This is a genomic window from Pseudoalteromonas sp. 0303 (genome assembly GCF_013349995.1).
Lineage (GTDB): Bacteria > Pseudomonadota > Gammaproteobacteria > Enterobacterales > Alteromonadaceae > Pseudoalteromonas.
In genome coordinates, this window is record NZ_JABVXF010000017.1 from 1 (window position 1) to 95,988 (window position 95,988).

Sequence of the window (95,988 nt, forward strand, 5' to 3'; positions counted from 1 at the left end):
CCGAGCGGCCAAAGGGATCAGACTGTAAATCTGACGGCTCAGCCTTCGCTGGTTCGAATCCAGCTCCCTCCACCACTCTTTACTCTTTCTAACTTTACTCTTTCTAACTTTACTCTTTCTAACTTTACTCTTTCTAACTTTACTCTCGCTAACTTAAGCTACCAACTCAAACTACTTCCATTTGCTTTTAACCATTGCTCGGCTTTTTTATAATTTGGATAATACTGGTTCACACGTTGCCAGAACTTAGCGCTATGGTTCATATGTAAAAGATGCGCAAGCTCATGTACAACCACATAATCAATCACCCAGGTTGGCGCACTTGCTAAATGTAAGTTAAAAGTCAGCTCGCGGCGTTTATTACAACTGCCCCAACGACGTTTATAATGTTGAATTTTAAGCTTTGTAGGGAGCGATTCAGACATCTGTACACAATAATCATGAACACGCATTTCGATATAGCTCTCAAGCTTTTCATGTAAAAACTGCTCCAGCAAAGCGAGGTAGTTAGCTTCTTGATGTTTGACACGTGATGATATTGATAAGGTAAGCTGAGACTGTGCATCTTGTTGCCACATGCTTTTCGGGCCTTTAGCGAATACTATCGGCACGTTTTGCCCAAACAACTTAATAGTGGCGTTTACTAGTGGTAGTTGACGGCGCTCAGCATGAATGGATTGTTTGGCTATTTGTTCAGCGACCCAACCTTGCTTAGTCTTTAACCAGGCATCAATCTCAGTTTGTGAAACATAAAAAGGCGCATAAACGGTCAATTTCTGCTCGGCAACTTTAATTGCCACTGTGGTTCTGCGTTTACTGCGCTTTAGGGTGTAATCCAACAAAGGTCAGCCAATTCGATTAATAAAAATAAGAGATTCCATTTTACCCTGCTAAATAGCTGCTAATCTATAAAGATGACTCACAAATAAGTTTTCACCTTTATGCCTGACAAACCATGTTGTAGTTATACCTCACCAACAGGTAACAAGTGCCAAGAAACAGATATGGGCTCTGGATTTTGCTTTTGGCATGATAGTAAATTTGATAAATCAGGGCTAGATCTAACCCAAAAATTAGAGCGCTATGCAAAAAAAGGTGGCTTATTAGAAGGCCTGCAATTGCAAAGAGCGAACCTTTCAGGACTTAACTTAATAAAGCAGGATGACGAAGAAGGTTATGATCTCTCCTATTGTAATTTTTATCGTGCGAATTTAACGGGCGCTCACCTATTTAATAATAAAATAGCCAATGCTTCATTAATGAAAGCTAATTTACATAGCGCGAGTTTGCATTACTGTGATTTAAAAAATACCAACTTACTAGGTATAAAGCTCAACGACAGCAGAATTGATAATATCGAATTGGGTGACCAATTATTACAAGAAGCGGCCGCATTTAAAGCACGCAAAAATAAACAGCATGATGAAGCACGTGACTTATTTGAGCAATCTGAAGAAATATATCGCAATTTAAGAAAAGCCTCTGAACATCAAGGGCTTTTTGAGCTCGCCGGCAACTTCACCTACAAAGAATTAAGAATGCGTCATGCGCAATACCGAAAAGGCTCAACCAAGCAAATTACTTCCAGCTTTATAGATATGCTCTGTGGTTATGGCGAAAAGCCCGAAAATGTCATTCGCTTTAGTCTGTCACTCATTATTTGCTGTGCATTTTGTTATTTCTTATTCGGGGTAAGTTATCAAGATTCTGTGATGCAACTGAGCTTTGAAAACTCATTTCAAAGCAATTTGTCGGCATTGTTGAATAGTTTTTACTTCAGCGTGGTGACTTTTACAACCCTTGGCTATGGCGACATTACGCCAATAGGTTTTTCGAGGTTAATCGCAGCCATAGAAGCATTTTGTGGTAGCTTTTCGCTTGCTTTATTCGTCGTTGTTTTTGTAAAGCGTATGACTCGCTAACGCATAATGTATGAACCCTTATGCTCTTTTGCCTGATACATTTTTTTTGTCGGCTCGATTAATTAACTCTTCAGCATCTACCGTGCTATCAGGTGGCGCTGCAATAAGACCAAAACTTAGATGAAGCTCAGGGTATTGTTGTTCGAATGCAGCTATAAGCTTTCCACAAATAGTAAAGGCGCTATCTAACTTGCAATCAGGTAAGATGATACAAAATTCATCGCCGCCATAACGGCACGGTATATCAGTCTCACGAATATTTTCAAGTAAGTATTGGCCTATATATTTAAGGACTTCGTCGCCTTTTAAATGCCCTTGTGTATCATTCACTGACTGATTCTATAATGGGCTTGTAGTTTAATAATGATGAGAGACTATTTGAGGTCAGCCCTAATAAGCTCATTCTGTGATGGATTTCTACATCATTAATTCACATTTGTTCAACTAAAGTTTGCTCGGTTCTTCTCATCTACCCACCTCAAACCACTCCTTTTTAATTAAATATAGCCAAGGTTTTAAATCCTATGTACTTAAGCGATAGGTTTTTTTAAATTACTAAAATTTGTATTAGACTACTGTTATAAGCCATCTCAAAAAAGTATTATGCTCGCGAAATTTTTCATTACCAGTCAAGACCCAAACTTAATTGTGAGTGGCGTTTACGATCCAAGCTTAGTTGCTCTTTCTATTGCTACGGCTATTTTTGCTGCTTATTTTTCACTTCATATCATTGATTTAGCAAACAGAACTCACTTTAATTCATACCGTAAATTAGGCAGCGCAACAGGTGCCTTGGTGATGTCAGGTGGGATTTGGAGTATGCATTTTATCGGCATGCTGGCTTTCTCTTTATGCACCAACGTTGATTACGACCCAACTCTAACATTTATTTCATTTATTCCTGCATTTTTAGCCTGTTATACCACTTTTTCATTTTTGAAAAGTAAAGACGTAAAGCAAATACCAACAGCAATAAAACTACTCATTGGCTCTGTATTACTTGGCTCTGGCATTGGTGCGATGCACTATTCGGGCATGGCAGCCATGCAAATGAGCCCTCTTCTTCGCTACGACCCTGCTTGGTTTACAGCATCTATTGTGGTCGCTGTTGCATTATCTTTTGTCGGCTTATATGCGCGCTTACACCTAGGTGAGCACTTTAAAAAACTCACTGTATTACAAACCCGCATCATTTGCGCCATTATCTTTGGCTTTGCTGTGGCTGGTATGCACTATATGGGAATGGCTGCCACTCGCTTTGTTGCAACCTCACCTTTGTTATCTGAAAACGTTCAAACCTCACAACTCACTTTTATCGACATTAGCGTTTCATTTGCCACCGTATTATTAACCGCTCTGGTTGGGATTATTAATGGCATGGTGCGTTTTCGATTATTACTGGCAGAAAAATCAGCAGAAGAGTCGCGCTTAGATGCCATTTTAGGCACTGCAATAGATGGCATCGTAACAATTAATATTCATGGCATTATTCTCAGCTTTAATAAATCCGCAGAAACTATTTTTGGTTGGCGCCAAGACGAAGTACTGGGTAAAAACGTAAAACTATTAATGAACGACGATATAGCCGCGCAACATGATAGTTACCTAGCTGACAGTAGCAGGCATAAAGTTAAAAAAGTGATCGGCGTTAACCGTAATGTATTTGCAAAACATAAAGATGGTCATTTATTTCCGATTCGGTTAGGTCTTGGTGAAGTGAAACAGCCTAACGCAGAAGCATTGTTTGTTGGCTTTATAACCGATTTAACTGAGCAACGTGCACTGCAGCAAAGTCTCGAAGAAAAAGAAAAGCAATATCGTACCTTAATGAACAATACTCCCGGCGTTGTATTTCGTTGTTTGCTAGATGAGCACTGGACAATGAAATTTATAAGCCCCAGTGTTGCTGACTTAACTGGTTACAGACCTGAAGAGTTTACCGATGGCACAGTTACATTTGCTCAAATCATTAATAAAGATGATGTAGTGCATATTGGTGAAGTGATTGACAAAGCAATCGTAGAAAAAAACCAATATGCGGTTGAGTACCGTATTCGCCATCGAAATGGAAACGTTGTGTGGGTTTTAGACCAAGGAATAATTAATGAAAGTAGTGCTTCTGAACAAAAGTGGATTGATGGTGTACTGATCGATATCACCGCTCGTCACGAATATGAAGAATCGCTCAAAAAAGCGAAACAAGAAGCTGAAGCTGCAGCACAAGCAAAACAATCATTTATGGCAAATATGAGCCATGAAATACGCACGCCAATGAATGCCATAATCGGCTTTAGCGACATATTAATGGATAGCCCACTCAGTAAAGAGCAACAAAAGCATATTATAACCGTGAATAAATCGGCTCGTTCACTGCTGCATTTGCTCAATGAAGTGCTTGATTCTGCAAAGTTAGAAAAAGGTAAACTCGATATTCAGGCTGAGCACTTTAACTTACAAGCGCTACTCGACAACATAGTATCGACCTTTTGGCTCGAGGCGAAGCGCAATGATATTATGCTTAATTTGATCATAGCTGAAAATGTTGCAACTATTTATATTGGTGATGAATCTCGAATTCGCCAAGTAATGAATAACTTAATTGGCAATGCTATTAAATTTACCGAGCAAGGATCTGTCACAATTACGGTGAGTCAAACTCAAAATAAACAATTGTTTTTCGAAGTACAAGACAGCGGGATAGGCATAGCCAAGCACCGCTTAGATGCTATTTTTCAGCCATTTGAGCAAGCTGACGGTACCATGACACGCCGTTTCGGAGGCACAGGCCTTGGCACCACTATTAGTAAGCAGCTTGTTGAGCTAATGGGCGGCTCAATTGGTGCTATCAGTGAAGAAGGTAAAGGCAGCTGCTTTTACTTTACCCTACCATTACAAGAAGGTGACATCAGCCAAGTCGATACCTTACCTGGCAATCAATTAAACTTACCAAAACTTCGCATATTAGTGGTTGATGACATTGAACAGAATGTTGAACTATTGAACATTTTATTATCGCAAGCTGGGCACACCATCAGTACAGCTCAAAACGGCATTGAGGCCATTGCTGCATTCAAACAGCAAGATTTTGATGTAATTTTAATGGATATTCATATGCCTGAATGTGACGGCATTACGGCCTCTAAAGAAATCCGTGAAATTGAAAAAGTCAGATGCTTAAAAGTCACTCCTATCATCGCGTTGACGGCAAGTGTTTTACAGCAAGATAAAATTACCACTAAACAAGCCGGTATGAATGGCTTTGCAAATAAACCCGTTGACATTAACCAGCTGAACCATGAAATTGCGAAAGTGCTTGGTTTAGAAGTAAATAAAGTCACTAGTAATAAAAGCGATGATGAGAAAAAACACATCAACTACGACAAAGGTGTTTTGATGTGGGGCACTAAAGATAAGTTAAATACGGAAATTGGCTTATTCCTTAGTAATCATCAACAGAGTATTCTACGACTGAAGGATCAGACTCTCAGTGAAGACGAACAAAAAGCAATTTTACATACTCTTAAAGGAGTCGCGGGTAATTTAGCTCTAGCAAAATTATTATACTTGTTATCAAACGCTGAGAAAGATCGTGAAAAGGAAAGCTTCCCTACACTCATTGCCGAGTGCGAACAGGAATGGCAAACGCTGATTGCATTGCTTGCAGAACAGCCGCAGCCTAGTTCACTACAGCAACCCATACACGAAACGTCGCTGGGCGCATTTATTAGCCAAATTGAGGCACTGCAAGCGCAAGCTGAGCATGCAGAAATAGACGATGATTTATTAAGCCTGGTGCAATCCCAAGCACCGGCAACCTACCAAGATCAGGTTGTTGAAATTTGTGCACATTTTGAAAACTTTGACTTTGATGCAGCAAGCACTGCTTTATCAGCTTTAAAGCACACTCTCCAAGCTGCTAAGGAACACGTATGACGCAAATATCAGAACGTGCAAGAATTTTGGTCGTCGATGATGAACCAGCCAATTTAAAAGTGATCCGTGAAGTACTCGCAAACGATTATCGCTTATCGTTTGCAAAATCTGGCGAGCTTGCTCTTCAGCTTATTGAGAATGAACCTCCTAAGTTGATTTTACTCGATATTATGATGCCAGATATGAGCGGTTTCGAAGTCTGTAAAGTGTTAAAAGCAAACCCTAAAACCGCTCATATTCCTGTTATCTTTGTTACCGCACTTTCCCATGAACAGGATGAGTCCGAAGGGTTTGCTCTAGGTGCAGTCGATTATATTACCAAACCAATTAGCCCTGCGATTGTCAGAGCACGGGTTAAAAATCATTTATCTTTAGTACAAGCTGAACAACTGCAATTAGCCCATATTGATTTAATACAACGTTTAGGCCGCGCTGCAGAATATAAAGACACCGACACCGGTGAGCACATTGCAAGAATGAGCCGTTACAGTAAAGTACTCGCCCTTGCCTATGGCATGAGCGAGTACGAGGCCGAACAGCTTAAACAGGCAGCGCCTATGCATGATGTTGGTAAGATAGGCATTCCTGATTCAGTACTATTAAAACCTGGGCGCTTAAACGAAAACGAATACGAGCATATGAAACAACATGCCTTAATAGGTGCGAAAATTTTAGAGAACTCAACTTCGCCGCTATTACAACTGGCTCATAAGCTTGCCCTTGAACACCATGAAAAATGGGATGGTACGGGTTATCCGTATGGCCTGAAAGGCGAAGAAATAAGTATTGAAGGGCGTATCGTGACAATTGCAGATGTGTTTGATGCTTTAACCTCAAAACGCCCTTATAAAAAAGCCTGGACGGTTGAAGAAGCCCTCGACTTATTGAAAGACGAAGCTGGTAAGCATTTTGACCCGCAACTAGTTGATTTATTTATCGGCCAAATAGATAGCATCATAGAAATCAAAAATACATTTACTCGATAAATAGAGCCTCCTCTCTGGAGGCTCTATTATTACTAAGGTAAAGACTTAAGATCTATCTTAGGAATGTGCATAGGGCTTCTTTCAAGCTCGCTGCCATATGGAGTGGGAGCGGAAAAAAAGCCTGTATTTTTTAGGTAAAACCCTTTCTCTGTAGTACCACCTTGATAGTCAAAACGCGCTTCTTTTTTGGCTGTAGCATCGTAAGTAAACTTAGCTTGGGTCACTTCTTGCCATTCCCCTCGCTCAGGTTTAGCCCATTGGTTTGTATAAATTGCACGGCGTTCAAATTGCCCAGCCCCAGGTATGAAGTTTTCTAAAAATGAATAGGCGCCTTGATGATATGTACTCGTCTTTGGACGCCTGAAACTTGCAATTAATTGCCACTTTTCAACCATAGGATCATAAAAGTATGCTGTAAAATCAGTACTTTCAGTTCCTTCAACTGGCCTAATATGAGTTAAAAAGCCATATCGTGTGTCAGCTTTCCAATCGTATCGCATATAGCTTTGTCCGCCAGATCCTTCATTGCCAAATTTACCTACATGCACATTTTTACCATGCTTTAAGGTCTGTATTCGATACTCGGGTGGGATTAATGAAGGATCATCTGTTGAAAATGGACTCCAAATTGAGAACAACACTCTGCGCTCATTATCAGAGTTTACTTGTATACCAAAATAGCCCCCATCAAAACCATTCGCCATGTAATACGAGCCTATCGCATCGGCTCCTTTTGGCACTTCTATTTCGCTATAAAACCACGGGTAATTCATATTTTGAGTAGGCAACTGGTATTGAAGGTGAACCGAAGGGCCGCGACGTCCCCAGTAAAAGTCATCTTTGACATAACTAACTTTACCTAAAACCACTTCGCCGCCGATTTTAACCTCACTTATGGCTGGTAAAAGCATTTCTGCTTGCTCTAACCCCGTGATAGTTAACTTTTGATAACCTAATTTATCAAGGTTAAACGTTCCTATTGGCACCGTCATTGGCTGATTATTTGTAACTGTTATGATTTTACTTTGACCTGCAATAGATACTTCTATAGCTGCAGGTTTATCTTTGACGAAGGTTTGCAATGAGACATTTAACTCACCTGTTTTAGATGTGTAAAAATAAGTGCTTAAACTGCCTTGTTCCGCAAACCAGCGGGTCACACCACGCTTATCTATCAACTTATCTGACAGCTCAATATTATTATCAATCCAACTATTTCCTGCCACTGGAATACTGATCGTTGTTTCTATATTCTTATCTTCTAACTGTAGCTGCTGATTGCCACATGCGACCAAGGAGGTCAAAAAAAGCGATAAAACAGCTGTTTTTATTCTGTGATTGTTCATTTTCTTTCCCACAAAAAAAGCACTATTCGTTATAACGAATAGTGCTCCTCTTAAAACAGTTTATGGATTTACACGAATAGAGAACTCTGCCGCAGATGCCCAAGCACCACCACCTTGCTCCTCAAGTGCAACAAATTTAACGTAACGCCCATTTGTCGCTGGAAGAATGGCTGATTTTACATCACCATTCGAAGCCCATTCACCTTGTGCAACAGGCTCACCAAATTCAGTTGCTGTCTCACTTACGTACACTTCATATTTAACAACAGTACCATTACCGCCACCTGGACGAGGCGTGTAGTCAAATTGAGCAACCTCATAAGACTGCCCTAAGTCAATAACAACGTCGTGTGGGTAAGTGACAGAACTGTCACTCCATGATGTGTGCCAGTGCGTGTCAATATCACCATCGAATGCAAGCTCAAGTTCATTTCCAACCTCAGCTGCAGAACTTGATGTTGCAGAAACTGTGCTCATGTCAATTGCCTGAGTTAAATTAACTCCCACATTTAATTCTCTTGCTGCCGCCCAAGGATTTCCTCCACGCTCTGCGAGTGCAACAAACTTAACAAAACGTCCAGTTACATCATTAAACGTAACCGTTTTAACATCGCCATTATCAGCAAAGCTGCCACTTGATACAGGTTCGTCAGCAAAAGCCTGCTCGTCTTCGCTTACATATAACTCATACTGCACCACTGTGCCATTACCGCCACCATCTCGTGGCGCATAATCAAAACGGTTTACAGCATAGTTTTCACCTAAGTCAATGACCACCTCATGTGGGTATACAACGGATGTATCATCCCAATTGGTATGCCAATGCGTGTTATCTTGACCATCAAAAGCAAGCGCCAACTCATTGCCTGGTTGTGCAGGAGATGTTGAAGAGTAGCTAAATGTCGTATTATCTAAAAGCGTACTATTTACTTCGACTGCTTCAGTAACAGGCTCTTCGACAGGTTCACCTTCATCACCTGTGCCTGAGCCATCAATAGGTTCATATACGTTGCCATCATCAATGCCTACTCGCAGTTCAGCAGCTGAAGCCCATGCACCACCACCACGCTCTTCTAAAGCGATAAATTTAACAAATCGACCTGTTACTGGGCCAAAGACTTCTAATTTCAAGTTAGTGTTATCAGCCCAGGTACCTGAATGAACCTTTTCACCATAATCAACTGACGACTCTGAAACATAAATTTCAAAGCTGACAATCGTTCCGTTGCGTCCGCCGTCTTGGCGTGGCGTGTATTCAAAGCGATTTACATCAACTGTTTCGCCTAAATCGATAACAACTTCATGAGGATACTCTTGCATATCATCACCCCAAGAGGTGTGCCACATGGTTGAATCATCGCCATCAAAGGCATATTTTAAGTCATTACCCGGTTGTGCAGGTGTGTTGCCCGTGACTACAAAATTAGCACTATTTAGCATGCCATTTTCTTCGCCATCATGTGTAGCAGTTAAACTCAAACCCTCAACATCAGAGCGTGCAACAACGAGGATTGTATAAGGCGTCTCTTTACGAACATTTACAGCAACGATACAAGTTTCATTGCTCGTGCCACCATAGCCGATACCTTCTGCATTATCAGGGTTAGCAGCTTCTTTTGCAGTGACATAAATATCTGCATCACCAGCATTACCACTTAGTTCTACGGTTAGTTTATTTGCAGAATCTATAGCCATGACCTCATACAGACGCGTTTCTCCTTTACTCATTGCGTCAATTGTCATAGCTTCACCACTAATTAAAGGCTCTGATTCAGTATCAAAATATACTGTATCATCATTATTTGTAAGTCCAGCCGCTACAGTGCCTGTATAACTAGTAACTTTGCCAAGAATGTTTTCAAGTTGTAACTCAACGACAGCATCTGTTGCAATCGCGCTGAAACTTGCTTCACGCACTGATAAATCTTGCCCGCTACTAACCACCTCACCATTGACGATAACCGTGTATTTATACATAGGCGTAGATGTTGCCGGAATTGTCCAACGAATACTTTGAGTATCAATAGAGTCAATCGTTGCTGCCAAAGGGCTATTTTGCGGTGAGAAAGAAGAATAAGGACGAGATAATACATCTGCTGCTTCAATTTCATCAGGAGAAATACTGCCGCCAGAGCTCATCCGATAATATTCACTCGTTGATGTCGCATCATAGCTTTCATTGTATGCTGCAGTTGCTTCCTCTTGAATGACATTAAAATCTGCTTTAGTAAACCCTGCCCAAGAACCATCCAACTGACGTTTATGACCAGCGGTAAATAATGCAGTGCGGGTTTGATCGCCCGTCCCCAGCCAATCCTCTACAAACGAGCCTGTATTGCTATTAAAGTAGACATTTTCAACTGGGTAATCCATGGTGACTATATGTGTCCAAATACCCGTTTCTTTATCCATTGACCAATAGCCAAATTGCGTATGGCCATCTTTTTGCCAAACTTTAGCCACCAGCGTATACCAATGATCAGGCTGCCATCCAAGTTCAAAATTCCATGATTTTAACCCTGTACCTTCGCCACCAAAGTTTTCTACTTTAGTACCTGCACCTTGATATGGTGCAGTGATAGGTTCACCATTTGAAGGGTCCCACAAAGAAAATATAAAATTACGGCCATCGGGATGATCTTGTATGCCAGCATAACCGCCCCCTTCCATACCTGCGTTCCAATTTAGAACCGAATAGTATGTATATGGTGTTAAACCTTTTGCCGGGATATACACATCTTGCATGATTATGTCCCCAGCCGCGTTATCATTAAAGCGCAACCATACTGAAGGGGCTCGATCAATCGATCCTGGGGTTGCAACAACTTGCTTTCCTGTAGATCCAACTGAGCCTTCAGGCTCTTCGGTCCCGCAACCGAACAGTGTTGCTGTTATTACCGCAATACTGAGCACAGATAATTTATTTGTTAAGCTCATAAATTTACTCACTTATATTTATTCTTTTTAAATTAGGCAATACAACTATTACCGTGAATTTATCTACTGCTATTAAAACCTGACATTAACCCCAAAGGTAAATAGGCGCCCAGCGCTATCAAGTTTATGAACCTGATCAGAGCGAGAGATATAATGCCAGCCACGTTCATTGGTTAAGTTATTACCTGAAACATTTAAATTGATTGATTCAGTAATATCGTAACTAGCACTGAAGTCTAACTGGCCATAGTCTGCAACCCACTGCGGGCCGCCCCACGCATCTGCATTTGCAACATATTCATCGCGCCAGTTATAGGCAAAACGTAATTGAAACTCATCCGTCTCGTAGTACACGACTGCGTTATAAGAATGCTCGGACATTCCTTGATAAGGAAGGCCAAGGCTTCTAAAGTCGTATTCAGGATGATCTTGAGGAACCTGATCATACCCTGAGTCAACATAGGTGTAGTTAAGTTGCACCCCTAAATTATTAAATGGCGCTGGTAGTAATTCCGTAAAGGCATGCTGATACGCAATCTCATAACCTTCAATGGTACCTCCACCGTCACCATTGATAGATGACTGTACTTTGAAGGTTTCTCCATTGATATCTATTGATCCATTTTCACCATTTATGACAAATGACTCGATATCTTTATAAAAATAAACAGCAGTGAGTGCACCATTCTCAGAAAAATACCACTCAAGAGCTAAATCTGCTTGATTAGCACGAAGCGGTTCGAGTCCAGGATTTGAGGCGTGATATTCCATTTTATTGAAGTTGATGTAACTCCAAGCCTTGAGTGATTGGATACTTGGGCGAGTAATTGCTTTTGAAGCTGTTGTTCTAAGTAATAAAGTATCTGTTAAATTTAGTTTTAGATTTAAACTTGGTAATACATCCGTATACGTATCCTCAAATTCCACAATATCTTGATAATCTTCAACTTTACCTTCGTAGCTTGGATTACCTTGTTTATCAGGAACAAATACAACTTTGTCTAAATTAAGTGAATAACCTTGGCTACCTACAGTTGTTTCAATAGCCCGAACACCTAAATTTAAAGCATAAGGAAAGCCAAAAACTTTGTCTTCTATATTCACGGATGCGTAAATTGCATTGGTTTGCTCATTTACTTCATATGAGTCTTTAGGGCGCGGAAGCGCTTTAATTAACTGATTAGCAGCTTCCGGACTAATAGATTCATAAAATGCGAATAACTCATCGTAGTCAAAACGAGGCCACGGACTAGGGTGCTGACCGGGTTCACCTTTAAAGAAGTTCTCAAAGTCACCATCAATTAACACACTTTCAGGGAGTCTAAATAGGTCAAAGCCGTTAATATTTTCAACTGATGAGTAATCTACGCTGAAGTGATCATAACGTTCAGAATCAAGTTGCGCTCCAGCATTACTAAATGCACTGGCATTTTCTGACGAATTAACATTTGTAGTCTTCGTTTGATCACCAATATTTAAACCAAAATCGATTGATTTGATCCAATCAACATTTGGCATCCACTGTGCGTCAATACGAAGTTCATTTACGACATCTTTAACACCTGTTCCACTGTTATAGCTGTAGTGGGCGCCAAAAGGAGAGTTCGCAGTTAGGTTAGGAGAAATTGATACATCAGGTAAAAGGTTATTACCTGATTTATCCAGCATAATTTCATCAACAAAACCACGTGCTACAATGTATCTATTGTGACCATCATTTTTATTTTCTGAACTCGAGTGCGCAACATCAAATGCAACACTAAAGTTATCAGCAACAAACCATTTTGCATTCACACCAACTTGATACGTTTCGGTAACTCGAGGCGACGATACATTAAGTATTTCAGCCATCGCTCCAGTACCAAATAAAGTCATTTTATTAACTAAACCCTCATCATTAAAACCAACATCTTTAACGCCAGGTATGCCTTCGGTCCAACTTTCATCATATGTAACAAACGAAATTTGCGACTCTGTTGCATCCGTTTTATATGATGAATAAATGCTATCAAAATTCATTTCAAAGTCAGAGTTCGGGATCCATTGTAATGCTAAACTTCCGCCAATACGCTCACGAGTATCTTCTTGGTTACCATAACGCATATAGCCAGGTATGATTGAGCCCCACTCGTTATCAACTAACGGATCAAATGCCCCATCACCATTCACATCTTGGCGAACCGTAATATCTGACTCCGTTGTTTCATTCCAAAAGCCTTCACCTTCATAACTGTCGATCCTTAAAGTTCGCTCAGAATAAACTGCAGTGAAAAGGGCACCAAATGTGTCGTCGAAAAACGTGTCGCTTAATAGAAATGAAGCTTGAGGTGTTACATCTTCGGTTCGATCTTCGTAAATACCTTTTATAGAACCTGATGCCGTGAAGCCATCAAAATCCATCGGTCTTCGTGTTTTGATATTAATAACAGATCCAATTCCCCCTTCTTGAGTGTGTGCAACGGGAGACTTATATACTTCAACGCCACCTAACAGCTCAGCTGCAATCAAGTCGTAATTAAAGTCACGGCTACTATGCTCTGAAGCCATACGTCGGCCATTTATGGTTGTAATGTTATAGTCCCCACCTAAACCACGCACTGTGACATTTTGCCCTTCTCCGGCATTACGCGTAATCGTAATACCCGAAATGCGTTGTAATGCTTCGGCTACGTTTTGGTCAGGAAACTTACCGATATCTTCAGCAACAATTGCATCAACAACCTGTATTGAGTTTTGCTTAATAAATAAAGATTCTTTCAAACTGTTACGAATACCGCGAACTTCAATTACCTCAACAGCATCATCGTCAGTCTCTTTTAGTTGTGGGTCTTGCTCATTTGCCGCTAATGCGACTGCTGAGGAGGTCGAAAGTATCGAACCTATGAGCAAGCTTAGGTACTTCTTATTGTAATTTACCATTGCACTTCTCCGAATTAGTTATTCCATGAAAGAACATCTGTAGATGTATAACAATTAATTTACACCTTTCGAAAGAAAAAAATCAATAGAAAACACAATAAAACTTTCATTTTATTTTAATTAAATGGTCGCATTTTTATCGCTAGATAAAAAACTAGTTAAAAATCAACGATCAATCAATATGGAACTAAAGGGAAAATATTTGGGCTTAAATCGAAAGTATTCGAAAAAGGAACTACGTAAGTAAGGTACTTCACTAGAAGCAGGATAAGCGTAAAGTAACAAAATTGAATCTATTATCAGCCAAAGCAGCCATTTTTGACTGACAAGAGTTGGACTTTCAACTTCAACATGATTCTTTTTAATTTTTACAAATAAAACAATAAAGCATATTTGAAATATTTTGAAAGACTGATAATCTAATTTGAAATATTATGAAACAAAATTCAGGTAAATCAATTTATGATTAACTTAATAAATAACCGTGTTAGTTTAATCAAACGAATGTTAATCGTCTGTCTTTGGTCTAACTGTGCCTTTGCAGCACTTAGCAATGATTGGGAAAATCCAAAAGTTGTCGGAATAAATAAATTACCCGCTAGGGCAAGCTTTTTTCCCTTCACCGTTACAAATTTACAAGCGCCAGATCAAGCGCAAAACTATTTGAATTTAAATGGTATCTGGCGTTTTCATTTATCTAAGAACCCCGCATCAAGATTGAAAGACTTTGAGAGCCCTACTTTTAATGATAGTGATTGGTCAACAATTAAAGTGCCAGGAAATTGGGAGTTGCAAGGTTATGATCGTGCTATATACGTTAACCACCCCTACGCTTTTGCGAAAAACCCGCCTTTTATTCAACAGCACGACAACCCAATTGGCCATTACCGTAGAACATTTAATTTAGATGAGCTGTGGACTGATAAGCGAGTAATTATACATTTTGGCGCCGTTAAATCAGCGTTCTACCTTTGGGTAAATGGACATAAGATAGGCTATAGCCAAGGAAGTAAAACCGCTGCAGAATTTGATATTTCTGATTATGTAAAGTCAGGGTCAAATACACTGGCAGTTCAAGTGTTTCGCTGGAGCGATGGTAGTTATTTAGAGGCTCAAGATTTTTGGCGGATCTCCGGGATCCAGCGTGATGTATACCTGTACTATACACCTAAAGATTATATTGAAGATGTGTTTGTAAATGCCGGCTTAGTTAATAACTACAAAGATGGAAATCTAAACCTTGCTGTTGATTTAAGCCCATCAAATAAAGAGCAGACACTGCAAATTCAGCTCAAAAATCCTAACCATGAAATCATTTTCGAAACCCAGCAAACTTTAGCCAAAAAAGAGCTCAGCCAAACAGTTCAATTCAACAAACAATTTAAAAATATAAAAGCCTGGTCTGCTGAATCGCCCACTCTTTACGAATTAAGCATATCACTTTTTGATAATAAGAAGCTGTTAAGTCAATACGTTAAGAAAAAGATTGGCTTTAGAACCTCAGAAATTAAAAATGGCCAACTGCTTATTAACGGCCAAGCTATTTTGATCAAAGGGGTCAACCGGCATGAGCATGACCCTATTACAGGGCATGCCGTTTCCCGAGAAAGCATGGAATTGGATATAAAACTATTCAAGCAATTCAATATTAATGCCGTGAGACTCGCTCACTACCCTAACGATCCTTACTGGTACGAATTATGCGATAAATACGGCATTTATGTGGTTGATGAAGCCAATATTGAATCACATGGCATGTATTATAATTTGGCAAAGGGCCACACATTAGGAAATAACCCCGACTGGAAAAAAGCCCATCTTGCACGAATTTCGGCCATGGTCGAACGTTCAAAAAATCATCCTTCAGTAATTATTTGGTCACTTGGCAATGAAGCTGGTAATGGCTACAATTTTTATCATGGTTATGATTGGGTAAGATCTCGCGACCCATCTCGTCCTATCCAGTACGAACGCGCTGTTTTTGAATGGAATACCGATCTCTATGTACCTCAATACCCTACTCCGCAATATCTAAAAGAGTATGCAGAGTCAAACCCTGAGCGCAGTATGATCATGAGTGAGTATGCGCATGCTATGGGCAATAGTGTGGGTAACTTTGCTGACTTTTGGCATCAAATACGTAAGTACGACAAGTTACAAGGTGGCTTTATCTGGGACTGGGTTGATCAAGGTATACAAACCACCAGCTCTGAGGGCAAAACTTTCTATGCTTACGGTGGGGATTTTGGTGTTCCAGGCACTCCTTCAGATGGTAATTTTCTTCTAAATGGTATTGTTTTACCTGATCGCACACCGGAGCCTGCTCTTCATGAAATTAAAAAAGTTCATCAATCTGTTTTGTTTTCTTTCAATGACAAAGAGCTAACTGTATTTAATGAAAACTTTTTCAAAAACCTCAACCATTACCGTTTAAATTGGCAATTGATGAGCAATGGTAAGGTGTTTAAAGAAGGCCGCATCAATAAACTTGAAATACCACCACAGCAATCCGCTAACTTCACGCTTAACTATTCAATTCCAAAAGAAATCAATGATGAAGTATTTTTGAATATAAGTGTGGTGACGCGGCTTAATGAGCCACTAATAGGAAAAAGTTTTGAAATCGCAAAAGAGCAATTTTTAGTACAAAAAGTACGTGCGAAAGAACAACAAACTGATTTAAGAAAACTCAATGTTTATCGAACCGTTACCGATAGCGAGATTATTGGTAATAACTTTGTAGTAAGATTTAATCACGCGCGAGCAGAGTTAACAGGCTATCGCTTTAACGAGGTTGAATTAATTAAAACACCTGCCAGAGCCAACTTTTGGCGCGCTCCTACTGATAATGACTTCGGCGGAAATTGGCAAGATAAGCTAAGGGTTTGGAAATACGCCTCAGAGCGTCAACAGCGTACAAAATTCTCTTTAGTAGAAGCTGAAAACAAAGTTGTTGTTACCACTGAGTTTGATGTGCCAGATGTTTCTGGAAAATTAAATATTATTTATATCATCACAGCTGATGGCAAAGTAAAGGTCGATTACAAATTCAGTTCATCTATGCAAGACATGCCTATGCTCCCTCGCGTCGGTATGAATTTGGAATTATTTGCCGAGCTTAACAATATTACCTACTTTGGCCGGGGACCACAGGAAAATTATCGTGATCGACATACCGCAGCACATGTTGGTTTATATCACTCTAAAGTGTCACAGCAATATCATCCTTACATCAGACCGCAAGAAAGTGGCTATAAAACGCAAGTACGCTGGCTTCACTTGACCAATCAGCAAGGTATAGGATTAAGAATTACTGGTGCACCTCATTTTGGTATGAGTGCTTTACACTACAGGATCAGTGATCTAGACCCCGGCATGCGACGAAGCCAAACACATTCCGGTGAACTTCAGCCTCGTCCACTCGTATCACTGAATATTGATTATGGGCAAATGGGTGTTGGCGGCGTTAACAGTTGGCATACAACAGCACTGCCAGAATACACGCTGACAGCTTCAGAGTATGAATATAGCTTTACTCTGCAAGGAGTTAACATTAATTAAAATGTTGGATAAGGGCTCTTTTGAGCCCTTATCTCTTATATGGTATCAATTACTTATAAACAGCAATCTCTGCTGCACTTGCCCAAATGCGACCATTAATTTCACTTTGTGCGACTAAACGAATATACCGTGCAGTAACAGGTGCAAACTGTGTTTGCTTGATTTGTGTATTCGCAGCCCATGTACCAACAGCGATGGGTGAGCCAAAGTTGATACCATCGTCACTCACATACACCTCATAGTCTGCAATAGTGCCGTTTACGCCAATGGTTCTTGGTAGATAGGTGATTTTTGAAAAGCTTTGCGGGTTACCTAAGTCTATATCAACCGAGTGAGGGTACTCAGGCACTGTGCTGCCAGACCAATTCGTGTGCCAAATGGTGGCTGGATTATTATCAAAGGCGTAGATAATTTCTTCGCCAAGCTCTGCCTGCGAGTCGCTACTCACAACAAAGCTCGAACTATCAAGTTTTCCAGTGTGATATAGCTCAATCTCTGCCGCACTTGCCCATATATTCGCGTTTACTTCTGACAAGCCAACCAATTTTATAAAGCGCGTTTGCGTATTATTAAGTGCAACCACTTTGCCTTGTTTGCTGGCATCCCAAGTACCCGTAGCAACTAATTCATCATAGATTACACCATCATGACTTACATACACTTCATAGTCTGCAATTGATCCATTTTCGCCCACAGCGCGTGGCGTATAATGAAGCTCTGATAACTCATAGTGTTTACCAAGATCAATGATGACATCGTGAGGGTAACTAGGCACTTGTGGAGTTGACCAACTGGTGTGCCACAGCGTGGTTTTGTCTCCATCAAATGCGTTTGCCAATTCATGATAAGGCTCTGATTGCGAGTTAGAACTTACCGTCAATGTGGCGCTGTCGATCAGGTAGTGTTGTGCTGACGTATTATCAATCGTGACAGTCGCTGAGTGCGAAACTGTTCGACCGAAAATATCTTCGAGGGTAATGATAACGTTGTCATTTTCACTCGCAATAATATCTACTTGGCGCTTTTCTGGCTGGCTTGCTGATGCAACGAGTACGTTGTTTATCATCACAGAATAGCTAAATTGAGGTGTGCTCGTTTGCGGCACTTGCCAACTTACGCTTCGCGTAGTGGCATCAGTGATGGTGAACTCAATATTAGGTTGATTGGGGGTATCCGCTACATTGTTTCTTGTTAACGGAAAAAGTGAATTTCTCCCGCAAAACGCTGTCAAGTTACCATATGCATCCGTACAGGTTTGATTGCTAATACTTAACGTAGGTGAGGTTGTCCCGCCAGTTGTCATAGTAAAATAACTTGGGTTTGCGCTTGCATCATAGTTATTGTCGTAATTACGTTTTGGTTGGTGTTGGACAACACTAAAATTTGCAGAATCAAAGCCAATCCAGCTACCATTTTCGAGCTTTTTATGGCCATTTTTGAGCCTCACAGTTCTCGCGTTTTCGCCGCTATACCACCAATCTTCAACAAATGACCCTGTTGTCGTTTCAAAACGTACATCAGCTACAGGGTAATCCATGGTCACCAAGTGCGACCATTCTCCAGCAGCCTGATCATGCACCCAATAGCCGAAATGAGTATGTGAACCTACCGGCCATGCCTTTGCCACTAAGGTATACCATTGGTTAGCTTGCCACCCTAAATCAAAGTTCCATGTTTTTAGCCCTGTACCCTCACCGCCAAAATTTTCAGATTCAGTACCATGACCAAGATAGCGGGCTACAATTGGCTTTGAAGAGCTGCGCGGATCCCATATGGAAAATATGTAATTGCGGCCATCAGGGTGATCTTGTATGCCAGCATAGCCCCCACCTTCCATGCCCGCATTCCAGTTAAGCACTGAATAATAGGTGTACTTAGTAAGTCCATTGCTAGGCACATACACATCCTGCATGATCGTGTTACCGCGACCTACATCATTAAAGTTAAACCAAATCGACGCGGCCCTGTCTTCAACCGTATTAGCCAGGACACTCCAACTACTCAACATACCGACTACTGCCAATTTTATTGTCATTTTTCTCATGCTAGCTCCTGTAAGTGATAAAAGTTTATTTCTAGATTCTGTGGACTTATCCTTTAGTAGCAATAAAGAACCAAAAAATATAAACCACCAAGTAATTAAGGTTCAAAAACGAAAGAATCGCAAATAAAAAACATAAAATGAAAAACATCGAATTAAAATGAAATTAATTGAAAGTCAATAACAACATAGGAATGAGTGAAAACGCCGTATGAAGGATAGTGAAAAATGTATTTCTTGATTTTTATAAGGCGAAGTGGCATGAAGGTTAAAATACACTATGAAAAGTGCATTTATTAATACCTTTAGGTAAGAGCTGATTTTATAGCTTCATAATCATGGGAGGTTATTTCATGGCTGTTTCCAACACAATCTTTGAAATACATTGAATAAGTAACACCGTGGTCAGCAACAAATGTTTTAATATCAAACTGAGCGAGATGCTCAAGCCATGCTAAAAACTGTTCTGCATTTGCGCCAAAGGCAATACCTTTGCTTCTACCGTCTGCTTCAAAGAGTGCTAAACGAATTGTCTTTGCTTGGTCTTCTAAAGTTAAAGGCCCTTTTCCTTCATCCCAAAAAGCAAGCTCTGGTACAACATTAAAGCCAAGTACTTGCTGATACCACTTTAGAGCAGCCGCTAAATCATCAACATTTAAGTGGCAATGATCAACACCACGTAAAGATGGAATAGCCATGTTACTCACCAATTTCGGTTTTTAACTGCTCTAAAAATTCGAGCATGTAAGCTGTACGTCTTTCGGCTTCATCTTTTGCTGATGGCGTGTTCATACTCTCGCTAATGTGCAACAACTTAATGAAAAAATGATCGAGGGTGTATTTTGTATCGTCAGGTTCGCGGTTTAAGCAAAATGGGTCGTCTTTATGATACAAGTAGCGACCAATTGAGCCCCCTACTTTCATACAGCGACTCACACCAATTGCACCTAATGCATCCATTCGATCTGCATCCTGCACAATTTGCGCTTCGACACTTTGGACTTTGATATTGGCACTAAAGCTATGTGCCGCAATAGCATGATGAATAGCACTAAAATACTGCTCAGGATAATTAATTGAAGCTAAAAAGCTTAACGCCTTATCTGCAGCCATGGTCGATGCTTTTGCCCTGTCTGGGTGGTTTTTAGCAACCGCAACACAATCATGTAACCAAGCTGCGGGTAACACCACAGCCATTTCTGCCTGCTCGGCAATACATAATTGTTTTGCAACCCTCACTACTCGCTCAATATGACTAATATCGTGTGCGACATCGGCATGGAGTAAAGACAAAATAAAGTCTCGACACTGAGTTTCTAAAGCTGCAAAGTCTATTTCTGGCTGCATATACTGGCTATCACCATTAACTGATTGAAATTATGCTTACTTTAGCGTGCTTACTGGATTTGTTCAAAACATTCATTGTATGTTTGCCAGTGCTTCATTAAACTATGCCCCCTTTTGTTTGACGCGAGAATCCCTATGTCATCTGCTATTTACCTGCAAGCTGGACGAGAAAAATCATTAAAAAGAAAACACCCTTGGGTGTTCTCTAAAGCCATTAAAAAAGTAAAAGGTAAGCCAGGACTAGGTGACACTGTCACTATCTATGACAATGACGGTAAGTTTTTAGCGATTGCAGCTTACAGCCCGCAATCGCAAATTCGTGCTCGCGTATGGAGCTTCGATCAAAACGAAATCATTGACCAAGCATTTTTTGAAAAACGTTTGCGCCGTGCCTATGCTGCGCGCGAACAGGTGATCAGCGAAGGCGGCTTAACAGGTTTTCGTTTAAGTGCTGCTGAGTCTGACTACTTGCCAGGCATCACTATCGATAAATTTGATAATGTACTGGTGTGCCAACTGCTTAGTGCCGGTGCAGAGCGCCATAAAGGTGAAATTGTTGCTGCACTTATGGCCATTTTCCCAGGCTGCGATATTTATGAACGTTCGGACGTTGATGTTCGTACAAAAGAAGGCCTTGAGCCAATCAAGGGCCTACTTTGGGGTAAAGAACCAACAGAGCCAGTCATCATTGAAGAAAATGGCTTAAAACTCGAAGTAGACATTCTTGAAGGCCACAAAACTGGCTTTTACTTAGATCAACGTGATAGCCGTGCAGCTCTTGAGCGCTTCGTTAAAGGCAAAACAGTATTAAACTGCTTTAGCTACACAGGTACTTTCTCGCTTTATGCTTTGCGTGGCGGTTGTAAGCACGTTACTAACGTCGATGTGTCACAGCCAGCACTTGATACCGCTAAGCGTAACGTTGAGCATAACAACCTTGATTTATCTAAAGTTGATTTCGTGAAACAAGATGTCTTTAAGTTATTGCGCCAATACCGTGATGAAGGTGTGCAATTTGATACTATCGTTATGGATCCACCAAAATTTGCTGACAACAAAGCGCAACTAACCGGTGCATGTCGTGGTTATAAAGATATTAATATGATTGCGATGCAAATCTTAAAACCAGGTGGAACCTTACTCACTTTCTCGTGCTCTGGGTTAATGGAACAAAATTTATTTCAAAAAGTGGTTGCGGATGCTGCCCTTGATGCAGGTAAAGACTTGTTGATCATGGAACGATTAAACCAAGCTGCCGACCACCCAATTGCTGGCAGCTACCCAGAAGGCTTTTATCTTAAAGGCCTGATCTGTAAGGTTTACTAGTTAAAACTTACAATTTCTAAACCGGCACTCAAGGAGCCATCTTGCTCCTTGGTTGCTCGAATCACACGGGCTGTCGCATCAAATGAAGTAATCGCCGTGCTAGTCGAGGCAATTAACACCCGATACAGACTGCCTATTTCTAAAACTTCATCAAGGTGAATTGCCAGCCCTGTTGCACTTAAATCAGTGCACATAGCCTGAATTTCTTCACCATTAACAACATCTAATGGGATCAGTTTTGCAGGGGTATGAATTTGCATGCGGCGAAAGTCGCGTTTCTCCTCATGAAACATATGGCCTCCTATACCAGTGTTTTTATTTTCTCTATTAATGTTTTAACAGAAAAAGGCTTCACTACATAGGCGTCGCACCCGGCATCAAACCCCGCTTTTTGTTCAAGCTCGGTTTCAAGGCCAGACACCATGACAACAGGAATCTGCTCTGTTTCTGGGGTGTTTTTTAGTAAGCGGCAAGTATCATAACCATCTAAACCCGGCATACACACATCGAGTAGTATAGCATCTGGCGGCTCTGCAATGGCTGAAGTTAAACACGATGCGCCTGAGTTTGCATAACTTAATGAAAACTCATCCCCAAGGCTTGCTTTGAGCATTTCAAAATTAAAATATTCATCATCGACGACCAAAATGGTTGGACGCGGTCGATTTACCGTACGCTCAGGAACTGAGATCGGTCTTTCCTTTTCAATGCCCACATAATCTCCTTTTAGCATCTGTGTTTGTAACTTAAAGCAAAGAGGCGCTAACCTATTGCCCATTCCTTAGTATTATAACTCACATTCTTTGATTGCGTTTAAAACACGTTTAGCAGATACAGGATAAGGCGTCCCTAGTGTTTGTGCAAATAAAGAAACACGTAACTCCTGTTGCATCCAAAATATCGCACTGATCTCTTCAGGAATTGGCATACCCTTAGGAATTTTATTGGCTAATTTTTGATATTGCTCAGCTACTTTTTCAAGCTCAAGCACACACAACCTATCACGATTAGGATCAACAGGGAGCTTTTCTAAGCGGCGTTCAATGGCTTTTAAGTAACGAATTAAATCCGTCATTTTTGCTGCGCCGTGCTGGCTAACAAAGCCTTTGAAAACTAAGCTTTGTAACTGTGATTTAATATCACCGTGCGCCGTGATCATGGTTAAATCAACGCGTCCTTTCATACGTTTATTTAAGCCATGAGCAATACTCAACACTTGCTCTACTTGGGTAGCGATCTCAACAACCGTATCACCGAGCTCGCCGCGAATTTGTTCTTTTGCCTTTTCAAACGCATCTGCAGTGCGAATGTTGCCGTATTTAGTTAATAGGCTATCGACGGCTGCAGCGATACAGTCATCAATTAAGTCATTGACCTTACCAAACGGATTAAAGTACAAACCTAATTTAGATTTGTTCGGTAAGTTTTGTTGTAAATACTTAATTGGTGATGGCACGTTTAATAACACTAAGCGACGTAAACCTTGTTGGTGCGCCTGCTGTGCTTTGTGTTCATTATCAAATAACTCAACCGCTGCTGAGTCTTTTTTATCCACCAGCGCTGGAAACGCTTTGATTTCGTATTGACCTTGCTTTTTCACGTAAGAGCTCGGTAACTCACCAAAGCTCCACTCGGTCAAATCAGCTTTCTCTATACCCTTGTCGGCTACTTTCGATAAGGTATCCGTTACCTTACCTTGTAACTGGGCTTTTAGTTTAGATAGATTTAACCCGCGAGCGAGTAACTTATCGTGTTCATCGCGTACTTCAAACTGTAAGCGTAAATGCGGAGCAAGGGTTGATAAATCCCATGCATCTGGCTCAACACGCACACCTGTCATACGTAATAAGCGCGTACTAATTGCATCAATTAAGTTGCCTTGCATCGGCTCGATTGCAGCAAGTACCGCATCGGCGTAGTTTGGCGCTGGCACAAAGTTGCGACGGATCGTTTTTGGTAGCGACTTGATAAGCGCACAAATTAACTCATGCCTAAATGCAGGAATATGCCAATCAAAGCCAGTTTCTTGTACTTGATTTAACAGTGCAACTGGAATTTGTACCGCAACACCATCAACGGCTTGCCCTGGATCAAAGTGATAAGCCAGTGGTAACAACAAGTTCTCTTGCTGCCAAGTATCTGGGTAATCAAGCTCGGTAACATGATCAGCACCATGCTGCATTAATTCTTCTCGAGACATATGCAAAAAGCGCTTATCTTTTTGCTTTTGCCCTTTCCACCACTTATTAAACGCGGCACGATTATTTACATCTTGTGGAATTTTCTTGTCGTAGAATTCAAACAGGGTTTGTTCATCAACTAAAATATCACGGCGGCGAGATTTATTTTCAAGAACCTGAATATCTTCAATTAACTCTTGGTTATATTGTAAAAAGCCTTCATTTTGACCCAGTTCTTGCTCTACTAAAGCGGTGCGAATAAACAACTCGCGACTTACTTTAGGATCAATATTGCTGTATACACAGCGGCGCTTATTAACAATTAATAGGCCATACAAGGTTTGCTGCTCAAACGCGATAACTGCACCCGGCTTTTTCTCCCAATGCGGTTCACTGTAGCTGCGCTTTACTAAATGCTGTGCAAAGCCTTCAACCCATTTCAAGTCTATGCGCGCGTTGATCCGCGCATAAAGCTTACTGGTCTCAACAAGCTCTGCCGACATAATCCATTTTGGGCTCTTTTTAAATAATCCTGAACCTGGGAAAATATGGAATTGGCTGTTGCGGGCGCCTTTATAAATTTGTTTTTCATCTTTAAAACCAATATGACTTAACATACCGCTTAATAAAGATTGATGAATTCGCTCGCTATCAGCAACATTTGTAGTGGCCTTCATGCCCATTTCATTACATACCGTTGATAGCTGATAAACAATATCTTGCCATTCGCGGATCCGCATATAGGCTAAAAAGTCCTTTTGGCATAACTTTCTAAACTGGCTATTGCTCAATTCAGATTGCTGCTCTTCAAGGTAATTCCACAGATTTAAAAAGGCGATAAAGTCTGAATCAGGGTCATCAAAACGGCCATGCTTTTCATCCGCTGCACCGCGTTTTTCTTGTGGTCGCTCTCTTGGGTCTTGAATCGACAATGCCGCAACAATAATAATCACTTCACGCAGTGCACCTAAGCCATCGGCAGTCAGCACCATTTTCGCTAAACGTGGATCAACCGGTAAACGGCTTAAACTTCTGCCTGATTTAGTAAGCTCAGTCTTTTTATGACGTTTAGCTGGCTTAATGGCTTCGAGTTCTTCAAGTAGCGTTAAACCATCGTTGATATTGCGGCTATCTGGCGCTTGCACGAACGGGAACTGCTGCATGTCGCCAAGCCCTAAACCAAGCATTTGCAAAATAACAGAGGCTAAGTTGGTGCGTAAAATTTCAGGATCAGTAAACTCTGGGCGCGAATTAAAGTCTTCTTCGCTATACAAACGAATACAGATACCCGCTTCGATACGACCACAGCGACCTTTACGCTGATTGGCACTGGCTTGTGAAATTGGCTCAATCGGTAATCGTTGTACCTTGGTGCGATAGCTATAACGGCTGATGCGCGCGGTACCTGGGTCGATAACATAGCGAATACCCGGCACCGTTAGTGATGTTTCAGCCACGTTGGTAGCTAAAATAATATGACGGCGGCTATGCGGCGCAAAAATTCGGTTTTGTTCTGCGTTTGATAAACGCGAATATAGCGGTAAAACATCCGTGCCTTTGAGGTTTCGCTTTGATAACGCATCAGCGGTATCGCGAATTTCTCGTTCACCGTTCATAAAAATCAGAATATCGCCAGGGCCTTCATCGCAAAGCTCATCAACGGCATCAAAAATACCCTGTAATTGGTCACCATCCGCTTCCATCTCGTCTTTGTTGATTTCAGTGGTTGGTCTATAACGAACCTCTACTGGGAAAGTTCGACCGGATACTTCGATGATGGGTGCATCATCAAAATGTTTAGAAAAACGCTCTGGGTCAATCGTCGCTGAGGTAATAATAACTTTTAAGTCAGGACGTTTTGGCAGTAAATTTTTTAAATAGCCTAAGATGAAATCGATATTCAGGCTACGTTCGTGGGCTTCATCGATGATGATGGTATCGTACTGATTTAGGTATCTGTCTTGTTGAATTTCAGCCAGCAGAATACCGTCTGTCATCAATTTAATATAGCTATTGTCAGAAACTTGGTCACTAAAACGAATTTTAAAACCCACTTGTTGACCTAGCTCGCATTGCATTTCTTCAGCAATACGATTCGCGACACTTCGAGCCGCGAGTCGGCGAGGCTGGGTGTGGCCAATGTATCCGTCAACACCGCGGCCAAGCTCTAAACACATTTTTGGGATCTGCGTCGTTTTACCAGAGCCAGTTTCACCGGCAATGATCACCACTTGGTTATTGGCAATCGCCTGTTTAATGTCATCTTTCTTTTGGCTAACAGGAAGTTGCTCTGGGTAGGTCACTTTAGGCAATGCAGCCAAACGTTGCTCGCGCAATTGCTGCGAACGACTAATATCTTCTGCTATTTTTTGCGCTATGTTTGCTTGCTTAGTTTCACCGTTGATTTTTTTAATACCATGAAGGCGTTTTTTGAAGATGAATTGATCTTTGCGTAAACACGTTTTTAATTCGCCGAACAGCGGACCTAGGTTAACCACCCGATACCCTTATATTTCTTAACCAATAGACTGATATTGTATCAAATAATCTATCAGGTGGTCATGGCTTTATTTAATCCGTTCGGTTGGGATTGGCATTGCACAAACATCGATAAAATCAGGGCTTTCAACAAACCATGCTTCTACTCGATTTTTACGCGCCTCGATGAGGGCCTTAAACGCATTTGAGTCTGTTTTCATCACCCGAAACTCACTTTTATCTGTGTCTTTAATATCTGCTAGTACTTGCATATCTGTAATGGGATTAAATGCCTGACCTTCAGTAGCTTTACGCTGCAATAGATTAAAATGCTCCATGCCTTCTAAAACACGACCAAACACGGTGATATTACGGTCTAAATAGCGCTGGCTATTGCCGATGGTGACATAAAATTCGGTACCACCGGAATTAATATCATTACCGCGGGCCATGGCAAAAATTCCTGGGCAATGTACCTGCCATGTTTCGGTTTGGTCTTGGTTTTGTGCCACAGCAAAGCCATTTAAAAAGCCCGTTTTAGCGGCATAGCCATCAGGCCCTTTCAGCTCTGTAATCACTAAGGGAGTCTCTGTGCGTAGATAAAACTCAGCGGGTAACCCTTTTTTGGCATTTTTAACGGGTTTATTTTCACTCACATCCCCGCCCTGCGCGACAAACCCTTCAACAAATCGGTATACACTTAGGCCTTGATAGAACCCTTCTTTGGCAAGCTGTCGCATGTTATTTGCATGAATGGGCGCTAGTGTATCGTTGAGTTCGATATAAGCAGCCCCCGAAGGTAAGGTTAATTTAATGACGTTTTCGGCACTGACTTTTCGCCACTCACTACTATTTGCGGTTTTAATAATTTCGCCAGCAGAACGTTTTTGACTTGTTTCTTTTGCAGCAATTGGTGCAGCTAGAACTACGCCAAGGCACAGAGTTAATAGACTTAATTTCATTGTTATTATCTTTTAAGTAATTGACAATTCAGCCTATTAACTTATGCCCTAATAAGCAAGTAAAAGCGATGTTTGGTCACTAGTGGAGGTATTAGTCCCAATCAAATTTATAAAGAATATCAACATTTTGATAAAGGCCGCTGGTGACCTCGATATACAATTGCGACAACAATTGATAACGAACTGCCACTTCACTAAGTGAATCAAAGATGCCGACACTGTATTTCACTTGAATACCCGGAGTAACGTAACCAGATATTTCGACTTTGGTGTCATCCCCGCTGCCGCTTGAACTTAAGCTGACATCAGACAAACCAAAGCTTTCACCAATTTTAGATACCACACCCTCACTACGGTTTACACCTTGGGCAAGCAATAATTGGGTGAGCATCGCATCTGTTGAACTATCTCCTTCATCAAGAGGTTGCCCATTTAATAAATAAGCCAATGCTTGGGCTTGGTCCATCGCAGGCTCTGAGAATACTTTTAATGAAGGCTGTTCAACATTACCAGTTAAGGTAATACCCGCAATCACGCCATTCGAGGTGTTGTCTGGATTACGAATTGCCTTAATGTTCAAGTACGGTTTATCAATTGAGCCGCTAAAGCCCACCTGACCGGTACGAATTTGCAAGTCTTGACCAAAAGCACGATAGGTACCTTGAACTAGGTTCAACTCACCCGTTGCTATCATCGGCGTAACTTGGTCCATGCTAATGTTTAAGTCGCCTTCAACTTTCGACTGTAAGCCAAACGAGTCAACGCGCACATCATTCTCAACCAACACCTTTAAGTTAATTGCATAATCAAAGGGCACTTTTTCTGACTGTTGCTGCTCAATATCAACAATGACTTCATCATCGCTGACTTGCACAGCACCTTCTGGTAGCTCTTCAATCGCAATACGTCCCCATGGTACGACGACTTGGCCATCAAGATTAAACGCATTATTTTTTAACGACATAGTTAAGTCTGGAGACACTTTAAAGGTGACATCTTGCTGAGCACGCACAAAAAACTCTTTACCGTTTAATCTCACGTCAACGTCCGGTAAATCTTGCTGCCAATCAACACCGCCAGATAAATTAAGCGCGCCCCCTTCGGTGTCTTTGAGCTCGCCAGTGAGCTTTGCACTTTGGTTATTAAAGGCAATGTTCACATAAGAGTTTTGCAGCGACACCGGCAAGGTTGCCCCTTCTAGATTGATTTTTTCGACATCAAAATCACCATTGAGTAATGGCTCTTTTAAAGTACCTGCGATTGCTAACCGGCCTTTTATGTCGCCTGTTAGTTGCTCAAGTGATGCAATAAAGGGTCGTAAGTTTGTTAACTCAATTTTCTCAATAACCAAGTCGCCCGCTAAGGTCTGTTGATTTTGAATATCATCAATGTTGAGCTCTGAGGTTACTTTACCTAATACAGATGAATCAATAGTGGCATTAAGTTTACCCGTTTGCGCATCGCTCATTGCCGAGATATCTAAAACCTCTATCGGTAACTTATAAACATTTGCGTCATCAATTAAAGATGCTTCAAGCTGGTTGGTTTTGATATTGGCACGAATCGTTTTCAATGCACCATTATTCCAATTAGCAACAAACTCTCCGTTTGCATCGCCAGTTACTTTCAAGTTATCGGGTAAGAAGTGTTTAAATTCAGCAATAGATAGCGCTGCAAGCTGTGCATTTAACTGGCCTAATTGCTTAGTTTGCTGCAAGGTCTCAAAACATAGTTTTGAGTTATCACTTTGCCAGCAATGCGCGCCAACATTAAAGTCAAAGGTTTTGGTATTTACTTGAATATTAACCGGTTTATCAGTGCCAAAGCGCACCTGATTATCGGTAACAAGAATTTGGCTTAGCGCACCTTGCCAGGTCTCTTTATTAAATTTACCGTCTACATCAAATGATGCCTTGCCTTGATCTGCATCGAGTAAAAAAGTTAAATGATGATCTGTTTTATCGCCACTGGCGTCTAACTCAATTTGATTAATTTTATGCTCTGCGATCAATGCAGAATCGAGCACCAGTGACACATCCGTTTGCCAATCTGCTGCGTAATCAAATTGCCCTTTTAATGTTAAACCATCAACCTGAATATCTTGATAACTCAAAGTATTAAGGACTAGATTTAAATCAACCGTTGGCGCAAGACGCTCACCACGTAAGCTCAAATCTGCAAAGCCCTTGCCTTGCATAGGCAAGATATCTTGACCACTGGCATCTAAACGCAATTTACCGTCAACACGCCATACATCATCCACTTGTCCGGATAGCGCAATTTCATTTTTACCGCTTTTCACTTCAAGTTTTTTAAAACTCGCATGCAGGCTGCTATCAAGTTCAAAATCCGACAACAAGGTCACAGGCACTTCATTAACTGAACCATTTAATTGCGTGTTATCTAAGGCAAGCTGCCACTCACCTGCCTGTAAGTTAAATGAACCATTAAATTCACCAGATAAATCACTGCTTAATGCATCCGTTAAGTATTGGGCTTTTAAGTGGCTTAAAACCCCTTTAAACTCGCTTTTTACCCCGTTCGACCAATCAACTGATGCGTTAATGTCTGCTTTACTGTCATTAGCATTGAGGCTTAACTGCTCAAGTTTTGCGTTTGTTAAACTACCCTGTAATTGCGATTTCATGGTCATCGCAGGTAATGCACCTAACTGCGTGACTAAGCTCAAATCGACAGCATAAGCATCGGCATGGCCTTTGGCTTTTAAATCAAAGTCCGATAATTGCAACTGTTGTGTATCTGTCGTAATTTGCCACTTTGCTATCTGGCCTGTTAAATCAAATGGGTAATTTGTTTGTTTTAGGTTCACAGCCCCTTTTAACTCTGCTGGGTATGTTCCTTGCGTTACTAAATCTAACTTTAAATCCTCAAGCGGGCCCCAAAGCGATAACTTAGCTTGATGCTCAGTGCTTATTACAGACACTGCTCCCTCAATTGTATTTTCACCAGAAAGCTCTGCCATTAAATTAGAGTGCAATTGCCATTGCTGATAACTTGCAGCAAGCTTTTCAAGATTAATATCGCTCCCCTTAACAGACGCAACTAATTCGATATTTTCTACAAGCTGAGCCTCTTCAGCACCATAAGGGGTAACAGCAACTTTACTGATTTGAAATTGCTTTAACTCAACATTAATTGGGAGCGTAATATCAATTGCGGGTAATGCTGGCAGCTCTGTTAATGGGGCTGATTTAGGCTGTTCTTTTGCTTCGTGTAGCATCACAGCAACATCAGCAATGGTCAGTGTATCCACTGTAATATCCGATGCTTCGCCGCGACCACTTAAGTTTAATTTGTTGACTGTTACATCGGCACTCGGATGCGCAAGATTAAAGCGATTAATTGCAACTCGCTTAACAGCAACTTTCATTGGTAAGTTGATTTGACCAGCTTGCTCAGCTTCAGGCTCTGCTTCAGTGCTCTGCTCAGTTGATACAGCTTGGCTTTTAATGCTTAGATCAATCGACTGGGCACTTAAATTATCTAGGCAGATACCATCACAACGCCACCAGAATAAATCAATTTTTAGCTGCTTTGCCTCAAGCTTGATGCCTTGATTTTCAAAATGAACATCAAACGCATCGTTATATAAAAAACGCCCAGATGGTAGGTTAATTTTTAAGCCATCAACTAACTTATTCGCTGTGTATGCAATAAAGTGATTACCAGGTGCGGTGAATAATAAACAAAACACAATAACTAGCAGACTTGCCAACGTGATTGATAGAACCTTGGTTATCTTTTTTAACATCTTCATTAGATTTCAGGCCCTATAGTAATACTTAGTCGGGTACTTTTACTTTCTTTTGTTAAACCCCAAGCATGGTCGATACGTACAGGGCCAACCGGTGTTAAATAGCGAAAACCAAAACCGGCACCAACTTCGACGCGATCACTAAAATCATTAGTCGCTGTACCACTATCGACAAATAAGGCTGCGCGCCAATGCTCAGCAAATTGATAGTTATATTCAACAGTGCCACTCATTAAATATTTACCACCAATTAAGCGCCCTTCCTCATTTTCAGGGGAGATAGATTCATAGGCAAAACCACGTACACTCTGATCACCACCGGCATAAAAACGCAGTGATAACGGCACATCATTTATATTATCGACCAGCATGGCACCTAGGTTAGCTCTTAAAAACAGCATATGGCGATCTGCAAAAGTAGTTAACCAGGCATTTTGCAGTTGTAAGCGCAAAATATTGGTTGAAGACATCATATCTTTTAAACCAAACTCTACTGACATCATCCATTGATAGCCTTCATAAGGCGTTGTGCCCCCCTCGGTGTCTTTTTTAGCATAGCTGATACCAGGCATCAGCATTTTTGCGCTTTGTTCTTCATCCCCTATTCGATAGGTCTCGTAATCGCGTCTTAAAAAAGCAGTACGTACCCAGTCGTCTTCAGTTAGCCATTGCCTTTGCAACTGTCCGGTTAATATACGGCTGTATAAATCATTGGTTAATTCATCTTCGAGCTTGTAACCCACAGAAAAGCGCCAAAGATCATCATTAGGGTCGTCAACTGGCACCGTATAGCCAAGTGAAATATCTTGCTGGCGCTCAGATACATTAAGGTTACTTTCTAAATAGTGACCATCTTCAGTGATCCAAGGCTTGGTCCATTTGAAACGGACTTTTGGTCCAAGGTCAGTGCTATAACCGCCACCCACTTCGTAACTATTGGCAGGTTTGTGTAATACATCAACGTTGACAGGCACGTGGTTATTTTTACGTTTTGCAATATCTGCATACACACGAACACTCGCAAAGTAAGGGGTACTCGACAGTGCTAAGTTATAATCAGAAACCTCGGTCGCTTTATAAGGCTGACCTTGTTTAAATTCAGCCAGCGAACGAATGTATTTTTCGGCTGGAGTCTCACTACCAATTGTGATGTCACCAAACTGATAACGGGGCCCAGTATCGACATTGAAAATGACTTTTGCACTATTATTTTTTAGCGAAACTGCCAATTTATGCTCATGCCATTTTGCATCAAAATAACCCAAGTCTAATAGTTGGCTTTCAATACGTTTTCTTGCGGCCTCATATTTACCGTGATTTAAAAAGTCACCTTGTTTGATTTTGATGCTGTTGACGGCAGACATGAACTCAGCGTCATCTTTACCGGCGCCCGTGATAGTCACGTTAATATCTGCAATTCGGGTAGCAGGACCACGTTGAACATCAACAATTAAAAGCTGCTGAGCATCATCGAAACTAATTTTGATTATCGGCTTATAATAACCAAGCGCCTTTAAACTCATTTCAACTTGGTTTTTTGCGTGACGCCTTAACGCCTTGGAGGTTTTTTCATCGACCAGTTGCTTAATGTAAAGCTCAACGTTTTTTTCGAGCTCATCGCTGATCCCCTGAATTTTATAATCTTTAATAACAGTTGAGGCACTAATTGCGTGCTGGCTGTATGAAAAGCAGATAAACACAAAGACAAAAAAGAAATGCCGAGTATACAAAAAATATCCTTACTTTTTTGGAAGAGTCATAATCTAAAATGAGTACAAAAAGATACTAGCACAGTGCAATAGCCACTGACATAATTGAAATGTTAAAATTAGTACGCGTTAAACAATTATTTTCGCTACAATAGCGGATAATACCTAGATTTATAATGAATGAGCGACTAAATGCACTTCCCTGATGACGAAAACGGTCAATTATTAGCTGAAATTGCTGACGCTGGTGTCGATTTAACCAGTATGCAAACTATCGATTTCTATATTCTTTTTGAACAAAAGCCTGAAGCAGAAAAATTTGCTGAAACCATTACAAGTGATGAACTTGCCCCTTCAACAGAGTTAACCAAATGCCCAGATACAGGGGTGTGGGAAGTAATTACTCGTGTGAAGATGGTGCCAGATCACACCTTACTTAGCCAAACAGAACAATACTTAGAAAGCATTGCTAATAGCCATAATGGTTATGGCGATGGTTGGGGGTTGATGGCCGAAGAAGAATAAGCCATTCCCACAATCTCGTAAGGGGATCAATTTAATTGATTCGCCTTACGAAAATTGCCCTGATAATCAAATAGCTTTTCAGCCACTTTCCAACCGTATTTTTTATTTTTACGCGCAATCACAAAATCGGGGGCCAGTAGTTGTTGTTGTAAATTGACAACTTGCTCCGCGCTTTGCCAATCTATTGGGGTAAAACCTGGTGCTGCTCGCTTACCAAATTGCTTATTAAAAATAAATCGTCCGGTGTCATTTGCTAAGTTAAATACCTCATCACAACTGGCTCCATCTTCATCATAATAGCTAATTTTAAGTAACCCTTTTGCGAGCACCTGAGCTGACAAACCACTACACCTTAATACCAAGGCATCTTTTAAATTTAGTGCTTCTCGTAGTTTATCATCAGGGTCTGCCATCATGGTACCACATGACTGACACTGCCTTGCAGCAATATCATTTTGTTCACCACACTGCTCACATTCTTTAAACCGAAAACGATAATCACACTGTACTTGTTCTTCAGCATCGTTCAGCAAGCCTTGGCAACGCCTACCAAAATGCTCCACCACTTTGCCTTCGCTGTCTGTTTTACCCCAAAAAATATTCGCAAATCCACAGCCTGGACACATCACTTGAACAGGCTCATTATCACTTTGCGCTTTTTTACTCCCTACTTCAGGGTAAAATAAATCAAAGCCGTTACCTGCATAATCAATAACTAAGCAGTCTTTTTTTCCTTCGCTTAAACGAAGGCCTCGACCAACAATCTGTTGGTATAAACTGACCGACTCGGTGGGACGTAAAATCGCAATATAATCGACATGAGGCGCATCAAAACCCGTCGTGAGTACAGATACATTTACTAAATATTTTATTTGTTTTGCTTTAAATTGATTAATAATTCGGTCACGCTCGTTATTATCAGTATCACCCGTGATAAGTGCTGTACTATCCTCAGGTAAGTAACTGGTAATTTCTTTGGCATGCATTACGGTTGCTGCGAAGATCATCACGCCATGACGCTGTTCACTGTATTCTATAACTTGCTTGATAATCGCTTTTGTTGCGCGTGTATTATCTTTCAATAACGCATTCATATTCTCAATACTATACCGACCAAATGAATCACTCGGTAATGATGAAAAGTCATAATGGCTAATGGCTGCATCGACTTCATGGGGCGGCGTTAAATAGCCGTTCTTGATCATATAGCGCAGTGGTAGCTCAAAAATACACTTCTTAAACGGTGCATCTTTATCACCTCTAACAAAACCATGATAGTGATGATGATAAACCCAGCCCATCCCCATACGAAATGGTGTTGCGGTTAAACCAAGTACTTTAAGATTGGGGTTTTGTTTTTTTAGACTCGCTATCACCTGCCCGTACTGACTTTGTTCATCACCGCTTACACGGTGGCATTCATCAATGATCAACAAAGAGTAAGCATCAGTGAGCTTTTCTGTATTGCGTGCCAGTGATTGCACACTCGCAAAGGTGACTTGCTCTGTTAAAGACTTTTGCTTTAACCCCGCTGAAAAAATACTCGCCTTAAAGCCAAAGCTCATATATTTCTCGGCGTTTTGCTCTACTAATTCTTTAACATGCGCGAGCACCATAATCTTTTGTTTAGCAATGCACGCAAGTTCAGCAATAACAAGGCTTTTTCCAGCCCCTGTTGGTAAAACAATCAGCGCGGCGTCGTCAGTTTGTCGAAAGTGAGCAACCGTGCGTGCTACGGCCTCTTGTTGGTAGGGTCTGAGTACGTACTTCATGTTATCGGACTATAATCGACATAAAAAAGGGAAGCATACGCTTCCCTTGATATTCTTTAAAGCAAAAATTAAGCGAGGTGTTTTGTTAAATCGACACCTTGGAATGCTTTAGGACGTTTGCCACGGCCTGTCCACTCAACAATTTCGCCATTAAATTCGATGCGGTACTTTGGTTTAACCTTAGTACGTTTATCTGTTGTTGCTACATCCTGTAGATCTTCTAATGTAAGTCCTTTTTCTTTTAGTAAATCGAGTACTTCTTTTTTAGCTTCTTGCTGTTGAGTATATTTCTCGATTGCTGCGTCAATTAGCTGTTTTGCTTTTTCTAATTCAGATAATGACGCAGATTTTACAAAAGATCGGATTTCTTTCATTGAGAGCTCGCTTAAAAATTAAAAGTTAGTTAAATGTTCAACACCAACTAGTATATGTTGATTTAATGAAATAATCTATTCAATGTTTATTATTTATCCTATTTTTTCATTATAGCCATAGCTTAATTTTATCTATGACATCATTTAATTCAGCAATTAACTTCTCAACAATTAATGTGTCGTGCTGCTGATTAAAGCTACTTTCCGTTGTCACAATAAGTTCTGACAAAGGGGGGTATTGCAGCATGACAATTGCGCCTTTAAGTTTGTGTATTGACGCAGAAATCTTTGCTGAATTTTGACTTTTTAAGTTTTCTTGTAACGAGCTTAAGTCTGATTGCAAACTGCCAATAAACACTTCCGCTAACATTTTTGCGTCATTCTCATTACCAAATACATTTAACCAGTGCTGTTTATCTTTTATACCTTGTATGCTTATATCGGCATTATCTTTGCTGTCTTGCAAAGACTCACTATTTAAATCTATAAACTCGACTAATCGATTATATAACTCATTAAGTTTATATGGTTTAAATAAAACGCAGTTCATTCCTGACTTTAAGGCTGTATTTAAACACTCTTGAGAATCGTCCGCGGTAAAACCTATAATTGGCAAAGCCTTGAATTTATCTTGACTGCGTAACTGTTCAGTTAATTTAAACCCGTCTAAGTCAGGCATATGACAGTCAGTTAATAATAAATCATACTGCCCTGTTTCAAGGGCTCTAAGTGCAGCTATACCATCATCAACCATAACTGCCTTAATCCCTAATTTCTGGCATTGCTTTTCGAGTAATAACTGATTTGTTTTATTATCCTCGGCAATTAATATTTGTCCGTGAAACGGAACACTCTGTACAGGAACGCCATCATCAGAGTTAGTATGAGCACTATTTATAAGTTCTCGCAATGTATCTGGATATAATGGCTCTGAAGGTAAAACATGACAGTTGCAATTTGTCGATAAGAGGGTCTTTTTAGGGCTTGCGACTAAAATGTAGTTGTTGTTAGCAACACTGATTGATTGCTGCCAATTAGCTCCCCAAACCTGTTTAACATAGCTTTCATCTATAAGGATGTTATCAGCTTCTTGAAATGCCTCTTTATCAATTGGCCAGTTCAATTGATGATGCTTTACACCCATACTGGCTAGATTATTTATTAATTGTTGGTTTTGAGTGCACACAGCCCAATTTACTGATACAGACCGCAGTTTATGTTTACTGACTTTTTTAAGCGGCATAGAGATGTACACATTAGTACCTTTACCAAAAGTACTTGAAATGGATATTTCACCTTGCATAGCTTCAACAAGTTGCTTTGCCAAGCTCAAGCCTAAGCCTGTACCTCCATGACGTCGTTGAATCGAGTTATCTGCTTGTTCAAAAGGGGTAAATATATTGGCAAGCTGCTCAACAGTCATACCTTTACCTGTATCTGATATTTCAATTTTTAATGATTGTTTATCAAATAACACATCACAGCTTATTTTGCCTTGCTCTGTAAATTTTACGGCGTTATTTAGAACATTAGAAAGGACTTGCATTAAATGACTTATATCTACCGAAGCTAAAGTATAGGCAGCAGTACGCCATACTATATTGAACATCAGCCCTTTTTGTTTAGCGAGGTATTCGTGGGCACGCATAACACGGCATAGGTGTGCTTCTAAATCAACTTCTCTTGACTCTACTTCAATTTTGCCACTACTGGTGTTTGCAAAATATAAAATATCATCAACTAATGTACGAAGTTTTGTAACGGAGCTGTCGATGTGCTCAACGAGATAATGTTGTTCTTCATCAAGCGGTGATGATTTTAACAGCTCTATAAAGCCATTAACGCCAGACATTGGTGTCCTTAACTCGTGGCTCATAGTAGCAATAAAACGGCTTTTTGCTAGATCAGCTTGATGTGCAAGCTGTGTAGCCTTACTCAAGTCAGCTTGTTGACGTTTCAGTAAGCTAATATCGAGCAAGATACCATTCCAACGCACACCTTGCTTATCATCTCGTTTATTAATTTCTGCATTTGCAATATAACGACACCAAATTTGCTGGCCGAGATTATTTATCCGAAACTCAATATCGATCAGTTTGTTTTGTTTTGTCGCGGCTTTAAAACTTTTGGCGATTTGCACGCGATCTTCATCAACAATAAAGGGCGAAATACATCCCGTCATACCGCGCTGGTTAATCATGCGTGAAGTGACACCTAATAAACTTTGCGCACCCTTACTTATATAGGTATAACACCCCTCACCGTTGTCATAATACTCATACTGGAATACCCCGCCGGGTATGGTATCTGTGATGGTTTGCAGAAGCTGTTGAACTGACTTATTCTCACGCTGCAAGTGGCGATGCTCGGTAACATCTGTAAGTACTGTCATTATGCCTGCTAGTTCACCATCTAAGCCCAAATAAGGCTTTTTAGTGTAAAGCAGCTCCAATTCTTTGCCTGCTTTATTGGTGTAATTAATATGCTGATTAATGACTTTGCCAGAGTTCAAACTCTGCTCATTTTGTGAAATCAGTTTTTTTACGACTTTAATATCGCCACGCAAATATTGATTATTTTCATCCCACAGGTGCGCAAAATTTTCTTTGTAGGCACGATTCCACATAACGCGTTTTTGATGCTGATCTTGTATCACCACCATAGTGGGCAAGTCGTCAATGAGTTTTTGGGTGAAGTTAAGCTTAATCAACGCCACTTCTTCAGCTTCTTTACGCTTTGCAATTTCGCGATTAATTGTTAACCGCCAGCTAATAAAATAAATCACCGATACAGCGATTAAAATTAAAATAAGAATTGCCGTGGTATTCACTGTTTTACGGTCGTAGCCACGTTCAATACTAAAAATTCCATGACGATTTACAACATGGCTAAAATCGTTGCTGGTCAATGTTTTAAATAAGCTGTCTAGCAAAGTCGCAAACTCTGAAAAGTGCTTATTCACTAAAAAATAAATTGGCTGGGTATAGCGGTATTTTGGATTAATATAAAACTCACCAATATAGAACTGGTTTAATTGGTATGCAGCAATACTTTGCGGTAGTATCACAGCATCAATATTGTCATTTCTCAGTGCATAAAATAGCGTTTTAATTGAGTCAAATGATACAGTTTCAACAAGTTCATTCGTTACAAGCTTTTGCTTAGGATCAGCAAACACTTCTAAATAACCAATTCGTTTAGTTTGGCTTGTTCGTTTAGAGATTAACACCATCTCTAAACTGTAATGAGCAGGCAGTGCTATCAACACCCCCTCATCAATTTTCGTCGGGTTCATGGTCGGAATTAAATCAATTTTATTGGCTAAAAATAATCGTTCCAACTCTTTCGAATTAGCTGCAGGTATATACTTAAACTGAAAGCCACTGCGCTGTGCTAAAAGCGCAAGGGTATCGTTTAAATAGCCGTCAGCTTCCCCTAAGTTATTAGTCGCATGAATTGGATATAGACCATCGACGAAAGAAAATGTCAGTAAGTAATTATTTTCTTCTTTTTTATCAATACGATTAAAATCATGCTTAAATTGACTATACGCTTTAGCGGCTAAATATTCTTCACTAGCAGAACTTTCCCACAACTGTTTAGTTGTTGGTGAAATAGCGGCTAATACAGAATTAACCTGATTGCGTAATGCTGTTTTGTTTTTATTAAACATTACATGCAAGGTTTCGCTCGATAACCAAACTGGACTCACAACTTTCAGGTTTTCTTGAGAGCGATTTTTTAGTTGATGAGATAAAACCGAGTAATCACCCATAAACCCATCAAACGAACCATCCGCTACTTTTTTAAAGGCGTCTTCAGGTTTTATAAAACGATTGATAAATAGCGCGCCATTTTCAACTAAATATTCACAATGTGAACTACCCGTAATACACACCCAGCGCAGACTCGCTAAGTTTTTCAAAGCATCATTTGCGATAGACTGATTAGCAACAATGCCTCTTGGTGCTTCCATGAAGGGGGTTGAAAATAAGAAATGCTTTTTACGTTGCGCCGTTTTATTTAAACCCACCGCAAAATCAATTTCACCGGCTTTAAGTGCATCTAATAGCTCGTCTAAGCTGTCATAAACACGGTATTCTAGATCCGCTTCAGCCAAACGCGCGATTTCATTACTGTAGCCAACAATAACGCCCGAAAACTGTCCATCAGCATCCCGAGTATGGTAAGGAAAAAAATTATAGTTAACGATACCCGCTTTGAGTTGTGTGCCTAAAGCTTCACTAGAAAATAAAAGCGTGATAACAGAAAAGTAAAATAGAAGTAGTCTTATGAGAGCCAAGCCATTAAAAAATCTAAAACTAAATACATTTTAGCAGTGTAATTTAAATTCTCAATTTTTGTTTATTGCTTATAGTTGCTTTTTAGTTAATTAAACTCTCACAATATCAATTAACTGGATAAGCGAAGCTTAAAAAGCTAATAATAATTGCTAGTAATAGGTAATAGTTTCACTATCGCTTTTTAGCTCTTAGTACCCAACAGAACAACTCTCCATCAATCTCTTTTGGAATGATTTCAATTTTTTTCCAATCTGAACTCATATTAGTAATAATTGCCTTTCTTTCATCTTCACTCCAAGAAGCTTTGATTTGCTCATTTATTCTTAATTGATAATTAATAAGTTCCTCTATTAGATTTTCAATTTGATGCATTGAAGCATCTCTCCAATTTACTATCATCGGTATAAAGTTTTTTGCGAGTTGACCAAACCAATCCTGTTCAACTTCTGAACTTAAATCAATTTGCACTTTTTTGAAATCTTGTAATAAGTTTTCGTTTTTTGCTAAGAATTCATTTTGTTCTTGTGCCGTAGGCTCTTCTAGTCGACGATAATTACTACAGAACTCAACAAAACTTTTAACTTTATACGCGAGCCCGTCTTTACTAATGAATTGTGAGAGAACTTTAATTCCTTGCTGACAATCTTGTGTTATGAAAGAGTTTCTATGATGAACTAGCGCGATAACTTCACCATTACTTTTAAGAACTCGACTAGCTTCAGAAAGAGATTGTTTTATGTCTGAATATTCAATGCCAAATTGACTAATAAGATAGTCAAAAGACGAATCGACAAAGTTTAACTTCTCGCAATCCATTTGACTGAAAAATTTGATATTTTTTAATGAAGCAGCAACTTTTTCATTGTTAGTAAAATGCTTGATAGGATCTATTTTAGCAGCATCAATCGCCGTGATATCAAATCTCTTTGGATATTGCTCAGCCAAGACGGCCAAAGCACCATTTCCGCAACCTATATCTAAAAGACTCGCTGAATTTTGAAATTCTTCAAAAATACCATTCCAAAAATATAAAACATCTCCTTGATAACCATCCTTATGATTACTTTGGGCAAAACTACTTAAAGTCTCAGTAGATAACCAATATGAGTCCCAATGTTTCACACTTACTCCCCCAAAAAAAAGGTGGGCTAAAGCCCACCTTTCATATTGTTTTATTTAGAATGATTGACGGAAACGAAGGTATGTAATACGTCCGTATGCGTCATATAAATCAAAGTTATAGTTACGACCGCCAAATGGGCTTAATTGCGGCTCTTTCTCAAAGGCATTTTGCATACCAAGAGAGATCTGCGTACCCGTAGACATGTTATATGTAACTTGCAAATCATGTGTTACCCAAGTAGCAATATTACCTGTCTTATCTAGAGAACCATCATCATTTTGAGTAACGTCTTCATATTGCTTACCAATTAGATTGATATTCCATACAAAGTCAAAATCACTCCAAGTATAAGTATTGTTTAGTACTGCACGATCTTGTGGCTCACCTGGATCTTTCAGTGTATTACGACCGCCATCTACTACGCTTTCAAACTGGTGACTCCATTGTAGAGTTTGCTTGAATGTGCCCGCATCCCCAAAATCAAAGGTAGTATTTAAATTTAAGTCTAAACCATTGATAGACCAGCTACCTTCATTTGCATAGCCTTGAGTGATTAGATCAATACCACCATTGCTTAAGCGTTCAACACCTAAGCCTGCAGGAATTGGGTCACCTGTTTGCTCACGGTTAAGAATCGTTGTTGCGCCAAAGAAACGGATCATATTTGATATTTCAATATCATAATAATCAGCAGAGAAGTTTAACCAATCTGTTGGTTGATACGCTAAACCTAATGATGTTTGTTTAGATGTTTCAGAACCAATTTCTGGGTTAGCAAGAGTAACTGCGTTAACTTGAACATCACAGCCTGCTTCAAGACCAAAGTTTAAGCATGAAGGATCATCGCTAACATTTGGGTTATCAGGAGCTGGCTTAGCAGTCGTGATATCAAGTGTTGGAGCACGGAAGCCTTCACCGTATGATGCACGGAGTACTAAACCTTCCATTACGTCATATTTAAATGAGATTTTAGGCGAGAAATCACTACCGTAATCAGAATATTCATCATAACGGCCAGCAAGAGTCATCTCAAGATCTTCCATTAACGGGAATAATGCTTCGAAATAAGCACCTTTAACGTCACGAGAACCACCCGCACTGTTGCCTGATGAACCACCAACTTGACCAGCTTCAGAAAGCGAATCATAAGTATCTTGATACTCTTCTTTACGGTATTCAGCACCAACTACCGCTTGAATCATACCACCGCCAATTTCCATTACATCAAACGATGCTGACGCGAATAGTTCTTCTTGATTGAATTCACCAATACGAGAAGTGGTTACTTTAAGACCGCTTAAAAGCTCTTGATAATCGCTCTTTTCAGTATCTGTTGTAAAACGAGAACCAAATGGGTCATTTAACATATAAGCGCCACTATCCATTGCAGCACGCGCATTACTACCCATTAAGTAGTTGCGACCGATTTCGTATGTTTTCGTTTTAGTCTTACGTGCACCAAAATCAACAAAAACATCACCGATTGAACCTTCAGCACCGAATAAGAAATCAGTAGACCAGTTATCTACGTTGTTATCACGGTTACCTAGTGCAGCAAAACGGTGACGGATTTCAACTAAGCTTGGATCATCGCCATTGGCAATTTCACCAGCTCGCTTATCAGCCATATAGCTCGCAAACTCTGCATCATAAAAAGGGCTATTTGGGTTAATAGGGTTGTTAGGGCTATCATCAGATAAGAAGGCTGCATCACCTGCATCATTTAAAGAAGGTGCATATCGACCAAATGATTTTGTCTTAGAAACAAGAGTATGCGAGAAGATTTTCCAATCATCATTAATTTCATATTCTGCTTTTAGGAAAGCAGATTGGTTACCTGTTGATGCTTCATTAGCATTGGTAGCATTGAAGTTGTAACCACAGGCACCCGTTGAGCCATACATGAAGTTTTCTAAGCTGTCACATTCTTCTTGAGAAATGATCGATCTGTAACCTGCTTCCTTTAAAGCATTCACACCAAAGCTAGATGCACCAGGTTGAACCCAAGGATAATCATGTTCATAAATAATATCGCGGCTATTCCAAGAAACGCCACCAATCACTGATGCATTATCGCTCGATGCACCGAAAACAACTGAGCCTTCCTCACGATCACCACCTTCCTCTGGAAGGCTCACATCGCCCGCACCTAGACGTACCTCAACACCATTAAAGTTTTTACGAGTAATAATATTGATTACACCTGCAATTGCATCAGAACCATAAACAGCTGAAGCACCATCAGATAAAATCTCAATACGCTCTACTGCAGCCATCGGGATTGAGTTTAAGTCTTGTGAGTTACCTGTTGAAGGTGACTTAGGAAGACGACGACCATCAACTAGGATTAAAGAGCGTGATGCTCCTAAACCACGTAGGTTAACTTGAGAAACACCTTGAGCTGAACTACCAGATTGAGGACGGAATGAACCTGCTGAGTTAAAGCTAGTATTACGGATCAAATCAGAAACTGACGTTTGCCCTGAAAAGTCGATTGATGCACGGTCAATAACGGTTACTGGAATTGAGCCTTCTAAATCTGTACGTTTAATACGTGAACCTGTTACGGCGATACGTTCAACTTCTTCTACACCATTTTCATCAGCAGCAAAAGACGAAGCTGAAAATGCAGCAGTTGACGCTGCACCAAAAGCAATCGCTAATCGAACTGCTTTTGAAACTTGATTATTTAACATTTGATTCTCCCTGGTCATATCCATGTTATGACTTTATTAATTTATTTTACCCCCTAAAGAGGTACTAGTACCCCATAAGGGAATTAAATACTAATATTAGGGACAACTTTTGGTCAACAGTTTTTTAACCATTGTTTTTTAATGTAAATTTTAAGTTTCAAGTGTATATAAAATTAAAGAAAAATTTGATTACATATATTTCACATTGGTTTATATATTCGAAACAATAAAAAACCCAGAACAAGGTTCGAGCCTTAATTTCTGGGTTTTTTATATTTTTTTGATAATTTATTATTTCAAATATCTAGCCAAAAACTTTTCCATTTTTGTGTAAAGCTCAACTTTATTTTCTTGCTTCTGGAAGCCATGACCTTCATTTTCTTTCATTATCCATTCATCATCTGACAAAATTACTCCTTTTTTTGCCAGTGCATCGCGTAAATCAGTTGCGTGTTGCTTAACTACGCGCGGGTCTTTCGCACCTTGCACTATCATTAGTGGCGCTTTAATTTTATCAACATGTTGCAACGGTGACATTCGTTTCATTAGGGCTTCATCAGATGGATCACCAATCTGCATTTCAAGCACTTCACGTTGTGACTCCCAATGCTTTGGTAATGTATCAAATAATAAAGACACATCTGTTACGCCAACGTAATCTATTCCGCATTTATAAAGTTCAGGTGTAAACGCAAGGCCTGCTACTGTGGCATAGCCACCGTAACTCGCGCCATAAATACAGACCTTATTCGCATCTGCGATACCTTCTGAAACCAAATATTTAACGGTATCTGTAATATCATTTTGCATTTCAGCGCCCCATTTTCCACCATAGCCCGCTTGCTGGAATTTGCGACCATAACCGCCAGAACCCCTAAAGTTAACTTGGACTGTGGCATAGCCTCTACTTGCAAAAAACTGGGCTTCAGGATTGAATCCCCAATAATCTCGAATTCCAAAGGGACCACCATGTGGATTTACGATAAGAGGTAGCTGTTTACCCGACGAGTTTTTAGGAATTGTGATATAACCATTTAATGTTAAACCATCTCTACTTTTGAATTCGATAGGCTGCATCGGCGACATCGCTTTAGGATCTATCCATGACATTGGGCTTAATAATGCTTTTAAGCTATTGTCATTTTTATTGAATAAATAATATTGGCCGGGATCAGTGTCACTCGCTGCATAGACAATATTGAGCACTTCATCATCAGAGCGACTGGTAATTGTCACAACTTTATCGGGAAATGCCTGCTTTAATGAGGTCATCATTTTTGCAGTCTGTTCATCGAAGTATACTTCTTCAAGGTATTTGTCATAAAAACTAATTGAAGTAAGCTTTTTACGCTTTCTCGAAAAGCTAAGCGATGTAACATCAACGTTATCATGGGCAAAAATTTGTTCGCCTAACTTATTCGTTTCTGGATCGAAATAAAAAACAGCTTTGGTATCACGACCTAAATCAGAAGCGACGAACAACGTTTTATTATCGAAATCAAATGCCAATGGTTCAATATTTGCCTCTTCGGCATTGTACTCTCGTAATACTCTGAATTTTTCTTCGCCTTTTCCTTTATAAAGTAGAGTACCTTTTAAACCTTCAATCGTTAAAGCGCCACGTACCTCACCATCATGATCAAGCATCCAACCCTGAACGTTACCAGGGTTCTTTGCAAGTAAGTCCATCTTGTAATTACGTTCGTGTTTACGATCCCAACGGCTGTCGATTGGCAGTTTATATAAATCTGGAGCAACAATGTTTCGGCCGTTATATTGCACCAGAATATGCTTTGGATCATCTGGTAATAAATGCACAACTGATGCAGAGCGGATACCTGATGCGCCAACTTTTGATCCGACTAACTGCACGACCTTCGCACGTTTCTTATGGGCATCAATTGTATAAATACTGAATGCTTCATTACCATTACTGTCTAGTGTAAAAATAATGTCATCATTATTCACCCAAGAGAAACTATTGATATCTTGCTCATCAAACTTTGTTATTGGCCTCGCATTTTTAAAGCCATCAACTTCCATTACAACAATATTTCTACGCTCGTTAATTGGCGATAAAACCGCAAGGTACTTCCCATTCGGAGAAAGTTGCAAATTAGAAAATTTAGGTGTTTTAAAGAAGTCCTCAATCGGGATGTCTTGCGTTTTGGAGCCGACACTCATAGATAAACTGAGCAAACTACTCAAAAGTAAAAACCATATTATTTTCATTTTAATATTCCCTTTAATTATGACGATAAATGTTTGGGTTATTTATAACTTAGTACTTTGCATAAAAAAACCCTGCTACAGCAGGGTTTTAAGAGCTTATACTAATTATTTTAGCTTAGAATTTTTGTTCTAAACGAAGGTACATTGAACGACCTGTTTGATCGTATAATGACCAGCTTGAATCACGGTAATCACGGAAGCCGTCATACCAAGAAGGTGCTTTCTTATCAAATACGTTGTTAACACCTACAGAAATTTTAGTATTTGTTGGTGCAGTGTATGTGAACTGAGCATTATGCTTGAAGTATGAAGGAACGTCAGCAAGGTAATCAACACCCCACTCTTCGTTACCTGACTCTTGAGCGCCTACGTAGAACATAGTCCAAGAAGCACTGTAATCTTCATAAGAATAGCTAACACCTAAATCAGCTTTCCAATCTGGGTAATCTTGAAGACCAGCATAATCAAACGGTTCTGCATCTTTATCAGCTTTTTCTTCAAACTCCATAACTTTTGAAACGTTTAGCATTACGCCAAAGTCACCGAAGCTAGTTTCATGCTTATAGCGAGTTGAGAAATCGAAACCAGACGTTTGTAGTGATGCTTTATTGATATAACCTGTGTAGATGTAATCAATTTGGCCAGTACCATTAGCACGGTCGATAGCATCTGGTGTAGAACCTAAACCACCTTCCTCTTGTTCAATACGTAGAAGTTCAGTTGTGCTTACGTCATCGATACGGTTTTCGTAGCTGATATCGTAGTAAGTTAATTCTACTGCTAAGCCATCAACGATATCCCATACGAAACCAAGCGTCGTAGAGTCACCCGTTTCTTCAGTAAGGTTTGCATTACCACCGAACCATGTCGCTACTTGCTCACCAGCGTCAGAACAATAACCTTCTAATGATTGACCAGGGTTAGCATCACACCATGCTGTATCACGAACAGTTGGGAAGCTTAATGCATAAGACTGGAACATTTCGCCCATGTTAGGAGCACGGAAAGACTCACCCCAAGAACCACGGATTAATAATGTGTCAGTTGGGCGCCAAGTAACACCTACTTTTGGAACAACTTTATCAAATGTAGTGCTCTTTTCACCAAGGTTAGTCATACCTGACTGTTCGTATTTCTCATAACGACCAGCAACAGTTACATCAATTTCGTAAGGTAAGCTTGCTTGAATTTCCATGTATGCAGCAGTACGGTCACGAGTTGCATATACGTCATCGCCGCCTGAACCGCCTGAGATGAAACCATTTGCAGACTCAGGGTCAGATACTTGAGTGAAATCAATTTCTTCAAATTCTGCACCAACAACACCAGCAATAACGAAATCACCGTTATCAACGAATGTAGTAGACACTAAACCATCAATTTGTTGGCTTTCGTAACGACCTTCGTAAGTACCTGTATGCGCTGCATATTGGTATAAGTCTGTAAGTTGAGTATTCCACTCTTCGTAGCTCATGCCAGTAGTGTTAAGAATATCATATTCACCAGAGTCAATTGCGCTTTGTAACATTACGTCATTAACTAGGTTGCTACCAAAAACATTTGTTTTAGAGATGCTGTTTTGATAGTTGATTTCCCAATCAAAACCATTACCAATATCAGTGAAGCCTTCAAGACCTAATACGATGTCTGTAGTTACAACTTCTGTTTTTGTATCACGGTTACCAATTGGCACAGAACGCATGTAAAGACGGATATCTTCATCTTCTGGGTTATATTGGTTGTCAGCATCCATCCAAACTGCACCGGTAGATACTGGCGTACCTGCGTAACGAGAGTTTGTTTCGTTGAAACTTGCCATTGCACGACCAACAAAGCGAATGTTGTCAGTCAATTCATAGTTAAAGTTAGTTAAGAATGAGTTGTTTTCTACGTCTGGGTAGAATTTTGTAACGTTACCGTAGTTGTATAAACAACCACCAACGCCGTTCTCATCCATAGAATTTACGACGTCAGCTGTTTGGTCACAAAGCTCAGGGTTAGAGATATAGCTACCCGCACCACCGATTCGGTAGTTTGGAACATGGCTATAACCGCTGTACGCACCGTAAGTTGGATCGTCCATCGCCCAAATTTCTTTGTCGAAGATTGCATTGTCACGTGAGTTTTCATACGTGAAGATGATGTTACCTTTTTCAGATGTGTAACCTGAAGTAATTGAGAAAGTTTTGCTTTCGCCACCTTCAACTTTAGGTACTTCGTAATCGTATTTTACGCTAACGCCATCAAAGTCTTTTTTAGTGATGATATTGATTACACCAGCAACTGCAGATGAACCATAAACAGCTGATGCGCCATCGCGAAGGATTTCAACACGCTCAACAACAGCCATTGGGATGATTGATGTATCAGCCGATGAACCAGAAGATGAACTTGTACCAGGCATACGACGACCATCTAATAATACAAGTGTCGCGTCAGAACCAAGACCACGTAAGTTAATGTTAGAAGAAGCTGCACCACCAGCACCGTAACCAGATACACCTTTCCAAGAACCGAAAGAGTTAGAAGCAAGGTTATTTAAAACGTCAGCAACTGTAGGCTCACCTGAAAGGCTGATTTCTGCCGCTGATAAAACAGTAACTGGAGAGCTGTTCTCAAGATCTACCTGCTTGATACGTGAACCAGTAACTTGGATACGCTCAACTTTTTCTGCGTTTTCTTCATCTGCAGCAAATGTGCTTGCAGAAAATGCAGCTGTAGAAGCTGCGCCAAAAGCGACCGCTAAGCGAACAGCTTTTGAAACTTTATTATTTAACATTTGATTCTCCCTGGACCATGTTATTCATGGAATATTTATAGTTATTCAAAAAAAATGCATATTAGGCAGTAATTTTGAGCGTTGATAATAATACTCGCCACTCTTAAAGGTCAACACTTCGCTAACTCAAAAGTTCAATTTTTAACAATAAATAAAACACTAACCATAATAATAAAACATAATTAACACCTTCAAACCCCTTTAAATACAATAGACACAGCAACATTTACAACAGGTTACAAAGGTCAAAAAGAATTTAATTTTTTAGTATTGATATAGGTACTAAAGCAAAACCCAGCAACAATTGCATATTTAGCAATAAAACTTAACGCTGATAAATGGCATTTTTTATCTTTAAAAATAAAAAAATAAAATTTTAATACCTTACAATTAAGATGAAACCACAACAAACATGGTCAAAATGATTCATACATGTAGAAAAAGGACAAAATGATGCAAAAGTTAACAGAATGAACATTCTATTAACTAGCAATAACTAACGGAAAGTACAGAAAAACATTTAACCCCTTATATTTTCTGAAGATAAACAAGTAAAACCAGAACAAATTCGGTACCTATAAACTTGAAAAAACTGTAACAATCACTGATAGTAAGATTGTTAAAACAACAAGGAAAAATCATGTTTAAACAATTATTACTAATTGCATTTACGTTTTGCTCACTTTCTTCGTATGCAAAAATAAATGAACTACCAGAAGAATTTTCAGACTTTAGCCTTAATCGAGATATTAAAATTTCGTATGAGGACCTTGATAACTTACTTGAAATGACTGTTATCGACATGGGGATGTCAGACCGAAGCTCTCGCAAATCTCAATCCTCCATTGGCACCCGCATGAAATCGCACAGAAACAACGATACTGCGCTTGAAGCCAATCGTTTTTTCTTCGAAGGTGTTACTAAATCAGAGATAAAGGATGGCTTTCACAAGATTAGAGTTAGCTTGGAGAAGGTACCTAGCGAAGTGTCGCTGAATGATTTAAGCCTAGACGAGCAGTTAGCTTACTGGCTTAACCTCTATAATACAGCCATGGTCGAAAAATTAATTGAACACTACCCTATTCGCGATACAGAAGACCTTCTATTTGGTGATGACTCGATTTTAGAAGATGAGTTTTTAACCGTTGCCGGTTACAAACTTTCACTCAATGATATTCAACATAAAATTGTTTTTGAAAAATTTGGTAAAAAAAAGCCGATAGTTATGTATGGCTTTTATCAAGGTAACATTGGTAGCCCAAACCTTCGAGATGAAGCTTATAAAGGTAGCAAGGTTTACCATCAACTTGTTGAAAATGGTGAGGAATTTGTAAACTCAAATAGAGGCATGCAAATTAAGCGTAAAAATCGCCTTTATGTATCTAAATATTATGAGCAAGCTGAGTCTTTATTTTCAGATTTCGAAAGTGACTTACGTGAGCACTTAGAAGACTACGCTGAAGGTCAAATGAAAAGCGGTGTTAAATACGCCAAACGCTTCAAAGTTGATATCGAAGATTGGAGTATTACTGATTTATATGGTACCGACCGTGACTATGGCGGATCTGCATCAACTAACCCTGCAGCAATGCTTAATGCAGTTGTAAGCAACTCAGCTGTACCAATCGGTCCTGAAGGTAGTGGCTCGGGTATTGGAGCGGTTAATGTGAGTCATATTACAGATTCAATTATGATGCGCACCATGGATTTTGGTCGTTTTTCTCCTGAAATGTTAGAGAAAATCAAAAAACTTAACTTGAAGCGCCAAGACAACAGTGGCTCTGTTGAGATTAAGGATCTTGATTCAAACAATTAAAATAAGAAGGCCACTCGTCAAAAGAATGTGACGGGTGGCTTTTTCTGAACAGGGAGTTCGCTATGCTTAAACCACTCTTATTAATAACCGCAATTTTCTTTACTGCACAAACCTCAGCAAGACTAGACACTTTACCTGAAGAATTTGCCGATTTCGGCTTAGATAGTGATTTAACAATATCTTATGGTGATTTAGAGCAGTTACTTAAAATCACTGTTATTGACTTAGGCCGCTCAGACCGAGATTTTCGAAAAGGCCAATCAGGCATTGGCACACGTACGCGAGCACACAAAAATAACGATACAGCTTTAGAAGCAAATCGTTTTTATTATGAAGAAGTTGTAAAAGCAAACCTGAAAACTGGTTTTAAAAAAATACGTCTGAGCCTTGAACAAGTTCCTGAACAAATCCCACTCAATGAGCTCGTTTTATCTGAGCAACTGGCTTATTGGTTAAATTTATATACCACAGCATTATTAGAGAAACTCATTGAGCACTACCCTATCTTCAGTACTGAAGATTTATTATTTGGTGATAATTCATTACTTGATGAGGAATTTATTACTGTTATGGGACATAGCCTGTCTTTAAATGACATACAACACAACATTGTCTTTAAAAAGTTTGGCAAAAGTAAACCGATTGTAATGTACGGTTTTCATCAAGGGAATATCGGCAGCCCAAATCTTCGCCCAGAGGCCTATGTAGGAAGCAAAGTGTATTACCAACTAGCAGACAATGGTGAGGAATTTGTTAATTCTAACCGAGGTATGCAAATTAAAGGGAAAGATAGACTTTACCTATCCGTCTATTACCAGCAAACAGAAGCCTTGTTTGACGACTTTGAGCAAGATTTAAAGTCTCATATTGAACACTATACTAATGGCTCTTTAAAAGATGCTGTAGAGTCATCTAAAGGGTTTAAGCTTACAATAGATGATTGGCATATCGTGGATTTATATCGCACGCATAGAGCCTATGGCGCCTCTTCTGCTATTAACAGGGCCGCGCTAGAGGGTATAGGAGGAATGACATATGGATATCGTGCAGCAGACGGAAGCTATATCACCGATCCCTTAACGAAGCGGCTAGCTCAATTTGGTCGATACCCACCACAAGTTTGGAAGAAAATTCGCAAGCTTTATAAACAAAGAGAACGCATTAAAGGTACTGTAGAAATCAAAGACCTTGATGTAAATCAAGAGTAATATTTTACTTTACTGTACGCCCTGTTAACATAAAGCAAAAACAGGGTGTACGAGTGAATAATTCATTGCAAAGAGCTTTGCACGCATTCAATCAACAACAATATGTGCAGGCATTACAACTCCTTTCTTTACATACAAATAAAACCGCCGATTGGTATACATTAAATAGCTTATGTTTATCAGCTGTAAACAAAACTATTGAAGCAGAGCAGTGTTATTTACAAGGCCTTAGCCAATTTAGCAATCATGTTGGCCTTTTAGACAACTACACAAATCTACTTTGTAAACAAAAAAAGTATGCAGAGTGTATTCAGTTTTGTGAATACAAGACAGCTTCTTTATCACTCGAAAAGCCACGACTTAATTACATTGAAAGCCTAATTAATCAAGATGAATTATTAAAAGCCGAACATTTATTGAGCAAAACATCGCCCTCGCAGAACACATTCGTTCGTTACCATTGGCTCACTTTAGAACTTTTCGAGCGCTTTGGTGACTTACAACGTATCGAAGAGTATTTTCAAACAAAATTACCAGATCAATTAAAGGGGCAATTTCATTTCGTTTATAAACATGCTTGTAATTATCGAAATTTAGGTCAATTTGCCGAGGCCTTAGCGCTTTTGCAAATGCTTTTAAAACAGCAACCAAGCGCCGAGTTGCACTACATAGTTGGTTGTACATACTATGATTTACAGAAATATGAACAAGCACAAGCTCACCTTAAGGCATGCTTAGAACTTGCTCCTAACTATATACCAGCGCATGAAAGTCTTAACAAGCTTTACTGGGAACACTCGCAGAGTCAATTAATGAGTTCATATGCTCAAACTTTCAAAAATTATGATGCAAACCCTGTTCTGATCCACTCTCAAATTGGCCAACTACTGCAACTAGATAAGCTGGAAGAAGCATTATTAGTAAGCAGTGATGCAACACGAAACCATCCACAAAATTTAGATTTACATCATGCACACAGTATAATTCTAGATAGAACAGGTGACGAAGAAAAAGCATTTTCACTCCTTCAGCAACTAGTTAAAGCAGCCCCACAAAATGCTCGTTACTGTATTGATTTAGCGAACTTTTACATACAACAAGGCGATTACAGCTCAGCGATCTCTCATTTAGAAACCGCAGTAAAATTTAATCCACACAACCAAGAGCTTTGGGCATATTTAAGTATTGCTTGGCGACTATCAAATAATGATAAATATCACTGGTTAACTGACCTAGATAAATTCGTTAAAGTGATGGAGCTACCTGCTCCGCCTGGCTTTAAGACCTTTGCTGATTTTAATAAGCAGTTGCAGGAGCTAATGATCAGCCTTCACACAAATAAACTCCAACCATTAGATCAAAGTGTGCGCAGTGGCAGCCAAACACAAGGTCACTTGTTACACCGTTCAAACCAACTTATTGATTTATTTAAGTCATCTATGAATGAATGCATTAATCAATACCTGATGCAGCTACCAGAGGATGCTAACCACCCTCTATTAGCGCGAAATCATAAACGCTTTGTTGCCAGAGGTAGTTGGTCGGTGAAACTAGAAGAAGGCGGTTTTCATGCTAATCATATCCACCCTCAAGGTTGGTTATCAGCGCCGAGTTATATTTCTATTCCTAATGAGATGAGTAAAGATGATGAAACTAAAAATGGCTGGCTTAAGCTAGGAGAAACCAGTCTTAACTTAGGTGAGCGTGAGTCTATAGCTCGTGAAATCTGCCCTGAGGAAGGTCAAATTATTATATTTCCAAGCTATATTTGGCATGGTACATACCAACTAAAAAGCACTAGCCCTCGGCTAACTATTCCATGTGATATCATGCCCTTAAAATAATAAAAAAGACCATCTAATGAATGGTCTTTTTTATTACCAATTACTTATTTAACAGCGCTTTGGCATCTTGGTAGGATTTTTCATCGGCCTGTATGTGTTCAAGGTAATTTGCAAATCGTCCTGAGGATGACTTATAAAGTGGCTTTCTAACCTGCCATACACTCGCTGTACTTACAGTGCCAGATTTATTATGAAATCGCTGGGCTTCATCAGTATATTCAAGCCCTAGAAAGCGAAACAGCTGTTCTAAAATCTGCTCGGGTGAGCAAACGAGCTGGTCGTAATTCAGGGTAAAAATATCATTACTGAAACACGACTGCCAATGTGACTTAATACGTTGCTGCTGCTCATAGTGATGTAGAGTATCACTAAGGGATACAGCATAGTTTAAGCTCGGACCCAAATGCTGGAAAAAAGCTGACAAGCTATTGTCTTTAATATCTCGCTCTGTCCAGATAATCTTAGCTTTTGGATAGAGCTGCTTGATAATGTCTAAGTAAAGGTAATTTTCAGGGCGTTTATCTGTTACATAAAGCGCACCTTCAGCTCTTAAAGTTAATTGTTCTTTATAACCATCAATAAATTCAGGCTCTTTAACCTTATTAACTAGTGTCTTTTCATCGCCAATCAAATTGAATAACGATGAATGTAAATAGGCAATTTCACCACCTGCCGCTATTTGCTCGTTAGAGCTGATGATTTGTTCAATTAGTGTTGAGCCAGAACGAAACATACCACAAATTATAATGGGTGTTATTGAACTATTCGCTTCTTGCAGAGCAATATTACGAGCTAAGGTGTAGTCAGTAATCTTCTCAACAGATTGGCGATCATAGACTGGTAAATACTTTTTATTGTAATGATTAGCTTTTACATAATAATGCCAAGCTTTCTGATAGTTTTTACAATCATTAAATACCTTACCAAGTGCATAATAAATATCAGCACACGCTATGTCATCTGACTCTCGCTTTAAAATGGCTAAGCTTGCTTGTTCATAGTCAATTGCATCGCGCTCAGTGAAGGTTTCAATATCGGCCAACCTTGCTTGAGCCATCGCATTAAATGCATCTATTTTTAAAACCTGTTGAAAACCTTTTTTCGCTTTCTCTTTATCACCAAGCTGTTCGTAAATATTTGCCAATGAAAAGTGAGCTTGAAGATTATTTTCATCATGACTAATCGCTTGTTGTAAGTAACGTACGGCATCATCGGGTTGATGTAATTGCTCATTATGCATAAAAGCAATTTCTATTAAAGCGGGTGCTTTAAACTGCTCAGATAATGTTAGAGCTTGTTCAAAGAAGCGCATAGCTGAATCGTGGTTATCAAGCTTTCTTTCTATTTTTCCTAACTGAAAGCAAATATCAGCTTGCTGCGGATTTGTCTCATATAAAGGTAATAGCGCGCTTTTTGCAACTTTGAACTCACCACAACTTATACTTAATTGTACTAAGGTCAGTACATAATCAAACTTTTTTGGAGCTATCGATACCAGTTTTTGGCAATAGGCAATGGCTATTTCAGTATCTTGTTGCTGCATAGCAACTTTGAAAAGGATCTGTAACGCTTTTTCAGCAAACTCATTGTTCTGTGTTAACGGTTTTAATAATTCTATCCCCTGGCTAACTTTACCTTGCTGAAGTAAAGCAACAGCTTGGGTAAACGCGTGTTGTTCTGATGTCATTGTTTCCCCATAAAAAAGCTTCCCCATAAAAAAAGCGAGCCGAAGCTCGCTTTATCATACATTAATTAATTCAAATTAGAATTTTAATGAAACGCTTGCGTGGAAGTAACGACCTAGAGTGTCGTAGTAACCAGCAACTGCGTTACCATTTGTAGATAATGTACCGCCTACTAGTGGTGGCTCTTTATCTAGTACGTTGTTCACACCAACAAGTACACGAGTGTAGTCATTGATAGTGAATGAACCTTTAAGGTCAAGATAGCTTTGTGAACCAATGCCGTCTTCAACTAAAGTGTCAGAACCTGTGTAGTCATTAACTGCACTGAAGTAACGCCATTTAGCAGTAGCTTTCCACCAGCTGCCAGTGTCGTAGCTTGCAGTAAGAACATGACGCCATTCTGGTTGTGGGAAACAGCCATTGTCTAGTGTATCAACACAGTCATACGGTTCACTTACACCTGGAATATCTTCATACTCTTTAGTCATCATGTAAGTACCGATTAGGCTAGTTGCAAGTGTACCACCGCCGATTTCCATGTCATAGTTAGCACTTAAGTCGATACCTTCAAAATGAATGTTACCTAAGTTAGTGTTTGTTGCTACAACTTGACCAGAACCAATCCATAAGCTGCCGCTACCAGGAGTACGTTCAATCTTATCACAGAATTGAGCATCGCCTGTTAGACCACACTGACGTACGATTAACTCTGGGTCAATTGCACCGATTGCATCCTCAAGGTCGATATCCCAGTAATCGATTGAGAAGTTAAAGCTCTCAAATGGGTTACCAACAACACCTAGAGTGATTGTATCTGCGATTTCAGGGCTTAGATCAGGGTTACCACCGAAGAAACCGTTATACTGATCTGCAGGGCTCTTACCTACGTTACCGTATTGAGACGCTGTAATACCTGTGTTAGCACAAGCTGCTTGGCTAAGTTCTGGAGTTGCAGTCGCACATGGATCTACACCTGCCCATAAACCTTGGCTCTGTTGAGCGAATAGCTCACCGTTGTTTGCAGAACGAACAGCACGGTTGTAGCTTGAACGGATTTTCCAGTTCTCAGTTACGTCCCAGTTCATTGCTACTTTATAAGTAGGCTCTGAACCTGAAGTACTGTAATCAGACCAGCGGTAGCCTAAGTCAACTAACAGGCTTTCAACACCAGTGATACCTTCAACGATAGGAATACTTAACTCACCGAAGAATTCAGTTACATCGTACTCACCGTTAAGGCTCTTAGTAGGACCACCTTGACCAAGTAATAGACCTTGTGCGTAAACTTCATCCGCTGTACGGCCGAATGTTTCTTCACGGTATTCAGCACCGAATACTGCAGCAAGAGGGTAATCTGAAGAAGGAAGACCAAATTCAAATTCACCTGTAACGAAGCCACTTACGATGAACTGTTCAGTAACACCGTTAAGAATCGCAGTACCAGTCAATGCACCAGCTGCTTCAGCAGAAACACCTTGGTATGTGAATACTTCGTAAGGAATACAGCCATCTGTTGCCGCACAATCTTCACCATTTGCAGAAAGCGCAGTACTGATACGAGGACCGAAGAAGTCATTTTCGTATGCAGAAGATGAAGAAGTTGAACCATATTGCATGAACGCTTCATATGACCAAAGGTCACTGATTTCACCTTTACTACCTAGTACTAAGCGGAATGAGCTATGCTCAAGTTGGTTAACACGTGGGCCACCTTCAACGTTACGCTTACCAATGTAAGTAGCGAACTGGTCACCTGAAGTTAAACCGAAACGATCAGTTAAGTTTTGACGCTGTGCATCTGTGAGAAGCGGGCTATCGTAATCGATTACATAGTTTGTATCGAAGAACGTACCTGACTCTGCGATTTGCGCAGAAGTACGGTCACGCATGAACATAGCTTCAATGAACGGGTGGAAGTTGTCATTTACTTCATAGTTAGCAAATAAACCTAGCGTATGACGCTCATCCGGACGCATAAAGTGGTTTACTGGTGCGTAGTTATAAACGTTACCGCTTGAAGGAATGAAGCTGCTATCAGAACCAAGTGTCCAGTAATCGTAATCATCCCAATCAAATGCACCTGTGTCAGTTACACCTGAGATATAGAAGTTAGGGTTAACTGCGTTACCAGAACCACCACACGCTGTACCTGCAGCATTAAGAGCACATGAAGAGTAATCACGTGAGCCTTGGCGTAATTCGTTTTGTTTGTTGTAAGTGAAATAACCTACAGCGTGACCTTTACCGCTATCGAATGAACCACCTAAAGTAGCAGAGAAATCAAACGATGAACCGTCAAAGCCTGAGCTTCCATCAGGGTAATCAAAATCACGGTCATCCATTAAACCTTGGATGTATTCGTTATCGTTGTCGTGTTGGTATGCAGTTGAACCGATGTTAACTTCAAAACCTTCGAACTGATCGTCCATCACGAAGTTTACAACACCCGCTACCGCGTCAGCACCGTAAGTTGATGAACCACCACCTGTCATAACGTCAACGCGTTTGATAAGTGCAGCTGGAATTTGGTTAATATCAGCAGACTGGCTGTAGATACCACCAGCTTGCATACGACGACCGTTGATAAGTACTAGAGTACGCTGTGAACCCATACCACGTAAATCAAGAGTAGCAGTACCAGACGCACCATTTGATTGGAATGCAGTGCTTGAAGCTTCTAGTTGAGGCAAGCTATTCATCATGTCTTCAACACGAGTGAAACCAGCTACTTCGATTTCTTCAGCTGTTGTAACTTGTACTGGGCTTGCAGTTTCGATATCAGTACGTTTGATACGTGAACCTGTAACTTCAATACGTTCAACTTTTTCAACTGCTTCTTCTTCAGCAGCATAAGAGTTTACAGAAAACGCAGCTGTTGAAGCGGTACCAAAAGCAAGCGCTAAGCGAACTGCTTTTGAAACTTTATTATTTAACATTTGATTCTCCCTGGACCACTATATTGTGGCTATATTTAGCATAAGCTTGTTTATTATTTGTATCGCATCAGGACTGCGACAAACAAACAATAAACAAATAAAACAAAATATCCAGCCATTTATTTACAATTTTTTAATGAAGAAGCAAAAAGTTTACTTTTTCTTGTTTTGCGGACAAAAAACATACAAATATGCGTTTAAACTGAGCTTACCGATCATTCATCGCAATAAAGAGTCAAAAAAATGTTAATTTTTCTAAAAAAGCTGTATCTGACGGTCACTTAGTGACGAAATCTTAGTACCCAAATCAACAACAATCATTTCAGCTATTGGCAACAATTGTTTGTTAACATAAATGCCATAATCGTAATTATGGTGACCTGTGTAGTACTCAGCGCCGTTAGCGGTGTAAACATATTTAATTATTTGTCCACGCTGGAATGCAAGATGAGGATTGTCAGCTAAGTACTGTTTCGCTGCTTTAACGTGGGGAGGGATGTTTTTTTGGTAATCAGTTAAATGCTGACCCAGGCGTTTGCGATAGATTAACTTAGCGTCAAACTCACCTGCATATAGTTTTTTAACATACCTATCAAAGGCTTGAAAAATTAATTCTTGGCTATAATTTTCAGCAAATAATATCTCAAATAATTCTGTTTGAAACTCATGAGCAAGTTCTGTCCAATCACTCCTTACGGTTTCCATACCTTTAAAAACTAATTTTGAAGCACCATTTTTTTCGACTTTTCCTACATAACGCTTTTTTGAACCCATTGTTTTGCCTCTAATAGTGGGCATAAAAAATGGGCTATAGTGAGTTTCGTACTCAATTTCTAAAAAGCTGTCTATTTTATAGTCTTTCTGCAAAACCTGCTGCCAGCGTTTGTTAATTTTCTCCGCCAGTTTCGTACCGATTTCATTACAGTTTAGTGAATTTAGATCATCATCAAGCTTAACAAAGGTCGAATCTGTATCACCATAAATGACGTTGTAACCCCACTCTTCTATCCATTGCTTAGTTGTTTGCATTATTTCATGGCCACGCAAAGTAATTGAACTCGACAATCTCGGGTCATAAAAGCGACAACCTTTAGAGCCAAGTACACCATATAAGCTATTCATGATGATTTTAATTGCCTGCGAGAGCATAGGCTGGTTTTTATCTTTGGCTATTTGTCTTGTTGCTGCAAGTTCACGAATAAGCTCAGGCAGGTGGTGCTCAATACGTGAAAACTGTGCTTGGTTAAAGCCTTCGATTGCGTCATCTGGCTTTTTTAACCCCTCAATTAGACCAAGAGGGTCTATGCAAAATGTGCGCATTATTGATGGATAGAGGCTTTTGTAATCAAGCACCAGGATATTCTTGTAAAGACCTGGCTGCGATGACATGACATAACCACCAGGGCTGTCAAAACTTAACCCATGATCACCTAAATTAGGGGCTATATAGCCACTTCTATGTAATAGCGGTAGATAAAGATTAGTAAAGGCCGCTACTGAACCGCCCATTCGTTCTAATTCAAGTCCGGTGAGTTGGCTTCTTACAACTGCAAAATCGAGTAACTTTAATTTCTCAAAAATCCGCAGAACTAAAATACAGTCTTGCCTGTTGTAATTAGCAAGAGACAGTTTGTCTTCATTAAACTGGCGAATAATTTCTTCAAGACGATTATCTGTGCTGATCAGCTTCTCTTCACCAAGTTCGATACTCGCTACATTGGCAAGACTGAAACTGTCGTAGTGATAAGTGGCATTTTTTAAGGTATCAATACCATCAATAACTACGCGACCAGGCATTGTTATGCGAGTAATGTTTCCCGAGCGCACGCGCATTATTTCTTTGTTGCGACCAAGCTTTAGAGATATACCTAACGCCTCAGCTCTTGCGTGAAGCACACTGAAGTCAAATTCAATAACATTCCAACCAATCAGTACATCAGGATCAATTCGCTGAATTTCATTTTCAAACTGAGTAAGAAGATCTATTTCATCTTCACACCAATTGATTTGATAATCTAGATGAGTCGTTGGCTCTGGGCGCCCTATCATTAAAACTTTGTCTATGCCATCTCCGACTAAACCAATAGAAAATAGTACGCCTTCGCCATTACACTCAATATCAATAGAAACATGTTTGAAAAAAGGCCTAAATTCATTGTTTGGTTTTAATTTAGCGTTCTTTAACAGTCGAAAACCGCTTCGTATTTGTATTTCACCTTTTACCCATACTGAGCCTTTAATGAAGCGCTCCATCAAAAATCTGTCAATTGGCCTAACATCATCTTCAAAAGTGACTAGCTGTGAACTTTTTAAAACCTTAATGGCGCTGTAGTAATCTTTTAACGATTTAAAATAACAGCATATCACCGACTGATTTTGGAAATTTTTTAGTTTGGCATCAGCAAAACGAGCATGAATGTTTTGATTTTGTAATAGTCGCTTTGCAGCAGTTACTTGGTTTTCAGGAATGAAAAATACCACCTCTTGGTGCTCAACCTGTACTTTTAAAGGGCCGTTTTCACACCAGAGCCAAAACACAAAACTAACACCTGATGAGCTATCAAACGCTTCTTTAGAAAGGATAAAACCTGTATCTGTAACCATTTACTTCAAATATCTATTACGGAAGGGGTATAGTACACCCTAACTACATAAAATTATAAGAGCCAATTATGAGCCCAATTGATGCGATTAATAACGCAAAGACACTCGTTGCTACAGAACCACATAAAGCTAAAGTTATGTTGTTAGAGGTACTCAATGAAAATCCAGAATATCACGATGGCTGGGCTTTACTTGCTGATATTCACAAACTACTGCAAGAGCATGAACAACAGCAAAGTGCACTCAAACAATATGAAATGATTCATTGGTTTAATAAACAATTAGACACGGCTAAACAACAATTAACCAATCAAAACCCTCTGCAAGCGCAGCAAACCATTCAGCAATTATTAAAATTAGTACCAAATGAATATAGAGCACTCGAAACGCTGGCTGAGATCGCATTTAAAGTGGGTGATAGCAAAGCTTACTTTGCAATATCAAAACATAACCTTGAGAACAACTCGCAAAAACAAACTGTTAAAGAAAGCTACTGTAAAGCCCTACTCAATACCAAGCAATTTGATGAGTTAATCTCTTTTTACCACTCTTCGATATCTTCACCGACATTATACATTGAGAGCCTATTAGCGATCGCTCATGTAAAATTAATGCAATTTGATGAAGCTACAACCATCTATAATAAGTTACTTAATGCAAACTATTACGCAGCCCAATGCCATCTTCGCCTTGGCAACATTGAAAAAATAAAAGGTAATACAGGGCTTGCAATTGATCATTACAAACAAGCACTGCAAATAGATAAAAAACTTGGTGAGGCTTACTGGAATTTAGCAAACTTAAAGACATACATTTTTGACAGTAAAGATGTAGACTTTCTAGAACAGCTCACGCAAGCTGCTAAGCCAAACCTTAATAGTGCTCAATTCTATTTTGCGCTCGCAAAGGCATATGAACAACAAGGTAACTTCAGCTTATCATTTGCGATGTTAGAAAAAGCGAACAGTATTCAAAAGTCACTAACTCCCTATAAGCCGAGTAATTTCACTTCTCGTTGCACGCAACATTTAACTCAAAAGCCAATGGCTCATAATGCATTTGATGAGTCGTTACAGCTGATTTTTATCGTCAGCTTACCCCGCAGTGGCTCTACCTTAGTTGAGCAAATTTTAGCAAGCCACCCTTATGTTGATGCAAGTTATGAATTAACAGAAATTAACGCAATTGCGCGGGAGCTAGAGAGTAAAAAACTCTCAGATGTACCTTATGGCCTTGATAAACTTTCAGAACAAGATAAGGCTCATTATGCCGCAAGGTATTTAAATTTTATTGCTCCACTACGCGGAAAAAATAAGATCTTTATCGACAAACAACCCGCAAATTTTCATCATATCGCATTAATAAAAACTCTATTTCCAAACGCTAAAATTCTCGAAGTAACAAGAGATAAAGCCGCAACAGCATGGAGTTTATACAAGCATTCTTTTTCTGAGGGCCACGCCTATAGCTACGATTTCAAATCGCTTGCACAATATATAAATGATTACGCAGATTTAATGTCGCACTGGCACGCTCTTTATCCAGATGAAATCTTCAACGTTGACTATCAAAATCTTGTTAATGATTTTTCCAATACTGTTTCTGAGTTGCTTGATTATTGTAGTTTAGAAATGCATGAAAGCTGCATGAGCTTTTATAATCATCAGCGTCCGATAATGACACCAAGCTCAGAGCAAGTAAGAAAACCGATTTACAAAGATGCTTTAACGCAATGGACAAATTATAAAGTTCACTTAGAGCCGCTATTGAAGCTAATAAAATAATAATCAAACAAGTCGCTTGTAGTTGCCCAGTTAAATCTCTAAAATTCATTACTGTAATTATATACATACTTTAGGTTTTCTGGGCATGCTTTCTGACTCTTTAAAAAAAACAATTCGGCAAATTCATAAGCATGTTGCTGATAACCTCACCGATTATCGCCCTCGAAGCAGTCAAAACTATTTAGTTGCCGAGATAGCAAAAACGCTGGCTGGCGAATATCACAAGAGCCAACGAATTTGTGTTATTGAAGCAGGCACCGGGACCGGAAAATCGTTAGCGTATTGTTTAGGGGCATTGCCCTTAGCGATGGCCAAGAAAAAGAAATTAGTGATTTCTACGGCAACCGTTGCCCTACAAGAGCAGTTAATTAGTAAGGAGCTGCCTTTTTTTAAAGAGCACTCTGGCCTAGACATCAAGTTTGATTTAGTGAAAGGTCGACAGCGTTATATCTGTGCACAAAAACTCAGTGCCGCCGTTAATGGCGACAGTCAAACGCAAATGGAGTTTATGCCGACCCTGTCATCGCCGCTTTCTGATATGGAAACCAAATGCTTAAAGCAACTTTATGATGCTTATTCAAAAAAACAATGGCAAGGTGACCGCGATAGCTGGGCTGATACTATTCCTGATAAAGTGTGGAATTTAATTGCCTGTGATAAGCATTCATGCCAACGACAAATGCGCGCTCATCAGCTCTGCCCTTTTCATATGGCACGTCAGCGTCTTATGCAAATGGATGTGCTAGTGATCAACCATTCTTTATTACTGGCTGATCTTGATTTGGGTGGCGGTAAAATTCTACCTGAGCCTGACGATACAATTTATGTAATCGATGAAGCGCACCATTTAGCGCACATCACCCGCGACTTTTCTTCTGCTGCAGCAACCATTAAAGGCACTATAGACTGGCTCGACAAACTGGTTAAATTTGCTGGTAAAATGGCTAATGTACTCGTAGGTCAAAAAGCGATTGGGCAAAACTTTAAGCTCAGTGACAGTATCCATGATGCTGGTAAAAACTTAAAAGTGGTGCGTGATATTCTTGATAACGCAGACTTTAACTATAACAGTGATGACACCTATCGTTTTGAGCACGGTGAAATCCCAGCATCTTTACATACCAAAGCAAAAGATATTAGCGATGCCACCCTTGATGCCTTAAGAGCACTCAACAAGATGCACGACACCCTAGTGCAAGACGTAAGTGATGGCGATATAAAACCTTATGTGGCCGATCCAATCTTGGCTGAAAGTGGTCAGTACATTAATCGCTTAGAGTTATTAAACAAGCTGTGGTTTAGCTACGCCACAAAAGGCGAAGGTATTCCCCATGCGCGATGGATCAAACGCTTAGAATATAAGAACCATCACGACCATTTACTCAGTGATTGCCCTATTGAAGTTGGCTATTACCTAAAAGATAAATTATGGAATCAATGTGCGGGTGCCGTACTTTGTTCAGCCACCTTAACTGCATTGGGTTCATTTGATCACTTTGCCTATGAATGCGGTCTTGCCAAAGAAGAAGGCGTAAAATACATAAAAGTCCCTTCTCCGTTTGATTACCCAAAGCAAGCGACGTTACATATCCCTGCCAGCCATATTGAGCCGACCGATAAAGCGTTTAGCGACCACTTGGCTGAGCAATTACCTAAGTTCCTTGATGATAAAAAAGCAAATTTAGTGTTGTTTGCCTCTTATTGGCAGATGGATCATGTTGTTAAAGCGCTGCGTAGCAAAGGAATTGAGGTCTTAGTGCAAGGTGAAATGTCTCGTGAAGCTCTGCTTAAAAAGCATAAAGCTAATGTAGATTTAGGCCGTGCTAGCTATTTATTTGGCACTCAAAGTTTATCTGAGGGTCTTGATTTACCAGGTAAGTACCTAGAAAACCTGGTAATAACAAAGATTCCATTTGCGGTGCCTACCTCACCAATAGAAGAAGCGCAGGCTGAGTTTGTGCAAAGTAAAGGTGGCAACCCGTTTCTTTCGATAACCGTACCTGATGCGGCAAAGAAATTAGTACAAAGCTGTGGTAGACTGCTGCGCAAAGAAAATGATCAGGGTCGCATTACTATCCTTGATCGCCGTTTAGTGACCAAGCGATATGGCAAAGCCATGCTCGATACCTTGCCACCTTTTAAAAGACAAATTGATTATTAATGTTTGAATTAGCTTTAGACCCAGCAACCTGGGCACTATTATGCGCAGTCGCACTGGCAGCGGGCTTTATTGATGCAATTGCAGGCGGTGGCGGGATGTTAACTGTGCCAGCGCTATTAACTGCAGGCTTACCGCCCCATCTCACCTTAGGTACCAATAAACTTGCAGCGAGTTTTGGCTCATTGACGGCCAGCGTGACTTATTTTCGTAAAAAGTTGTTCAACCCACGGTTTTGGGCTGCATCTATTTTAGCGACAGCTATTGGGGCACTCGTAGGCACTTTAGTGGTTGATTACTTAAGTATTGAATTTTTAAATAAATTACTACCGGTGGTGATTATTTTAGTCGCTTGTTACAGCTTATTTGGCAGTTTGAGTACAACTGAGCATAACGAGTTACCAAAGCTTGATAGCAAAACTAAAATTAAACAATGGCTACAAGGATTAGGCCTTGGTTTTTTTGATGGTTTAGCAGGCCCCGGCACTGGCACATTTTGGACAGCCTCAAATAGCCTATTATATAAAATGAGTTTGTTGCTTAACTGTGGCCTTGCCCGCTCAATGAACTTTGTTTCAAACTTTATTTCTTTGATCACATTCGTGGCGCTTGGCCATGTGAACTTTTTACTTGGTATCACAATGGGCTTTTTCTTGATGCTTGGAGCATGGTTAGGAGCACATTCAGCAATAAAGTTTGGTAGTAAAATGATCCGCCCAGTGTTTAACACTGTGGTTATAGTGTTAGCATTAAAGTTAATCTATGAGGCTTATTTATAAATGCAATCGACTGCTTTTGATAAACTACGTTCACAAATTGAAAGGCTCAAACAATTAGCCACACAATTTGATAAGGGTAATTTATTTGCTAAAAATCGCTATATGCAAGCCCAACCAAGTTTGTTTGATAAAGCCGTGTTTAGCACAAAAAGTATGAAGCTAGCGGACTACGTAAGCGAAATCGAAGATGAGCTTAACAGCTTGCCGCCTGCTGAGCATCGCCATGCTTACCAATATGCACTTGAGCGCATTACCCTTCAGGTAGAGGCGGTATTTAATGTGATCAAATCAACCCCGGTATGGGCTAAAGAAAATAAGTACAGTTTTAAGCCAAAAGCTAAACCACAGGTTTATAAACAAGCAGTTAAAAAAATCATGCAGTCATCCCATGAACTTTATGACGAACTAAAGCAAAACCATGAGTTTGAACGCCGCTTAGTATTGATGATCGAAGAGCGAAAACTAAAACTTGAAGCTGCAAATACACAGCAAGCAGCCGAAATTAACAAAGAAATACTCGCATTACATGCAAGACTTGGCCGTTGTCGTAAAGCCATATCTGCTACTGAAGACAAAATTCAACAGGTCGAGAAACAGCAGCTGAGATAATGTTTTACTACCATCCAAGTTATTCAGCGTTAGCTTTACCTGAGCGCCACCGCTTTCCCATTGATAAATATCGTTTGTTAAAAAAGCTTGTCAGCAACTTTATTGATGAGCAGCACTTCATTACCCCACAACAAGCCACTAAAGCGCAGCTTACTCTGTGCCATAACCCCGACTATGTCGACGCATTTTTAGCTGGTAGTCTTGACAGCAAAGCCATTAAAAAAATGGGCTTTCCTTGGTCCACTGAATTGGTTGAACGAACACTTTACTCTGTTGGGGCGAGTATTCAAGGTGCTGAGTTTGCCTTACAACAGGGTGCTGCTTTTAACCTAAGTGGTGGTTATCATCATGCTTTTACGGGATATGGTAGTGGCTTTTGTATTTTTAATGACTTAGCGATAGCTGCTGCACACTTGATTGATACTGAGCAAGCCGACACCGTATTAATCTTTGACTGTGACGTTCACCAAGGCGACGGTACAGCTGAAGTTACGCAACTACATCCTCAAATAATTAGCTGCTCAATTCATTGTCAGCAAAACTTCCCCCGCATTAAGCAGCAATCAAACTACGATTTTGCCTTAGAGCATGGCACTTCAGATGCTGAATACCTAGAGACCGTCAAACAAGCTTTAGCCCTAACAACTAGACTCCACCAGCCAGATATCATTTTGTATAACGCCGGCGCAGACATCGCAACAGATGACGAGTTAGGGCACTTTCAAGTTAGTTTAGAGGGAGTGTATCAACGTGACTATTTTGTATTAAACCAAGCAAAGCAAGCAGAAATCCCAGTGTTTGCAGCCATGGGCGGTGGCTATCAACGAAATGTAAGCCGTTTGGTTGATGTTCATGGTCAGCTTTTTAGGGCGGCTGTCGATTTATTTTAAAGCTTGGTATACACTAAAAGTGACTGTTTAATTAGGCTTATTTTGTATGAAAATGCATGACGACATTCACAACTACTATGAAAAATTAGTTGTCGAAGACATCACTAAACGCAACTTAGAATCAACCTATAGTGATGATATTATGGCAGATTTATGCTGCACCGTATTAAACCAACTGCCTGCCCGTTACATCCGTTACGATGTCGATATGGAATTTTATTTACCTCAAACAGAGCGTATTAAAATGGAGCAACAAGTGCAAACGGCCATCGATGTAGCGATCAGCCAAGTTGCTAAGAAAAAGGAACTGCAAAAATGAGTAATGAGTTAGATAGCGCGCCTAACTACATCAAGATTGCTGTAGATCTCATTATGCTCTTAGAACAAAACGACGTACCTGCCGAAGATGTATTAGCAGCTTTAGAAATCGTAAAGTCTGATTTCGAAAAGAAACTTCCCCAATCAACTGATTAATAGTCCGAAAATGGCGAGTATTGGGGCATAAATTTGTTATGCTCAGGTTTTATAATTTAAGAATGTAAAACCATGTCATTGCCAAGTTTATTACGCTTATTCATCCTTGCTGCTATTTGGGGCGCTTCCTTCTTATTTATGCGCATGGCAGCGAATAGCTTAGGCCCTGCAGTATTAATTGAGTTAAGAGTCGGCTTTGCAGCAATAACACTGTTTATTTTTGCGTTGTACTTACGCAAGAAACTGGCTTTCACGACCCACAAAAAGCATTTTTTCATTATTGGCGCGCTTAATTCCGCCATTCCCTTTTTATTGTTTGCCTATGCAGCACAAACAATCAATGCCTCCACTTTATCCATATTAAACTCAACAACGCCAATTTGGGGTGCCATCGTGGGTATTATTTGGAGTAAAACGAAGCCCTCTAAAAGTATGTTGCTTGGCTTACTGTTGGGTTTAACGGGCGTGGCCATTTTGGTAGGTCAAAATAGCCTCACTATCGACAGCCAAGCCATCACAGCAATTGTTGCAGCATTGTGTGCTTCACTCAGCTATGCCATCGCATCTCATTACACTAAACATGCACCTAAGTTATCTGCTTTTGATAATGCCCATGGCAGTATGTGGGCGGCGAGTATCATGGTACTGCCGCTTATTTTTGTTATTCCTGCCAGAGAAATGCCAACTAACGAAGTTATGCTTGGTGTGGTGGCACTCGGAGTACTGTGTACTGCAGTGGCATATATCTTGTTCTTTCGCTTGATTGATGACATTGGCCCAACCTCTGCGTTGACTGTTACTTTTCTGATTCCACTTTTTGGCATAGTGTGGGGAAATTTAATTTTAGATGAGCAAATTGGTCCCAATACCTTGGTTGGCGCACTCTGTGTTATCGCAGGTACCATGCTCGTTACAGGCTTTATTCGCATCAAGCCATTTCTAAAACGAAACACCTCGTAACAGAATCACCTTTGCAATTAAAAAATCAGGCTATAATCTATAGATAATTTATAAAAAATAAGGAGAGTGCTATGTCAGGGACAACCATGGTTGTATTGATTGTCTTGATTTCTGTGGGTTCAGGTGTGATCTACGATATGTATAAAAAACATTTAGAGTTTAAATCTCGAACATTAAAAGACAATAAAGAAGCGAACGAGCATGTCGCAGCAGTAACAAAGGAGCTTGTAGAGCTAAAAGAGCGTGTGCAAACCCTCGAAGCCATTGTCACTGACTCTAGCTACAACATAAAACAAGAGATTAATAAACTTTAATTAAGTTAACTCTTTTTAAGTTAATAATGCACTGTATTGTTCAAGCACTGGCTGATAATAATCGGCGTCTTGATTTAACATGCGTTGGTAATGGGCACATAACTGCTTTAAATACGTTTGGTGCTCTTTACTTTCTAGTTGCCACATTTGTTGCCCGACTCGCGTGATCGGCTGCGAGGATGACGCACTCATGGCAATAACTTCATAAAATCGTTTGTTTTCACACACTAACTGCTCAGAGACGAGCCCCAATGGCAGTGTTTGTAAATAGCTACGAACTTGATAACTGTGATGCACTGGGCAAACAATAAAGTCGATGTGCGTATTTGGCTGTTGGCTTACAATCTTCGCTAAGAACTGCACTAACAACTCACCACCCACTCCAGCAATAATAACAAGATGGCGTTTTTTAGGATCTGGTGAAATCATTGCTACATCTTGGCAATGTACCTGCCAACGGCCGCGTTGGTCTCTTTTAGCAAAACGTTCGAGTTTATCACCTAGTGCCTGCATTAACTCAGGCACAATATCAACAAAATGTATAAGCGGTGCTTTATCTTGCTGTAGCAGCTCAATGCCTAACAAACCGTGATCACAGCAACAATCCCAGATTTCGTCATAACCTGAATCTACCACATCAATGATGGCTGATAGTCGTTTACTCAGTGCCATTAGTTTGCTGTTTTATAAACTAACGCTTTTAAGCTGCGATCACTGTCTACTTCAATAAAACCATCGGTAGGAGCTAATCGCTCAACAAAACTAATTGCTCCTTGTGTATGATCGCTAATGAGATCTTTAAACGCCTGCTCTGAAAGCTCAGGGCTATTGGCACACAGTAATAATTGGGTGTTTTCATTTAACAGCTCAGGTAAACGACGCAAGATTTTTTGATAATCCTTGGTCAATATAAAGCTGCCCTTTTGAAAGCTCGGTGGATCAACAATGATTAATTCATAGGGCGCTGATTTTTTTAGTTTACCGAATGATTTTAAAATATCGTGCGGGAAATAACTCACACCTTGATCAAAACCATTTAGCTGATGATTTTGTTTACCCGTGCGCAGCACACCTTTATTCATGTCCATATTAATAACTTGGTCAGCGCCGCCTTGCATTGCTGCAACAGAGAAGCCACACGTGTATGAAAATAGGTTGAGCACTTTTGCATTGTTACTATAGGCTTGAACAAACTCGCGGCCACGGCGCATATCAGGAAAAATCCCAGTATTTTGGCGACTCAATAAATCGACTTTAAACTTAATACCATTTTCACTGACATGGTGCTCTTGAGGTAATTCACCAAACATCAGGGCATTACGAGTGTTAATGCCGCTACGTTGTTGGTAAACCAATGCACTTACAAGCTCTGGCGCATTGTGTTGCGCCCAATGCCACAGGGTATCAGTTAATTGCGCAAGTACCTGCTCATCTATTTCTTCATATGAAACTAAAAAGAGTGCTGGCGGATAAAAGTCTAAGTTTATGTGGCTCAGCTCAGCGACTGAGTGACCACGGCCATGGAATACACGACATAATTCATTAGCAGCAAGTGGAGCCTCTGCTAAGGCATTTAAAATGGCAGAAAAATCGTTTGTCATCATCTTTAGTTAATTAACTGTTGTTGTAATTCGTGAATTTCATCACGCACAGACGCCGCTTTTTCAAACTCAAGATCGCTAGCATAAGCATGCATTTTCGCTTCAAGGGTTTTGATTTGGCTAGCAATATCTTTCGCGCTGAGCACTTGTTTAGACTCTTTACGCACCAACTTAAGGTTATCCTTCGGACTTGCCTCTTCACCCACATCCATAATATCGGTGATACTTTTAACCAGTGCTTGCGGCTCTATACCATGCTCAAGGTTATAAGCTTGTTGTTTTTCACGGCGACGGTCTGTTTCATCAATGGCTTGTCGCATCGAGTTAGTTATGCGGTCGCCATACAGAATCGCTTTACCATTTAAGTGACGCGCAGCACGACCAATGGTTTGAATAAGCGAGCGAGTCGAACGTAAGAAGCCTTCTTTATCAGCATCAAGTATCGCCACCAGTGAAACTTCTGGCATGTCGAGACCTTCTCGCAATAAGTTAATGCCCACTAACACATCAAACACACCGGCACGTAAATCACGGATAATTTCGACTCGTTCAACGGTGTCGATGTCTGAGTGCAAGTAGCGAACTTTTACATCATGGTCGTTGAGATAGTCGGTTAAATCTTCTGCCATGCGCTTAGTTAAAGTAGTAACAAGTACCCGCTCGTTCACTTCAACTCGTTTATAGATCTCAGAAAGTAAGTCATCAACCTGGGTGCCCACAGGGCGCACTTCAATTTCAGGGTCTATAAGCCCGGTTGGACGAATGACCTGCTCAGCAACCTCCCCTGATGAGCGCTCAAGCTCAAAGTCACCAGGTGTTGCCGACACATAAATAGTTTGCGGCGCAATGGCTTCAAATTCTTCAAAGCGTAATGGGCGGTTATCTAGTGCCGATGGCAAGCGAAAGCCATACTCAACAAGATTTTCCTTACGGCTTCTATCGCCTTTATACATAGCACCAATTTGCGACACAGTAACGTGTGATTCATCAATAATCATCAATGCATCATCAGGTAGGTAATCTAATAATGTCGGAGGTGGATCGCCTGGTGTTCTGCCAGATAAATATCGCGAGTAGTTTTCAATGCCTGAGCAATAACCAAGCTCGGTCATCATTTCAATATCGTACTGGGTGCGCTGAGCAATACGCTGCTCTTCCACAAGTTTGTTGGCACTAAGTAGTTGAGCTCGGCGGTCTTTAAGCTCACCTTTAATTTTATCAATGGCATCAAGAATTTTTTCACGGGGAGTTACATAGTGAGTTTTCGGGTAAATAGTTGCGCGCACAATGTGCTTTTCAACAGCCCCTGTAAGCGGGTCAAAAATACTTAAACGTTCAATTTCATCGTCAAACATTTCCACACGAACAGCGTAAGTATCCGATTCAGCTGGAAATATATCGACCACTTCGCCACGTACACGGTATGTACCGCGGCTAAATTCAATATCGTTGCGTGTATATTGCAGCTCAGCAAGACGACGCAGCATATCGCGCTGATCGACGGTTTCACCCACTTTAAGCAAGAGCATCATCTTCATGTATGAGTCAGGGTCGCCCAAACCATAAATAGCAGACACCGAAGCCACAATAATGGTATCGCGTCGCTCAAGCAGCGCTTTGGTGGCACTTAAACGCATTTGTTCAATATGCTCATTGATGGAGGCGTCTTTTTCAATAAAGGTATCGCTGGCAACAACGTAGGCTTCTGGCTGGTAATAATCGTAATAAGATACAAAATACTCAACCGCATTATGAGGGAAGAACTCTTTCATTTCGCCATAAAGCTGTGCAGCGAGTGTTTTGTTGTGTGCCATGATGATAGTTGGACGATTCAAATCATTAATAATATTGGCCATGGTGAAGGTTTTACCCGTTCCCGTAGCCCCTAATAATGTTTGATGCGCAAGCCCAGCCTCTAGGCCATCTTTTAATTGTGCTATTGCCGTTGGTTGGTCACCACTTGGCTGAAACTTAGAAACTAGTTGGAAATGGTCGCTCATGAATGACACTCCTTCATATATGACTCACTTAACCCATCAACTTCTTTGATAAACCATTTATAGGCAACCATTGCAGTAAATAAGTTACCAATCGCCGCACCAATAAATAAACCGGTTAAGCCTGCGATTTCGCTGCCTATATAAGCAAAAGGTACATAAAAAACAAACAGACGTACTACACTTAAAATCAGTGCATTCATTGGTTTATGCAGGGCATTAAATGAAGAGTTAGATAAAATAATCACCCCTTGCAAGCCATAACTCAATGGCAAGATATAAATGAATAACTTAATTACATCCATTACTGCTTGCTCTTTACCAAATACATCAGCGATAAAGCCAGAGGTTAACAGCAGTAAAATATAAATAGCGAACTGCCAAATCATCACGAATTTCAAGGTTTTTGAGTAAGCTTCTTTAACACGCTCAAACTTACCTGCCCCAAAGTTTTGACTCACAAATGGCGGCAAGGTCATCGACAAAGCAAGCACCACAAGGCTTGCGATAGATTCAATGCGACTGCCTACACCAAACGCCGCTACCGCTTCAGGACCATGTTTAGCCACTAATGCTGTCATGACCGCCATGGCAATAGGTGTCAGCATATTTGCGCCAGCCGCAGGTAAACCAATTTTAAGAATTTTACGAATCGAGCTAAGCGGCGTTTGTACACCAGCATGTAAACTCAATAGACCATTTTTTACCGCAAGGATGTATAAAATGATAACGACAGCAACTGACCATGCAATAACACTAGCAATAGCTGCGCCTTGAATACCTAATGCCGGAACAGGTCCAAAGCCAAAAATAAGTATAGGGTCTAAGATGGCATTAATCAGCCCTGCTCCACCCATAACAATGCTCGGTGTTTTGGTATCGCCACTGGCTCTAAGCACTGAGTTGCCAACCATAGGGGTAATTAGAAATACGCTGCCTAAGAACCACACACTCATATACTCATGAATAAGCGGTAAGACTAATTCGCCAGCACCCAATAACTTAAAGATCGGATCTATTAATAAATAACCTACTACAGATAAGCTAAACACCATCACCACCGATACCAACAACGACATGCTGGCATCAAAACGTGCTTCATCTAACTTATCACTACCAAGTGCTTTAGCTATCACCGCAGAGGTACCTATCCCTAAACCAATTGCAAGGCTAATAACAGTAAAAGTAACAGGAAAGGTAAAACTGACAGCGGCGAGAGGCTCTGTACCTAACAAACTAATGAAAAAGGTATCAACCAAATTAAACATCATTAGGGTGATCATTCCGAAGATCATAGGAATGGTCATTTTTTTCAAGGTTGGCAGAATGGGTGAGTTTAAAAGATCAGGTTTAGTTTTGCTCTGCGGTTTCACGCTCATGGGAATACTTTGCCTCTTTTTCTGAACCTGTAAGTTTAAAGCATCCTTCTCCTGCAAGCTATGCTTTATTAATAGAATCAAAATTCATACATAAAACTATTACTTTTGACGCTTTGACATAAAAATAACCACTAACCCTCTTAAAAAACAATATAAAAACAAGTTTAATAGCTTTGTTACAATTAAAAGGCAGTTTTCGCTGTTTTTTTACACAATAAATAGCGCTATTTCATCGTCACGAATAAATTTACTCATCAATTCAGTAAGGCTTCAGATAAAAACTATAACATATTGATTTAAAATGAGTTAAAAAAAGTGAATTAAATACTTGAAATTGCTGTAGCCCTCGAAAATCCTAGCACTATAGCTGTTCTTAAAGTTTAATAAACAGAGTTATCCACAGAAACCGTGGATAACTCACTAGAAGCCGCAAATATAAAGGCTTTTGAGGTGGGTGTTCAGCTCTTTATACTAAAAATAACAAAGCCTATTGTTTTAACCCTTTTGTAAGTTTCTAGAAAAGAACGTGTAAAAATTGTTCTGCCGCAATGTAAGATTAAGTATGACAATTAAAACACAAGAAAAGATTACAAGCTAAACATCTGATATAAAGAAGTAAAATTACCTTGCGTATAATTGAAGCCAACTGATTTTTCAATTTTCTATCAAAAATCGGGGAAGCCTACCTTTACCTCATTAAGGAAATACACGAAAAAATATCAGGAGTGGGAACTGCCACGAAAAGAATTAGATCTATTTTTTGCCATCCGAAAAAAACATTACATAAATAGTGATTTCCTCGATTTGGTAAAGAATGACTTAGCAAAGAAACCTTTTTTATATTTTTAAAAAATGACTCAGCTCAAAAAGCATGCAAAAAAGTGTTCCATTCGACATAGCTCCCCCGCTGCTAAGCAAAAAATGTTGAGCTTTTCAGCTACATTTTGCTCAGATCGAACATAAAAACATCGAATAAGCTTCTTTTTTGAATTTATGAAGTTTTTATGTTGACACTTTGCAATGCTGTCATTAATATTTCGCCCCGTTGAAAGGCATGACGCTTCCCCCTTAGCTCAGTTGGTTAGAGCGACGGACTGTTAATCCGCAGGTCCCCCGTTCGAGTCGGGGAGGGGGAGCCAAGTTTTTCAATACGATTCCCCCTTAGCTCAGTTGGTTAGAGCGACGGACTGTTAATCCGCAGGTCCCCCGTTCGAGTCGGGGAGGGGGAGCCAAGTTTATGAATATGATTGTTCCCCCTTAGCTCAGTTGGTTAGAGCGACGGACTGTTAATCCGCAGGTCCCCCGTTCGAGTCGGGGAGGGGGAGCCAACTACACGAATCTATTAAAATTTTTACCTACTACTATTCTTCGATTGTATTAGACTTTAAAGCACTTATAATCTAATCTTATGTAAGTTTATTCTATATTATGCTTTAGAATACAACGACTATACTTAAAGCAATCAATCAAGGAATTGATTCCTTCCTTTAGGCTTTTAAAAGATAAGAACATGGCTGGCTTTAAAAAACTTATTTTTATACAACTTATATCTTGGTTGCTGTTTGCATTATTAGGTGGTTACTTTATTGCGCTTAGCTTTGATAGCGCAGTCAGTGATTCACAGCAAAAGGCACAGCGTGTAGTAAACGCATATATAAATACACAAACCATTGAGCAACTTGCACCAGAGAAAATACAAAAAGCATTTGCCGATGGCAGTACTTTTTCTAAACTTGTGATCCGTGATCAATCAGGTCAAGTGGTTAGCATGGTAGAATCTAGCCAATCCCTACCCTTGTTTGCTGAAATAGTTAATAACAGTTTTAATTCCATTCGCCCTCAGTTCGCCGTTAATCAAACATCTGACATTAAAGTAGAGTTTACGATTAATGCACATAATCTAGCTAGCCTATTACAACAGTCTTTATTTATTGTCGTTTTAATTTCAGGCCTCATCGCCCTACTTCCTATTATTTATATGAAGAGTATGTTCAGCCGCCTTAATCGTAAAATTAGTACTACCGTTGCAGATATCGTAGATATTTATATTAATCAAAACCAAATTGATGATGGTCTAGAGCAAGCGATGGATGCTTCCCGCTTAAAAAGGCTGAGCAAAGATTTAATTCCATCATTCAATCGCCTATCACATTTCTTACAAACTAAGCATGATGATATTCAAAATAATGCCCTAAGCATTAAAAAAGAAGCGTATAAAGATGTAGTCACAAACCTTGGCAATCGAAATATGTTTGTTGAGTACTACGAAAAGCACATTGAAAACGCAGAAAAGAGCACCTTTGGCTCGCTTGCGATGGTTCGTTGTAGTGAACTGCAAGCCATTAACCAAACTAGAGGCTACCAAAAAGGTGATGAATACGTTAAAGGTGTAGCTGATATTATTAAGCATATCAGTGGCACATATACAGGTAGCCAGGTTTTTCGATTAAACAGCTCTGACTTTGCGGTGGTACTGCCTAATACTCCTCTTAAAGAAGCAGAACGCTTTGGTGATAATTTACAGTCTCGTTTTACACAGTATCAACAAAATCAAGAATTAAGCTCAGTTGCCAACACAGGTATTGTTGGCTACGAAAAAGGTAAGCCGCTTGGTGAGTTATTATCGATTGTTGATAATGCAATGAGCATGGCGCAATCAAAACAAGCGAATGCATGGCATGTGCAGCGCGAAACAGACTTGGTCAATAACGCCAGCGCAGGTTTTGGTAACCAAAACTGGCGTAAAGTTATTAGCGAAGTTATTGAGTCGAAACGTGTTCACTTGGTTATGCAGAACATTATGCCAATAGGTAAAAGTGTTAAAGCCTATGCCGAGATTCAAGTTCGTTTTAAAACCGCAGAAAATCAAATGCTGCCAACAGCCTCTTTCCTTGCTATGGCAGAGAAGCTAGAAATGGCAATGGAAATTGACCGCTTAATTATCGATACCACTTTAGAAAAAGTTAAAACGCGTAATTTCTCTGAAAAATTCTTTGGTATTAATGTTACGGCATCAAGCGCTCACAATGATCAGTTTGTGATCTGGTTAGAACGCCGCTTACTTAAAGACAGTAACATTGCATCAAAACTTATTTTTGAAGTCAGTGAGTTTGGATTACAACAAAACATTAAAGCAAGTAAACGCTTTATCGATATGGTACATCGCGTGGGCGCACGCATTACTGTAGAACGTTTTGGTGTGGGGTTAACCTCATTTAAATTCTTTAGAGACTTAAAACCTGACTTTATCAAAATGGATGCAAGCTATACTCGCGGCCTCGAAGAAGATAAGAACAATCAATACTTTATGCGTTTAATGGTGGATCTAGCTCACCGTATTGGTGTGAGTGTATTTGCTGAAGGCGTAGAAAGCCAAGAAGAAAAACATATCATCGAAACGCTGTGCTTAGATGGTGTGCAAGGCTATTACATCGAAAAGCCAAAAGATATCTAACCCCTCTTTAAGGCCCAAAAAACCTTACTATTTTTGGGCCTATTCCAGCTATTAACTTTGCTTTAACACTTTAATCGCAAACAGCTTTGTTAATTTTAGCTATTCGTCCCTCATGTGTTGTGTCGGCCCCCATAAAAAAGGATAATAGAGCCGTTTTTATTCTCGTGAGGCACGCATGACAGAGTATGTCTTGTTATTGATTGGCACTGTGCTAGTCAACAACTTCGTTTTAGTTCAATTTTTAGGTTTATGCCCGTTTATGGGTGTATCGGGTAAGTTAGATACCGCGATTGGTATGTCTTTAGCCACAACCTTTGTACTTACACTTGCCTCCGTGACCAGTTATCTGGTGAATCATTATATTTTGATCCCGCTGGATATCGAATTTTTGCGTACCATGAGTTTTATTTTGGTTATCGCTGTTGTCGTGCAATTTACCGAAATGGTGGTGAGAAAAACCAGCCCGACACTTTATCGCTTATTAGGGATTTTCTTACCACTTATCACCACTAACTGTGCTGTATTAGGTGTTGCCCTACTTAATATCAAAGAAGACCATTCATTCTTACAATCGGCTGTGTACGGCTTTGGTGCCGCAGTGGGCTTCTCTATGGTGTTAATACTGTTTGCCGCATTACGTGAGCGTTTAGCTGCGGCTGATGTCCCTGCTCCTTTTAAGGGTGCTTCAATTGCGATGATCACCGCAGGCCTTATGTCGATGGCCTTTATGGGTTTTACAGGATTAGTGAAGTTTTAATATGACCTTGTTTTATGCTTTGATAGCGTTAGGTTCATTAGCGCTAATATTTGGTTTAATTTTAGGTTTTGCCGCCGTTCGTTTTCGCGTTGAGAGCAACCCTATTGTTGACCAAATTGATACCATTTTACCGCAAACACAGTGTGGCCAATGTGGCTACCCTGGCTGTCGTCCCTATGCAGAAGCAATTGCCAATGGTGACGAAATAAATAAGTGCCCGCCAGGCGGCGAAGCCACGGTAAAAAAACTCGCTGATTTAATGGGTGTAGAAGCAAAACCGCTGGCTGGCGGTGAGCAAGCAGATCCTGTTAAAACCGTTGCCTATATTCGTGAAGATGAATGTATTGGCTGTACCAAATGTATTCAAGCCTGCCCTGTTGATGCCATCGTTGGCGCAACCCGCCAAATGCACACTGTATTAATTGATGAATGTACCGGTTGTGACTTATGTGTTGAACCATGCCCTGTAGACTGTATTGATATGCTGCCTGTAAAAGAAACTAAACAAACCTGGAAATGGCAATTAAACGCAATCCCTGTGACTCAGGTAGATTAGGAGCACAGATGGAAAAGTTAATAGATCAAATTAAACAAGGCAAAGTGTGGTCTATACCTGGGGGCATTCACCCACCGGGTCAAAAACTGCAATCAACAACACAAGCCATTGCAAGACTGCCACTACCAGACAAGCTCGTTGTTTCTCTAAAACAACATATTGGTGCTAACGGTAAACTTATTGTTGAAAAAGGCCAGCAGGTTCTAAAAGGCCAAGCATTAACTAAACCAAGCGGTAATTGGTCAGTGCCTGTGCACGCGCCAACATCAGGGTTGATCAGCGATATTTGCCCAATGCCCTCTGCTCACCCGTCGGCGTTGCCTGAGCTTAGCGTTATTATTGAACCTGATGGTGAAGATAACTGGTGTGAGCTTAACCCTGTAACTGATGCCAAAGCACTTTCCCATGATGAACTTGTTGATGTTATTCATCAAAGCGGTATTGCAGGTATGGGCGGCGCAGGTTTCCCAACCTATGTAAAAGCTGATACCCGTAAAGCCATTGAGTTTTTAATTGTTAATGCCGTCGAGTGTGAACCTTATATCACTGCTGATGACATGCTAATGCGCGAACATGCCGATGGCATAATTGCCGGTATTGAATTAATGCAGCAGCTGTTAAGTCCACAGCTGACAATTATTGGTATTGAAGATAATAAGCCCGATGCTATTGCTGCCATGGAACAAGCAGCACAACATAACGACAGCATAATAGTACAAACTGTACCAACGGTTTACCCTTCTGGCGGTGAAAAACAGCTAATTAAACTGCTAACGGGTAAAGAAGTCCCAAGTGGTAGTATTCCTGCCGATATTGGTATGTTGGTGCAAAATGTCGGTACTTTGTTTGCGGTAAATCAAGCCGTACATGAAGGTAAACCTCTCATAGAGCGTGTAGTAACGGTAACGGGTAACACCATTCATAAACAAGGTAATGTGTGGGCTTTACTAGGCACTGAAATTAAACATTTATTAGACTGCCAAGGCTTTTCTCCGGTTCCACAGCAACGTGTAGTTATGGGCGGTCCAATGATGGGCTTTACCTTACCAACCGTGCGTATTGGTGTGGTTAAAACGACGAACTGTATTTTAGCGCCAGATCACCAAGAGCTTGCTGAGCCGGGTGATGAAAAAGCCTGTATTCGTTGTAGTGCCTGTGCTGACGCCTGCCCTGCTTCATTGTTACCTCAGCAATTACAATGGTTTGCTAAGTCTAAAGAATACGACAAACTCAACGAGCACAATTTATTCGATTGTATTGAATGTGGCGCCTGTGCTTATGTTTGCCCAAGCGAAATACCCTTGGTGCAGTACTATCGTGTTGCTAAAGCTGAAATCAAAGAGCAGCAAGCAGAGCAAATCAAAGCAGAGCGAGCAAAAGAGCGTTTTGAAGCACGTAAAGAGCGCTTAGAGCGCGAACAAGAAGAGCGTCAAAACCGCCATAAACGTAAGCCGGCTGCTAAGTCAGATGGCGAAAAACAAAAAGTGGCCGATGCACTCGCGCGTGTTAAATCTAAATCTGATGATAAAGACAGTAAGTCAGCTGTCGCTGCAGCTATTGCCCGTGCGAAAGCGAAAAAGCAAGGTGCTGAGCTTGAGCCTGATAACTCTGAAGTAGCTAAAGAGCGTGCAGCACGTAAAGAACAAGCACGTAAGTACAAAGAGCAAAAAGCACTAGAGCAAGGTGAAGAAGGCGTCGATAAAGACGATAAAAAGTCTGCTGTTGCTGCCGCTATTGCCCGCGCTAAAGCGAAAAAAGCCGCACAAGCTGCAGAAGAAAACACTTCTGCTGAGACTGACGCTGCGCCAAAAGATGACAAAAAAGCTGCTGTTGCAGCTGCAATCGCCCGTGCTAAAGCGAAAAAAGCAGCGCAAGCTACTGAACATCAGACTGAAGCTGATAGCGCACCAGTTGATGACAAAAAGGCTGCTGTTGCCGCTGCAATCGCTCGTGCTAAAGCGAAAAAAGCGGCGCAAGCTGCTGAAAACCAAACTGAAGCTGAAGAAGATAGCGCGCCTGTTGATGACAAAAAAGCTGCTGTTGCTGCTGCAATCGCTCGTGCTAAAGCGAAAAAAGCAGCACAAGCTGCTGAGAATCAAACTGAAGCTGAAGAAGATAGCGCGCCAGTTGATGACAAAAAAGTCGCTGTTGCAGCTGCCATAGCTCGAGCCAAAGCGAAAAAAGCCGCTAAAGAGCAAGCACAGAGTGACGATTCTTCACAGCAAATAAATGATTCAAATGATGAGGCTGATGCTAAGCCGCAGTCTGACGTTCCTGAATCTAGCGAAGATAAGAAAAAAGCCGCTGTTGCAGCAGCCATAGCTCGAGCCAAAGCGAAAAAAGCCGCTAAAGAGCAAGCACAGAGTGACGATTCTTCACAGCAAATAAATGATTCAAATGATGAGGCTGATGCCAAGCCGCAGTCTGATAAACCTGAGTCTAGCGAAGATAAGAAAAAAGCAGCGGTCGCTCGTGCCATTGCAAGAGCTAAAGCGAAAAAGTTACAACAAGAAGGAAACGATAAGTCATGAAACTAACCATGGCGAGTTCGCCGCATAATCATAGCCATAAATCATTAAGCCGATTAATGATGACAGTGATTGCTGCGTGTATTCCAGGCTTAATCGCGCAAGTTTTCTTTTTTGGTAGCGCTGTGTTAATTCAGCTTGTTCTCGCGCTAATTACAGTTAGCGCTTGTGAAGCTGCTGTATTACTGCTTCGTAAACGCAAAGTTTGGCCAACACTCGGTGATGGTAGTGCTTGGTTGACGGGCGTATTGCTGGCGTTGAGTATTCCGCCTTTAGCGCCTTGGTGGATTGTCGTAATTGGCTGTATGTTCGCAATTGTTATTGTAAAGCAGCTTTATGGCGGCCTTGGCTTTAATTTATTTAACCCTGCTATGGCAGCTTATGTATTACTACTTGTATCGTTTCCGGTGCAAATGACAAGCTGGTTACCAGTTAGTGATTTACTAGCATCTCCGATCAGCTTCTCACAACAGCTGTCTGTTATTTTCAATGGTTTTACCAGCGCTGGATTTAGTGTCGATCAATTACGTGTAGCAATTGATGGCACAACTATGGCAACGCCGCTTGATACCGTTAAAACAGATGTCGCCCATCACCTAACGGTGGCTGAGAGCATGAGCAAACCTCTTTTTAATGACTGGTTTGGTCTTGGCTGGGGCTGGGTTAACCTCGGCTTTTTAGTCGGTGGTCTTTATTTATTAAAAGCTAACATCATTAATTGGCATATCCCTGTTAGCTTTTTAGCTTCATTGGCCGTGTGCAGTGGTATTGGTTATATTGCAGCCCCGGGCACAGAGCCGGGCGTGGTATTTCACTTATTCAGTGGTGCGACCATGTTAGGGGCATTCTTTATTGCTACCGATCCAGTTTCGGCATCAACAACGAATAGAGGCCGTTTAATTTACGGCGCGTTAATTGGTCTACTTGTTTACTTAATTCGTACTTTCGGTGGTTATCCTGATGCTGTGGCATTTAGTGTATTGCTGTTAAATATGGCGGTACCTTTAATTGATTACTACACGAAACCACGTACTTACGGCCATGGGGTGAAATAATGATCCTTTCCTCAATGACTAAAAACGGCGCTATTCTTACAGCATTTGCGCTCATTACCACAGGCACTGTGGCCCTGACTCATAGCCTAACTGCTGAGCGTATTGAAGAGCAAGAAAAGCAACAACTTGCAGAGCAACTTCAACAAGTACTTGATGCCCATCATTATGACAATCAACTATACAAAGATTGTGTTGTAATCACCGATGAGCGCCTTGGCCCACGCCCAGAGCAAGTTATTTATCGCGCTTACAAAGATAATAAGCCGTATGCTCTAGTGATGCGCCATGTAACACCAAGTGGTTATAGTGGCGATATCAACTTATTAACTGCGGTTTTTGCCAATGGTGAAATAGCGGGTGTTCGTGTCACTAAACACGAAGAAACACCGGGCCTTGGCGATAAAGTTGAGGTCAAAAAATCAGACTGGATCACCCTTTTCAAAGGCCAAAATGTACTGGGTGAAGATGATAGCCGCTGGGCTGTTAAAAAAGATGGTGGCCAATTTGATCAGTTTACTGGCGCAACCATTACACCGCGTGCCGTTGTCGGCTCAGTAAAACAAGCTGTGCTGTTTGCCCAAGCTGAATTTGATAATCTGTTTGCTGCACCAAACATCTGTCAAGGAGCCAAGTAATGAGCCAAGTTAAAACTTTATTTAAAGATGGCATGTGGGCCAATAACCCTGCCCTTGTGCAGTTATTAGGCTTGTGCCCGCTACTTGCCGTTACCTCTACGATTACCAATGCATTAGGCCTAGGTTTAGCAACTTTATTGGTTCTGGTTGGTTCTAACGTCACCGTATCGGTTGTGCGTAACTGGGTACCTAAAGATATTCGTATTCCTGTTTTTGTGATGATTATCGCAGGCTTTGTAACCATCGTGCAGCTAATGATGAATGCCTATACATTTGGCCTTTATCAATCACTGGGGATTTTTATTCCACTGATTGTTACCAACTGTGCCATTATCGGTCGCGCAGAAGCATTCGCTTCTAAAAATACCGTGCCACTTTCAGCCTTTGACGGACTGATGATGGGACTTGGCTTTATGTTAGTTTTAGTGGTGCTAGGGGCAATGCGAGAGCTTATTGGTCAAGGTACGCTATTTGATGGCGCCGATTTATTATTAGGGCCATGGGCTGCTGCACTTCGAATTGAAGTATTTAGTTTTGATAACCAATTTTTATTGGCAATTTTACCACCGGGTGCCTTTTTAGGGCTTGGTTTATTGATTGCTGCAAAAAATGTCATTGATACACAAATAAAATCTAAGCAAGTTGTTACTCCAGAAGCAGAAAAAGGCCCTAGAGCCCGAGTGACAAGTTTAACTTAAAGGAGAGCACGCACCGTCACTGCGTGCTTTACGCCACCATGAATAAAGAAAAGCGCTATGAGATCTTATCTCGTTTACGTGAGCAAAACCCGCACCCAGAAACAGAGCTTGAATACTCAAGCCCGTTTGAATTATTAGTTGCGGTTACCTTATCAGCACAAGCTACAGATGTGGGTGTTAATAAAGCAACCCGTAAGCTATTCCCTGTTGCTAACACGCCTCAAGCGATTCTTGATTTAGGCCTTGAAGGCCTTCGCGATTACATCAAGACCATTGGTTTGTTTAATTCTAAAGCCAATAATGTCTATAAAATGTGTGAGATTCTGGTCAATAAACATAACTCAGAAGTACCAGAGAATCGTGAAGCGCTCGAAGCATTACCGGGGGTTGGCAGAAAGACTGCAAATGTTGTTTTAAACTGTGCATTTGGCTGGCCGACTATTGCTGTTGATACGCATATTTTCCGCGTATCTAACCGCACTAAGTTTGCTATGGGTAAAGATGTAGTTGCTGTAGAACAAAAATTAGAAAAAGTGGTACCTAAAGAATTTAAGGTCGATGTACACCACTGGTTAATCCTGCATGGCCGCTATGTGTGTACGGCTCGCAAACCTAAATGCGGCAGTTGTATTATCGAAGACTTATGTGAGTTTAAAGAAAAAACGGAATAGTTAAAGTCTTCTCTAAGCAAACAATCTAAAGGTGATGCTCTTCACCTTCCTCTATCACACCATAATCTCATTTTCTAAATGTGCCAAACACAGAGTTTGGCACATATAGTCTAGCCATTATCGCTGGTTTTGGCTCACCTGCTTTTTAATAAATTCTCGCGTATCTCTTAACAGCGCCACTCTTGCTGGTTCGTGAACATACATCATGTGACCGCCGTGATAATAGTGATAGTCAATTTTATCAGCGTATATACCGTGTCTATTTAAGGTGTATTCAGCATCAAAAAATGGCGTGACAATATCGTAATAACCAGAGGCGACCATCACTTTCATTTGTGGATTGCTGCGAAGAACATAAGATAAATCTGGCGCTGTATTGACGTATCTTGGCTCCCAGCCTTGTCCATCAGGCGCTGTGCGCCAGCGCCAGTTATCTGATAACTCAGGATCGCCTGGGTTTAGATATTTTCTTTTCCACTGTACGTTTAAATCTGTGCGCATGTATTTCATCAGTGCCGCTTTATATGCTGGCCCTATCACTTTTGACGCGTCTTGCTTAGGAGCTGCTGTTAAATCGTCTCGTTCATCAAGCTTATAACGTCCATCAAGAAAGCCTACTGCGACGCCCTCATCACGCAATAACTCTTTAGCGAATCTAAAGGCGTTAATGCGTAAATCAACCTGCTCAATATATTGTTTGCTTAGCCCTGTATAACGGTGCAGGCCGTCAACAATTTGCTTTCGGTCAGCTTTACTAAGGGCATTCCCCTTAAATAAGGCTGGTAGTAATTCATCAACTGCAAATTGTCGGCTCGCATCAATAAACGCTTCAAAATCTCCAGATGTGTCTACTTTTTTATGATACCAAGCGGTTGCAGCAAGTGTGGGTATGTAAGTGATATAAGAAATAATGTTGTCATCAACATAAGGGCTTGAACCTTGATAGTCTAAAGCTTGTGACACAAAAATAATGCCATTTACATTAATCAGGTGTTTATCCATAAGCACTTTAGAAACCGCAGCAGCTCGTGTTGTCCCATAGCTCTCCCCCAATAAAAATATTGGCGCATTCCAGCGATTTTCTTTTGTTAGCCACTGGGCAATAAAATCAGCGATAGAGGCTGCATCTTGATTTAAGCCCCAAAAGGCTTTGCTATCAGTGTCACCTAAAGCGCGCGAGTAACCTGTGCCAACAGGGTCCACAAACACCATATCAGTCACATCAAGTATCGTCTCAGGCGCATCTTTTAATTCGTAAGGAGCCATCCCTGGATGTGAAGCATCGCTTGGTACAACAACTCGTTTAGGACCATAGGCACCCATATGTAACCAATTAGACGATGAGCCCGGACCACCATTCCAGATAAATGTGACGGGTCTGTTTTTGTTATCGCTTGCAGCTATATAATCAAACGAAAAGATAGCAGCAGTTGGCTCTTCGTTTTTGTTTAATAAATAAGTTTCACCGGCTACAGCTTTGTATTTCAGCCTTTTGTCATTAAAAGTACCTTTATGCTGGGTCACAAATTTAGTGGCTTCGGGTATCGACTTTTTACTGTTGTTTGAATTTGAGACTTCATCTGCATTAACCGCGCTTGTACAAAACGCAAACAATGTAGAGATGACTACAGTTTTGAAATTGGCAACATACGCCATGTTTTATTCTCCCTCGCATGTTTATCTTTATTTTTATCTGTATCTGGCTTGAGTGGCTTTATCACTTATTGCCCAATTAACCGTGTACTTAAACGATTACTTTTACAGCAAGCACATGTAATTTCAACTATCTGCGATTAACATGTGAAAAGCTTATCCTGTCTCGGTACAAAAATATCAAAGTATTAATTTCACAAGCTTCCGTCCTTTCGTTATGCTGTTGAGTAATGTGAAATTTTTTTATATGAGTTGCTATGTTGCCTTTATTTCGTATCTTATTAATTGAGCAAGATCCTGCCACCTTAAAAGAGCTTTCAACGAACCTAGCAAAAACAATCCCCAATTTTGAGCGCAGTGATGTTGATATCGACATTATTGAGTGCATTGAGCTCAAGCAGGCGTTGAAATATGTAGAGGAAGATGGCGATATTCAAGCTGTGGTACTTAGTTGGGATGTACTGAATAATGGCGAGCGCACCTATAGCCGTTTTATCGAGCAATTAAAAGGCATACGCCTTGAGCTGCCTGTTTATGTTATTGGTGACGATACGAAAGGCTTGGAGATAGTTAACGAGTCAGAAGAAATTGAATCTTTCTTTTTCAAAGATGAGGTCATTTCAGACCCTGAAGCAATCTTGGGCTATATGATCAATGACTTTGATGATCGTTCAGAAACACCATTTTGGACCGCCTACCGTCGTTATGTGGGTGAATCGAACGATTCATGGCACACACCTGGTCACAGTGGCGGTGCTAGCTTTAGAAATTCTCCGTATATTAAAGACTTTTATCAGTTTTATGGCCGTAACGTATTTGTTGGCGACCTGTCGGTTTCTGTCGACTCGCTTGGCTCACTGTCTGACAGCACCAACACCATAGGCCGCTCTCAAGAATCAGCTGCGGCGACATTTGAAGTAAAACATACCTACTTTGTTACCAATGGGTCATCCACTTCAAATAAGATTATTTTGCAAACTTTGCTGCGGAAAGGCGATAAGGTGATCATTGATCGAAACTGCCATAAATCAGTACATTACGGCATTTTGCAATCGGCTAGTTTACCTATTTACTTATCGAGTATTTTAAATCCTAAATATGGTATCTTCGCGCCCCCTTCACTGGCTGACATTAAGCAAGCGATTGAACAAAATAGCGATGCTAAATTACTGGTTTTAACTGGCTGTACCTACGATGGCCTGCTTAGCGATTTAAAACAAGTGGTTGAATTTGCACATCAGCACGGTATTAAAGTGTTTATCGACGAAGCGTGGTTTGCTTACTCGCTTTTCCACCCGAGTTTACGCCACTACTCCGCTATTAATGCTGGCGCAGACTATGTTACCCATTCGGCACATAAAGTGGTTTCAGCGTTCTCTCAGGCGTCTTACATTCATGTTAACGACCCTGATTTCGATGCCGATTTCTTCCGTGAGATCTACAGTATTTACGCCAGTACCTCGCCAAAATATCAGCTCATTGCTTCGCTGGATGTATGCCAGAAGCAATTAGAAATGGAAGGTTATAAATTACTGAATGCCCTGCTGAATCATGTTGCAGAGTTTAAGCAGCAAATGGCTTCACTGAAACATATTAAAGTGCTCGATAAGCAAGATTTCATGGACATATTCCCACATTTTAGTGGCGATAACATGGGTCACGATCCGCTGAAGATCCTTATCGATATTAGTGAGTTACCGTATTCATTAAAGGATATTCATAAATTCCTATTAGATGAAATTGGCCTTGAAATAGAAAAATATACACACAGCACCATTTTAGTTTTATTGACTCTTGGTGGCACACGCTCAAAAATCATACGTCTTTACAATGCATTGAAGAAACTCGATAGCGGTAAAGTAAAACTTGCCACTTCAATGAGACGCACACGCCTACCAGAGAATCTACCCGCTATTGACTTAGCCTGTATTCCTAGTGATGCATTTTATGGCGAACGTGAATCTGTGCCAATTAGCAAAAGTAACAACCGAATTTGTGCCGGGTTAGTGACGCCTTATCCTCCTGGAATCCCGCTTTTAGTGCCGGGGCAACATATCACTAATGAGCATATCGAATATCTTAAAGAGTTGGCGGGTCAGGGCCTGACAATTCAAGGGAGCTTTGATGGCGAAATTTATGTACTTAAAGGTAAAGTGAAAAGCTAAGGTTTCACTTATACCGCAAAAACCTCATTGTTATGCAGCAATCCCTATTTATTGCTGCATAACATCACCCTTTTCATATCAAACGCTTTGTCTCAATGCTACTGTGCATGCAATCGAAATAATTTATAATCCATTTTTAAAAATTTTAATGCGAAGCGTTGTACCATGCTGCGTTATCGAAATTGTGCGAATTTAAAGACAAAAAAGAGGATGCTTATAATGCGCTTATTACACACAATGCTTCGCGTTGCTGATTTAGATAAATCAATTGAATTTTATACGCAGGTATTAGGTATGAAAGAGCTGCGCCGTGCAGACAACGAAGAGTACCGCTACACCCTTGCTTTTGTCGGTTATGGTGACGAGAAAGATTCGACCGTGCTTGAGCTTACTTATAACTGGGATACAGACAGCTATGATTTAGGTAATGCATACGGTCATATTGCTATCGAGTTTGATGATATTTATAAAGCCTGCGAAGACATTAAAGCTGCTGGCGGTAATGTGAGTCGTGAGCCAGGTCCTGTAAAAGGTGGCACAACTGAGATCGCATTTGTTAAAGACCCTGATGGTTATGCAATTGAGTTAATCCAGAAAAAAGATAACAACACTTTTTGATTCATACTGGCTATTTCAGCGGTTGCTGAGATAGCCAGTTTGCGAGTGCTTTTTCAAGTTCAGCAAAATTAATTGGCTTTGCGATATGGTCACTGATACCAATTTTTGCGCTATTTTCGATGTCGTCTTTCATAGCATTAGCACTAACCGCAATAATCGGCGTATCAAAATCTGGCCTTGCAAGTAAGTTTTCGCTGGCAGTTAATCCATCCATCACCGGCATTTGGATATCCATTAAAATCAGTGCGTAATCTTGTGTTAGGGTTTTCTCACAGGCAATTTGTCCGTTTTCTGCCAATTCATAATTTAGACCTAATTGAGTTAAATACTTAGTGATTACAATTTGGTTAATCGGGTTATCTTCGGCAATTAATATTGGCTTGTCGACGGCTTTAAAATCGAACTGAGTATCTTCATCTGACTGGTGTTCTTTTGCACTAGCGTCCTGTGGGTTTAGTGATTTAAAATTAACATTAATGGTAAACTCGGTACCTTTGCCAAGCTCACTGTCGATACCAATAGTACCTCCCATCAAATCAATCATCCCCTTACTGATGGCAAGCCCAAGACCGGTCCCTCCATATTCACGAGTGGTACTACTTTGCGCTTGAACAAAGGGATTAAACAGGGCCGTTATTTTATCTTCAGCGATACCAATGCCTGTATCTTTTACCGGTATCACGACGGCTGTCTGGTGTTCATCTCGGCTTTGCAGAGTAAGCGAAAGAATTATCTCTCCTTGATTGGTAAACTTAACGGCGTTAGAGAGCAAGTTTATCAGCACTTGTTTAACACGTATTTCATCACATTCTACATTCAGCGAATGTAATGAGGAGACCTCAAGTCGGCAGCCAACCCCTTTGGCATCACAACTCGGTTTAAATAGTAAGATTAGGTCATGGCAAAGCGCGACTAAATCACATTGTCGCGACTCGAGCTCTATTTTATTGGCCTCTATTTTTGAAAAGTCGAGAATATCGTTAATCACGGTTAATAACACATCACTACAGTTATTAATTTGCCTTACAAACTCTGCTTGCTCTTGTGTTAGCGTGCTTTTATTGAGTAGCTGCAAAAAGCCCACAATACCATTCATCGGAGTACGTATTTCATGGCTCATATTGGCTAAGAATTGGCTTTTAACTTGCTCAGAGCGCTCAGCGCGAAGTTTTTCTAATTGCAATGAAGTAATTTGTATATCAATGGTATCAGCCATGCTGCTGAGGGAATCTGCAATATCTTTAAACTCTTGATAATGAAAATCGTCGGTATCTTGTTTGTAATTACCTAATGCATATTCTCGGCTAAGAGCAGTAATACGATTTAGTGGGTTATGGAGACGTGCCGTCAACCAACGCACTGAAATAAATGAAATAATAGAGAGTCCTACAATTAACAACCCTGCCAATATAGCCGTTTGCTTTACAGCGCTGGTGTAGGTGGTTTTTGCTTCATTAATTTGGAACTGTAAACTGGTTGGCTTACCTGCATAAAAAACATTACTGATTGAGGCCTGCCCCATTAATTTGCCGTTATCGCCAACATCGCCCACGCTATATAAAATGTTACCTTGTGCAGTAATTTGTACCTGCTTACCTGCTTGATAAACCGGTTGTTCATTATGTATTGCAAGCCACTTTAACGCCTCTGATAAAGGCACAAAAGACACTAACACGCCCGTTTTGATTATTGGCTCACTAAGAGAATCTTGCTCATGTAACAACTTAGATGTAATTGCCAGTAAAGCATTTTGTTTTGCCTGTAGAGGTGCAAGTAACTCAGTGACTTGGGGGTTATCGATAAGTTGAATTGTGTTTTGCTCTATTGATGTTTGAGCACTGTCGAGAATGCTTTTAGTAAGTTTATAATTCAAATTTAAAGAGGTAATAGGATAACCTTCAACTATAAAGCCTTGATTATCAATTACAATCGATGCTTTTATCTGTGGATTCTGGGCAACAAACTCCTGCAGTTGTACAAGCGCGAACTGTGAGTACACCACTTTATTGGGCAGTTCTGTAATCGCTTTAGTGCTACTAAGCAATTGGCTATTTTTCTCAAGCTTAAATAAGAGTTGTTCAAGGCTGGCCGCATTATTTCTAGCTTGCCATTGCAAACTCGTATTTGCTTGGTCAATTGAGCTTAAATAGAATCGCCCTATCATCAAACCTGCAAGGATAAGTAGGGGAATAATGACCAGTAGTAATACACTGATAAATAAGGCGCGACTAAAGCGTGGACTACTCATTCATCCCCTTCATTGGCAATCGAGCGCTCTGCCAACCCTTGCATAAAAAGCCCCGCTTGCTCAGCAGTTAAGGCACCACTGCCATAACGAATAAAGCCTTTATTTAATACTTCCCACACGATGATCATAGATGCGGTTGAAGGCATAGGTTTTGTGAATTGTATAGCATCAATTAAGGTTGATAACTCAGTGCCTTGTTGTGATTTTAGGTTATTTAAAACCTCAGTGTTAACTGGGATATCTTGAAGTTTTTGCCAAACCAGTGTTTGGAATTTTTCTGCTTGAACCAATTTAGCAAATTTGATCAAATTGTCTTTATTAACACCATTTAAGCCATCATTTGGAAACGCCAGCACAAAGGTTGAGTAGTAAGGCTGCATATACTCACCATTGAGTTTCGGTAATTGTTGTATTCCTAAATTATTACCCAATGCCTCTTCATACGCTTTTAATGCCCATGCACCATCAATGGTGAAAGCGGCTTGCTGTGCTTTAAATGCATTATTTGAGCAAGTGTAATCGCACTGCCCATCAACCAGGTTTTGTTTATTTAAACCCCAAACAAATTTGAGAGCCGATTGCATTGCTGGTGTATTTAGCTGAACATGGTTTTCTACAATTAAGTCGCCATTAAAAGCCGATAAGAACGGGATAAACCAATACATTTCCATAAAACTCCATGTAACGAGTTTCACTTTTTCAGGTAATGTTGGTTGAATTTGGTATATATCCTGCCAATTTTCTATTGGTTGTTTAACAAACTGCTTATTATAAAAAAGTAACAAGTGATTCCCTTGAATGATAGGTATACCTAAGAGCTTATTGTTGAGCTTTGCAGTTTCTAAGGTTCGCTTGTCTGTGGTATCAGCTATGAGTGAGTGTGGAATGGTGCTGTAGTTGGCATATTTATCAAGGCCTAAGTGATCAGCGGGTACAATAACAACGTCTGTTGAGGTGCTGGTACTAGTATTTTGTACCAACCTTACCTTTAGCGCCTTTTGGTCAACCAATACAGAGTTAACAGTTAAACCGCTTTGCTCTGCAAACTCACTAAGCAATTGGTTAAAATGTTCATGCTTCATGGTATGGGCTAGGTTTATCGTTGCTGAATAGCAATCAAACGTCGCTAGTATCACCGCCAGCCAAAATACTCGCCACACGCTAATGTCTACTCAAAATGAATTAAAATTACTTTTTAGTTAAGCACATATGCCTTAAATTGCCCAGCCTAATCAAGGGTTTTCTTAAACCTAAATGCAGCCACAGCCAAGCCCAAAATTGTAAAGGCTAAAAGCCAAAGTAAATCACTGCTCATACTTATTAGATTGACATCTTTTAGCACGATTCCGCGTATTAACCTTAGGTAATGCGTTGCGGGTAGGCACTCAGCAAGCCATTGTGCTGCCTTTGGCATACCTTCATAGGGAAATACAAAACCTGATAATAAAATAGAGGGTAATAGAATGAAAATTGTCATTTGCATTGCTTGAAGCTGATTTTTAGCGATGGTTGAAAGCACTAAGCCAAGCACTAAACTGGCACATATAAAGGCAAAGGTTGCGACAACCAATGCGACTAAACCACCTCCAAAAGGAATATGAAACAAGAGCTTACCCATACCTAGTATAATAAATAACTGAATAAAACCAATGAAGATATAAGGCACCACTTTACCAATCATTAATTCAAGTGAGCTTAACGGTAAGGTGATTAAGAGCTCCATATTACCTCGCTCTTGCTCTTTAACAATGGCAGCAGAAGTAAACATAATCATCGTCATGGTTAAAATAACAGCAGCTAAACCTGGCACAATATTCACCGCAGAGCGTTGCTCTGGGTTATAAAATAAGGTCGTCTCAAAGGTAGGGTAAGTTCGATTCGCAGGTTTATCGAGAAGCTCTGCAAGCGGCATATTGCGCAGCGATTTTATGCTCGACGCTACCATTGTATCTGAGCCATCAACTAACCAATGCGCAATTGGCCTGACTAACGACTCATTACTGCCATCAGGCAAACCAAAACCAACGGTTGGGTGCTGAGCAAGTCGGTTTGCCACATCGTGGGGTATAAACAGCACAGCACGCACTTTCGCACTGGCGATTGCTGTTTGTGCCTGTTCAATACTGTCGTAATAATCCGTCACTTTAACCACATTTGTCGCCGATACTGTTTGTACTAAAATGCGACTGAGCGCAGTTTGACTATGATCGACCACTGCAACAGGGATATCTTTAACGTTGGTGTTAATAGCGTAACCAAATAGAATCAGTTGGATAAGGGGGATCATCACCACCATCGCAAAGGTCATTCTATCGCGACGTAATTGTAATAATTCTTTGCTTACAATTGCTTTTATCCGGCTTAATGAAGTCACAATACTCATTGTCTGCCCTGCCCTGTGCAGGTAACAAACACGTCTTCAAGGCTTGGACGCACACTATTTACTTGCCATGTATCCTGGCAGAATGATTGCTGTTTTATGAACTCAACGGGGTCTTGAACATCTTTTTTTACTAATACTCGCAGCTGTGCACCTAATTGAGTGGCTGAGATAACATGGTCGATTGTTGCTAGCTGTTTTTTTAATTCTCTGGTTTGCGCCCCTGCGATTTCAACAACATGAGCGTGCATGTCTGTCATTAATTGCTTTGGAGAGCCATCCGCGCGTTTAATACCAGATTCTAAAATGGCTAAACGATGACAACGCTCGGCTTCATCCATATAATGAGTAGTGACTAATATCGTGGTACCGGCATTACTTAAATCAAACAGTGTTTCCCAAAAGTCACGGCGATTTTGTGGATCTACAGCCGATGTTGGTTCATCAAGAAATAAAATTTTCGGTTTATTAATCACTGCAGCAGCCAATGCTAAACGCTGCCGTTGGCCCCCACTCATACTTCCGGCCATTTGATCTACTCTTTGATCAAGGCCATAGGTATGGAGCAATTCGTCAATTCTTTGTTGTTTTTGTTGCTTTTTAAACGGGTAAAGCGCCGCCATGAACTTTAGGTTTTCAAGTACGGTCAAGTCACTATAAAGTGAAAACTTTTGCGTCATATAACCAAGTTGCGTTCTGAGCTTTTCAGCATCTTTTGGCAGACTTAAGCCAAGCACGTTGATATCACCAGAGGTTGGCTTCAATAACCCCGTAAGCATACGGATTGCTGTCGTTTTACCACAGCCATTAGGGCCCAAAAAGCCATAAATTTGCCCTTGCTCCACGTCTAGATCAAGGTTATCAATCGCTTTTAAATCGCCAAATTGTTTTACCAAACCTTTGGCATGGATCACCGATTCAGTCATGGCATAATCACTTGAGCAGGTACGCCTGTCGGTAAATTATTTTCTCTTACCGGTAGTGTTACCTCAGCAAGATACATTAATCTCGCACGCTCTTCCTGATTAAGGGCATAAAAAGGCGTGAACGCAGGCTCTGAGGCAATCCAGGTCAGTTCACCCTGTATATCTTTATCTATGCCATCGACACGAACCGTAAGTGTCATGCCCTGATTGAGCTTGGCACGATATGGTTCAGGGATATATACGCGAGCGTAAGGTGCGCTGTTTGCTTGAATAATAACGACAGGGCTGCCTTTAGTAACTCGCTCACCTACGTGCCAAGGTAAATTATCGACCCTGCCAGCACGCATCGCTTTAATTGTCAGATCTGAGAGGTATTTTTGCTGTACTTTTAGTTCTGCTTCTGCCGCCTGAACTTGCGCTTTCGCACTATTAATATCTTCAACGCGAGAACCATTTGTTAACTCATTTAAGTTCTGCTTTGCTGATTCTAAATTAGCAAAAGTCTCATCTCGTGCAGCGGTAGCACTGTCTAAGGTTTCTTGGCTTGCGAGTTTATCTTTAACTAAGGTTTTTGCACGGCGAAAATTAGCTTCGCTTTGCGTATATGCAGCATTGGCTGCTGCTACTTTGGCTGATGCAGCAGCAACTTCTTCGGGGCGAGCACCATTCAAGGTTTTTTCAAGAAATGCAGTGGCTTGAGCTAATTGAGCTTGTGCTTTAGCAACAATCGCTTGTTGTAGTTCAGCATCGAACTTTGCAATCACCTGCCCTTTTTCGACCAACTGGCCTGCTGAGACGGGTAAATCGATCAGTATTTCGTTAGTCGTTGCAGGATGGATCACACGCTCACGCTCAAGCGTTCCTAGCGCTACTCCCTCATTTGAGTCTGAGCAAGCAGTAATGACTAAAGAAATTAGAATGAATACAACACGTTTAGCTAACATTTTAATTTCCTTATGGTTAGCTGATGAGTTGCTAAATACTATAAAGTAATAAAATGATCAGTAAAAGTGTTCAATAGGAATTAAAGTTTTAGAAATTTATGGGGTCTATATCGTAAAGATATATGGAGAATAAGAAATATTAAGTTGAAAAATCTTAGTTCTATTTGAAATGATATATAGATAGTCTTTCCAACACATCAACTTACTTAAAGTAAGTGGCGTCCCCAAGGGGATTCGAACCCCTGTTACCGCCGTGAAAGGGCGGTGTCCTAGGCCTCTAGACGATGGGGACACATAATGTGTCACTAGGACAACTGAATAGTTAAACTCGATTCAGACGAGCTCTTAACAACACAACACTTAAAGTAAGTGGCGTCCCCAAGGGGATTCGAACCCCTGTTACCGCCGTGAAAGGGCGGTGTCCTAGGCCTCTAG

62 protein-coding genes and 4 tRNA genes are annotated in these 95,988 nt (G+C 40.4%); 31 read left to right on the forward strand and 35 right to left on the reverse strand.

The features are described from left to right. Positions 1–158: 158 nt before the first annotated feature. Positions 159–839, reverse strand: a complete 681-nt coding sequence (locus HUS62_RS12245) for a M48 family metallopeptidase (RefSeq protein WP_175079735.1) — start codon at positions 837–839, stop codon at positions 159–161. A gap of 102 nt (positions 840–941) precedes the next feature. Here HUS62_RS12245 and HUS62_RS12250 point away from each other — a divergent pair, with 102 nt between their 5' ends. Next, a complete protein-coding gene (locus HUS62_RS12250) occupies positions 942–1,922 on the forward strand; it encodes an ion channel (RefSeq protein ID WP_054564024.1) in 981 nt (326 codons plus the stop codon). Between the two features lie 18 nt (positions 1,923–1,940). Here HUS62_RS12250 and HUS62_RS12255 read toward each other — a convergent pair whose 3' ends face one another. Further along, on the reverse strand, positions 1,941–2,252 hold the full coding sequence (locus tag HUS62_RS12255; RefSeq protein WP_175079736.1) for a GGDEF domain-containing protein: 312 nt from the start codon (positions 2,250–2,252) through the stop codon (positions 1,941–1,943). 273 nt (positions 2,253–2,525) lie between these two features. Between HUS62_RS12255 and HUS62_RS12260 the strand changes: the two genes are divergently transcribed. After that, positions 2,526–5,855 carry an MHYT domain-containing protein gene (locus HUS62_RS12260; protein ID WP_175079737.1) on the forward strand — a complete coding sequence of 1,110 codons (3,330 nt, stop codon included), beginning with the start codon at positions 2,526–2,528 and terminating at the stop codon, positions 5,853–5,855. Further along, positions 5,852–6,841 carry a two-component system response regulator gene (locus tag HUS62_RS12265; protein ID WP_175079738.1) on the forward strand — a complete coding sequence of 330 codons (990 nt, stop codon included), beginning with the start codon at positions 5,852–5,854 and terminating at the stop codon, positions 6,839–6,841. The genes HUS62_RS12260 and HUS62_RS12265 overlap by 4 nt, the downstream gene beginning before the upstream one ends. Before the next feature lie 32 nt (positions 6,842–6,873). Here HUS62_RS12265 and HUS62_RS12270 read toward each other — a convergent pair whose 3' ends face one another. The 3 genes from HUS62_RS12270 to HUS62_RS12280 all read right to left on the reverse strand — a co-directional run bounded on the left by HUS62_RS12270 (position 6,874) and on the right by HUS62_RS12280 (position 14,043). Further along, the gene (locus HUS62_RS12270) at positions 6,874–8,187 is read right to left on the reverse strand and encodes a DUF3472 domain-containing protein (protein ID WP_175079739.1); all 1,314 of its coding nucleotides are present in this window, start codon (positions 8,185–8,187) and stop codon (positions 6,874–6,876) included. A gap of 60 nt (positions 8,188–8,247) precedes the next feature. Next, a complete protein-coding gene (locus HUS62_RS12275; RefSeq protein ID WP_175079740.1) occupies positions 8,248–11,124 on the reverse strand; it encodes a discoidin domain-containing protein in 2,877 nt (958 codons plus the stop codon). Positions 11,125–11,196: 72 nt separating this feature from the next. After that, positions 11,197–14,043: a TonB-dependent receptor gene (locus tag HUS62_RS12280; RefSeq protein ID WP_175079741.1), complete on the reverse strand. Its 2,847-nt coding sequence runs from the start codon at positions 14,041–14,043 to the stop codon at positions 11,197–11,199. A gap of 462 nt (positions 14,044–14,505) precedes the next feature. Here HUS62_RS12280 and HUS62_RS12285 point away from each other — a divergent pair, with 462 nt between their 5' ends. Beyond that, positions 14,506–17,604, forward strand: a complete 3,099-nt coding sequence (locus HUS62_RS12285) for a glycoside hydrolase family 2 TIM barrel-domain containing protein (protein ID WP_175079742.1) — start codon at positions 14,506–14,508, stop codon at positions 17,602–17,604. A 49-nt stretch (positions 17,605–17,653) separates the two neighbouring features. On the opposite strand, the gene HUS62_RS12290 is transcribed toward HUS62_RS12285, so the two are convergent. The 3 genes from HUS62_RS12290 to HUS62_RS12300 form a co-directional block, all read right to left on the reverse strand. After that, positions 17,654–19,648: a DUF3472 domain-containing protein gene (locus tag HUS62_RS12290; protein ID WP_175079743.1), complete on the reverse strand. Its 1,995-nt coding sequence runs from the start codon at positions 19,646–19,648 to the stop codon at positions 17,654–17,656. A 302-nt stretch (positions 19,649–19,950) separates the two neighbouring features. Beyond that, a complete protein-coding gene (locus HUS62_RS12295) occupies positions 19,951–20,352 on the reverse strand; it encodes a VOC family protein (RefSeq protein ID WP_175079744.1) in 402 nt (133 codons plus the stop codon). Then, a complete protein-coding gene (locus HUS62_RS12300) occupies positions 20,345–20,992 on the reverse strand; it encodes an HD domain-containing protein (RefSeq protein WP_175079745.1) in 648 nt (215 codons plus the stop codon). The genes HUS62_RS12295 and HUS62_RS12300 overlap by 8 nt, the downstream gene beginning before the upstream one ends. Positions 20,993–21,127: 135 nt before the next feature. On the opposite strand from HUS62_RS12300, the gene HUS62_RS12305 reads away from it, so the two are divergent. Further along, positions 21,128–22,318 carry a class I SAM-dependent methyltransferase gene (locus HUS62_RS12305; protein ID WP_175079746.1) on the forward strand — a complete coding sequence of 397 codons (1,191 nt, stop codon included), beginning with the start codon at positions 21,128–21,130 and terminating at the stop codon, positions 22,316–22,318. On the opposite strand, the gene HUS62_RS12310 is transcribed toward HUS62_RS12305, so the two are convergent. The 6 genes from HUS62_RS12310 to HUS62_RS12335 all read right to left on the reverse strand — a co-directional run bounded on the left by HUS62_RS12310 (position 22,315) and on the right by HUS62_RS12335 (position 33,443). Then, the gene (locus HUS62_RS12310) at positions 22,315–22,611 is read right to left on the reverse strand and encodes a PilZ domain-containing protein (RefSeq protein ID WP_054564030.1); all 297 of its coding nucleotides are present in this window, start codon (positions 22,609–22,611) and stop codon (positions 22,315–22,317) included. The genes HUS62_RS12305 and HUS62_RS12310 overlap by 4 nt on opposite strands. Before the next feature lie 8 nt (positions 22,612–22,619). Continuing rightward, complete coding sequence (locus HUS62_RS12315) at positions 22,620–23,027, reverse strand: two-component system response regulator (RefSeq protein ID WP_282658462.1); 408 nt, start codon at positions 23,025–23,027, stop codon at positions 22,620–22,622. 78 nt (positions 23,028–23,105) lie between these two features. After that, positions 23,106–26,996, reverse strand: a complete 3,891-nt coding sequence (hrpA, locus tag HUS62_RS12320; protein ID WP_175079748.1) for an ATP-dependent RNA helicase HrpA — start codon at positions 26,994–26,996, stop codon at positions 23,106–23,108. Between the two features lie 69 nt (positions 26,997–27,065). Then, positions 27,066–27,938: a peptidylprolyl isomerase gene (locus tag HUS62_RS12325; protein ID WP_175079749.1), complete on the reverse strand. Its 873-nt coding sequence runs from the start codon at positions 27,936–27,938 to the stop codon at positions 27,066–27,068. A gap of 91 nt (positions 27,939–28,029) precedes the next feature. Then, positions 28,030–31,716, reverse strand: a complete 3,687-nt coding sequence (locus tag HUS62_RS12330) for a translocation/assembly module TamB domain-containing protein (RefSeq protein WP_175079750.1) — start codon at positions 31,714–31,716, stop codon at positions 28,030–28,032. Next, entirely contained in the window at positions 31,716–33,443 is a 1,728-nt protein-coding gene (locus HUS62_RS12335; RefSeq protein WP_220095025.1) for an autotransporter assembly complex family protein, read from the reverse strand. The genes HUS62_RS12330 and HUS62_RS12335 overlap by 1 nt, the downstream gene beginning before the upstream one ends. 171 nt (positions 33,444–33,614) lie before the next feature. Here HUS62_RS12335 and HUS62_RS12340 point away from each other — a divergent pair, with 171 nt between their 5' ends. Then, positions 33,615–33,947: a ribonuclease E inhibitor RraB gene (locus HUS62_RS12340; protein WP_175079751.1), complete on the forward strand. Its 333-nt coding sequence runs from the start codon at positions 33,615–33,617 to the stop codon at positions 33,945–33,947. A gap of 26 nt (positions 33,948–33,973) precedes the next feature. Here the strand turns inward: HUS62_RS12340 and HUS62_RS12345 are convergent, their stop codons facing one another. The 7 genes from HUS62_RS12345 to HUS62_RS12375 form a co-directional block, all read right to left on the reverse strand. After that, positions 33,974–35,719 carry a DEAD/DEAH box helicase gene (locus tag HUS62_RS12345; RefSeq protein ID WP_175079752.1) on the reverse strand — a complete coding sequence of 582 codons (1,746 nt, stop codon included), beginning with the start codon at positions 35,717–35,719 and terminating at the stop codon, positions 33,974–33,976. Positions 35,720–35,787: 68 nt separating this feature from the next. After that, the gene (locus tag HUS62_RS12350) at positions 35,788–36,093 is read right to left on the reverse strand and encodes an H-NS family nucleoid-associated regulatory protein (protein ID WP_175079753.1); all 306 of its coding nucleotides are present in this window, start codon (positions 36,091–36,093) and stop codon (positions 35,788–35,790) included. A gap of 109 nt (positions 36,094–36,202) precedes the next feature. Beyond that, positions 36,203–40,396: an ATP-binding protein gene (locus HUS62_RS12355; RefSeq protein WP_175079754.1), complete on the reverse strand. Its 4,194-nt coding sequence runs from the start codon at positions 40,394–40,396 to the stop codon at positions 36,203–36,205. Between the two features lie 172 nt (positions 40,397–40,568). Further along, positions 40,569–41,519, reverse strand: a complete 951-nt coding sequence (locus HUS62_RS12360; RefSeq protein WP_175079755.1) for a class I SAM-dependent methyltransferase — start codon at positions 41,517–41,519, stop codon at positions 40,569–40,571. A gap of 54 nt (positions 41,520–41,573) precedes the next feature. Next, positions 41,574–44,216, reverse strand: a complete 2,643-nt coding sequence (locus HUS62_RS12365; RefSeq protein ID WP_175079756.1) for a TonB-dependent receptor — start codon at positions 44,214–44,216, stop codon at positions 41,574–41,576. A 291-nt stretch (positions 44,217–44,507) separates the two neighbouring features. Then, positions 44,508–46,448: a S9 family peptidase gene (locus tag HUS62_RS12370; protein WP_175079757.1), complete on the reverse strand. Its 1,941-nt coding sequence runs from the start codon at positions 46,446–46,448 to the stop codon at positions 44,508–44,510. Positions 46,449–46,563: 115 nt separating this feature from the next. Next, the gene (locus tag HUS62_RS12375; protein ID WP_058583747.1) at positions 46,564–49,227 is read right to left on the reverse strand and encodes a TonB-dependent receptor; all 2,664 of its coding nucleotides are present in this window, start codon (positions 49,225–49,227) and stop codon (positions 46,564–46,566) included. A gap of 640 nt (positions 49,228–49,867) precedes the next feature. Between HUS62_RS12375 and HUS62_RS12380 the strand changes: the two genes are divergently transcribed. From HUS62_RS12380 to HUS62_RS12390, 3 genes are all read left to right on the forward strand, one after another. Continuing rightward, the gene (locus tag HUS62_RS12380) at positions 49,868–51,043 is read left to right on the forward strand and encodes a DUF547 domain-containing protein (RefSeq protein ID WP_175079758.1); all 1,176 of its coding nucleotides are present in this window, start codon (positions 49,868–49,870) and stop codon (positions 51,041–51,043) included. Between the two features lie 62 nt (positions 51,044–51,105). Beyond that, positions 51,106–52,251: a DUF547 domain-containing protein gene (locus tag HUS62_RS12385; protein WP_175079759.1), complete on the forward strand. Its 1,146-nt coding sequence runs from the start codon at positions 51,106–51,108 to the stop codon at positions 52,249–52,251. Between the two features lie 53 nt (positions 52,252–52,304). Beyond that, complete coding sequence (locus HUS62_RS12390; RefSeq protein ID WP_175079760.1) at positions 52,305–54,095, forward strand: putative 2OG-Fe(II) oxygenase; 1,791 nt, start codon at positions 52,305–52,307, stop codon at positions 54,093–54,095. A 40-nt stretch (positions 54,096–54,135) separates the two neighbouring features. Here HUS62_RS12390 and HUS62_RS12395 read toward each other — a convergent pair whose 3' ends face one another. The 3 genes from HUS62_RS12395 to HUS62_RS12405 form a co-directional block, all read right to left on the reverse strand. Further along, positions 54,136–55,782 (reverse strand): sulfotransferase, encoded by a 1,647-nt coding sequence (locus HUS62_RS12395; protein WP_175079761.1) that lies wholly within the window; start codon positions 55,780–55,782, stop codon positions 54,136–54,138. 75 nt (positions 55,783–55,857) lie between these two features. Beyond that, positions 55,858–58,716: a TonB-dependent receptor domain-containing protein gene (locus HUS62_RS12400; protein ID WP_175079762.1), complete on the reverse strand. Its 2,859-nt coding sequence runs from the start codon at positions 58,714–58,716 to the stop codon at positions 55,858–55,860. Positions 58,717–58,971: 255 nt separating this feature from the next. Further along, on the reverse strand, positions 58,972–61,320 hold the full coding sequence (locus HUS62_RS12405; protein WP_175079763.1) for a DNA polymerase II: 2,349 nt from the start codon (positions 61,318–61,320) through the stop codon (positions 58,972–58,974). Between the two features lie 68 nt (positions 61,321–61,388). Here HUS62_RS12405 and HUS62_RS12410 point away from each other — a divergent pair, with 68 nt between their 5' ends. The 9 genes from HUS62_RS12410 (at position 61,389) to HUS62_RS12450 (ending at position 69,288) form a co-directional block, all read left to right on the forward strand. After that, positions 61,389–63,104, forward strand: coding sequence for a tetratricopeptide repeat-containing sulfotransferase family protein (locus HUS62_RS12410; RefSeq protein WP_175079764.1), 1,716 nt, complete (start codon positions 61,389–61,391; stop codon positions 63,102–63,104). A gap of 85 nt (positions 63,105–63,189) precedes the next feature. Next, positions 63,190–65,265: an ATP-dependent DNA helicase DinG gene (dinG, locus tag HUS62_RS12415; RefSeq protein WP_175079765.1), complete on the forward strand. Its 2,076-nt coding sequence runs from the start codon at positions 63,190–63,192 to the stop codon at positions 65,263–65,265. Continuing rightward, entirely contained in the window at positions 65,265–66,041 is a 777-nt protein-coding gene (locus HUS62_RS12420) for a TSUP family transporter (RefSeq protein ID WP_055021493.1), read from the forward strand. Before dinG ends, HUS62_RS12420 begins: the two co-directional genes overlap by 1 nt. After that, positions 66,042–66,650 carry a primosomal replication protein gene (locus tag HUS62_RS12425; protein WP_054563653.1) on the forward strand — a complete coding sequence of 203 codons (609 nt, stop codon included), beginning with the start codon at positions 66,042–66,044 and terminating at the stop codon, positions 66,648–66,650. Continuing rightward, positions 66,647–67,540, forward strand: a complete 894-nt coding sequence (locus HUS62_RS12430; RefSeq protein WP_175079780.1) for a histone deacetylase — start codon at positions 66,647–66,649, stop codon at positions 67,538–67,540. Before HUS62_RS12425 ends, HUS62_RS12430 begins: the two co-directional genes overlap by 4 nt. A 46-nt stretch (positions 67,541–67,586) precedes the next feature. Beyond that, entirely contained in the window at positions 67,587–67,859 is a 273-nt protein-coding gene (locus tag HUS62_RS12435; RefSeq protein ID WP_105175122.1) for a late competence development ComFB family protein, read from the forward strand. After that, positions 67,856–68,014, forward strand: coding sequence for a YbaM family protein (locus HUS62_RS12440; RefSeq protein ID WP_082874113.1), 159 nt, complete (start codon positions 67,856–67,858; stop codon positions 68,012–68,014). Before HUS62_RS12435 ends, HUS62_RS12440 begins: the two co-directional genes overlap by 4 nt. A 72-nt stretch (positions 68,015–68,086) precedes the next feature. After that, a complete protein-coding gene (locus HUS62_RS12445) occupies positions 68,087–68,974 on the forward strand; it encodes a DMT family transporter (protein ID WP_175079766.1) in 888 nt (295 codons plus the stop codon). 71 nt (positions 68,975–69,045) lie between these two features. Continuing rightward, the gene (locus HUS62_RS12450; RefSeq protein ID WP_175079767.1) at positions 69,046–69,288 is read left to right on the forward strand and encodes a hypothetical protein; all 243 of its coding nucleotides are present in this window, start codon (positions 69,046–69,048) and stop codon (positions 69,286–69,288) included. Between the two features lie 15 nt (positions 69,289–69,303). On the opposite strand, the gene HUS62_RS12455 is transcribed toward HUS62_RS12450, so the two are convergent. Genes HUS62_RS12455 through HUS62_RS12470 form a run of 4 tightly spaced genes read right to left on the reverse strand, consistent with a single transcriptional unit; the run spans position 69,304 to position 74,265 of the window. Beyond that, positions 69,304–69,960, reverse strand: a complete 657-nt coding sequence (locus HUS62_RS12455; RefSeq protein WP_175079768.1) for a tRNA (adenine(22)-N(1))-methyltransferase TrmK — start codon at positions 69,958–69,960, stop codon at positions 69,304–69,306. Then, a complete protein-coding gene (locus HUS62_RS12460) occupies positions 69,960–70,889 on the reverse strand; it encodes a class I SAM-dependent methyltransferase (protein ID WP_175079781.1) in 930 nt (309 codons plus the stop codon). The genes HUS62_RS12455 and HUS62_RS12460 overlap by 1 nt, the downstream gene beginning before the upstream one ends. A 5-nt stretch (positions 70,890–70,894) precedes the next feature. Beyond that, a complete protein-coding gene (uvrB, locus tag HUS62_RS12465) occupies positions 70,895–72,889 on the reverse strand; it encodes an excinuclease ABC subunit UvrB (RefSeq protein WP_054563646.1) in 1,995 nt (664 codons plus the stop codon). Next, entirely contained in the window at positions 72,886–74,265 is a 1,380-nt protein-coding gene (locus HUS62_RS12470) for an MATE family efflux transporter (protein ID WP_175079769.1), read from the reverse strand. Before HUS62_RS12470 ends, uvrB begins: the two co-directional genes overlap by 4 nt. A 1,062-nt stretch (positions 74,266–75,327) precedes the next feature. Between HUS62_RS12470 and HUS62_RS12475 the strand changes: the two genes are divergently transcribed. The 11 genes from HUS62_RS12475 (at position 75,328) to nth (ending at position 84,619) form a co-directional block, all read left to right on the forward strand. Beyond that, positions 75,328–75,404: transfer RNA gene (locus tag HUS62_RS12475), tRNA-Asn, on the forward strand. 16 nt (positions 75,405–75,420) lie between these two features. Beyond that, positions 75,421–75,497 (forward strand) — tRNA-Asn (locus HUS62_RS12480). Positions 75,498–75,516: 19 nt separating this feature from the next. After that, positions 75,517–75,593, forward strand: a tRNA-Asn gene (locus HUS62_RS12485). 182 nt (positions 75,594–75,775) lie between these two features. Beyond that, positions 75,776–77,719: an EAL domain-containing protein gene (locus HUS62_RS12490; RefSeq protein WP_175079770.1), complete on the forward strand. Its 1,944-nt coding sequence runs from the start codon at positions 75,776–75,778 to the stop codon at positions 77,717–77,719. Positions 77,720–77,894: 175 nt separating this feature from the next. Next, positions 77,895–78,476 carry an electron transport complex subunit RsxA gene (rsxA, locus tag HUS62_RS12495; protein ID WP_054553689.1) on the forward strand — a complete coding sequence of 194 codons (582 nt, stop codon included), beginning with the start codon at positions 77,895–77,897 and terminating at the stop codon, positions 78,474–78,476. 1 nt (position 78,477) lies between these two features. Then, on the forward strand, positions 78,478–79,032 hold the full coding sequence (gene rsxB / locus HUS62_RS12500; RefSeq protein WP_054563643.1) for an electron transport complex subunit RsxB: 555 nt from the start codon (positions 78,478–78,480) through the stop codon (positions 79,030–79,032). Between the two features lie 8 nt (positions 79,033–79,040). After that, positions 79,041–81,563, forward strand: coding sequence for an electron transport complex subunit RsxC (gene rsxC, locus HUS62_RS12505; RefSeq protein ID WP_175079771.1), 2,523 nt, complete (start codon positions 79,041–79,043; stop codon positions 81,561–81,563). Beyond that, positions 81,560–82,615: an electron transport complex subunit RsxD gene (gene rsxD, locus HUS62_RS12510; protein ID WP_175079772.1), complete on the forward strand. Its 1,056-nt coding sequence runs from the start codon at positions 81,560–81,562 to the stop codon at positions 82,613–82,615. Before rsxC ends, rsxD begins: the two co-directional genes overlap by 4 nt. Beyond that, positions 82,615–83,250 carry an electron transport complex subunit RsxG gene (gene rsxG / locus HUS62_RS12515; protein WP_054563640.1) on the forward strand — a complete coding sequence of 212 codons (636 nt, stop codon included), beginning with the start codon at positions 82,615–82,617 and terminating at the stop codon, positions 83,248–83,250. The genes rsxD and rsxG overlap by 1 nt, the downstream gene beginning before the upstream one ends. Continuing rightward, the gene (locus HUS62_RS12520; protein WP_175079773.1) at positions 83,250–83,948 is read left to right on the forward strand and encodes an electron transport complex subunit E; all 699 of its coding nucleotides are present in this window, start codon (positions 83,250–83,252) and stop codon (positions 83,946–83,948) included. The genes rsxG and HUS62_RS12520 overlap by 1 nt, the downstream gene beginning before the upstream one ends. Before the next feature lie 38 nt (positions 83,949–83,986). Beyond that, positions 83,987–84,619 (forward strand): endonuclease III, encoded by a 633-nt coding sequence (gene nth / locus HUS62_RS12525; protein WP_054553695.1) that lies wholly within the window; start codon positions 83,987–83,989, stop codon positions 84,617–84,619. A 117-nt stretch (positions 84,620–84,736) separates the two neighbouring features. Here nth and HUS62_RS12530 read toward each other — a convergent pair whose 3' ends face one another. Beyond that, on the reverse strand, positions 84,737–86,275 hold the full coding sequence (locus HUS62_RS12530) for a S10 family peptidase (protein ID WP_175079774.1): 1,539 nt from the start codon (positions 86,273–86,275) through the stop codon (positions 84,737–84,739). Between the two features lie 254 nt (positions 86,276–86,529). Between HUS62_RS12530 and HUS62_RS12535 the strand changes: the two genes are divergently transcribed. Then, entirely contained in the window at positions 86,530–88,437 is a 1,908-nt protein-coding gene (locus tag HUS62_RS12535) for an aminotransferase class V-fold PLP-dependent enzyme (protein ID WP_175079775.1), read from the forward strand. Positions 88,438–88,656: 219 nt separating this feature from the next. Beyond that, entirely contained in the window at positions 88,657–89,055 is a 399-nt protein-coding gene (gene gloA, locus HUS62_RS12540) for a lactoylglutathione lyase (RefSeq protein WP_054553771.1), read from the forward strand. 10 nt (positions 89,056–89,065) lie between these two features. Here gloA and HUS62_RS12545 read toward each other — a convergent pair whose 3' ends face one another. From HUS62_RS12545 to HUS62_RS12570, 6 genes are all read right to left on the reverse strand, one after another. Further along, positions 89,066–91,303, reverse strand: coding sequence for an ATP-binding protein (locus tag HUS62_RS12545; protein ID WP_175079776.1), 2,238 nt, complete (start codon positions 91,301–91,303; stop codon positions 89,066–89,068). Then, positions 91,300–92,385 carry an extracellular solute-binding protein gene (locus tag HUS62_RS12550; protein ID WP_175079777.1) on the reverse strand — a complete coding sequence of 362 codons (1,086 nt, stop codon included), beginning with the start codon at positions 92,383–92,385 and terminating at the stop codon, positions 91,300–91,302. Before HUS62_RS12550 ends, HUS62_RS12545 begins: the two co-directional genes overlap by 4 nt. 146 nt (positions 92,386–92,531) lie before the next feature. Further along, a complete protein-coding gene (locus tag HUS62_RS12555; protein WP_130166761.1) occupies positions 92,532–93,680 on the reverse strand; it encodes an ABC transporter permease in 1,149 nt (382 codons plus the stop codon). 2 nt (positions 93,681–93,682) lie between these two features. Next, positions 93,683–94,609 (reverse strand): ABC transporter ATP-binding protein, encoded by a 927-nt coding sequence (locus HUS62_RS12560; protein WP_062567026.1) that lies wholly within the window; start codon positions 94,607–94,609, stop codon positions 93,683–93,685. Continuing rightward, positions 94,606–95,553, reverse strand: coding sequence for an HlyD family secretion protein (locus HUS62_RS12565; protein ID WP_175079778.1), 948 nt, complete (start codon positions 95,551–95,553; stop codon positions 94,606–94,608). Before HUS62_RS12565 ends, HUS62_RS12560 begins: the two co-directional genes overlap by 4 nt. 216 nt (positions 95,554–95,769) lie before the next feature. Beyond that, positions 95,770–95,845, reverse strand: a tRNA-Glu gene (locus HUS62_RS12570). Positions 95,846–95,988: the final 143 nt, after the last annotated feature.

Bases quoted from the DNA above. Each gene is read 5' to 3' on its own strand.
- HUS62_RS12385 (WP_175079759.1), top strand. From the start codon at position 51,106: ATGCTTAAACCACTCTTATTAATAACCGCAATTTTCTTTACTGCACAA.
- gloA (WP_054553771.1), top strand. From the start codon at position 88,657: ATGCGCTTATTACACACAATGCTTCGCGTTGCTGATTTAGATAAATCA.
- HUS62_RS12550 (WP_175079777.1), bottom strand. From the start codon at position 92,385: ATGAAGCATGAACATTTTAACCAATTGCTTAGTGAGTTTGCAGAGCAA.
- HUS62_RS12290 (WP_175079743.1), bottom strand. From the start codon at position 19,648: ATGAGAAAAATGACAATAAAATTGGCAGTAGTCGGTATGTTGAGTAGT.
- HUS62_RS12330 (WP_175079750.1), bottom strand. From the start codon at position 31,716: ATGAAGATGTTAAAAAAGATAACCAAGGTTCTATCAATCACGTTGGCA.
- HUS62_RS12565 (WP_175079778.1), bottom strand. From the start codon at position 95,553: ATGTTAGCTAAACGTGTTGTATTCATTCTAATTTCTTTAGTCATTACT.
- HUS62_RS12310 (WP_054564030.1), bottom strand. From the start codon at position 22,611: ATGTTTCATGAGGAGAAACGCGACTTTCGCCGCATGCAAATTCATACC.
- HUS62_RS12305 (WP_175079746.1), top strand. From the start codon at position 21,128: ATGTCATCTGCTATTTACCTGCAAGCTGGACGAGAAAAATCATTAAAA.
- HUS62_RS12260 (WP_175079737.1), top strand. From the start codon at position 2,526: ATGCTCGCGAAATTTTTCATTACCAGTCAAGACCCAAACTTAATTGTG.
- rsxB (WP_054563643.1), top strand. From the start codon at position 78,478: ATGACCTTGTTTTATGCTTTGATAGCGTTAGGTTCATTAGCGCTAATA.
- nth (WP_054553695.1), top strand. From the start codon at position 83,987: ATGAATAAAGAAAAGCGCTATGAGATCTTATCTCGTTTACGTGAGCAA.
- rsxC (WP_175079771.1), top strand. From the start codon at position 79,041: ATGGAAAAGTTAATAGATCAAATTAAACAAGGCAAAGTGTGGTCTATA.
- HUS62_RS12395 (WP_175079761.1), bottom strand. From the start codon at position 55,782: ATGACATCAGAACAACACGCGTTTACCCAAGCTGTTGCTTTACTTCAG.
- HUS62_RS12270 (WP_175079739.1), bottom strand. From the start codon at position 8,187: ATGAACAATCACAGAATAAAAACAGCTGTTTTATCGCTTTTTTTGACC.
- HUS62_RS12435 (WP_105175122.1), top strand. From the start codon at position 67,587: ATGAAAATGCATGACGACATTCACAACTACTATGAAAAATTAGTTGTC.
- HUS62_RS12300 (WP_175079745.1), bottom strand. From the start codon at position 20,992: ATGCAGCCAGAAATAGACTTTGCAGCTTTAGAAACTCAGTGTCGAGAC.
- HUS62_RS12440 (WP_082874113.1), top strand. From the start codon at position 67,856: ATGAGTAATGAGTTAGATAGCGCGCCTAACTACATCAAGATTGCTGTA.
- HUS62_RS12530 (WP_175079774.1), bottom strand. From the start codon at position 86,275: ATGGCGTATGTTGCCAATTTCAAAACTGTAGTCATCTCTACATTGTTT.
- HUS62_RS12280 (WP_175079741.1), bottom strand. From the start codon at position 14,043: ATGGTAAATTACAATAAGAAGTACCTAAGCTTGCTCATAGGTTCGATA.
- rsxD (WP_175079772.1), top strand. From the start codon at position 81,560: ATGAAACTAACCATGGCGAGTTCGCCGCATAATCATAGCCATAAATCA.
- HUS62_RS12380 (WP_175079758.1), top strand. From the start codon at position 49,868: ATGTTTAAACAATTATTACTAATTGCATTTACGTTTTGCTCACTTTCT.
- HUS62_RS12375 (WP_058583747.1), bottom strand. From the start codon at position 49,227: ATGTTAAATAATAAAGTTTCAAAAGCTGTTCGCTTAGCGGTCGCTTTT.
- HUS62_RS12560 (WP_062567026.1), bottom strand. From the start codon at position 94,609: ATGACTGAATCGGTGATCCATGCCAAAGGTTTGGTAAAACAATTTGGC.
- HUS62_RS12370 (WP_175079757.1), bottom strand. From the start codon at position 46,448: ATGAAAATAATATGGTTTTTACTTTTGAGTAGTTTGCTCAGTTTATCT.
- uvrB (WP_054563646.1), bottom strand. From the start codon at position 72,889: ATGAGCGACCATTTCCAACTAGTTTCTAAGTTTCAGCCAAGTGGTGAC.
- HUS62_RS12325 (WP_175079749.1), bottom strand. From the start codon at position 27,938: ATGAAATTAAGTCTATTAACTCTGTGCCTTGGCGTAGTTCTAGCTGCA.
- HUS62_RS12520 (WP_175079773.1), top strand. From the start codon at position 83,250: ATGAGCCAAGTTAAAACTTTATTTAAAGATGGCATGTGGGCCAATAAC.
- HUS62_RS12365 (WP_175079756.1), bottom strand. From the start codon at position 44,216: ATGTTAAATAATCAAGTTTCAAAAGCAGTTCGATTAGCGATTGCTTTT.
- HUS62_RS12340 (WP_175079751.1), top strand. From the start codon at position 33,615: ATGCACTTCCCTGATGACGAAAACGGTCAATTATTAGCTGAAATTGCT.
- HUS62_RS12425 (WP_054563653.1), top strand. From the start codon at position 66,042: ATGCAATCGACTGCTTTTGATAAACTACGTTCACAAATTGAAAGGCTC.
- HUS62_RS12350 (WP_175079753.1), bottom strand. From the start codon at position 36,093: ATGAAAGAAATCCGATCTTTTGTAAAATCTGCGTCATTATCTGAATTA.
- HUS62_RS12460 (WP_175079781.1), bottom strand. From the start codon at position 70,889: ATGACAAACGATTTTTCTGCCATTTTAAATGCCTTAGCAGAGGCTCCA.
- dinG (WP_175079765.1), top strand. From the start codon at position 63,190: ATGCTTTCTGACTCTTTAAAAAAAACAATTCGGCAAATTCATAAGCAT.
- rsxA (WP_054553689.1), top strand. From the start codon at position 77,895: ATGACAGAGTATGTCTTGTTATTGATTGGCACTGTGCTAGTCAACAAC.
- HUS62_RS12490 (WP_175079770.1), top strand. From the start codon at position 75,776: ATGGCTGGCTTTAAAAAACTTATTTTTATACAACTTATATCTTGGTTG.
- HUS62_RS12545 (WP_175079776.1), bottom strand. From the start codon at position 91,303: ATGAGTAGTCCACGCTTTAGTCGCGCCTTATTTATCAGTGTATTACTA.
- HUS62_RS12445 (WP_175079766.1), top strand. From the start codon at position 68,087: ATGTCATTGCCAAGTTTATTACGCTTATTCATCCTTGCTGCTATTTGG.
- HUS62_RS12275 (WP_175079740.1), bottom strand. From the start codon at position 11,124: ATGAGCTTAACAAATAAATTATCTGTGCTCAGTATTGCGGTAATAACA.
- rsxG (WP_054563640.1), top strand. From the start codon at position 82,615: ATGATCCTTTCCTCAATGACTAAAAACGGCGCTATTCTTACAGCATTT.
- HUS62_RS12405 (WP_175079763.1), bottom strand. From the start codon at position 61,320: ATGGTTACAGATACAGGTTTTATCCTTTCTAAAGAAGCGTTTGATAGC.
- HUS62_RS12420 (WP_055021493.1), top strand. From the start codon at position 65,265: ATGTTTGAATTAGCTTTAGACCCAGCAACCTGGGCACTATTATGCGCA.
- HUS62_RS12250 (WP_054564024.1), top strand. From the start codon at position 942: ATGCCTGACAAACCATGTTGTAGTTATACCTCACCAACAGGTAACAAG.
- HUS62_RS12450 (WP_175079767.1), top strand. From the start codon at position 69,046: ATGTCAGGGACAACCATGGTTGTATTGATTGTCTTGATTTCTGTGGGT.
- HUS62_RS12455 (WP_175079768.1), bottom strand. From the start codon at position 69,960: ATGGCACTGAGTAAACGACTATCAGCCATCATTGATGTGGTAGATTCA.
- HUS62_RS12400 (WP_175079762.1), bottom strand. From the start codon at position 58,716: ATGTTAAATAATAAAGTTTCAAAAGCAGTTCGCTTAGCGCTTGCTTTT.
- HUS62_RS12535 (WP_175079775.1), top strand. From the start codon at position 86,530: ATGTTGCCTTTATTTCGTATCTTATTAATTGAGCAAGATCCTGCCACC.
- HUS62_RS12470 (WP_175079769.1), bottom strand. From the start codon at position 74,265: ATGAGCGTGAAACCGCAGAGCAAAACTAAACCTGATCTTTTAAACTCA.
- HUS62_RS12410 (WP_175079764.1), top strand. From the start codon at position 61,389: ATGAGCCCAATTGATGCGATTAATAACGCAAAGACACTCGTTGCTACA.
- HUS62_RS12345 (WP_175079752.1), bottom strand. From the start codon at position 35,719: ATGAAGTACGTACTCAGACCCTACCAACAAGAGGCCGTAGCACGCACG.
- HUS62_RS12265 (WP_175079738.1), top strand. From the start codon at position 5,852: ATGACGCAAATATCAGAACGTGCAAGAATTTTGGTCGTCGATGATGAA.
- HUS62_RS12285 (WP_175079742.1), top strand. From the start codon at position 14,506: ATGATTAACTTAATAAATAACCGTGTTAGTTTAATCAAACGAATGTTA.